The organism is Cellulomonas sp. CW35 (assembly GCF_052378485.1).
Lineage (GTDB): Bacteria > Actinomycetota > Actinomycetes > Actinomycetales > Cellulomonadaceae > Cellulomonas > Cellulomonas uda.
The window spans coordinates 1-112,974 of record NZ_CP199000.1; the positions used below are offsets into that span (position 1 = coordinate 1).

The 112,974-nt window shown below is 74.4% G+C and carries 99 protein-coding genes, 2 tRNA genes, 1 pseudogene and 1 riboswitch (1 of these 103 only partly in view); of the genes and pseudogenes, 60 read left to right on the forward strand and 42 right to left on the reverse strand.

Annotated features, from left to right (window positions below; genetic code table 11):
- From dnaA to ACT17Q_RS00055, 11 genes are all read left to right on the forward strand, one after another.
- Positions 1-1,539 (forward strand): chromosomal replication initiator protein DnaA, encoded by a 1,539-nt coding sequence (dnaA, locus tag ACT17Q_RS00005; RefSeq protein WP_444663832.1) that lies wholly within the window; start codon positions 1-3, stop codon positions 1,537-1,539.
- Between the two features lie 689 nt (positions 1,540-2,228).
- Entirely contained in the window at positions 2,229-3,359 is a 1,131-nt protein-coding gene (dnaN, locus tag ACT17Q_RS00010) for a DNA polymerase III subunit beta (protein WP_094181437.1), read from the forward strand.
- Between the two features lie 136 nt (positions 3,360-3,495).
- On the forward strand, positions 3,496-4,446 hold the full coding sequence (gene gnd / locus ACT17Q_RS00015) for a phosphogluconate dehydrogenase (NAD(+)-dependent, decarboxylating) (RefSeq protein ID WP_444663834.1): 951 nt from the start codon (positions 3,496-3,498) through the stop codon (positions 4,444-4,446).
- 36 nt (positions 4,447-4,482) lie between these two features.
- Positions 4,483-5,673 (forward strand): DNA replication/repair protein RecF, encoded by a 1,191-nt coding sequence (gene recF / locus ACT17Q_RS00020; RefSeq protein ID WP_444663836.1) that lies wholly within the window; start codon positions 4,483-4,485, stop codon positions 5,671-5,673.
- Positions 5,663-6,211, forward strand: coding sequence for a DUF721 domain-containing protein (locus ACT17Q_RS00025; RefSeq protein WP_444663838.1), 549 nt, complete (start codon positions 5,663-5,665; stop codon positions 6,209-6,211). Before recF ends, ACT17Q_RS00025 begins: the two co-directional genes overlap by 11 nt.
- Before the next feature lie 211 nt (positions 6,212-6,422).
- Positions 6,423-8,453: a DNA topoisomerase (ATP-hydrolyzing) subunit B gene (gene gyrB, locus ACT17Q_RS00030; RefSeq protein WP_444663840.1), complete on the forward strand. Its 2,031-nt coding sequence runs from the start codon at positions 6,423-6,425 to the stop codon at positions 8,451-8,453.
- A 50-nt stretch (positions 8,454-8,503) separates the two neighbouring features.
- The gene (gyrA, locus tag ACT17Q_RS00035) at positions 8,504-11,110 is read left to right on the forward strand and encodes a DNA gyrase subunit A (RefSeq protein WP_444663842.1); all 2,607 of its coding nucleotides are present in this window, start codon (positions 8,504-8,506) and stop codon (positions 11,108-11,110) included.
- The gene (locus ACT17Q_RS00040; RefSeq protein WP_444663844.1) at positions 11,107-12,021 is read left to right on the forward strand and encodes a DUF3566 domain-containing protein; all 915 of its coding nucleotides are present in this window, start codon (positions 11,107-11,109) and stop codon (positions 12,019-12,021) included. Before gyrA ends, ACT17Q_RS00040 begins: the two co-directional genes overlap by 4 nt.
- A 95-nt stretch (positions 12,022-12,116) precedes the next feature.
- Positions 12,117-12,190: transfer RNA gene (locus ACT17Q_RS00045), tRNA-Ile, on the forward strand.
- A 22-nt stretch (positions 12,191-12,212) separates the two neighbouring features.
- A complete protein-coding gene (locus ACT17Q_RS00050) occupies positions 12,213-12,332 on the forward strand; it encodes a DLW-39 family protein (RefSeq protein ID WP_013882073.1) in 120 nt (39 codons plus the stop codon).
- Between the two features lie 27 nt (positions 12,333-12,359).
- Positions 12,360-12,432 (forward strand) — tRNA-Ala (locus ACT17Q_RS00055).
- Between the two features lie 136 nt (positions 12,433-12,568).
- Here the strand turns inward: ACT17Q_RS00055 and ACT17Q_RS00060 are convergent.
- The 4 genes from ACT17Q_RS00060 to ACT17Q_RS00075 all read right to left on the reverse strand — a co-directional run bounded on the left by ACT17Q_RS00060 (position 12,569) and on the right by ACT17Q_RS00075 (position 15,575).
- On the reverse strand, positions 12,569-14,002 hold the full coding sequence (locus ACT17Q_RS00060; RefSeq protein ID WP_444663846.1) for a hypothetical protein: 1,434 nt from the start codon (positions 14,000-14,002) through the stop codon (positions 12,569-12,571).
- Positions 13,995-14,531: a sigma-70 family RNA polymerase sigma factor gene (locus ACT17Q_RS00065; protein ID WP_094181429.1), complete on the reverse strand. Its 537-nt coding sequence runs from the start codon at positions 14,529-14,531 to the stop codon at positions 13,995-13,997. Before ACT17Q_RS00065 ends, ACT17Q_RS00060 begins: the two co-directional genes overlap by 8 nt.
- 88 nt (positions 14,532-14,619) lie before the next feature.
- Positions 14,620-15,174, reverse strand: coding sequence for a hypothetical protein (locus ACT17Q_RS00070; protein ID WP_141322448.1), 555 nt, complete (start codon positions 15,172-15,174; stop codon positions 14,620-14,622).
- A gap of 128 nt (positions 15,175-15,302) precedes the next feature.
- Positions 15,303-15,575 (reverse strand): GlsB/YeaQ/YmgE family stress response membrane protein, encoded by a 273-nt coding sequence (locus ACT17Q_RS00075; RefSeq protein WP_094181428.1) that lies wholly within the window; start codon positions 15,573-15,575, stop codon positions 15,303-15,305.
- A gap of 148 nt (positions 15,576-15,723) precedes the next feature.
- On the opposite strand from ACT17Q_RS00075, the gene ACT17Q_RS00080 reads away from it, so the two are divergent.
- Genes ACT17Q_RS00080 through ACT17Q_RS00090 form a run of 3 tightly spaced genes read left to right on the forward strand, consistent with a single transcriptional unit; the run spans position 15,724 to position 18,331 of the window.
- Positions 15,724-16,647, forward strand: coding sequence for an ABC transporter ATP-binding protein (locus ACT17Q_RS00080; RefSeq protein ID WP_444665416.1), 924 nt, complete (start codon positions 15,724-15,726; stop codon positions 16,645-16,647).
- On the forward strand, positions 16,647-17,510 hold the full coding sequence (locus ACT17Q_RS00085) for an ABC transporter permease (RefSeq protein ID WP_444663849.1): 864 nt from the start codon (positions 16,647-16,649) through the stop codon (positions 17,508-17,510). Before ACT17Q_RS00080 ends, ACT17Q_RS00085 begins: the two co-directional genes overlap by 1 nt.
- Positions 17,507-18,331, forward strand: coding sequence for an ABC transporter permease (locus tag ACT17Q_RS00090; protein ID WP_444663851.1), 825 nt, complete (start codon positions 17,507-17,509; stop codon positions 18,329-18,331). The genes ACT17Q_RS00085 and ACT17Q_RS00090 overlap by 4 nt, the downstream gene beginning before the upstream one ends.
- 19 nt (positions 18,332-18,350) lie before the next feature.
- On the opposite strand, the gene ACT17Q_RS00095 is transcribed toward ACT17Q_RS00090, so the two are convergent.
- The 4 genes from ACT17Q_RS00095 to ACT17Q_RS00110 all read right to left on the reverse strand — a co-directional run bounded on the left by ACT17Q_RS00095 (position 18,351) and on the right by ACT17Q_RS00110 (position 24,111).
- Positions 18,351-19,142: a hypothetical protein gene (locus ACT17Q_RS00095; protein ID WP_444663853.1), complete on the reverse strand. Its 792-nt coding sequence runs from the start codon at positions 19,140-19,142 to the stop codon at positions 18,351-18,353.
- Positions 19,143-19,213: 71 nt separating this feature from the next.
- Positions 19,214-19,891 carry a GNAT family N-acetyltransferase gene (locus ACT17Q_RS00100; protein ID WP_141322450.1) on the reverse strand — a complete coding sequence of 226 codons (678 nt, stop codon included), beginning with the start codon at positions 19,889-19,891 and terminating at the stop codon, positions 19,214-19,216.
- Positions 19,892-20,030: 139 nt separating this feature from the next.
- Positions 20,031-22,931 carry a glycoside hydrolase family 9 protein gene (locus tag ACT17Q_RS00105; protein WP_141321957.1) on the reverse strand — a complete coding sequence of 967 codons (2,901 nt, stop codon included), beginning with the start codon at positions 22,929-22,931 and terminating at the stop codon, positions 20,031-20,033.
- Between the two features lie 232 nt (positions 22,932-23,163).
- A complete protein-coding gene (locus ACT17Q_RS00110) occupies positions 23,164-24,111 on the reverse strand; it encodes a hypothetical protein (protein ID WP_444663855.1) in 948 nt (315 codons plus the stop codon).
- A 99-nt stretch (positions 24,112-24,210) separates the two neighbouring features.
- Between ACT17Q_RS00110 and ACT17Q_RS00115 the strand changes: the two genes are divergently transcribed.
- Together ACT17Q_RS00115 and ACT17Q_RS00120 are read left to right on the forward strand one after the other, a co-directional pair.
- Positions 24,211-24,750 (forward strand): peptidylprolyl isomerase, encoded by a 540-nt coding sequence (locus ACT17Q_RS00115; RefSeq protein ID WP_094181423.1) that lies wholly within the window; start codon positions 24,211-24,213, stop codon positions 24,748-24,750.
- A 2-nt stretch (positions 24,751-24,752) separates the two neighbouring features.
- Positions 24,753-25,661 (forward strand): rhomboid family intramembrane serine protease, encoded by a 909-nt coding sequence (locus ACT17Q_RS00120; RefSeq protein ID WP_444665417.1) that lies wholly within the window; start codon positions 24,753-24,755, stop codon positions 25,659-25,661.
- Positions 25,662-25,858: 197 nt separating this feature from the next.
- Here the strand turns inward: ACT17Q_RS00120 and ACT17Q_RS00125 are convergent, their stop codons facing one another.
- The gene (locus tag ACT17Q_RS00125; RefSeq protein WP_094182391.1) at positions 25,859-26,113 is read right to left on the reverse strand and encodes a cell division protein CrgA; all 255 of its coding nucleotides are present in this window, start codon (positions 26,111-26,113) and stop codon (positions 25,859-25,861) included.
- 260 nt (positions 26,114-26,373) lie between these two features.
- On the opposite strand from ACT17Q_RS00125, the gene ACT17Q_RS00130 reads away from it, so the two are divergent.
- The 4 genes from ACT17Q_RS00130 to ACT17Q_RS00145 are packed head-to-tail and all read left to right on the forward strand — an operon-like array spanning position 26,374 to position 28,859.
- Entirely contained in the window at positions 26,374-27,249 is an 876-nt protein-coding gene (locus ACT17Q_RS00130; protein WP_444663857.1) for a DUF881 domain-containing protein, read from the forward strand.
- Positions 27,246-28,037, forward strand: a complete 792-nt coding sequence (locus tag ACT17Q_RS00135) for a class E sortase (RefSeq protein ID WP_444663859.1) — start codon at positions 27,246-27,248, stop codon at positions 28,035-28,037. The genes ACT17Q_RS00130 and ACT17Q_RS00135 overlap by 4 nt, the downstream gene beginning before the upstream one ends.
- Before the next feature lie 37 nt (positions 28,038-28,074).
- Entirely contained in the window at positions 28,075-28,233 is a 159-nt protein-coding gene (locus ACT17Q_RS00140) for a hypothetical protein (protein ID WP_166772060.1), read from the forward strand.
- Positions 28,234-28,235: 2 nt separating this feature from the next.
- The gene (locus ACT17Q_RS00145) at positions 28,236-28,859 is read left to right on the forward strand and encodes an aminodeoxychorismate/anthranilate synthase component II (protein WP_094182390.1); all 624 of its coding nucleotides are present in this window, start codon (positions 28,236-28,238) and stop codon (positions 28,857-28,859) included.
- A gap of 57 nt (positions 28,860-28,916) precedes the next feature.
- On the opposite strand, the gene pknB is transcribed toward ACT17Q_RS00145, so the two are convergent.
- The 8 genes from pknB to ACT17Q_RS00185 form a co-directional block, all read right to left on the reverse strand.
- Positions 28,917-30,968, reverse strand: a complete 2,052-nt coding sequence (gene pknB, locus ACT17Q_RS00150; RefSeq protein WP_444663861.1) for a Stk1 family PASTA domain-containing Ser/Thr kinase — start codon at positions 30,966-30,968, stop codon at positions 28,917-28,919.
- A complete protein-coding gene (locus tag ACT17Q_RS00155) occupies positions 30,968-32,329 on the reverse strand; it encodes a serine/threonine-protein kinase (protein WP_444663863.1) in 1,362 nt (453 codons plus the stop codon). The genes pknB and ACT17Q_RS00155 overlap by 1 nt, the downstream gene beginning before the upstream one ends.
- 10 nt (positions 32,330-32,339) lie before the next feature.
- Positions 32,340-33,791, reverse strand: a complete 1,452-nt coding sequence (locus ACT17Q_RS00160) for a peptidoglycan D,D-transpeptidase FtsI family protein (RefSeq protein WP_444663865.1) — start codon at positions 33,789-33,791, stop codon at positions 32,340-32,342.
- The gene (locus ACT17Q_RS00165; protein WP_444663867.1) at positions 33,788-35,290 is read right to left on the reverse strand and encodes an FtsW/RodA/SpoVE family cell cycle protein; all 1,503 of its coding nucleotides are present in this window, start codon (positions 35,288-35,290) and stop codon (positions 33,788-33,790) included. Before ACT17Q_RS00165 ends, ACT17Q_RS00160 begins: the two co-directional genes overlap by 4 nt.
- 5 nt (positions 35,291-35,295) lie before the next feature.
- The gene (locus ACT17Q_RS00170) at positions 35,296-36,786 is read right to left on the reverse strand and encodes a PP2C family protein-serine/threonine phosphatase (RefSeq protein ID WP_444663869.1); all 1,491 of its coding nucleotides are present in this window, start codon (positions 36,784-36,786) and stop codon (positions 35,296-35,298) included.
- Positions 36,787-36,791: 5 nt separating this feature from the next.
- Entirely contained in the window at positions 36,792-37,352 is a 561-nt protein-coding gene (locus tag ACT17Q_RS00175) for an FHA domain-containing protein FhaB/FipA (RefSeq protein WP_444663871.1), read from the reverse strand.
- 21 nt (positions 37,353-37,373) lie between these two features.
- Positions 37,374-38,081, reverse strand: a complete 708-nt coding sequence (locus ACT17Q_RS00180) for an FhaA domain-containing protein (RefSeq protein ID WP_094181414.1) — start codon at positions 38,079-38,081, stop codon at positions 37,374-37,376.
- Positions 38,082-38,250: 169 nt separating this feature from the next.
- Positions 38,251-38,436 carry an Rv0909 family putative TA system antitoxin gene (locus ACT17Q_RS00185; RefSeq protein ID WP_094181413.1) on the reverse strand — a complete coding sequence of 62 codons (186 nt, stop codon included), beginning with the start codon at positions 38,434-38,436 and terminating at the stop codon, positions 38,251-38,253.
- 288 nt (positions 38,437-38,724) lie between these two features.
- On the opposite strand from ACT17Q_RS00185, the gene ACT17Q_RS00190 reads away from it, so the two are divergent.
- Positions 38,725-39,303 (forward strand): hypothetical protein, encoded by a 579-nt coding sequence (locus tag ACT17Q_RS00190; RefSeq protein ID WP_094181412.1) that lies wholly within the window; start codon positions 38,725-38,727, stop codon positions 39,301-39,303.
- Positions 39,304-39,439: 136 nt separating this feature from the next.
- On the forward strand, positions 39,440-40,066 hold the full coding sequence (locus tag ACT17Q_RS00195; RefSeq protein WP_166772061.1) for a ScbR family autoregulator-binding transcription factor: 627 nt from the start codon (positions 39,440-39,442) through the stop codon (positions 40,064-40,066).
- A 51-nt stretch (positions 40,067-40,117) separates the two neighbouring features.
- Here ACT17Q_RS00195 and ACT17Q_RS00200 read toward each other — a convergent pair whose 3' ends face one another.
- Complete coding sequence (locus tag ACT17Q_RS00200) at positions 40,118-41,023, reverse strand: AfsA-related hotdog domain-containing protein (RefSeq protein ID WP_268534517.1); 906 nt, start codon at positions 41,021-41,023, stop codon at positions 40,118-40,120.
- 249 nt (positions 41,024-41,272) lie between these two features.
- On the opposite strand from ACT17Q_RS00200, the gene ACT17Q_RS00205 reads away from it, so the two are divergent.
- The 4 genes from ACT17Q_RS00205 (at position 41,273) to ACT17Q_RS00220 (ending at position 46,926) form a co-directional block, all read left to right on the forward strand.
- Complete coding sequence (locus tag ACT17Q_RS00205; RefSeq protein WP_444663875.1) at positions 41,273-43,048, forward strand: hypothetical protein; 1,776 nt, start codon at positions 41,273-41,275, stop codon at positions 43,046-43,048.
- Positions 43,039-44,790 (forward strand): TOMM precursor leader peptide-binding protein, encoded by a 1,752-nt coding sequence (locus ACT17Q_RS00210; RefSeq protein ID WP_444663877.1) that lies wholly within the window; start codon positions 43,039-43,041, stop codon positions 44,788-44,790. The genes ACT17Q_RS00205 and ACT17Q_RS00210 overlap by 10 nt, the downstream gene beginning before the upstream one ends.
- A gap of 91 nt (positions 44,791-44,881) precedes the next feature.
- Positions 44,882-46,126, forward strand: coding sequence for a M20/M25/M40 family metallo-hydrolase (locus tag ACT17Q_RS00215; protein WP_444663879.1), 1,245 nt, complete (start codon positions 44,882-44,884; stop codon positions 46,124-46,126).
- Positions 46,127-46,245: 119 nt separating this feature from the next.
- Positions 46,246-46,926 (forward strand): HAD family hydrolase, encoded by a 681-nt coding sequence (locus ACT17Q_RS00220; RefSeq protein WP_141322513.1) that lies wholly within the window; start codon positions 46,246-46,248, stop codon positions 46,924-46,926.
- On the opposite strand, the gene ACT17Q_RS00225 is transcribed toward ACT17Q_RS00220, so the two are convergent.
- Entirely contained in the window at positions 46,923-47,111 is a 189-nt protein-coding gene (locus tag ACT17Q_RS00225; protein ID WP_444663881.1) for a hypothetical protein, read from the reverse strand. The two genes, ACT17Q_RS00220 and ACT17Q_RS00225, sit on opposite strands and share 4 nt — an antisense overlap.
- A gap of 465 nt (positions 47,112-47,576) precedes the next feature.
- Here ACT17Q_RS00225 and ACT17Q_RS00230 point away from each other — a divergent pair, with 465 nt between their 5' ends.
- Positions 47,577-49,301 (forward strand): DUF222 domain-containing protein, encoded by a 1,725-nt coding sequence (locus ACT17Q_RS00230; RefSeq protein ID WP_444663883.1) that lies wholly within the window; start codon positions 47,577-47,579, stop codon positions 49,299-49,301.
- 491 nt (positions 49,302-49,792) lie between these two features.
- On the opposite strand, the gene ACT17Q_RS00235 is transcribed toward ACT17Q_RS00230, so the two are convergent.
- From ACT17Q_RS00235 to ACT17Q_RS00245, 3 genes are all read right to left on the reverse strand, one after another.
- Complete coding sequence (locus tag ACT17Q_RS00235) at positions 49,793-52,603, reverse strand: cellulose binding domain-containing protein (protein ID WP_444663885.1); 2,811 nt, start codon at positions 52,601-52,603, stop codon at positions 49,793-49,795.
- Between the two features lie 324 nt (positions 52,604-52,927).
- Entirely contained in the window at positions 52,928-53,713 is a 786-nt protein-coding gene (locus ACT17Q_RS00240; protein WP_444663887.1) for a YqgE/AlgH family protein, read from the reverse strand.
- A 67-nt stretch (positions 53,714-53,780) separates the two neighbouring features.
- Positions 53,781-54,506 (reverse strand): M50 family metallopeptidase, encoded by a 726-nt coding sequence (locus tag ACT17Q_RS00245; RefSeq protein ID WP_094181392.1) that lies wholly within the window; start codon positions 54,504-54,506, stop codon positions 53,781-53,783.
- A 57-nt stretch (positions 54,507-54,563) separates the two neighbouring features.
- Here ACT17Q_RS00245 and ACT17Q_RS00250 point away from each other — a divergent pair, with 57 nt between their 5' ends.
- Positions 54,564-55,361 carry a VOC family protein gene (locus tag ACT17Q_RS00250; RefSeq protein WP_268533171.1) on the forward strand — a complete coding sequence of 266 codons (798 nt, stop codon included), beginning with the start codon at positions 54,564-54,566 and terminating at the stop codon, positions 55,359-55,361.
- Positions 55,362-55,477: 116 nt separating this feature from the next.
- Here ACT17Q_RS00250 and ACT17Q_RS00255 read toward each other — a convergent pair whose 3' ends face one another.
- Positions 55,478-56,317: a DUF5701 family protein gene (locus ACT17Q_RS00255; RefSeq protein WP_444663889.1), complete on the reverse strand. Its 840-nt coding sequence runs from the start codon at positions 56,315-56,317 to the stop codon at positions 55,478-55,480.
- Between the two features lie 556 nt (positions 56,318-56,873).
- On the opposite strand from ACT17Q_RS00255, the gene ACT17Q_RS00260 reads away from it, so the two are divergent.
- The 3 genes from ACT17Q_RS00260 (at position 56,874) to ACT17Q_RS00270 (ending at position 60,543) form a co-directional block, all read left to right on the forward strand.
- Positions 56,874-59,042 carry a penicillin-binding transpeptidase domain-containing protein gene (locus ACT17Q_RS00260; RefSeq protein ID WP_444663891.1) on the forward strand — a complete coding sequence of 723 codons (2,169 nt, stop codon included), beginning with the start codon at positions 56,874-56,876 and terminating at the stop codon, positions 59,040-59,042.
- 78 nt (positions 59,043-59,120) lie between these two features.
- A complete protein-coding gene (locus ACT17Q_RS00265) occupies positions 59,121-60,104 on the forward strand; it encodes an aldo/keto reductase (RefSeq protein ID WP_268533177.1) in 984 nt (327 codons plus the stop codon).
- A gap of 192 nt (positions 60,105-60,296) precedes the next feature.
- A riboswitch (cyclic di-GMP riboswitch) is annotated at positions 60,297-60,372 on the forward strand.
- Between the two features lie 15 nt (positions 60,373-60,387).
- Positions 60,388-60,543: a hypothetical protein gene (locus tag ACT17Q_RS00270; RefSeq protein ID WP_157732631.1), complete on the forward strand. Its 156-nt coding sequence runs from the start codon at positions 60,388-60,390 to the stop codon at positions 60,541-60,543.
- A 95-nt stretch (positions 60,544-60,638) separates the two neighbouring features.
- On the opposite strand, the gene ACT17Q_RS00275 is transcribed toward ACT17Q_RS00270, so the two are convergent.
- Positions 60,639-63,386, reverse strand: a complete 2,748-nt coding sequence (locus ACT17Q_RS00275; RefSeq protein ID WP_444663894.1) for a flippase-like domain-containing protein — start codon at positions 63,384-63,386, stop codon at positions 60,639-60,641.
- Between the two features lie 225 nt (positions 63,387-63,611).
- Between ACT17Q_RS00275 and ACT17Q_RS00280 the strand changes: the two are divergent.
- Positions 63,612-63,671, forward strand: a pseudogene (locus tag ACT17Q_RS00280) (hypothetical protein); the annotation flags it as partial.
- Between the two features lie 75 nt (positions 63,672-63,746).
- On the opposite strand, the gene ACT17Q_RS00285 reads toward ACT17Q_RS00280, so the two are convergent.
- Complete coding sequence (locus tag ACT17Q_RS00285) at positions 63,747-64,553, reverse strand: CPBP family intramembrane glutamic endopeptidase (RefSeq protein ID WP_141318857.1); 807 nt, start codon at positions 64,551-64,553, stop codon at positions 63,747-63,749.
- Positions 64,554-64,687: 134 nt separating this feature from the next.
- On the opposite strand from ACT17Q_RS00285, the gene ACT17Q_RS00290 reads away from it, so the two are divergent.
- The 4 genes from ACT17Q_RS00290 to ACT17Q_RS00305 are packed head-to-tail and all read left to right on the forward strand — an operon-like array spanning position 64,688 to position 67,374.
- Positions 64,688-65,317, forward strand: coding sequence for a hypothetical protein (locus ACT17Q_RS00290; protein WP_444663896.1), 630 nt, complete (start codon positions 64,688-64,690; stop codon positions 65,315-65,317).
- The gene (locus ACT17Q_RS00295; protein WP_444663898.1) at positions 65,310-65,612 is read left to right on the forward strand and encodes a transcriptional regulator; all 303 of its coding nucleotides are present in this window, start codon (positions 65,310-65,312) and stop codon (positions 65,610-65,612) included. The genes ACT17Q_RS00290 and ACT17Q_RS00295 overlap by 8 nt, the downstream gene beginning before the upstream one ends.
- Positions 65,609-66,568, forward strand: coding sequence for an ATP-binding cassette domain-containing protein (locus tag ACT17Q_RS00300; RefSeq protein WP_444663900.1), 960 nt, complete (start codon positions 65,609-65,611; stop codon positions 66,566-66,568). The genes ACT17Q_RS00295 and ACT17Q_RS00300 overlap by 4 nt, the downstream gene beginning before the upstream one ends.
- Complete coding sequence (locus ACT17Q_RS00305) at positions 66,565-67,374, forward strand: ABC transporter permease (RefSeq protein ID WP_444663901.1); 810 nt, start codon at positions 66,565-66,567, stop codon at positions 67,372-67,374. The genes ACT17Q_RS00300 and ACT17Q_RS00305 overlap by 4 nt, the downstream gene beginning before the upstream one ends.
- Positions 67,375-67,414: 40 nt before the next feature.
- On the opposite strand, the gene ACT17Q_RS00310 is transcribed toward ACT17Q_RS00305, so the two are convergent.
- The 3 genes from ACT17Q_RS00310 to ACT17Q_RS00320 all read right to left on the reverse strand — a co-directional run bounded on the left by ACT17Q_RS00310 (position 67,415) and on the right by ACT17Q_RS00320 (position 70,668).
- Positions 67,415-70,018, reverse strand: a complete 2,604-nt coding sequence (locus ACT17Q_RS00310; RefSeq protein WP_444663903.1) for a heavy metal translocating P-type ATPase — start codon at positions 70,016-70,018, stop codon at positions 67,415-67,417.
- Between the two features lie 76 nt (positions 70,019-70,094).
- Entirely contained in the window at positions 70,095-70,325 is a 231-nt protein-coding gene (locus ACT17Q_RS00315; RefSeq protein WP_094181380.1) for a heavy-metal-associated domain-containing protein, read from the reverse strand.
- Positions 70,326-70,386: 61 nt separating this feature from the next.
- On the reverse strand, positions 70,387-70,668 hold the full coding sequence (locus tag ACT17Q_RS00320) for a metal-sensitive transcriptional regulator (RefSeq protein ID WP_094181379.1): 282 nt from the start codon (positions 70,666-70,668) through the stop codon (positions 70,387-70,389).
- Positions 70,669-70,862: 194 nt separating this feature from the next.
- Between ACT17Q_RS00320 and ACT17Q_RS00325 the strand changes: the two genes are divergently transcribed.
- The 8 genes from ACT17Q_RS00325 to ACT17Q_RS00360 all read left to right on the forward strand — a co-directional run bounded on the left by ACT17Q_RS00325 (position 70,863) and on the right by ACT17Q_RS00360 (position 78,216).
- Positions 70,863-71,915: a sulfate ABC transporter substrate-binding protein gene (locus ACT17Q_RS00325; protein WP_444663906.1), complete on the forward strand. Its 1,053-nt coding sequence runs from the start codon at positions 70,863-70,865 to the stop codon at positions 71,913-71,915.
- Complete coding sequence (gene cysT, locus ACT17Q_RS00330; protein WP_444663908.1) at positions 71,915-72,763, forward strand: sulfate ABC transporter permease subunit CysT; 849 nt, start codon at positions 71,915-71,917, stop codon at positions 72,761-72,763. The genes ACT17Q_RS00325 and cysT overlap by 1 nt, the downstream gene beginning before the upstream one ends.
- Positions 72,756-73,664 carry a sulfate ABC transporter permease gene (locus tag ACT17Q_RS00335; protein ID WP_444663910.1) on the forward strand — a complete coding sequence of 303 codons (909 nt, stop codon included), beginning with the start codon at positions 72,756-72,758 and terminating at the stop codon, positions 73,662-73,664. The genes cysT and ACT17Q_RS00335 overlap by 8 nt, the downstream gene beginning before the upstream one ends.
- Positions 73,661-74,743 carry a sulfate/molybdate ABC transporter ATP-binding protein gene (locus ACT17Q_RS00340; protein WP_141318841.1) on the forward strand — a complete coding sequence of 361 codons (1,083 nt, stop codon included), beginning with the start codon at positions 73,661-73,663 and terminating at the stop codon, positions 74,741-74,743. Before ACT17Q_RS00335 ends, ACT17Q_RS00340 begins: the two co-directional genes overlap by 4 nt.
- 4 nt (positions 74,744-74,747) lie before the next feature.
- On the forward strand, positions 74,748-75,185 hold the full coding sequence (locus ACT17Q_RS00345; RefSeq protein ID WP_444663912.1) for an RrF2 family transcriptional regulator: 438 nt from the start codon (positions 74,748-74,750) through the stop codon (positions 75,183-75,185).
- 65 nt (positions 75,186-75,250) lie between these two features.
- Positions 75,251-75,709: an RrF2 family transcriptional regulator gene (locus tag ACT17Q_RS00350; protein WP_094181378.1), complete on the forward strand. Its 459-nt coding sequence runs from the start codon at positions 75,251-75,253 to the stop codon at positions 75,707-75,709.
- Positions 75,710-75,858: 149 nt separating this feature from the next.
- Positions 75,859-76,785 (forward strand): sulfite exporter TauE/SafE family protein, encoded by a 927-nt coding sequence (locus tag ACT17Q_RS00355; RefSeq protein ID WP_094181377.1) that lies wholly within the window; start codon positions 75,859-75,861, stop codon positions 76,783-76,785.
- A gap of 189 nt (positions 76,786-76,974) precedes the next feature.
- A complete protein-coding gene (locus tag ACT17Q_RS00360) occupies positions 76,975-78,216 on the forward strand; it encodes a hypothetical protein (protein ID WP_444663915.1) in 1,242 nt (413 codons plus the stop codon).
- A gap of 95 nt (positions 78,217-78,311) precedes the next feature.
- Here ACT17Q_RS00360 and hemL read toward each other — a convergent pair whose 3' ends face one another.
- From hemL to hemE, 6 genes are all read right to left on the reverse strand, one after another.
- Positions 78,312-79,634, reverse strand: a complete 1,323-nt coding sequence (gene hemL, locus ACT17Q_RS00365) for a glutamate-1-semialdehyde 2,1-aminomutase (RefSeq protein ID WP_444663917.1) — start codon at positions 79,632-79,634, stop codon at positions 78,312-78,314.
- Complete coding sequence (gene hemB, locus ACT17Q_RS00370; RefSeq protein ID WP_243861072.1) at positions 79,631-80,587, reverse strand: porphobilinogen synthase; 957 nt, start codon at positions 80,585-80,587, stop codon at positions 79,631-79,633. The genes hemL and hemB overlap by 4 nt, the downstream gene beginning before the upstream one ends.
- Before the next feature lie 107 nt (positions 80,588-80,694).
- Positions 80,695-81,717 (reverse strand): uroporphyrinogen-III synthase, encoded by a 1,023-nt coding sequence (locus ACT17Q_RS00375; protein ID WP_444663919.1) that lies wholly within the window; start codon positions 81,715-81,717, stop codon positions 80,695-80,697.
- Complete coding sequence (gene hemC, locus ACT17Q_RS00380) at positions 81,714-82,802, reverse strand: hydroxymethylbilane synthase (protein WP_444663921.1); 1,089 nt, start codon at positions 82,800-82,802, stop codon at positions 81,714-81,716. Before hemC ends, ACT17Q_RS00375 begins: the two co-directional genes overlap by 4 nt.
- A 261-nt stretch (positions 82,803-83,063) precedes the next feature.
- Positions 83,064-84,539, reverse strand: coding sequence for a protoporphyrinogen/coproporphyrinogen oxidase (locus ACT17Q_RS00385; protein WP_444663923.1), 1,476 nt, complete (start codon positions 84,537-84,539; stop codon positions 83,064-83,066).
- On the reverse strand, positions 84,536-85,594 hold the full coding sequence (hemE, locus tag ACT17Q_RS00390) for a uroporphyrinogen decarboxylase (RefSeq protein ID WP_444663925.1): 1,059 nt from the start codon (positions 85,592-85,594) through the stop codon (positions 84,536-84,538). Before hemE ends, ACT17Q_RS00385 begins: the two co-directional genes overlap by 4 nt.
- Positions 85,595-85,651: 57 nt before the next feature.
- On the opposite strand from hemE, the gene ACT17Q_RS00395 reads away from it, so the two are divergent.
- Positions 85,652-86,908: a glutamyl-tRNA reductase gene (locus ACT17Q_RS00395; RefSeq protein ID WP_094181370.1), complete on the forward strand. Its 1,257-nt coding sequence runs from the start codon at positions 85,652-85,654 to the stop codon at positions 86,906-86,908.
- Between the two features lie 325 nt (positions 86,909-87,233).
- Here the strand turns inward: ACT17Q_RS00395 and ACT17Q_RS00400 are convergent, their stop codons facing one another.
- Both ACT17Q_RS00400 and purB read right to left on the reverse strand, forming a co-directional pair.
- Positions 87,234-88,103, reverse strand: coding sequence for a hypothetical protein (locus ACT17Q_RS00400; protein WP_094181369.1), 870 nt, complete (start codon positions 88,101-88,103; stop codon positions 87,234-87,236).
- Between the two features lie 268 nt (positions 88,104-88,371).
- Positions 88,372-89,820, reverse strand: a complete 1,449-nt coding sequence (gene purB, locus ACT17Q_RS00405; protein WP_268530468.1) for an adenylosuccinate lyase — start codon at positions 89,818-89,820, stop codon at positions 88,372-88,374.
- Between the two features lie 240 nt (positions 89,821-90,060).
- Between purB and ACT17Q_RS00410 the strand changes: the two genes are divergently transcribed.
- Genes ACT17Q_RS00410 through ACT17Q_RS00430 form a run of 5 tightly spaced genes read left to right on the forward strand, consistent with a single transcriptional unit; the run spans position 90,061 to position 94,421 of the window.
- A complete protein-coding gene (locus ACT17Q_RS00410; protein WP_444663928.1) occupies positions 90,061-90,882 on the forward strand; it encodes a DUF4129 domain-containing protein in 822 nt (273 codons plus the stop codon).
- Entirely contained in the window at positions 90,879-91,520 is a 642-nt protein-coding gene (locus tag ACT17Q_RS00415) for a hypothetical protein (RefSeq protein ID WP_141318819.1), read from the forward strand. Before ACT17Q_RS00410 ends, ACT17Q_RS00415 begins: the two co-directional genes overlap by 4 nt.
- Complete coding sequence (locus tag ACT17Q_RS00420) at positions 91,517-92,503, forward strand: AAA family ATPase (protein ID WP_444663930.1); 987 nt, start codon at positions 91,517-91,519, stop codon at positions 92,501-92,503. Before ACT17Q_RS00415 ends, ACT17Q_RS00420 begins: the two co-directional genes overlap by 4 nt.
- Positions 92,500-93,846 carry a DUF58 domain-containing protein gene (locus ACT17Q_RS00425; RefSeq protein WP_444663932.1) on the forward strand — a complete coding sequence of 449 codons (1,347 nt, stop codon included), beginning with the start codon at positions 92,500-92,502 and terminating at the stop codon, positions 93,844-93,846. Before ACT17Q_RS00420 ends, ACT17Q_RS00425 begins: the two co-directional genes overlap by 4 nt.
- Positions 93,843-94,421, forward strand: a complete 579-nt coding sequence (locus tag ACT17Q_RS00430; protein WP_157732629.1) for a hypothetical protein — start codon at positions 93,843-93,845, stop codon at positions 94,419-94,421. Before ACT17Q_RS00425 ends, ACT17Q_RS00430 begins: the two co-directional genes overlap by 4 nt.
- 63 nt (positions 94,422-94,484) lie before the next feature.
- Here the strand turns inward: ACT17Q_RS00430 and ACT17Q_RS00435 are convergent, their stop codons facing one another.
- Positions 94,485-94,868, reverse strand: a complete 384-nt coding sequence (locus tag ACT17Q_RS00435; RefSeq protein ID WP_094181363.1) for a phage holin family protein — start codon at positions 94,866-94,868, stop codon at positions 94,485-94,487.
- A 112-nt stretch (positions 94,869-94,980) separates the two neighbouring features.
- On the opposite strand from ACT17Q_RS00435, the gene ACT17Q_RS00440 reads away from it, so the two are divergent.
- From ACT17Q_RS00440 to ACT17Q_RS00460, 5 genes are all read left to right on the forward strand, one after another.
- Positions 94,981-96,117: an endo-1,4-beta-xylanase gene (locus ACT17Q_RS00440; protein WP_444663935.1), complete on the forward strand. Its 1,137-nt coding sequence runs from the start codon at positions 94,981-94,983 to the stop codon at positions 96,115-96,117.
- Between the two features lie 67 nt (positions 96,118-96,184).
- Complete coding sequence (gene hisC, locus ACT17Q_RS00445) at positions 96,185-97,252, forward strand: histidinol-phosphate transaminase (RefSeq protein ID WP_444663937.1); 1,068 nt, start codon at positions 96,185-96,187, stop codon at positions 97,250-97,252.
- Between the two features lie 379 nt (positions 97,253-97,631).
- Positions 97,632-98,774, forward strand: a complete 1,143-nt coding sequence (pdhA, locus tag ACT17Q_RS00450; RefSeq protein ID WP_444665418.1) for a pyruvate dehydrogenase (acetyl-transferring) E1 component subunit alpha — start codon at positions 97,632-97,634, stop codon at positions 98,772-98,774.
- On the forward strand, positions 98,771-99,919 hold the full coding sequence (locus ACT17Q_RS00455) for an alpha-ketoacid dehydrogenase subunit beta (RefSeq protein WP_444663939.1): 1,149 nt from the start codon (positions 98,771-98,773) through the stop codon (positions 99,917-99,919). The genes pdhA and ACT17Q_RS00455 overlap by 4 nt, the downstream gene beginning before the upstream one ends.
- 17 nt (positions 99,920-99,936) lie before the next feature.
- On the forward strand, positions 99,937-101,508 hold the full coding sequence (locus tag ACT17Q_RS00460; RefSeq protein ID WP_444663941.1) for a dihydrolipoamide acetyltransferase family protein: 1,572 nt from the start codon (positions 99,937-99,939) through the stop codon (positions 101,506-101,508).
- A 6-nt stretch (positions 101,509-101,514) separates the two neighbouring features.
- Here the strand turns inward: ACT17Q_RS00460 and ACT17Q_RS00465 are convergent, their stop codons facing one another.
- From ACT17Q_RS00465 to ACT17Q_RS00475, 3 genes are all read right to left on the reverse strand, one after another.
- Positions 101,515-102,414 (reverse strand): hypothetical protein, encoded by a 900-nt coding sequence (locus tag ACT17Q_RS00465; protein WP_444663943.1) that lies wholly within the window; start codon positions 102,412-102,414, stop codon positions 101,515-101,517.
- A 97-nt stretch (positions 102,415-102,511) separates the two neighbouring features.
- The gene (locus ACT17Q_RS00470; protein ID WP_444663945.1) at positions 102,512-102,925 is read right to left on the reverse strand and encodes a hypothetical protein; all 414 of its coding nucleotides are present in this window, start codon (positions 102,923-102,925) and stop codon (positions 102,512-102,514) included.
- A gap of 1 nt (position 102,926) precedes the next feature.
- On the reverse strand, positions 102,927-103,490 hold the full coding sequence (locus ACT17Q_RS00475; protein ID WP_444663946.1) for a QcrA and Rieske domain-containing protein: 564 nt from the start codon (positions 103,488-103,490) through the stop codon (positions 102,927-102,929).
- A gap of 332 nt (positions 103,491-103,822) precedes the next feature.
- Here ACT17Q_RS00475 and ACT17Q_RS00480 point away from each other — a divergent pair, with 332 nt between their 5' ends.
- Positions 103,823-105,904 carry a cytochrome c oxidase assembly protein gene (locus ACT17Q_RS00480; protein ID WP_444663948.1) on the forward strand — a complete coding sequence of 694 codons (2,082 nt, stop codon included), beginning with the start codon at positions 103,823-103,825 and terminating at the stop codon, positions 105,902-105,904.
- 706 nt (positions 105,905-106,610) lie between these two features.
- Here ACT17Q_RS00480 and ACT17Q_RS00485 read toward each other — a convergent pair.
- Entirely contained in the window at positions 106,611-107,537 is a 927-nt protein-coding gene (locus ACT17Q_RS00485; protein ID WP_444663950.1) for a type IV toxin-antitoxin system AbiEi family antitoxin domain-containing protein, read from the reverse strand.
- 455 nt (positions 107,538-107,992) lie between these two features.
- On the opposite strand from ACT17Q_RS00485, the gene ACT17Q_RS00490 reads away from it, so the two are divergent.
- From ACT17Q_RS00490 to ACT17Q_RS00505, 4 genes are all read left to right on the forward strand, one after another.
- Complete coding sequence (locus ACT17Q_RS00490; protein ID WP_141318794.1) at positions 107,993-110,083, forward strand: S9 family peptidase; 2,091 nt, start codon at positions 107,993-107,995, stop codon at positions 110,081-110,083.
- 102 nt (positions 110,084-110,185) lie between these two features.
- Positions 110,186-110,407 (forward strand): DUF6458 family protein, encoded by a 222-nt coding sequence (locus ACT17Q_RS00495; protein ID WP_094181354.1) that lies wholly within the window; start codon positions 110,186-110,188, stop codon positions 110,405-110,407.
- A gap of 180 nt (positions 110,408-110,587) precedes the next feature.
- Positions 110,588-111,268: a biliverdin-producing heme oxygenase gene (locus ACT17Q_RS00500; RefSeq protein ID WP_444663953.1), complete on the forward strand. Its 681-nt coding sequence runs from the start codon at positions 110,588-110,590 to the stop codon at positions 111,266-111,268.
- Between the two features lie 110 nt (positions 111,269-111,378).
- Entirely contained in the window at positions 111,379-112,788 is a 1,410-nt protein-coding gene (locus ACT17Q_RS00505) for a GGDEF domain-containing protein (RefSeq protein WP_244937642.1), read from the forward strand.
- Between the two features lie 21 nt (positions 112,789-112,809).
- Here ACT17Q_RS00505 and ACT17Q_RS00510 read toward each other — a convergent pair whose 3' ends face one another.
- Positions 112,810-112,974, reverse strand: the 3' end of a protein-coding gene (locus ACT17Q_RS00510) for an NHL domain-containing thioredoxin family protein (protein ID WP_444663955.1). Its footprint extends 1,761 nt past the window's final position; the window shows 165 of its 1,926 coding nt (coding positions 1,762-1,926); the start codon falls outside the window, past its right edge; it ends in the stop codon at positions 112,810-112,812.

Genomic DNA, 112,974 nt, shown 5'->3' on the forward strand with positions numbered 1-112,974 from the left:
GTGGCACAGGACGAAGAGCTGACTCGAGTCTGGGGTCACGTCGTGACGACGCTCGAGGCCAGCCCGGACATCACGCAGCGCCAGCTCGCGTTCGTCCGCCTCGCGCAGCCGCTCGGCCTGCTGGACGGCACGCTGATCCTCGCGGTCGGCAACGAGTACACCAAGGAGTACCTCGAGACGAAGGTGCGCACCGAGGTGACGGACGCGCTCACGGACGCGCTCGGGCGCGACGGGCGCTTCGCGATCACGGTCGACCCGCAGCTCGTGGACGACGCGCCGCCCGCGGTGCGCGCGATGACCTCGGCGCCGGTGTCGTCGGGCGGATTCACGACGACCGCGCCCGAGCCCGGCCGCTCCGACCACGGTGGACCGGACCTCGACACGGACGTGCACGGCACCGTTCCCCTCGTCGTCGCGGACGCGCACCCGCGCGCGCACGACCTGCCCGACCAGCGCGACCAGCCGCGCCGCGAGGTGCCCTCGACGCGGCGGCAGGCGGCCGAGCCCGCCCGGCTCAACCCGCACTACCTGTTCGAGACCTTCGTCATCGGCTCGTCCAACCGGTTCGCGCACGCCGCGGCGGTCGCGGTGGCGGAGGCGCCCGCCAAGGCGTACAACCCGCTGTTCATCTACGGCGACTCGGGCCTCGGCAAGACCCACCTGCTGCACGCGATCGGGCACTACGCGCAGAACCTCTACCCGAGCGTGCGGGTGCGGTACGTGAACTCGGAGGAGTTCACGAACGACTTCATCAACTCGATCTCGGAGGGCAAGGCGGGGGCGTTCCAGCGCCGCTACCGCGAGGTCGACGTGCTCCTCATCGACGACATCCAGTTCCTGCAGGGCAAGGAACAGACGATGGAGGAGTTCTTCCACACGTTCAACACGCTCCACAACGCGAACAAGCAGGTCGTGATCACGTCAGACCTGCCGCCCAAGCAGCTCAACGGCTTCGAGGACCGGATGCGTTCGCGTTTCGAGTGGGGCCTGATCACCGACGTGCAGCCGCCGGACCTCGAGACCCGCATCGCGATCCTGCGCAAGAAGGCCGGCGGCGACAACATGCAGGCGCCGCCGGACGTGCTGGAGTACATCGCGTCGAAGATCTCGACGAACATCCGTGAGCTCGAGGGTGCGCTCATCCGCGTGACGGCGTTCGCGAGCCTGAACCGCCAGCAGGTCGACCTGTCGCTCGCCGAGATCGTCCTGAAGGACCTCATCACCGACGACCAGACCACGGAGATCACCGCGACCCAGGTGATCGGGCAGACCGCGGCGTACTTCGGCCTGACGATCGACGACCTGTGCGGCTCGTCGCGATCACGCGTGCTCGTGACGGCGCGGCAGATCGCGATGTACCTGTGCCGCGAGCTGACGGACCTCTCGCTGCCGAAGATCGGCCAGGCCTTCGGTGGCCGTGACCACACGACGGTCATGCACGCGAACCGCAAGATCCGCGAGCTGATGGCGGAGCGCCGGTCGATCTACAACCAGGTCACGGAGCTCACGAACCGCATCAAGCAGCAGAGCCGCAGCTGACGCGGTCCCACCTGGTGCGACGCCGGTCACACCGCTCCGTCCCCATGGTTTTCCACAGGCTGGGACGGGCGTCTGTGGATGATGTGCAGAACATCACACGGTCGACCGCCGAGCGGTATGCCCGGTTCGCGCACACGGTCCTGACCTGCGCGTTTGCGCTCAACGAGAGATCCCACCTTCCGTCGACGCCGAAGATCGGGACAGAGTCGGACATCTCGGGACCCACGGGCCCACACCTTCATCCCCAGATGGAGACATGCATGGGACGAATACACACACCTGTGCACAGTCCTGTGGACAACGGTGGACGACGGGCCGTGCGATGTGGACGGCGGACGGCGGACCGGTGGACACGGAATGACGAGAGTCTGGCCGTCCACGTCCGCCCACAGCCGGCGCCTCGTCGTCCACACCCCACCTGCACACGGCCCACCGCCGCCCGACCTGCGACGACACCGGGTTGTCCACACCGTGCACAAGGGCGATGACGACGACGACAGGTTCCTATGACGATGATCCACACACCTTCGCTGCGAGCAGGACTGCGCACGACGAGGGCACGACGAGGGCACGGACGCGCCGTGAAGGCCCACGGCGAATGACACGAACGGCGGGACTCCCCGCGTCGGACCACTCGCGTAGTGTTCGCGTGACGACTGAGCAGTGAGAACGACGAGAGGTTGTGATCCATGAGGTTCCGGGTCGAGCGGGACGTTCTCGCCGAGGCCGTCACCTGGACGGCGCGCAGCTTGCCGACCCGTCCTCCGGTGCCGGTCCTGGCGGGCGTGCGCATCGAGGCCGACGCGACCGGTGTCATCCAGCTCTCGAGCTTCGACTACGAGGTCTCCGCACGGTCGCAGATCCCCGCCGACGTCTCGGAGCCCGGGACGGTGCTGGTCTCGGGTCGTCTGCTCGCGGAGATCTCGCGCGCGCTGCCCGACAAGCCGGTCGACGTGACGCTCGACGGCACGAAGGTCGTCGTGACGTGCGGGGCGAGCCGCTTCACGCTCCTGACGATGCCGGTCGAGGACTACCCGAACCTCCCGGTGATGCCGCCGGTGACGGGCACCGTCGACGGCGACGCGCTGACGCACGCCGTCGCGCAGGTCTCGGTCGCCGCGAGCCGCGACGACACGCTCCCCCTGCTCACGGGCGTGCGCGTGGAGATCGAGGGCGAGAAGGTCACGCTGCTCGCGACCGACCGCTACCGCCTGGCGCTGCGTGAGCTCACGTGGCACCCGGCCGCGCCGGACATCTCGACCGTCGCGCTCGTGCGGGCGCGCACGCTCAACGACGCCGCGAAGTCGCTCGGCAGCGCGGGTGCGGTCACGGTGAGCCTGTCGACGGGTGCGGGCGTGGACCTCATCGGCTTCGAGGCCGGCGGGCGCCAGAGCACGAGCCTGCTGGTGGACGGCGACTACCCGCCGGTGCGTCGTCTGTTCCCCGACGAGACGCCGATCCACGCGGTCGTCGCGACGTCGCCGCTGGTCGAGGCGGCCAAGCGTGTCGCGCTCGTCGCGGAGCGCAACACCCCGATCCGGCTGACGTTCTCGCAGGGCCAGGTGGTGCTCGACGCGGGTCAGGGTGACGACGCGCAGGCGTCCGAGGCGCTCGAGGCGACGCTCGAGGGTGACGACATCTCGGTCGCGTTCAACCCGCAGTTCCTGGCCGACGGCCTGGGCGCGCTGGACACGCCGTTCGTGCGGATGTCGTTCACGCACCCGAACAAGCCGGTCGAGTTCACGGGTCAGGGCTCGCTCGAGGGCGAGGACGACAAGACGTACCGCTACCTGCTGGTGCCCATCCGCTTCGCGAGCTGAGCGGGGCCTGCGCCCCGAGATCGTCGGACGTCCGGTCCGACGCGCACCCGCGCGCGAGGGCGGGCACAGTGGGCCTGGTGCGGTCCGGGAGTGAGGGCGCGGGCCACCGCGGCGGAGCGAGGGAAGGACGACCGTCATGAAAATCGGTCTGGTCGGGCTGGGCAAGATGGGCGCGAACATGCGCGAGCGCATCCGTCGGTCCGGGATCGAGGTCGTCGGGTACGACCGCAACGCCGACGTCACGGACGTGCCGTCGCTGGAGGCGCTCGTCGACGCGCTGCCCGCAGGTGAGCGCATCGTGTGGGTCATGGTGCCGTCGGGCGCGATCACGGACGGGGTGGTCACGGAGCTCGCGGGGCTGCTGACCGCGGGTGACCTGGTGATCGACGGTGGGAACTCGTACTACCAGGACGACGAGCCGCACGCGGCCCTGCTGCGTGAGCACGGGATCGGCTTCGTCGACGCGGGGGTCTCGGGCGGTGTCTGGGGCCTGGAGAACGGGTACGGCCTGATGGTCGGGGGTGACGCGGAGCTCGTGCAGCGCGCCATGCCGGTCTTCGACGCGCTGCGGCCGCAGGGTGACCGGGCGGACGGGTTCGTGCACGCCGGGACGGTGGGTGCGGGTCACTACTCGAAGATGGTGCACAACGGCATCGAGTACGGCCTGATGCAGGCGTACGCGGAGGGTTACGAGCTGCTCGCGGCGAAGGACCTGGTCACGGACGTGCACGGGACGATGCGCGCCTGGACGCAGGGCACGGTCGTGCGCTCGTGGCTGCTGGAGCTGCTGGTGCGCGCGCTCGAGCAGGACCCGGGCCTCGCGGCGATCGACGACTGGGTCGAGGACTCGGGTGAGGGCCGGTGGACGGTCGACGAGGCGATCGACCTCGCGGTGCCGGCGCCGGTGATCTCGGCGGCGCTGTTCGCGCGGTTCGCGTCGCGCCAGGGCGAGTCCCCGGCGATGAAGGCGGTCGCCGCGCTGCGTCAGCAGTTCGGCGGGCACGCGGTCAAGCCGGCGGGGACCACCGGGCCGGTGCGCAGCGACAGCACCCCGGCGCCCGGGGCGGCCGTCCCGCCGTCCGCCTGACCGCGCACTCCCCCGGCCCCCGGACGAGACCACACGATGCACGTCGCCCACCTGCAGCTGACCGACTTCCGGTCCTACGCGCACGCGGACGTCGAGCTCGACCCCGGCATCACGGCGTTCGTCGGCCCGAACGGCCAGGGCAAGACGAACCTCGTGGAGGCGATCGGGTACGTGGCGACGCTCGCCAGCCACCGGGTCCCGACGGATGCGGCGCTCATCCGTGCGGGTCAGCAGCGCGCGGTTGTCGGCGCGAAGGTGGTGCGCGAGCTCGAGCCGGGGCGGCCGCGCGCGACGGTGGTCGAGGTCGAGATCACCGCGGGCAAGGCGAACCGTGCGCGGGTCAACGGCGGCAGTCCGGTGCGGGCGCGTGACGTGCTCGGCATCCTGCACACGGTGCTGTTCGCGCCCGAGGACCTGGCGCTGGTCAAGGGCGACCCGGACGGCCGGCGCCGGTTCCTCGACGCGCTGCTCGTGCAGCTCGCGCCGCGCACGGCCGCGACGGTGGCGGACTACGAGCGTGTGCTGCGGCAGCGCTCGGCGCTGCTGAAGTCGGCGGGCGCCGCGGCGCGGTCGCGCCAGGGCGGTGCGGACCTGCGCACGCTCGACGTGTGGGACGGCAAGCTCGCGCAGCTGGGTGCGCAGATCGTCGTGGAGCGTCGAAGGCTGGTGGCCGAGCTCGCGCCGCACGTGGCGGACGCGTACGAGCAGGTCAGCGCGGGGCAGGGGGATGCACGGATCGCGTACAAGGCGTCGCTCGACGGCGCGCTGGACCAGGCGGCGGCCGCGCCGAGCACGGACGCGGCGCCGGTCGAGCTCGTCGAGGCGCAGCTCCTGGAGGCGATGGGACGCCTGCGGCCCAAGGAGATCGAGCGCGGTGTGTGCCTCGTCGGGCCGCACCGTGACGACCTGGTCCTCACGTTGGCGGACCTGCCGGCGAAGGGGTACGCGAGCCACGGCGAGTCGTGGTCGTTCGCGCTCGCGCTGCGGCTCGCGTCGTGGCGCGTGCTCACGGCGGGCGGGCCGCAGGGTGGGCCGGACGACGAGCCGGTGCTCATCCTGGACGACGTGTTCGCCGAGCTCGACGCCCGCCGCCGTGAGCGGCTCGCGGAGCTCGTCGCGCCCGCGCGGCAGGTGCTCATCACGGCGGCCGTCGCGGCGGACGTGCCGCAGCCGCTGGCCGGCGGGCGGGTCGACGTCATGGCGGGCGAGGTGTCGCGTGTCATCTGACCAGGCAGGGAGGCCGGCGGGCACGCGTGCGCTGCGTGAGCTCGTGGAGCTCACCCCTGAGCGGCAGGTCGCGGCGGCGGCGCTGGGCCGCGCGAAGGAGAGCGCCCGTCGGCGCGGCCTGCGCCCCGGTGATGCGGCGCGTGTGCGTCGTGAGGTGCAGCTCGGGGACGCGCGTCCGGGCGGTCGGGACCCGCGGACGGTCGGCGAGGCGCTGGACCAGCTGATCGGGCAGCTCGCGTGGTCGCCGGGTGTCACGGCGGGCACGATCCAGGCGCGGTGGTCGCAGATCCTCGGCGACGAGGTCGCGTCGCACACGCAGTACGTGTCGTTCGACGGCGGCGTGCTGACGATGCGGGCGGACTCGACGGCGTGGGCGACCAACCTGCGCTGGGCGGTGCCGACGATGCTGCGTATGCTCGCGGAGGCGGTCGGCGAGGGTGTCGTCGTCGAGATCGAGGTCCAGGGACCGGGCGGCCCGGGGTTCGGCCGGGGTCCGCGCAGCGTCAAGGGCAGGGGCGTGCGGGACACGTACGGGTGAGCGTGCGCACGCGGTCGTCGGACCTTCACGGAACCCGCCGCCCGAGGACGGGCCGTTCAGCGGGGTCAGGGCCCCTGGTGCGGGTAGACTTCTAGGGTCATTCCTGGCGCCCTGGTGCCCGGAACTCCAACGTCACGGAGTGATCTGCCCTCCTCGCGGTCGGGCGGCCCGCTCCGGCGCGTTTCGCAGATCTCGAGGAGCACCCCCGCCCGTGGCCGAGCAGCCCAGCCCCAAGCCCGAGTCCGGCGGCAGCTACGACGCCGACGCGATCACCGTCCTCGAAGGGCTGGAGGCGGTCCGCAAGCGCCCCGGCATGTACATCGGGTCGACGGGTGAGCGCGGACTGCACCACCTCGTCTACGAGGTCGTCGACAACTCGGTCGACGAGGCCCTCGCCGGCTACTGCGACCACATCGAGGTGACGCTGCTGGCGGACGGCGGCGTGCGCGTCGTCGACAACGGCCGTGGCATCCCCGTCGCGATCCACCCGACCGAGGGCAAGCCGACGCTCGAGGTCGTCATGACGATCCTGCACGCGGGCGGCAAGTTCGGCGGCGGCGGCTACGCCGTGTCGGGCGGTCTGCACGGCGTCGGCGTGTCCGTGGTGAACGCGCTGTCGAAGCGCGTGGAGTCGGTCGTCCGGCGTGACGGCTTCACGTGGGAGATGGACTTCGAGAACGGTGGCCACCCCGTGGGCGGCATCCGCAAGGGTGAGCCGACGCAGGAGACGGGCACCCAGCAGACGTTCTGGGCGGACGACACGATCTTCGAGACGGTCGAGTACGACTTCGAGACGCTGCGCAGCCGGTTCCAGCAGATGGCGTTCCTGAACAAGGGCCTGCAGATCACGCTGACCGACGAGCGTCCGCAGCACCTGGGCACCGAGGACGAGGTCGCGGGTGAGCCGGACGCGCCCGACGCCGACGACAAGCCGGCCGCGCGCACGGTCACGTACCGGTACGACGACGGCCTGCTCGACTACGTCAAGCACCTGAACTCGGCGAAGAAGGTCGAGCTCGTGCACCCCGACGTCATCGACTTCGAGTCGGAGGACACGGACAAGCGCATCTCGGTGGAGATCGCGATGCAGTGGACCACGGCCTACTCGGAGTCGGTCCACACGTACGCGAACACGATCTCGACGACCGAGGGCGGCACGCACGAGGAGGGCTTCCGTGCGGCGATGACCGGTCTGATCAACCGGTATGCGCGGGACAAGAACCTGCTCAAGGACAAGGACGAGAACCTCACCGGTGACGACATCCGCGAGGGCCTGACGGCGGTCATCTCGGTCAAGCTCGGCGAGCCGCAGTTCGAGGGCCAGACGAAGACGAAGCTCGGCAACACCGAGGCGAAGACGTTCGTGCAGCGTGTGGTCACCGACCAGCTCGGCGACTGGCTCGACTCGCACCCGAACGAGGCGCGCGACGTGATCCGCAAGTCGATCCAGGCGTCGGCCGCGCGCATGGCGGCGCGCAAGGCGCGGGAGGCGACGCGGCGCAAGGGCCTGCTCGAGTCGGGCGGCATGCCCGGCAAGCTCAAGGACTGCCAGTCGAACCGGCCCGAGGAGTGCGAGGTCTTCATCGTCGAGGGCGACTCGGCCGGCGGCTCGGCGGTGCGTGGACGCAACCCGCGCACGCAGGCGATCCTGCCGATCCGAGGCAAGATCCTCAACGTCGAGCGCGCGCGCCTCGACCGTGCGCTCAGCAACCTCGAGGTGCAGGCGCTGATCACCGCGTTCGGCACGGGCATCGGCGAGGACTTCGACCTCGCCAAGCTGCGGTACCACAAGATCGTCCTCATGGCCGACGCCGACGTGGACGGCCAGCACATCCGCACGCTGCTGCTCACGCTGCTGTTCCGGTACATGCCGGACCTCATCAAGAACGGCCACGTGTACATGGCGCAGCCGCCGCTGTACCGGATCAAGTGGTCCAACGCGGAGCACGACTACGTGTACTCGGACCGCGAGCGGGACGCGTTCATCGTCGAGGGTCAGGCCGCGGGCAAGCGGCTGCCCAAGGAGAACTCGATCCAGCGGTACAAGGGTCTGGGCGAGATGGACTACTCGGAGCTGTGGGAGACGACCATGTCGCCCGAGCGCCGCACGCTCCTGCAGGTCACGCTCGACGAGGCCGCGGCGGCCGACGAGATCTTCTCGGTCCTCATGGGCGAGGACGTCGAGGCACGCCGCTCGTTCATCCAGCGCAACGCCAAGGACGTGCGGTTCCTGGACATCTAGTCGACGACGAGCAGCGCGCACCGCACGACACGAACTGACGAAGGACTGACGTGACCGACATCCCGAACGACGACGGCATCGAGCACGGCCGGATCGACCAGGTCGACCTGCAGCTCGAGATGCAGCGGTCGTACCTGGACTACGCGATGGCGGTCATCGTCGGGCGTGCGCTGCCCGACGTGCGCGACGGCCTCAAGCCGGTGCACCGTCGCGTGCTGTACGCGATGTACGACGGCGGCTACCGCCCGGACCGCCAGTTCTCGAAGTGCAGCCGCGTCGTCGGCGACGTCATGGGCAAGTACCACCCGCACGGTGACAGCGCGATCTACGACGCGCTCGTCCGCCTGGTGCAGGACTGGTCGCTGCGCTACCCGCTGGTCGCGGGCCAGGGGAACTTCGGCTCGCCCGGTGACGACCCGGCGGCCGCGCCCCGGTACACCGAGTGCAAGATGGCCCCGCTCGCCATGGAGATGGTGCGGGACATCGACGAGGACACGGTCGAGTTCGGCGACAACTACGACGGCCGCACGCAGGAGCCGCAGGTCCTGCCGAGCCGCTTCCCGAACCTGCTGGTCAACGGCTCGGCGGGCATCGCGGTGGGCATGGCGACGAACATCCCGCCGCACAACCTGCGCGAGGTCGCCGCGGGCGTGCAGTGGCACCTGGAGCACCCGGACGCGAGCCGCGAGGAGCTGCTCGAGGCGCTCATGCAGCGCATCAAGGGCCCGGACTTCCCGACGGCGGCGACGATCCTGGGCCGCAAGGGCATCGAGGAGGCGTACCGGACGGGCCGCGGCTCGATCACGATGCGCGCGGTCGTCGAGGTCGAGGAGATCCAGGGCCGGATCTGCCTGGTCGTGACGGAGCTGCCGTACCAGGTGAACCCGGACGCGCTCGCGAAGAAGATCGCGGACCTGGTGCGCGAGAACCGCGTCGGCGGGATCGCGGACATCCGCGACGAGACGTCGGGCCGCACGGGCCAGCGCCTGGTCATCGTGCTCAAGCGCGACGCGGTCGCGAAGGTCGTGCTGAACAACCTGTACAAGCACACGCAGCTGCAGGACACGTTCGGCGCGAACATGCTGGCGCTCGTCGACGGCGTGCCCCGCACGCTCAGCATCGACGCGTTCGTGCGGCACTGGGTGACGCACCAGATCGACGTCATCCGCCGGCGCACCGCGTACCGCCTGCGCAAGGCGGAGGAGCAGATCCACATCTACCGCGGCTACCTCAAGGCGCTCGACGCGCTCGACGAGGTCATCGCGCTGATCCGCCGCTCCCCCGACGCCGACGAGGCCCGCACGGGCCTCATGGAGCTGCTGGACGTCGACGAGGTCCAGGCGAACGCGATCCTCAACCTGCAGCTGCGCCGACTGGCCGCGCTGCAGCGCCAGGAGATCCTGGACCGCTACGCGGTCCTCGAGGCGGAGATCGCCGAGTACAACGCGATCCTCGCCTCGGAGCAGCGCCAGCGCGACATCGTCTCGACCGAGCTCGCGGAGATCGTCGACAAGTACGGCGACGAGCGCCGCACGCAGATCCTGCCGTTCGACGGCGAGGTCTCCGTGGAGGACCTCATCGCCGAGGAGGAGATGGTCGTCACCATCACGCGCGGCGGGTACGCGAAGCGCACGCGCAGCGACAACTACCGGGCGCAGCGACGCGGCGGCAAGGGGGTGCGCGGCGCGCAGCTGCGCGAGGACGACATCGTCGACCACTTCTTCGTCACGACGACGCACCACTGGCTGCTGTTCTTCACGAACCTCGGCCGCGTGTACCGCGCCAAGGCCTACGAGCTGCCGGAGGGCGGCCGGGACGCGAAGGGCCAGCACGTCGCGAACCTGCTGGCGTTCCAGCCCGACGAGAAGATCGCCCAGGTCCTCGCGCTGCGCGACTACGAGCAGGCCGAGTACCTGGTGCTCGCCACCAAGCGCGGCCTGGTGAAGAAGACCCGCCTGACGGACTACGACTCGAACCGGACCGGCGGTGTCATCGCGATCAACCTGCGTGAGGACGACGAGGGCCGGCCGGACGAGCTCGTCTCGGCACGCCTGGTCGACTCCGACCAGGACATGATCCTGGTCTCGCGCCAGGGCCAGTCGATCCGCTTCACGGCCGACGACGAGCAGCTGCGCCCCATGGGCCGCGCGACGAGCGGCGTCACGGGCATGAAGTTCCGCGGCGACGACGAGCTGCTGGCCGCGGACGTCGTCCGGGAGGACGCGTTCCTGTTCACGGTGACGGAGGGCGGAATCGCCAAGCGCACCGCGCTGTCGGTCGACAACTACCGTCAGCAGGGCCGCAACGGCTTCGGCATCCGGGTCGCGAACCTGCCCGAGCAGAACGGCGACCTCGTCGGCGCGCTCGTCGTCGACGCGAACGACGAGGTCCTGGTCATCATGGAGCGCGGCAAGGTGGTGCGTTCCGCGGTCGCGGAGGTGCACGCCACGGGCCGCACGACGCAGGGCGTCATCTTCGCGAAGCCCGACTCGGGTGACCGGATCATCGCGGTCGCACGCAACACCGAGCGCCAGGAGCAGGACGATGCCGGTACCGTGGTCGGCGAGAGCGACGCGTCCGGCGTCGCCACCGACCCTGACCCGGCGGCTGACGCGAGCGCGAGCGACGCGCCCGAGACGCCCACGGAGGACGCATGACGGACCCCCCTCCCCCCTCGATCCCGCCCCGCAACCGTCCCGGCCAGGCGTCGTCGGCGCGTACGGTGGCGTCGCCCGGCGGCCGGGACTCGAGCGGGAACGGGCCGTCGAACGGCACGGCGGTCCGGCCGGACCCCGTGCCTTCTCCCCCGCGGGACGACGAGCACGCGGCACCGGACCACGCCGGCCCGGACCGTGCCACGCCGGATCCCGTGCGTGCCGAGCAGACGACCGCGGCGACGACGAGCGCGAGCTCGTCGGGCACGTCGCCGCAGGACCCGCCCACCCCGCTCATGGCGGCCGTGGACAAGACCTCCGCCTGGCTCAAGAAGGCGGCCGGCGCCACCAGCGCCAAGATCTCCACGGCTACCCGGCCCCGGAACGAGGACCTCGCCATGACGACCACCCCCACGGCGCCGCCGGCGTCCGCGGGCGCGACCGGCACCAACCCGCCGTCGGTCCCGCCGCGCACGTCCACCACCGCCCCCTCGTCGGGCACGGGTGCGCGCCCGGCGACCGGCCGGATCCCGACGGTCGCGGCCGCGGGCGGTCCGCGCCGCGTGCGGCTCGCGATCTCCCGGATCGACCCGTGGTCGGTCATGAAGCTGTCGTTCCTGCTGTCCGTGGCGTTCGGCATCCTGCTCGTCGTCGCCGTCGCGGTCGTCTGGTACACGCTCAACGGCCTGCACGTGTTCACGAACATCAACGACCTGGTCACCCAGGTCACGGGCACCGAGTCCAACGTCGACGTGCTGCAGTACGTCGAGTTCAAGCGCGTGATCTCCGGCGCGACGCTCGTGGCCGTGGTCGACGTGTTCCTGCTGACCGCGCTCGCCACGATCGGCGCGTTCCTCTACAACATCGTCGCGGCGCTCGTCGGCGGGCTGCATGTGACCATGACGGACGAGTGACCTCACGAGGCACCCCGGCGTGGCCGTCGCCGGTTTGGGCGGCGGGGCAGCGCTGGGGTAGTCTCATCCGGCGCGCTGCGCTTGCCGCGTGCGACGGGCCTATAGCTCAGACGGTTAGAGCGCTTCCCTGATAAGGAAGAGGTCACAGGTTCAAGTCCTGTTAGGCCCACTCCCGACCACGTGGGGGACCGATGAAGAAGCTCCTGCTCCTGGCGGCCCTGGCCGCCGTCGGATACGTCGTGTACCAGAAGGTCGCCCAGGACCGCGACGAGCGGGACCTGTGGTCGGAGGTCACCGACACGTTCGAGTGACCGACCCCTCGGCCCCTGGCCGAGCCGGGGGCCATGGCGCAATTGGTAGCGCACCTGCTTTGCAAGCAGGGGGTTAGGGGTTCGAGTCCCCTTGGCTCCACCCAGCATGTCGCCGGCAGTCCGGCGGCCGACCTCATCCACCGCCGACCGCGGACGTCCGTGCGCGGTCGGCGTGCCGGGGTGACGACGAAGGGTCCCCGACCACGTGCGGTCGGGGACCCTTCGTGCGTCCGCGGTCAGTCCGCCCACTCCACGAGCGTCCAGACCTCCTGGTCGTCGGTCGCGTCGACGACGCCCGTGCGCGTCGCCCAGGCGCGTGGGGCCTCGGCGCGTCGCAGCACGTCGTGGGCGACGTCGTAGTGCATCAGCGCCTCCTGCTCCCCCTCGGTCGTGCTCGTCGTCCAGCCCACGTGGTCGGCGTCGGCGCCGATTCCCCACCTGATGTCTGCGCCGGGGAGCGAGATCCGGCCCAGCGTGGGTTCGTCGAGGCCGAGGACGTACAGGTCGCTCTCGTGGTCGAACGCGAGGAAGCCGTCACCCAGCGCCACCTCGGCGCCGCCGTTGGCGACGACCGGCCGCAGGTGGCCGTCCTCGAGGAGCCCCACCACGAACCCCTCCACCTCGGGATCGATCATCTGCACGGCGAGACGGCCGAACCCGCCGGCGACGAGCGTGGCGCCGACCGCCTCGACGCGGATCTCGCCCGTGCCGTCGATCGCACGGGAGACGACGACCGTGTCGGTCTCGTCCGGGGTGTCGCCCGGCTGCAGGTCGGGCCGGACCGTCGACCAGTAGACGCGGCCGTCGAGGATCGCGACCGTCGAGTCGGGCACCGTCTCGTCGAGCGCGGGGTCGAGGAAGTCCTCGGAGCGTGCGACGAGGTGCAGGTCGCTGCCGTCCTCGCGGGCCGCGAACACCCGCCACCGGCCGATCCACCAGTCGTGACCGGTACTCTCGAGCCAGGCGACCCAGCCGTCCGCGACGGTGAGCGGCCCGACCATGCGGAGCTCGTCCTCGTCCACGATCGTCATGGTGCTGGTCCAGGGCCGGAACGTCGACCCGTCCCACGTGCCCACGTCGCTGCCCGGGTAGGGGTTGTCCTCGTCGCTGTCCTGGTACCGCGACGCGACGTACACGCCCTCGGTGGAGGTCGCAGCCACGTTTCTCGGACGGTCGGCGAACCCGGGCACCTGGGCGCGGAAGTCGTCGGTGCCGGCGGCGACCGGTCCGGACGCGGCGAGCTCGACGGCGTCGAGGACGGACCCGTCGGGGCCGTAGACCTGCAGTGCGGTGCCCGCGGTCGCGAGGACGGACGCCGGGTCGGCCGTCGGGACGGTGCGCGCGCCCGGGTCTGGGGTGCCGGACGGGGTCGGTGCCTGGGTCGGGGTCGGCATGGTCGGGATGGGTGCGGGGCTCGTCGTCTCGTGCGGCGTGCCGGTCTGTGCCGGGTTCGGCTGCGGCTCGTCGCTGCCTGCCAGCGCGTACGCACCGACCGCGACGAGCCCGACGGCAGCCGCGGACGACACCGAGGTGGTAGCGGTCCGCACGACCCGGCGCCGGCGCGTGCGGCGTCGGACGTCGGTCAGCAGGTCCTCGAGGTCCAGCACCCGGGTCAGGGCGTCCTCGTCGGCGTCGAGCGCCTCGTTCACCACAGCGTCCAGCTCACGCATCGCGCACCTCCTTCATCCGCACGACGACGTGCTCGTCGTCGCCGGCCGTGGTCCCGAGCAGCGCGTTGAGCGCCTGGAGCCCGTCGGCCGTGTACCTCTTGACCGCTCCCTCGCTGAGACCCAGGGCCTCGGCGGTCGAGCGCAGGGACATGTCCTCCACGTGGCGCAGGACGACGCACGCACGCTCGCGCGCCGGGAGGGTGGCGAGCGCGTCGACGAGCTCACGCGCGACGCCCGTGGGCTCGAGCTCGACCGGTCGGACCGGTCGGGAGCCGACGACACGCAGTGCCCGCCGCTCGGAGTCGCGGCGTCGTACGGCGTCGATGTACCGAGACGTGACCGCTCGTCGTACATAGGCCTCGGCCTCGGCGACGGTCGCGAACCGCGCGCGCCCGGAGAACGTCGCGACGAGCGCGTCCTGCAGCACGTCCTGCGCGTCCGCGCGGTTGCCGGTCAGCAGCGTCGCGTGCGCGAGCAGCCGTGGGTAGCGCTCACGCACCACCCGGTCGAGCATCTGTTGCCATGCCACGGGTCCTGTCCCCCTCTGTCGGTCCGACCTGTCGCGCACAGAACGGAGCCGGGCGGGATTCGGTTGGGCGGACCGGTCGGTGGGGAGGTCAGTCGCCTGCTCGCCGGGCGCGCTCGGTGATCTCGGCCAGGACCCGGTCGGTGTAGACGGGTGCGGGCTCGGGGCGCTCGGGGCCGTGCTCGAGCGTGGTCCACTGCCAGTAGGGCGTGACGGACGCGCGTCGGCCCTCGGTGTGCAGGCGCAGGTCGAGGAGCATCGCGTAGCGGTAGCCGAACCGCTGCTGCAGGGCCAGGGCGGTCTCGATGCCGGGGCCCTCGTGGGCGTCCGACGCCGAGTCGACGGCGACGTGCACGAGCAGGAGGTTGTGCTCGGGACCGAGCATGCCGCGGTGGTGGACGATCAGGTTGGGCACGTGGCCGTCGTACTGCACCGACTGCTCGAGGACCATGCCGGAGCGGTCGTACTCGGAGTCGACGTCCCAGGAGCGGTCGACGGTCTGGCGCAGGTACCAGCCGAGGTGGAACGCGATGGTCCGCTCGCTCGGTCGGCTCGTCCCGGTCGTCGGGGTGAACAGCGTCCACTCCTCGACGAGCGTGTTCGTCAGCGCGATGCGCACACGGGACTGCAGGTCGGCCAGGATCATGGCTGGACGCTACAGGCGTCCGGAGCCGGCGGGCAGGGCCCAAGGGCTCCCACCCGCCGGCTCCGGGACGTGCACGTCGTCGGGGGGACGACGACGCGGCGGTGCGTGTCCGACGCGAGAGCGTCGGGTCAGAGCAGGGCGCGGCGGCGCCGGCTGCCGGACACGGCGCTGACGAACAGCACTGCGAGGCCGATCTGGAGGGCGAGCTCGATCCAGTCGACGCCGGGGGTCTCCTTGACGCCGATGAGGGAGGCGAGGAACGTGCCGACGAGTGCGGCGACGATCCCGACGAGGATCGTGCCGAGCACGCCGATGCGCTGCCGGCCGCGGGCGAAGAGCCGTCCGAGGACGCCGATGATGGCGCCGATGATGATCGCGCTGATGATGCCGGTGATGGTCATGTCGAACTCCTTGACATCGAGGGGTTCTGGCAGGTAATGGACCATACGGGCGATATGTGCGGTCCGCACGGAGAGAGCGGAGCCGAAAGGGTTCGGCAGGTGTCGGTGCGCGCGGCTACCGTGGCCGACTGTGACCGCACCGAGCTCCCTGCCCCCCGTCATCTCCGCGCGCGGGCTGACCAAGCGGTTCGGGGAGTTCTCGGCCGTCGACGGCATCGACTTCGAGGTCCCGCCGGGGGAGTCCTTCGGGCTGCTCGGGCCGAACGGCGCGGGCAAGTCGACGACGATGCGGATGATCGGGGCGGTGTCGCAACGCACCGCCGGCGAGCTGCGGGTCGTCGGGCTGGACCCGGACACGCACGGGCCGGAGATCCGCTCGCAGCTCGGCGTGGTGCCGCAGGAGGACAACCTCGACACCGAGCTGCGCGTGCGGGACAACCTCATCGTCTACGGGCGGTACTTCGGCATCTCGCGCGCTGAGTGCGCGCGCCGGGCCGACGAGCTGCTGACGTTCGCCCAGCTCGAGGACAAGGCCAAGGCGCGGGTCGACGACCTCTCCGGCGGGATGAAGCGACGTCTGACGATCGCGCGGGCCCTGATCAACGAGCCGCGCATCCTCATGCTCGACGAGCCGACGACGGGCCTCGACCCGCAGGCGCGGCACGTGCTGTGGGACCGGCTGTTCCGGCTCAAGGAGCGCGGCACCACTCTGGTGCTCACCACGCACTACATGGACGAGGCCGAGCAGCTGTGCGACCGGCTGATCGTGGTGGACCACGGCCGGATCATGGCCGAGGGCTCGCCGTCGGCGCTGATCCGCCAGTACTCGACGCGCGAGGTGGTGGAGCTGCGGTTCGGCTCCGACCGCAACGCGTCGGCTGCCGATCAGCTCGCGCACCTGGTAGACCGGCACGAGGTACTTCCGGACCGGGTGCTCTTGTACACCGACGACGGTGAGGCTCTCCTCGAGCGCGTCACGCACCTCGGGCTGCACCCGACCACGAGCCTCGTGCGGCGGTCCTCGCTCGAGGACGTGTTCCTGCGCCTGACCGGGCGGAGCCTGGTCGAGTGATGAGCGCGACGACGACGAGCGCCGACGCGGGCGCGCAGCAGATGGTCGCCGCGGCACGGGCCGGTGCGGTCCGGCCGCGCCGGTTCGGCGCGTGGTACATCGCGGAGCACCAGCTCAAGCAGATGCGCTCCTACGGCTGGACCGTGGTGATGACGGGCATCGGCAGCCCGCTGCTCTACCTGCTGGGCATCGGCCTCGGCCTCGCGGCGTTCCTGGACGTGCCGGTCGCGAGCGGCCCGGACGGCCCGATCGACTACCTGTGGTTCGTCGCGCCCGCGCTGCTCGCGACCGCCGCGGTCTCGGTGACGACCGAGGAGTTCACGTACACCGTCATGGGCGGCTTCCGGTGGCGCCGCGTGTTCTGGGGCATGAACGCCTCGCCGGTGTCGCCGCAGCAGATCTGCACGGGCCTGGTCATCGCGGTGACGCTGCGCATGGTGTTCGTCTCGGCCGCCTACTACCTGCTCATCGTCGCGTTCGGCGCGGTAGGGGACCCGCTCGCGGGCGCGCTCATGGTGCCGGTGGGCGTGCTCGCCGGCCTGGCCTTCGGGCTGCCGCTGCTCGCGTTCTCCGCGAGCCTGAAGGAGGACAAGGGCCAGTTCGCGATGGTCCAGCGGTTCGTCTTCACGCCGTTGTTCCTGTTCAGCGGCACGTTCTACCCGCTCGACACGCTCCCGGTCGGCCTGCAGTGGGTCGGGTGGGTCTCGCCCATCTGGCACGCGAGCGAACTCGGCCGCTTCGCGTCGTACGGCCCGGGGCCGGGTGCGTGGCCGTGGGCCGCGCACGTCGCGGTGCTGCTCGTGCTGGCCACGGTCGGCTGGTTCGTGGCGCGACGCGTGTTCACAGGGAGGTTGCGCGGATGACGACCACCACCGTCCCCACCGACGAGCGGCGTGCCGGCAGCGTGCGCGCGCTGTACGCCGGCAACGTGCGCGCGGTCGTCGAGCGCGCGCTGTCGGCCACGAAGGCGAGCAACTGGACCGTCGTCGTCTCGGGCTTCTTCGAGCCCGTGTTCTACCTGCTCGCGATGGGCTGGGGTCTCGGCTCGTTCATCGGCGGCGTCACGCTGGGCACGGGGGAGCAGGTGCCGTACGCGGCGTACATCGCCCCCGCGCTGCTCGCGGTGTCCGCGATGAACGGCGCGATCTACGACTCGACGTGGAATGTCTTCTTCAAGATGCACTTCGGCAAGCTGTACGACGCGATGCTCGCCACGTCGATCGGCCCGCTGGACGTCGCGCTGGGGGAGATCGTGTACGCCCTGCTGCGCGGCGGGGTCTACGCGGTCGGGTTCATGACCGTCATGCAGGTGCTCGGGCTCAACCTGTCGTGGACCGCGGTGCTCGCGATCCCCGCGGTCCTGCTGATCGCGTTCGGTTTCGCGTCGTTGGGCATGGCCGTCACGAGCTACATGAAGACCTTCCAGCAGATGGACTGGATCAACTTCGTGATGCTGCCGATGTTCCTGTTCTCGGCGACGTTCTACCCGCTGTCGGTCTACGCCGAGCCCATCCAGTGGCTCATCAAGGCGCTGCCGCTGTGGCACGCGGTCGAGCTGGTTCGCGGCCTCACCACGGGTGCGCTGCACGTCGGCATGCTCGTGCACGTGGGGTACTTCGCGGCGATGATCGCGGTCGGCGTCGCGTTCACGACGAGCCGGCTGCGCGCGCTGTTCCTGTCCTGACCGGGGCAGGGCCGACCGCTCAGGACGCGCGTCCCAGGAAGTACATCGCGACCACGCCGAGCACCACGGCGGCGACGAGCGGGACCGAGCTCAGCCACAGCCAGCGGTGCTGCGGGGTGCCGTGCTCGGCGAGCCACACGGGGTCCTCGGGAACGCGCGCGGCGCGGACGATGCCGAGCGTCGTCGCACCCAGGAACAGGACGCAGCCGACGACGAGCGCGACAGGCGCCCGCACCGTGAACGCCGCCGCGGTGAGCAGGAGCGTCGGGAGCACGACGAGCAGCACGGCGACGACCATCGCGACGACCAGCGCAGAGACCAGCACAGAGACCAGCAGCGGGCGCGCGCGGGACCGCACCACCGCGCGCAGCACACGCTCGCCGTGCCGCAGGAGCAGCGCCGTCGCGCCGGTCGCCAGGAGCGCCGAGCACAGCATCCCCCAGGTCAGCACGGCGTCCTCGCCGCGACCGAGCGCGGACGCGCCCTCGAACAGCACGATCACGCCGACGATCTGCGCCGCGCTCTGCAGCACGTCGACGCCCCGGGCGTCCTGCCCGTCACCGGGCTCCACCGGCAGCGCGAGCGAGCGCGCGTAGTCGACGGGGTCGCCGAAGGCCGCCGCGGCGTCCTCACCGGTCGCGACGACGTGCACCTCCACGTCGGACAGCACGCGGGCGATGTCGGTGCCGTCGACGCCGAGCACCCTCAGCTCGACCAGCACGTCCTGGGCCCACTGCGGGTCGACGTGCGGCGCGAGCGCCCGCTCGACCGCGAACCGGCGCGCGCCCCGCGCGTGGTCGGTCCTCGCCAACTCCTCACCCCCCTCGGTGGTGCGTCCCTCGCGCGGGACGCACCACGACCCCAGCCTGGCCGAACCCGCCGTCAGCGGGAAGAGCCCTCGGCCTCGTCGAGCCCGAGGAACGTCCGCAGCGCGGGCACGCCGTGCAGCACGACGTCGGGCCGCTGCTCCGGCCCGCGGGCCGCCCAGACCGCGCGATGCATGACGTAGCGCAGCGACCGCGCGGGCGCGCCCTCGCGCGCGACGAGCGACTCGCCGTTGGCCTCGTAGCCGAGCCTGCGGGTGACGCCGTTCGACGGGCCGTTGTCCGCGAACGCGGACGTCGTCGCACGCTCGGCGTCGAGGCCCTCGAACAGCAGGTGCAGGATCGCCAGCCGCATGCGCGTCCCCACGCCGCGGCCGTGGTGCCGCAGGCCGAGCCACGAGCCGGTCTCGGCCTCGCGCGTGACCGCGAAGTCCTGCGCGTACAGACCCTGGATGCCGAGCACCTCGCCGTCGCGCAGCACCGCGAGCTCGAGCGACCACTTCTCGCGCGAGAACGACCCGCGCAGCCCCCACTGGTGCTGCAGGATCGAGCGCCGCACCTCCTCGGGGGTGCCGCGGGTCCAGGAGCGCGTGAACGGCATCGTCGCGGGGTCGTGGATCCCCTCGCCGCCGAGCGCGGCGAGCCGGGTGAGCAGCTCGTCGTCCAGGTACCGCAGCTCCAGGTCGCCGCACTGCACGCGCACGCCCGCGGGGGGCCACATCTCGACGAGGTCCATCGCCCCACCCAACCGACCCCGGCACCCCGGCGGCAAGAGCATTCTGGCCCGCCCACCTGCGCCCGGACGGGTCGGCGCCGGACACGGCGAGGGCCGGCACCCGTGGTGGGGTGCCGGCCCTCGCCGGTGCGGTGCAGCGTCAGCTGCAGGCCGTGCCGTTGACGGTGAACGTCGTCGGGCTCGGGTTCTGGCCGTTGTGCGTGCCCTGGAAGCCGATCTCGGTGCTCGCGCCCGGGGCCAGCGTCGCGTTCCACGACTGCCCGGTCGCGGTCACGGTCGTCCCCGACTGCGCCCACGTCGCGCTCCAGCCGCTGGACAGCTTCTGGCCCGCGGTCAGGTCGAACGCGAGCGACCACGTCAGGGGCGACGTGCCGGTGTTCGCGACCTTGATCGAGGCGGTGAAGCCGGTGTTCCAGCTGTTGGGCGTGTACGTGACCTTGCACGTGCCCGGGGGCGTCGTCGTCTCCTCGAGCGTCCGGAACGTGACGGCCGTGGAGGCGGCGGACGTGTTGCCCGCGGCGTCGACCGCGCGCACCGCGTACGAGTACGAGGTGTCGGGCGTCAGCCCCGTGAGCGTGAACGACGGCGTGGTGGGCGAGCCGACGAGCGTGCTCGTCGTGCCGGACACCCGCAGCACCTCGTACTTCGCGACGCCGGAGCCGGCGTCGGTCGACGCGGCCCAGGTGAGCAGCGCGCCGGTCGTCGTGACCGCGGTCGCCGCGGGCGTGCCCGGGACGGTCGGTGCGGTCGTGTCGGCCGGAGCGGTCGTCGTCGTGAACGTGACCGACGGCGACGACGCCGAGACGTTGCCCGCGGCGTCACGCGCCTTGACGGAGTACGTGTACGCCGTGCCCGCGGTCAGACCCGTGAGCGACGTCGTCGCGGCCGTCGGGGAGGCGACGAGCGTGCTCGTCGTGCCCTGGACGCGGTAGACGTCGTAGCCCACGACGCCCGTGTCGTCGCTCGACGCGGGCCAGGTGAGCGTCGCGCTGGTCGACGTCACGGCCGAGGCGACCGGCAGGCCGGGCGCCGTGGGTGCCGTGGTGTCGTCCGGCACCTGGGTGCCCGTGGGCTCGGTGCCCCAGATGAGCGTGGTGCCGTCGTACATCGTGATGTTCTTCGTCTTGGCGAGGCCCGTCTGGGTCAGGCCGGTGAACGACGGGTCGTCGGTCGCGTCCCACCCGGCCGGGCCGGTGAGGCGGAACTGGATCTCGCGGCGGTGCTGCGACTGGCCGCCCGGGTGGATGTTCTGGCCGACGCACGACAGCTCGACGTACGCCAGGTCGCCGCCCGCGGAGACGCCCTTGCCGGACTGCGGACCGCACTCGGAGTAGTTGGCCGCGAGCGTCACGTCGGACGCGGCGAAGCCGTCGGTGCGGAACCAGTAGCGCAGCTTGCCGTTCTCGAGCGACCGCGCCGGGAACGCCGACTGGTTGCGGATCATGGCCTTGACCTCGGTGAACGTGCTCCCGGGGGCCTGGTTGAGCTGCGCCTCGACGAAGATCTCGTCACCGTCGGGCGTCTCGGCCACGGGGAAGTTCGTCAGCGCCGTGCCGCCGTACCGGTCCACCAGGTAGGCGAGCGCCGAGGTGAAGCCGGCGTTGTAGTCGGTCGCGACCTCGTTGGCGACGTAGTCCTGCCGGTCGTCCTTGTACGCGTCGTTGGCTGCGGACGGGCCGCCGACGAGCGCGCCGTACAGCACGTGCCGCGAGGCGGCGGGCGTCGTGATCGAGTCGAGCCACGAGCCGTGCGCGGTGCGGTGGTGCGGCATCGTCGGCGGGTTGGTGCCGAAGCCCACGACGTACGACGACTTGCGCGGGTTGTCGCCCAGCGCGTAGTTGATCTGCTTGACGCCGAAGTCCTGGTAGCGGGCCTTGCGCGTCGAGTCGGTGATCCAGTCGGAGTAGACGAGCGCGACGAACGAGGTGTTCGCGGCGTACCGCAGCGCGCCCCACGAGTCGAGCACGGCCATGCCGCCCGGCGAGTAGGCGATCCGCTGCCCCTCGGCGCCGACGGTCCAGTAGTCGAGCCAGCGGTTCGCGTCGTCGACGTACTTCTGCTTGCCGGTCTCCATGGCGAGCAGCGCGTACGTCGCGAACTGCTTGTTGTCCCACGCGACGGTCCACTTGAAGGACTTCGTCGTCGACTGGTTCTCGGTGCCGAGCTTGTCGTACTCGGCCTCCGCCTTGGCGAGGTACGTCGCGTCACCCGTGGCCTTGTACAGCCAGTACGCGCCCCAGACGAGCTCGTCCTGGTAGCCCGACCACGACTTGTAGTACGCCTGCGCGTCCTTGACGCAGTCGGAGTACGCGCCGCGGTACGTGTCCGCGAACGAGTACAGCTGCTTGGCGTGCGTGACGAGCGTCGCCGCGTACGACGGGTCGGAGTCCGCGAAGACGAGCGACGACGACGCCATCGCGGCGGCCGTCTCGGCCGCGGCGTCGGAGCCCGGGCAGGACGCGGTGATCTTGTACGCCGGGCGGGCCATCGTCATGACCTCGGCCGGGCCCCACCACTTGTGGTCGGCCTCGCCGCCGCCCACCTGCACGTACAGCTCGTTGGGCTTGGTGTGGGCCTTGATGAAGTAGTCGTTGACCCACTTCAGGTTGCCCTTGAGCTCGTCGAGCTGACCCGACTTGGTGTAGCCGGCGGGGGACTCGACGGCGCCCCACGCGAGCATCGTGGTCGTGAAGGCCATGGGGAAGCCGAACTTCACGTGGTCACCCGCGTCGTACCAGCCGCCCGTGAGGTCGACGCCGACGTCGGAGCCGTCCGACATGCCGGAGTCGCCGCGCCAGGAGACGGGGTAGTTCGCCGGCAGGTCGCCGGACGCCTGGGCCTGGTAGAAGAACATCGACTTCTGCAGGGCCTCCGCGTAGTTGTACGCGGGGGCGGCGCTCGCGGACGTCGCCAGGGGGACGACGAGCGCGCTCGCCGCGACGGCGAGGCTCAGACCGGCGGCGAGGCGGGTGCGCCCGCGGCCGCGGTGGGTGCCGGTGACCCGGCGGGATGGATAGGGGGACTGGGTTCGGCGACGCATGGCTCCTCTTCCCGACGCGCGGACACTGGCGGTCGCGGCCGAGACGTCGCCCCGGTGCGACACGCCAGGCGAATCGTCGGATCGGGGGACGAACCACCACAACGAACTAAACGATTCATCGCCGAGCGTCCCCCGCACGCGCGACGAGGCCCGGCGCACCGTGACGGTGGCCGGGCCCCGAGGAGTCGTGCGTCGGGCTCGTGCGTCAGGCTCGAGCCTCAGCGGGTGCGGCTCACACCTCGCCGCCGGCGGGCTCGTCGGTCGTCGGCTTCTTCGGTGCCGCGCGCCGCGTCGCCTTGCGCGCCGTGCCGGCCGCAGCGTCCTTGGCCTCGCCGAGCTTCTCGCCCAGCTCCTCCTTGGCCTCGGAGAGCTTCTCCCCGAGCTCCTCCTTGGCCTCGGAGAGCTTCTCCCCGAGCTCCTCCTTGGCCTCGGCGATGCTGTGGCCGGCCTTGCTCGCGGCGTCGCGGCCCTTGGCGACGGCCGCACCGGCCGCCTCGCCCAGCGCGTCCGCGGCGTCACCCGCGGCGTCGGCCGTGCGCTCGCGGAGCGTGTCGCCGTGCGCGGCGGGCGCACTCGACGAGCCGAGCGCGTCGGTCGGCTCCCACGGCTCGGCCCACGGGTCGGTGGTGTCCTGCGACCGCTTCCACGCGGCGAACGCGGCACCGAGCCCGACGAGGCCCAGGAGCGTCCAGAACACCTTCGCCCCGGTGTGCTTCTTCTCCTTCTTGGCCGCCGCGGCGGCCGCAGCGCTCGCGACGCCGGCCGCGGCCTTCGCCGACGCGGCGTCGACCGCCTTCTCCGCGGCCGCGCCCGCCCGCTCGGCGGCGTCGTTGACGGCCTGCACGAGCCGCGGCAGGACCTCGTCCACGAGCTTGTCGTGCGCGGTGTCGATGGCCGGGGAGACCTTCTCCGCGGCCTGCTCGACCTTGGGTGCCGCGGCCTTCACGCTCTCCTTGTACAGGTGGTCGACGCGCGGCAGCAGCCAGTCGACGAAGGCCTCGACGCGCGGCGCGGTCCACTCCTTGGCGAGGACGGCCGCGTCCGCGGCCTTCGACGCCGCCGTCGAGCTCGCGTCCTTGAGCGTGCCCGCCGCGGCCTTGGCCTGGTCGGCTGCCAGACCTGCCTGCTTCTTGAGCTGCTCGGTGTCGACCTCGATGTTGGGCCGGCTCTTCAAAGGCATGTCCACTCCCCACGGGTCCGGGTGCTGACCTCCCACTCTGCCACCGCGAGGGCGCGCGTGCAGCGGACCGGCGACGAGTGCCGTGCCAGACTTGGCCGCATGTTCGCGACCCTGCACACGACGGCCGGTGACATCCGGATCGAGCTCTACCCCAACCACGCACCCACGACCGTGGCGAACTTCGTCGGCCTGGCGAAGGGCACCAAGGAGTGGACGGACCCGGCGACGGGTGCCAAGCGCACCGACTCCCTCTACGCGGGAACGGTGTTCCACCGCGTCATCGAGGGCTTCATGATCCAGGGCGGTGACCCGCTCGGCACGGGCCGCGGCGGCCCGGGCTACAACTTCGACGACGAGATCCACCCGGAGCTCGGCTTCTCCGAGCCCTACCTGCTGGCCATGGCGAACGCCGGCAAGCGACTCGACCCGGTCACGGGCAAGGTGGGCGGCACCAACGGCTCGCAGTTCTTCATCTCGGTGGCCCCGACCACGTGGCTCAACGGCAAGCACACGATCTTCGGCAAGGTCGCCGACGACGCGAGCCGCGCCGTGGTCGACGCGATCGCGACGAGCCCCACGCGTCCCGGTGACCGCCCGGTGCAGGACGTCGTGATCGAGTCGGTCGAGATCGAGGACTGACGCTGAGCGAGCAGCCAGAGCAGCCACCGGTCTGCCCGCGCCACCCGGACCGCGTCGCGTACGTGCGGTGCCAGCGGTGCGGGCGGCCGGTGTGCCCCGACTGCCAGCGTCCCGCGGCGGTCGGCGTGCAGTGCGTCGACTGCGTGCGGGACGCCGCGTCGAGGCAGCGCACCGCGCGCACGCAGTTCGGCGGCGTGGTCCGCCCGGGCATCCGGCCCGTCGTGACGCTCACGATCATCGCGGTGTGCGTCGTCGCGTTCATCGCGCAACGGACGGTCCCCGACTTCACGAACCGCTGGTACTACTCGCCGTTCTGGGGCCACGAGGAGCCGTGGCGGTTCCTCACGGCCGCGTTCCTGCACTCCGAGGGCTCGTTCTTCCACATCCTGCTCAACATGGTCGCGCTGTGGGCCGTCGGCCCGTACCTCGAGGTGCAGCTCGGCCGCGCGCGGTACGTGACGCTCTACCTGCTGAGCGCGCTCGGCGGGTCGGTCGTGGTGCTGCTGTCCGCCGCGTTGGGCTGGTCGAGCTGGTACGGCGGGGTGGTGGGCGCGTCCGGGGCGATCTTCGGGCTGTTCGGGGCCGCGTTCGTCGTCATGTGGCGGTCGGGTCACCCCGCGCAGAGCATCCTCGGGATCATCGCGGTCAACATGGTGTTCAGCTTCGTGGTGCCCGGGATCTCGTGGCAGGGGCACCTGGGCGGGCTCGTCGTCGGCGCGCTCGTGGCCGCCGGGTACGCGTTCGCGCCCCGGGAGCGCCGCCGCCTCGTCGCGGTCGCCCTGCCCGTGGTGACGCTCGTTCTGCTCGTCGCGGTGACGACGTGGGCGTACGGGCAGGCGCCGGCGGAGGTCCGCGAGCTGTGGACACTGCCGCGTGACGTCCTGTGGACGGCGTTCTTCGGCCAGGGCTGACGACCGCCGTGGCGCGCCTGCGGACGAGTCACACGGGTGGAACTACACGCGTGTAGTTATCCACAGCTGTGTCCACCGCTGGGGATGACGGGCGTGGTCCCGGATCCGTCGTCAGGACGCGACGAGAGACGACGAGAGGCGCCGACCCCGGTCCGGGGCGGCGCCTCTCGTACGTGCGGCGGCGTCAGGGGCGCGCGTCAGCGCCAGCGCGTCGTCATGCTGAAGCCGGCGATGATCAGCGCTGCGCCGACCGCGAGGTTCCAGCTCCCGATCGGCAGGGGGAGGTCCGCGCCGTTCGTCGAGCGGGCGATGTAGAACGTCACGATCCACACCAGGCCCACGAGCATCAGCCCCAGCATCACGGGGACCCACCAGCGCGGGCTGGGCTTGGGCGCGGCCTTCGCCGGCGGCGGCGTGTACGTGGCCTTCTTGCGCGACTTCGACTCGGGCACCGAGATCTCCTGCTCTGCGACGAGGGACGCACCCGCGGATGCGTACCCCCACCGGGTGGGGTCGGACGGGGCCTGCGCACGGGGCCGGGCTCGGCGGCCCACGGGGGACCGGGATCGAGACCAGGCCGAGACCGGACGGTCGGCACCATCGCCTAGCGTAGTGGGCGACAATACCGTGCCGGCGCGGGCCGTCGGCCAGCAGGACACCAGCAGCACGCCGGCCCCGGCGACGTCCGGGGCGCAGCCCGAGGGAGGAGCGCGTGATCGAGCGCACGCACCGCGCGAACCGTCGCGTCGCGCGCGGCACCGCCTCGGTGACGATCGTGCTCGCGCTGTCCGGTGCGCTGTTCGCCGCGAACGCCAAGTTCGCGCGCGCGTCCGACGCCGAGCGCCACCCCCAGGACCTGCGCGAGCTCGCGATCGCCGAGGTCGACCGGGTCGCGGGGCTCACGTCCGAGGTCGACGCGCTGCGCGGCCAGGTGGACGCGCTCACCGAGTCGGCCGCGGCCGCCGCGGGCACCGAGATCGCCGACCCGCCGACCGCGTTCCGCGTCGAGTCGGGCGTCCTGCCCGTCGCCGGTCCCGGGCTCACCGTCACGCTCGACGACGCCCCGCAGGACCAGCCGGGCCTCGAGGACATCAGCCCCGACGTGCTCGTCGTGCACCAGCAGGACATCCAGGCCGTCATGAACGCGCTGTGGGCCGGCGGCGCCGAGGCGATGTCGCTCATGGACCAGCGGGTCATCTCGACCAGCGCGTTCCGCTGCGTCGGCAACGTGCTGCGCCTGCAGGGGCAGGTGTACTCACCGCCCTACGTCATCCGCGCCGTGGGCGACCCCGACCTCCTGCGCGCCGCGCTCGCCGACTCGCCCGAGGTCACCGCGTACCGCGCCGACGCGGCGTCGGTCGGCCTCGGCTGGTCGGTCGAGGCCGACGACGACCTGCTCATCGACGCGTACTCCGGCCCCACCGACCTGCGGCACGCGACGGTGCCCGAGGGCACCGAGGTGCTGCCCGGGCTCGACGAGGCCGCCGCGTCCGTGGCCGAGCAGAAGGTCACGTCCCTCGGCGGCACCGGCGGCACCGACGGGTCCGGGACCCGGGCGACCGAGAGCGGGGGACCCACGCCCGGATGACCACACCGACCCATGTCCGCGCACGTCGCCGACCCTCGCGCGGTGCGCGCGTGGCGTACGGCGCGCTCGGCGTGCTGGGCGAGCTGCTCATCACCGCCGGTGTGCTCGTCCTCGCGTTCCTGGTCTGGCAGCTGTGGTGGACGGACGTCGAGGGCAACCGCGCGCAGGCCGAGGTGGTCCGGGAGCTGCCGCGCGTCGAGGTGCCCACGCCCGCGCCCAGCGCGCTCGGCGGACCGCTCGTCGCGAGCCCCCGGCGCGACGACCCGCCCGTCATGGCCGAGGTCCCGCACGCGACCACGTTCGCGACGATCCAGGTGCCGCGCTGGGACGGCGAGCCGGAGCGTCCCGTGAGCGAGGGCGTCGACCGGGCGACGGTGCTCGACGTCCTGGGCGTCGGCCACTACCCGGGGACCGCGATGCCGGGCGGTGTGGGCAACCTCGCGCTCGCCGCACACCGCACCACGTTCGCCAAGCCGTTCAACCGGATCGCGGAGCTGCGGGAGGGTGACGCGCTCGTCGTGCGCACGGCGACCGTCGACGGCGGCCCGGGCTCGGACACCTGGTACGTGTACCGCGTGACGTCGTGGCAGGTCGTGCGCCCGTCGCAGACCGAGGTCATCGCGCCCGTGCCGGACCGGCCCGGCGAGTCGCCCACCGAGCGCTTCATCACCCTGACGACGTGCCACCCGATGTTCTCCGCGCGCGAGCGGTACGTGGTGCACGGCGTGCTCGACTACTGGGCCCCGGTCGCGGACGGCACGCCCGCCGAGCTGCTCGGGGACGCATGATGAATGCCCGCGACGTGCCGGCCGACGGGAGGCGATGATGTACGCATGGCTCTGGCGGCACCTGCCCGGGCCGGCCGCGGTGCGCGTGCTGGTGCTCGCGGTGCTCGCGGTGGCGGTGCTCGCGGCCTGCTTCGTGTGGGTCTTCCCGGCGGTCGCGCCGTACATGCCCTTCAACGACACCACGGTGGGTGAGTGACGATGACCCGGATCCTCGTGATCGACAACTACGACTCGTTCGTCTACACGATCGTCGGGTACCTCGACCAGCTCGGCGCGCAGACCGTCGTCGTGCGCAACGACGCGGTGCCGCCGCTCGAGGAGCGCACCGGGTTCGACGGCGTGCTCGTGTCGCCCGGGCCCGGGACGCCGGCCGAGGCGGGCCGCAGCATGGACGTCATCCGCGAGTGCGCGGCGACCGGCACCCCGATGCTGGGGGTGTGCCTCGGGCACCAGGCCCTCGGGGAGGTGTTCGGCGGGACCGTCACGCACGCGCCCGAGCTCATGCACGGCAAGACGAGCGAGGTCACGCACGACGGTGTGGGCGTGCTCGCGGACCTGCCGAGCCCGTTCACCGCGACGCGCTACCACTCGCTCGCGGTGGTCGACGGGACGGTGTCCGACGAGCTCGTGGTCACCGCGCGCACGGGCGACGTGATCATGGGCCTGCAGCACCGCACGCTGCCCCTGTACGGCGTCCAGTTCCACCCCGAGTCGGTGCTGACGGAGGGTGGTCACCGGCTGCTCGCGAACTGGCTGGAGCTGTGCGGCGACGAGCAGGCCGTCGCCCGGTCGGCGGGTCTGCACCCGCTCGTGCGCCTCTAGCCCCGGGCCCGCGTGCGGGCCGGCCCGTCATCGACTGCCGAGGCCGGCCCCCGCGAGTCAGCCGTCCTTGCTACCCCGGCTGTTGCCGCCGCCATTGCCGGGACCCGGCGACTGCGTGTCGCCCGGGTCCGGCTGCTGCGTCTGCTCCGGCGGGCCGGACGAGACGTAGATGACGATCAGGTCGTCGAGCTGCAGCTCGGTGCCCGGGCCCGGCTCGGTCCACAGGACGCTGTCGCGCTCCTCGTCGGACGCCTGCTCCTCACGACGGATGTTCGAGAAGCCGAGCGCGCCGAGCGCCTGCGTCGCCTCCGAGAACGTCATGTCGTTGATGTTGTCCGGGATGCGCGCCGTCTCCGGGGCCACGGCGACCTGGATGGTCACCTGCGTGCCCTGCGGCACCAGGCCCGCGGGACGGTCCTGCTCGAACACCTTGCCGGCCTCGTGCTCGGTCGTCGTGACCTTGTTGACCGTCGCGACGAGCTTGAGCTCGGCGAGCTTGGCGAGCGCGTCCTTCTCGCTCATGCCGACCAGGTCGGGCAGGTCGACGTTGCCCGTGGAGACGTACAGCGTCACCGAGCTGCCCACCTTGACCTGCTCACCCGCGGGCGGGTCGGTCTTGGTGACCTGGCCCTTGGGGAAGCTCGGGTTGTTGTCCTCCTTGCGGTCCCCGTTGACCGTCAGGCCCTGGCCCTCCAGGACCTGCTCGGCCTGCGACTCGGTCCGCCCGGAGACGTCCTCGACCTCGACCGAGTCGGGCCCGGAGGACACGACGTAGTCGACGACGCTCTCGAGCTCCACCTCGGTGCCCTCGGCGGGGTTCGAGCTGATGACCTGGCCCGCGGGCACCGTGGTCGAGCCCTCCTGGGTGCGCTGGCCCGGTACCAGGTCGGCGGCCTGGAGCGCGGCCACGGCCTCGTCCTCGGTCAGCCCGACGACGGTCGGCACGGCCACGGTCTTCGGGTCGTCGGAGCCGGAGTTGGCGACGAGCAGCGCGACGATCCCGGCGACGGCGAGCACGGCGATCCCCACGAGCACCCAGATGAGCCAGGGCCGCTTGTTCTCGTCGTCGTCCTCGTCGGAGCCGGCCGCGGCGAGGTCGTTGCCGATGCCGGTCGAGCCCCAGGGCGTCGCGGGCGGGAACGCCTGCGTCGGGGCGATGGTCGTCGCGGTCGGGGACATCACCTGCGTGGCGTCGGTCGCGGGGACGGCCGACACCGCGGCCATGCCGACCGGGGGAGCGCTGACGACGCCGCCGCGCAGCACGGCCTCGAGGTCGGCGCGGAACTCCGCGGCGTTCGAGTAGCGGGCGTCGCGGTCCTTGGTGAGCGCCTTCATGGTGATGCGGTCGAGCGACTCGGGCACGTCGGACGCGAACGAGCTCGGCACGGGCGCGGCCTCGCGCACGTGCTGGTACGCCACCGACACGAGCGAGTCGCCCGTGAACGGCGGCCGCCCCGTGAGCAGCTCGAACAGCAGGCAGCCCGTGGAGTACAGGTCGGAGCGAGCGTCGACCTGCTCGCCGCGCGCCTGCTCGGGCGACAGGTACTGCGCGGTGCCGATCACGGCCTGCGTGGCCGTCATGGTCGCCGCGGAGTCGGCGACGGCGCGCGCGATGCCGAAGTCCATGACCTTGACCGCGCCCGTGGGCGTGAGCATGACGTTCGCGGGCTTGATGTCGCGGTGCACGATGCCCGCGTGGTGCGAGTACTCGAGCGCGGAGAGCACGCCGATCGTGATCTCGACGGCCTCCTCGATCGGCACCGCGGACCCGTCGCGCAGGATGTCGCGGACCGTGTGGCCCTCGACGTACTCCATGACGATGAACGGCACGTGCGCGACGACGCCCGTCGGCTCGGTGACGATGTCCTCGCCCGTGTCGTACACGGCGACGATCGCCGGGTGGTTCAGCGCGGCGGCGGCCTGCGCCTCGCGGCGGAACCGGTTCTGGAACGACGGGTCGCGGGCCAGGTCGGAGCGCAGGATCTTGATCGCGACCGTCCGGCCCAGCCGCGTGTCGTGGCCGATGTGCACCTCGGCCATGCCGCCGCGGCCGATGAGCTCACCGACCTCGTACCGGCCGGCGAGGAGGCGGGGTCCGCTGTCCACCACTAGGCGTCCTTCACTTCCGTCTGGGGTCCCTGGTCGACGCGCGCAGGGCTGACATCCGGGCCGATCATCCCACCTGGTGGGGCCTGAGCGACGGACGTCCAGGTCACGATACGGGCGAGAGCGGCACCGGAGGGTACGGAGTCCGCCTTGGTGAGCTGTCCGGCGAGCGCCGCGCCGAGCAGCGCGCCGAGCAGGAGGACGAGCGCGAGCAGCGGCCAGCTCATCCGGCCGAACCGGCCGAGCCGGGGTCCGGACCCCTGGAGCGTGCCCCGTCCGGTGGCCGGCGGGCGCGGCGGCACCGAGTCCGGGCGCAGGTCGCGCCGCGGGGGGTAGGAGGGCGGCTGCGCGCCGGACCCCGCGGGTGCGGCGGTGCCGGGAGTGGCGGTGCCGGGAGTGGCAGGGCCGGGAGTGGCAGGGCCGGGAGTGGCAGGGCCGGGCGGTGGCGGGGTGCCCGGCGGCACGCCGACGGGGGTCGGCGCACGCGGAGGCGTGAGCGGCCGCGGGGTGGGCCGGGACACGATCACGGGCACACCGCCCGCGGGGGTGCGCGGCAGCAGCCGGTCGAGCTCACGCGCGAGCGCGGCGCCCGAGGTCGGCCGCTGCGCGGGGTCCTTCGACAGCAGGCGCACGACGAGGTCGGCGAGCTTCGGGTCGACCGCCTTGGGCAGGGGCGGGACGGGCGTGTTGACGTGCGCGACCGCGATGTCCACCGCGGTGGGGCCGGTGAACGGGCGGTGCCCGACGAGCGACTCGTACGCGATGATCCCCAGCGAGTACAGGTCCGACAACGGGGTCGCCGGGCGCCCCACGGCCTGCTCGGGCGACAGGTACTGCGCGGTGCCCATGACCATGCCCGTGGCCGTCATGGTCATCTGGTTGCGCGCGAGCGAGACGCCGAAGTCGGTGATCTTCACGCGCCCGCCGCGGCCCAGCAGGATGTTGCCCGGCTTGACGTCACGGTGCACCACGCCGGCCTCGTGCGCGGCGTGCAGCCCCCGCGCGGTCTGGGCGAGGATCGGCAGGAGCCGACGCACGGGCAGCACGGGTTCGCGCTCGAGCAGGTCGGACAGCGGCTCGCCGGTGACGAGCTCCATGACCAGGTACGACGAGCCGTCCTGCTCGCCGTAGTCGAACAGCTGCGCGATGTTCGCGTGCGACAGCGCCGCGGAGTTGCGCGCCTCGGTGCGGAACCGCTCGAGGAAGCCCTGGTCCCCCGCGAACTCCTCCTTGAGCACCTTGACCGCGACCGGCCGCGCGAGCGACTCGTCGTACCCCTCCCACACCTCGCCCATGCCGCCGACGGCGATCTGCCGCACCAGCCGGTAGCGGTTGCCGAGCGCCTGGCCCGCCGTGGTCCTCATGACGCCGTCCTCATGAGCCGAGCACCGCCTGGATGACGGCCCTCGCGATCGGCGCGGCCACCCGCCCGCCCGTCGCCTCGGAACCGGCGGAGCCGCCGTGCTCGACGAGGACCGCGACGGCCACCTGCGGGTCGTCCGCCGGGGCGAAGGCCGTGAACCACGCGTGCGGCGCGGCGTCGTCGGCGGTCTGCGCGGTGCCGGTCTTGCCCGCGACCTGCACCCCGGGGATCTGCGCGGACGTGCCCGAGCCGTTCGCGACGACGCCGACCATCATGTCCGTGAGCTGCGCCGCGGTGCCGGGCGAGACCGCCGTCGACAGCACCTCGGGCTTCGTCTGCGACACGACCGACAGGTTCGCGGCCCGCACCCGCTCGACGACGTACGGGCGCATGACCTTGCCGTCGTTCGCGATGCCCGCGGACACCATCGCCATCTGCAGCGGGGTCGCGGCGGCGTCGAACTGCCCGATCGCGGACTGCGCGGTCTGCGGCGCGTTCGCCTCCGCGGGGAACCGGCTCGCCGTCACGGACATCGGGATCGTGAGCGAGGCGTCGTCGAACCCGAACCGCTCGGCCTGCTCCCGCAGCGCGTCGTCACCCAGGTCCATGCCGAGCTGCGCGAACGCCGTGTTGCAGGAGACGCGCAGCGCGTCGGCGAGCGTGATCGGGTTCGCGCCGCACCCTCCGCCGCCGAAGTTGCCGATCGTCGCGCTCGTCTGCGGCAGGTCCAGCCGCACCGGGGCGGGCAGCGTGCTGGACGCGTCGTACTCGCCGCTCTCGAGCGCCGCCGCAGCCGTGACCAGCTTGAACGTCGAGCCCGGCGGGTAGATCTCGAGCGTCGCGTTGGAGCGCAGCGGGTTGCCGTCGGCCGCCGCGAGCTCGGCGTAGGCGGTATTGGCGGCGGACACGTCGTGCGACGCGAGCGCGTTCGGGTCGAAGCCCGGGGTCGAGACCATCGCCAGGATGCGGCCCGTGCTCGGCTCGATCGCGACCACCGCGCCCTGCTGGTCGCCCAGGCCCTCGAGCGCGGCCCGCTGCGCGGCCTCGACGATCGTCGTCTCCACGGCGGCGCCCTCGGGCTTGCGGCCGGTGACCAGGTCCCGCAGGCGGGAGAAGAACAGCTGGTCGCCGCGGCCGGTGAGCTGGTCGTTGGCGGCGCGCTCGAGCTGCGAGCTGCCGTGCACCACCGAGTAGAACCCCGTGACGGCGGAGTACAGCTCGCCGTCGGTGTACTCGCGCTGGTAGCCGAACGGGTCGTCGACCTTGACCGACCGCGCGACCGCGCCGCCTGCGACGACGATCGGCCCGCGCGCGTTGCCGAACTCGCGGTACAGCGTGCGCACGTTGCGCGAGTCCGCGTTGAGGTCGGGCGCCTGGACGAACTGCACCCACGTGGCCGAGCCCATGAGGGCCAGGAACATCACGAGCATCACGGTCGCCAGGTGGCGCAGGGGGGTGTTCACGCCAGGCCCCCGATCCGCTCGGTCGGGTGCTCGTCGTCGGGCTCGGCACCCACGCCCGCGCCCGTCCCCGGCGCACGGGTCGCGGAGGCGGCCGGGACGCGCGTCGGGCCCGCCTCGACCTCGCCGGGCAGCGGCTCGTCGGGACGCACGCCGCGCGCGGCCGGCGCGGGACGACGCGCGTCGTCGGACACGCGCAGCATCAGGGCGACGATGATCCAGTTCGCGAGCAGGCTCGACCCGCCGTACGCGAGGAACGGCGTCGTCAGACCCGTCAGCGGGATGAGCCGCGTGACGCCGCCGACGACGACGAAGCACTGCCACGCCACGACGAACGCCAGACCGCCCGCGAGCAGCTTGCCGAACCCGTCGCGCACGCCGACCGCGGCGCGCATGCCGCGCTGCGTGAGCACCACGTACAGCGTGAGGATCGCGAGCAGGCCCGTCAGGCCCAGCTCCTCGCCGAGCGACGGCACGATGAAGTCCGACTCGGCGTACGTCACCAGGTCGGGACGGCCCTGGCCCCATCCCGTGCCGAACAGACCGCCGCTCGCCATGCCGAACAACCCGCGCACGAGCTGGCCCGAGCCCCCGTACAGGCGGTCGAAGATCTCCGGGTCCATCGCGTGCAGCCACGCGTCGAACCGCGCCGCGACGTGGCTGAACACGCTGCTCGCGACCACCGCGCCGCCGACGAACATCAGCAGGCCGATGACGACCCAGCTCACGCGCTCGGTCGCGAGGTACAGCATCGCGACGAACAGGCCGAACAGGAGCAGCGACGTCCCGAGGTCCCGCTCGAACACGAGCACCGCGATCGAGCCGGCCCACACGACGAGGATCGGACCGAGGTCCCGCGCGCGCGGCAGCTGCAGCCCCGCGAACCGCGGGCCGGCCAGCGCGAGCGTGTCGCGGTGCGTCACCAGGTACCCCGCGAAGAACACGGCCAGCGCGAGCTTGGCGAACTCCGCGGGCTGCATGCCGACCGAGCCCACGTTCACCCAGATCCGCGCGCCGTTGATCGACGTCCCCAGCACCGGCAGCAGCGGCAGGCCGAGCAGCACCAGACCGACGACCATCGCGGTGTAGGTGTAGCGGCGCAGCGTGCGGTGGTCGCGCAGGCAGACCAGGACGGCCGCGGCGAGCACCACCGAGATGGTGGTCCACAGCAGCTGGCGGCCCGCGAACCCGTGGTCCTTGCCCGCACCCTCGTACGCGACGTCGATCCGGTAGATCATCGCCAGCCCGATGCCGTTCAGCGCGACCGTCACCGGCAGGATCACCGGGTCCGCGAACGGTGCGCGCCAGCGCAGCACGAGGTGCATCCCGAGGGCGAGCGCCGCCAGCCCCGCGCCGTACCCCAGCACGTCGGCGGGGACCTCGTCGGACGTGCCGAGCCCGACCAGCGCGTACGCGCCGACGGCGAGCGCGAGCGCGAGCACCAGGAGCCCGAGCTCGACGCCCCGTCCGGCGCGCACGCGGTGCGGCTCGACGGTGGCCACCGCGCTCACCCCTGCTCGCCGGCGCCGGCCGCCTGCGTCGCGAGACGCGTGGACGTCGCAGTCGGCTCGCCGGTCGGGTCGGTCGCGGGCTGCGTGGGGTCGGGGGTGCGCGTCGGGCTCGGCTCGGCGGTCGTGCCCGGGGCGGGCTCGTCGTCGGCGTCCTCCAGCAGGACGATCTCGTCGACGAGCGTGCCGGCGGACGCGCGGTCGTCGGCGTGGATGGTCTGCACGACGCGCTCGCGGACGTACTGCGACGCGATGTCGTCGACCGCGATGCCGGTGCGCTCGACGACCGTCGACAGCGTCACGGGTCCGAGCGACTCGGGCACACCCCGGAAGATCGCGACCTCGTCGCCGTCCACGCCCACGAACCACTGCGTGCGGGTCCACGCGTAACCGCCGGCGACGAGCGCCACGACGACCGCGAGCACCCCCGCGCCCGCGACGAGCGTGCGGGTCCGGCGCGAGCGCGCTGGCTCGTCGCCGTCCTCGTCGTCGTCCTCGGCGGCGGGACGCGCGTCGTCCGCCGCGTCCTCGAGGTCCGCGTCGTCGTCCGGGTCGCCGTCGGGGCCGCTCCCGTCCGGTGCGTCGTCGTCCGCGGGCCGGGCGCCCGCCAGGCCCGCCTTCTGCGCGCGGGCCGCGGCCTGCGCGAGCCCCGCGGCGCGGGCCGCGGGCCCGTCGGCCGCGACCGTCGGGTCGTCCCGCGTCGTGGCGGCCGCGCCGACGACCTGCGGGGCCGTGCCGGGGGCCGCGCCGTCGGGCAGGTCGTCGAGCTCGACGACGTCGGCGATCACGACCGTGACGTTGTCACCGCCACCGCCGCGCAGCGCGAGCTGCACGAGCCGGTCCGCGCACGAGTCGATGTCCCCGAGCTCGCGCATCGTGGTCTCGATCGTCTCGGCGCTCACGAAGCCCGACAGTCCGTCGGAGCACAGCAGCCAGCGGTCCCCCGCGCGCGCCTCACGCACCGACAGGTCCGGCGTGAGGTCGGTGTCGAAGTCGCCCAGCACGCGCATGACGACCGAGCGCTGCGGGTGGTGCTCGGCCTCCTGCGGGGTGATCCGGCCGATGTCGACCAGGTGCTGCACGAACGTGTGGTCGGTGGTGACCTGGGTGAGCACGCCGTCGCGCAGCAGGTAGCCGCGCGAGTCGCCCAGGTGGACCATCGCGAGCTTGTTGCCCGCGCGCAGGATCGCCGTGACGGTCGTGCCCATGCCCGCGAGCTCGGGCTCGGCGCCCGAGCGGGCCTTGATCTCCTCACGCGCCTCGTCGAGCGCGGACTCGAGCTCGTCGAGCGCGTCGTCGGGCCCGTGGGACTCGTCGTCGAGCGGCGCGAACGTGGCCACCGCGACCGACGACGCGACGTCGCCGCCCGCGTGGCCGCCCATGCCGTCCGCGACCATGAGCAGGTGCGGGCCCGCGTACGCGGAGTCCTGGTTGTTGCTCCGCACGAGTCCCACGTCGGACCTGGCGGCGTAGCGCAGCGCGACCGTCATCCGCCCTACCCCTGCAGCTCGATCACGCTGCGGCCCACCCGGACCGACTGGCCGGGGGTGAGCGGCGTCGGGCCGGAGATCTTGTGGTCACCCGACTGGTCGTGCACGAAGGTCCCGTTGGTGGAGCCCATGTCCTCGACGTACCAGGCGCCGCCCTGCGGGAAGATCCGCGCGTGGCGCGACGACGAGTAGTCGTCCTCGAGCACGAGCGTGCAGCCGGGCGCACGCCCGACGACGACCGCCGACTGCGTCAGGGGCAGGATCGTCCCGGTGAGCGGTCCCTGCGTCACGACGAGGCGAGCGCCGCGCTGGGCTCCGCGCTGCGCGCGCTGGCCGCGCGCCGAGCGCGGCGCGGTCACGGGCGTGGGCGCGGTCGGCGGGCCCGGGGTCGCGACGGCCGGGCTGGCGGCGGCCGGCACCGGGGCCGGCGCGCCCGTGCGCGAGCGGCGCTTGGTGATGCGGGTGCCGTACAGGTCGCGGCGCAGCACGGCGATGGACGAGAGCACGAGGACCCACAGCAGGGCCAGGTAGCCCAGCCGCAGCAGGGTGATGGTCAGCTCGCTCATCGTGTGGGCGTCACCGGCCGGTCACTCGTCGACGTCCTGGTCGCCACCCGTCCAGAACAGGATCCGCGTGCGGCCGATGGTCAGGGTGTTGCCGTCGAGCAGCGTCGCCGCGGGGACCTTGTGGCCCTCGACGAACAGCCCGTTGGTCGAGCCCATGTCGGTCGCGACGACCGAGTCGGGGCCCACCCGGATCTCGAGGTGTCGGCGGGAGACGCCGGGGTCGTCGACGATGATGTCGGCCTCCGAGCCACGGCCGATGACCGTGACGGGGCCGGTGAGCAGGTAGCGCTGGCCGTCGATGTCGAGCAGCGGGTGGCGCGGGCTCGGTGCGGCGCTCGTCGCGGGCGCGACGGCGCCGCGCACGGTCGCCGAGTGCACCTCGAAGCGACCGGCCTCGAGCTCGGTGTTCTCCGCGAAGCTCACGGTCACCGGGCCGACGAACGCGTAGCGCTGACCCGCGGCGTAGTCGGTCACGTTCGCCGCGAACTCGTCGGCGAGCGTCTCCGCACCCCAGGCCTCCACCTGGTCGTAGTCCGGGGTGGAGAGCTCGATCGTGAACTCGTTCGGCACGACGGTGCGGTCGCGCCCGACGACGGCGGCGCGCTCGTCGACCTCCCGGCGCAGCCGGCTGGCCATGTCGACGGGCTTGAGCTCGCTGCGGAACGTCTTCGCGAACACGTTGTTCACGGCTCGTTCGACCCCGTTCTCGAATCGGTCGAGGAAACCCAACACCCACCTCCTCCCGGCTCACTCGGCACGCTCGGCGACCCGACCGCTCTCGTGGCGATCGGCGTCGGTCCGCCTCGATGGTATCCGCGCCCCGTCGTCGCACGTCGGCGCCGTGCGGGACGGACCCGCGACGGCGCCCGGCGCGACGGTGCGCGCACACCCGGACGGGTCAGGACCGCTTCTGCTCGTCGAGGAACTCCTTGGCCTTGTCCACGACGTCGTCGACGGTCTTGTCGGCGTTGTCGTCGGTGCGCGACTTGACCACGTCCGCGGCCTTGTCGAGCGCGGCCTTCGCCTGCTCCTCGTGGCCCTCGAGGGCGCCCTTCGCCTTCGAGACCAGGTCGTCGAGACCCATGTCACTCCTCCTTCACGTCGACCTTCACGTCGACGCGCGCCCGACGAGGCGCGCGTCCTGCCCCCACTCTGGTGGCCCGACGCGTCCGTGGGTAGGACCGCCGCACGGTCAGTCTCGTCCCGCCGCACGTTCGGCGCACCCGAACCGCCGCGAACCCGGGCGTGACGGGCTGGGGCGACACCGCGCGGCACCGTGCGGCACGGTGCGGCACGGTGCGGCACCGTGCGGATCCGCGTGGGCCCGGCGTGGACGGTGGCCCGTGTGGGTGGTGGGGTCCACGCTGGGGGCATGGTGACCATCTCGTGCTCGTGCGGTGCCGTGACCACCTCCCGTCGCAACCCCCTGCGGGGGCTCCCGCTCGAGGAGCGGATGGAGACGGTGCGCACCGCGTACAGCGCTCACGACGGGTTCCTCACGCTCGAGGTGGACTGCTCGTGGCACCCGGGCGCGCACGACGAGGACGACGAGCCGGGCACCGGCTGCGTGGTGCTGGTCGACATGGACGCGCTCGACGCGTGCGAGGGCCTGCCCGACGACGAGCGGCGCGGCCTGACGGCGCTGCTGGGCATCTCGCACGTGCGCGGCCGGGTGCTGCCCGCACCCGTCGAGGTGGGGTCGGTGCGGTTCCGGGTGTCCCCGTCGTTCGGGTTCGACTCCGAGGTCACGTACGTCGTGCACGACGGCCCGACGACGCTGCTCGAGCTGACGTGCCCGTTCGGCGGCCGCGACGAGCTGCGCTCGCTCGTCGAGCTGTACCGCGCCCACGGCCCGGCCGCGGTGGTCCAGGTCGACGGCCTGGCGCCCCGGATCGGGCTCGCCGCGGCGGTCGCCGGGGTGACACGTGCTCGGACCCCGTCGGTCGCCTGACGGACACGTGTCTCGGTCTTTCGGTTCCTTCCTGCGAGAATCGTCCCGCCGTTCGCCTAAAAAAAGACGGATGGCCGGTATGCTTTGTCCGGTTGCGCGGGTATATTGCCGCTGCACCGACAGCAGGGAGGGCGACGTGGCGCAGCAGGCGCGCGCGGTGGCGACCAGGAACGCGATCGTCGAGGCGGCCGCGGCCGAGTTCATCGAGCACGGGTTCGCCGGCGCGAGCATCGCGGACATCGCCCAGCGCGCGGGCGCGACCAAGGGCGCGATGTACTTCCACTTCCGCTCCAAGGAGCTGCTCGCGCAGGCCGTGATCGACCGGCAGCGCGAGCTCAACGACGAGCTGCAGGACAAGTTCGCCTCGAGCGACCTGTCCGCGCTCGCGATCCTCGTCTCCATGGTCCACGCGCTCGGCGACCTCATGCGCGACGACGTCGTGGCGCTCGCGGCCATGCGGCTCGCGGTCGAGGTCCCGGAGGGCGGCGACGACCGCGGCCCCACGTACGACGCGTGGGCGGCGCCCACCTCCGCCGTCATCAGCCACGCCATCGCGCAGGGCGACGTGCGCGACACGATCGACCCCGAGGTGCTGTCCCGGTTCCTCGTCGCGGCGTTCACGGGCGTCCAGACCGCGTCGTTCGCGTCCACGCGGCTCGAGGACCTCATGGACCGGCTCCACGAGATGTGGACCGTGCTCCTGCCGGGCATCGTCGCGCCCGGCCGCGAGCACGTGATCCCGGACATCCTGCAGCGGGCCTGACCGGGCGGGAGCACCGCACCCGGTCGTCCGGCACCCGGTCGTCGGTGAGCGCTAGACGAGTGCGTCCCGCACGGGTTCGTCGGTGCGGCTGGACGCCTCGCCCGGCTCGTCCGCCGGGAGCGTCCCGCTCGCGCACGTGATGACCGCGGCCGGGGTGCCCCCCTGCAGCACCTCGGTCCGGGTCGTCGAGCCGTCCCGCACGGCGCGCACGTCCGCGACGGTGTCGAGCTCGACGTACCGCGTGCACCGCACGTCGATCGCGGTGACGTTCTCGGCGGCGGTGAGCAGGTGGTGCGCGGTCATGGCCGCGCGCGCCAGGTGCATCGCCGGCACGTGGTCCACGCCGTGGTCGAAGACCATGCGGTCGTCGGCCTCCCAGCCGAGCCAGGCCTCGAGCGCGTCCGTCGTCGTGCGCACGTCGCCCAGCGCGGCGGGGTCGTGGCGGTGCTCGACGTCCTGCCACGCGGGTGCGCCGCCCCGCAGGCGTGCGTGCACGCGCGGGTCGACGCACTGCAGGTCGCCCGACGCGTGCGCGACGAGCTCGCCGTCGATCGTGACCTCGGCGTCGAACACGTGCCGCACGAGCGTGCCGCGGCGGTGGTCCGCGGAGCGCGTGAGGAACCTGAATCGCGCGGGGACGTCGCCGACGAACGCCGTCGGGTCGACCACCCAGGTCATCGCGACGCGCGACGCGATGAACGCGAACCCGAGCGGGACGCCGCCCGCGACGTGCGCGAGCGCGGTGCCCGCCTGCCGGAACCCCTCGAGCGCGAGCAGCACCGCGCTCTGGTGCGCGTACACGGGGTGCGGGATGCCCAGCGGGAGCACCACGTCGACGTCCCACACGGTCTGCGGGTCGAGCCGGGCGTCGTCGCCCGGTCCCGTCACGTCGGTGACGAGCATCGCCCACGGGTCGAGCTTGTGGACGTACCGCTGGTCGAAGGTGCTGCGCTGCATGGCTGCCTCCACGTCTCGGGCGTCCGGCACGCCCTCCCGTGCAAGTGAACGCTAGACCCCGGCGACGGTCATAACAAGACGGGCGGTCGGTTTCGTTTGTCACGGCAGCCGCCTTGGTCTTGCCCGTTGACGTCGTGCGGCCGGGCGGTGCATCCTGAACTAAGCCGGACGTTCGGTTTGTTTCGCGCTCGCCGCCGGGTGACCACCGGCAGGTCGCCCGGCGGCGTGGGTGCGGTCGAGAGGGAGCAGATGGACACGATCGCCACGCGAGACCCGCGGGGGGAGGTGCGGCTGCGCAGCGGCACCCGCTCGCGCGAGCTCGACGGCCGCATCGCCGTCAGCGCGGGTGAGAGCGCGGTGATCGTCGACGGCGCCGACGAGCAGGCGTTGTGGACCGCGATCGAGCCCGTGCTGCGCGCGGGCGTGCGCCCCGACCGGCTGCTCGCGGCGGTGCCCGAGCACGGGCGCGCCGTCGTCGCACGGATCCTCGCGCGGCTCGACGAGCACCACCTGCTGCGCGAGGTCGAGGCGGCGACGGAGCCGCTGCCCGCGCTCGACCACCTCGAGACCGTGACGCGCCGGCCCGCGGCCGCCGCCCGGCTGGTGGCCACGACGACGCTGCGCGTGCGGGGCTCGGGGCCCGTCGTCCGGAGCGTCGTGGCGCACCTCAACGCCGCGGGGTACGCGCGCGTCGTCGAGCAGCGTGAGCCCGCGGCGCGCGCGCTCGCCCGCGTCGAGCGGCAGGCCGCAGACCTCACGTGGCGGCCGGTCGCGTTCGCCGCGGGCGACGCACGCACCGTCGTCGTCGGACCGTGCGACCGGGACGCGGACGCCGAGCTCGAGGCGGCCGTGCTCGAGCGCGTCGCGCGCGGCAGCGCCCTCGAGCCGGTCGTCGAGCCGGACACCACGGCGGGTACGGGGACGGGTACCGGGACGGGCATCGAGACCGGCATCGAGGCAGGCACCCACACGGGCATCCACACAGGCACCCGTCCAGGCACCGACACGGGCGTCCGCACGGGCACGGCGGACGCCGGGGGCGCACCGGTGCCGTCCGGCCCGGAGACGCTGCTCGCGGAGCTCGTCGGCGCGCAGCTCGCGCTCGCCGCCCTCGACTCGAGCGCACGCGAGGTGGAGCCCGCGCCGCCCGCACCCGCGGCGCACTACCTGGTGACGACGAGCGGGCTCGTCAGCGAGCGGCACCCGCACGTCGCGCTCCCGCGCCTGGGCCGCGACGGCCGCGTCCTGGACGTCGACGCGTGGGCCGTGCGGGACGTCGTCGCGGACCCCGTCGCGCTCGCCCGGCTCGAGCCGGTGTGGGACCCGGTGCTCGGTGTCGTCGGCGAGCCGCTCCCGCTCGACCTGCCGCAGGCCCCCGTGGGGCTCGCGGCGCTCGTCGACGACGAGGGGCGGACGCTCGGCGGTGTCGGCACGACGACGGCGGCCGCACGCGTGGACGTGGTGCTCGACGCCCTGCGCGTCGCGACGGGACCCGCGGTGCACCGCGCGGGCAGCCTCGGGCTCGGGGTCGCCGCCGCGGCCGCACGCGCCGACGCGGTCGCGCGGCTCGTCGAGCGCTCGGACCTGGGCTGGCGGCCCGCGCCGCTCGACCGCACACGGCTCGACGCGCAGGCGCACCGGCTGCACACCTCGCTCACGCGTCGGCTCGGGGAGCGCGCCGCCGTGGGGCTCGCCGTGTCGGGGACCGGGCTGTGCCGCGTCGACGTGCGGGACGCGGACGGCGACCTGCTCGGGCGTGCCGTCGCGACGAGCCCGGCCGCCGCAGCGGCCGGTGCGCTGCTGCGCGCGGTGGGGCGCGTGCAGTGGCACGAGTCGCAGGTCACGCTCGTGCCGACCGACCCCGTGCTCGACGTGCTCGACACGCGCACGGCGTCCGTGCGCACCGAGGTCGACGCGTGGGCGCGGGCGGCGGTCGCGGCGGGCGCGGTGCAGCTCGTCGAACCGGACCACGCCGACGGCTGGGGGGGCGTCGGCGTGCACGCGGCGGTGGCGTCATGGACGTGACGAGCGACGTCGCGGACGCCGTCGCTGTCGCGCTCGCGCAGGGGCGAGCGCGGCTCACCGCCGCGGGAGGGTCGCTCGCGGTGCGGGCGCACGGGAGCCACGTGCTCGTCGGCCCGCTCGTCGTGCCGGACGGGCAGGGCGGGTGCGCGGACTGCGCGCTCGCCTGGTGGACCGACGTGTCGCCGGGCACCGCGGGCGGCCCTCCCCGCCCCGTGGGGCTGGACTGGTCGCGTGTCGTGCGCGCGATGGTCGCGCGCGTCCTGGGCGACGAGCCCGCGGTGTGGCGGCGTGCGGTCCTCGCGCTCGACCGCGGGACGGGCCAGCTCACCGTGCACCACTTCCTGACGCATCCCGCGTGCGTGGTGTGCGCGCATCCGCCCGGCCCGCCGGAGGCGCTCGACCTGCGTACGCCGCAGCCCGCGCTCGCCGCACCGCTGCGCACGCGCGCCGCGACGCGCGAGACGCTGCGCACGCACCTCATGGACCCCCGGTTCGGCCCCGTCACGCACGTGCAGCGCGACGAGGAGTCGCCGTTCGCGCGCGTGTCGGCGACCGCCGTCGTCCCGGGCCGCGCGCGGTTCGAGACGGGCTACGGGCGGGCCGTGTCCTACGCGGACAGCGAGGTGCCCGCGGTGCTCGAGAGCCTCGAGCGTGCGCTCGGCGGGTACCGCAGGCCGGCCGTGCCGGTCGTCGTCGCCGCGTTCGACGAGGTCGCGGCGCACGCGCTCGACCCGCGGCGGCTCGGTGAGCACGAGGTCGTCGGGCCCGGGCCGGCGTACGAGCCGTTCGCGCGCGGGCGCACGACGAGCTGGGTGTGGGCGCGCTCGACGCGCGAGGACCGCGCGGTCCTGGTGCCCGAGCACGTCGCGTACGCATCCGAGCAGGGCGTGGGTGCGCGGTTCCTGCACGCGACGTCGAACGGCTGCGCGGTCGGCGCGACGCGCGAGGAGGCCGTGCTGCACGGGCTGCTCGAGGTCGTCGAGCGCGACGCGGCGCTGCTCGCCTGGTACACCCGCGCCCGGCTGGTCGAGGTGGTGCCCGCTGCGGGCGGCGCGCTCGCGGTGCAGCGGGACCAGCTCGCGCAGCGCGGCCTGCGGCTGCGGGTCCTGGACGTCACGTCCGACCTACGGGTCCCGGCCGCGCTGGCGGTCGTCACGGCCGACGAGCAGGCGGTGCGCTCCGGCCGCGCGCCCGCGCTGGCGGTCGCCTCGGCGGTGGGCCCGGACGGGCGCACCGCGGTGCGGGTCGCGGTCGAGCGGTGCGTGACGCGGCTGCGGGAGCACAGCCCGTCGGCCGCGGAGCGTCGCCGCGCGATGCTCGACGACCTCGACCTGGTGCGCACGCGGGAGGACCACGCCGGGCTGTACGCGTTGTGGGAGGCGCGTCACCTGTGGCGCTTCCTCGACGAGCCCGCCGGCGCGGTCGCCGAGGCCGAGCACCACGCGCGGCACGCGCTGCCGACCGGGGACGTCGCCCGCACGCTGCGTCTGCTGCTCGAGCGTGCGCACGCGCTGCAGCTCGACGTCGTCGTGGTCGACCAGAGTGCGCCCGAGCTGCTGGACGGGCTCGGCGTGCACGCCGTGAAGGTGCTGGTCCCGGGCACGGTGCCGCTGACCTACGGGCACCGCAACCGTCGCGTCCTGGGCATCCCGCGCCTCGCGCGGGGCGCCGCGATCCTGGAGGGAGCACAGCCGTGGGACGACGACCCTCGACCACACCCGGCCCCGCACCCGTTCCCGTGAGCCCGCAGCCGTACCTCGGACCGGCTCGTGCGCTCGCTCGTCGCAGGGGGGCGAGCGAGCGCACGGGGCCGACGACGCGGCGGGGGCGACGGTGACCACCACGACGGCACCCGACCTGGCCACGCTGTCCGACGACCGCGCCGAGCACGCGCGCGAGCTGTACCGCTCGCTGCACGCGGCTCCCGAGCTGTCGGGGCGTGAGCGGGAGACCTCGGCGCGTGCGCTCGCGCACCTGCGGGCCGCGGGCGCGGGCGTGCGGGCGCGCGTCGGCGGGCACGGGGTGGTCGGGGTGCTGCGCAACGGCGAGGGGCCGGTGGTCGCGGTCCGGGCGGAGCTGGACGCGCTCGCGGTCCTCGAGTCCACCGGGCTGCCGTACGCGTCGAGCCGCCGCACGACGCTCGGCGGCCGGCAGGTGGGTGTGTCCCACGCGTGCGGGCACGACGTGCACGTCGCGGCGCTGCTCACCGCGGTGGAGCACCTCGCGGCGGCGCGGGACGCGTGGGCGGGCACGCTCGTCGCGATCCTGGAGCCCGACGAGGAGTCCGGCCGGGGTGCCGCGGCGATGCTCGCCGACGGGCTCGCGCGGACCGTGCCGCGCCCGGACGTGCTGCTCGCGCAGCACGTGAGCCCCGACCCGCTCGGTGCGGTCACCATCGGAGCCGGCGCGGTGCTCTCGTCGTCGGTCGCCCTCGCGCTCACGCTGCACGGCACGGGCGGGCACGTCGCGTTCGCGGACGACGGCGTCGACACGGTCGCGGTGCTGCTCGACGTGCTCGCCGCGGCGGGGGACCTGGCGCGGGAGGCGGGCGCCGAGCTCACGGTCAGCGCGGTGCACGGCGGCGCGTCGCACAACACGTTGCCGCACGTGGTGCGGGCCGACCTCGTGCTGCGCGGCGCGGACGCGCACGTGCTGGGCGTCGTCGCCGACGAGGTGGGGGTGCTCGCGCGGCACCTCGCGGACCGCGCGGGCTGCCCGCGGCCCGCGGAGGTCGAGCGGGTTGCGTCGTTCGGCGACGTGCGCAACGAGCCGCGCGCCGCGCAGCGCGTGCACCGGGCGCTCGTCGGCCGCCGCGTGCCGACGTACGTGCTCACCCGCCCGTCGCCCGCGAGCGACGACGTGGGGGCGCTCGCGCGCGGCCTGCGCTGCCCGCTCGTGTACTGGTTCCTGGGGGTCAGCGACCCGGCGCTCGTCGCGGAGGCGGCGCTCGACCCGCGCGCGTCGGCCGCGCCCGCGCTGCCCGGCAACCACGCGCCCGACTTCGCACCGCACCCCGACGCGGTGGTCCACGCGACGCGTGCGCTGCTCGTCGCCGCGGGGGCGTGGCTCGCCCGGTGACCACCGTCACGCCGCTGCGCACCGGCTGAAATCGGGACGAACCACGCCCCGCACGCCCCGGACCGGGCTAGGTTGGCGCGCGACGCGCGTCGCACGGCGCGGGACCGGGGGACACGGGGGTGGGCGAGCTGCACGCGATCGTGTTCGTCGACGTCGACGAGACGCTGCTGACGATCAACTCGATGTCGAGCTTCCTCGTGGCGCACCTGCGGGCGCGCGGGCGCTCGTCGGACGAGGTCCGCGCGGTCGTCGGGCACCTGGCCGCGCTCGACCGGGGCCCCGACCGTGGTGCGGTGAGCCGGGCCTACTACGCGACGTTCGCGGGCGAGAGGGCCGACGAGCTGGGCGCGCTGGGTGAGCGCTGGTTCGCGGGGCTGGGCCCGGACGTGTGGCACGCGCCGGTGGCCGACGAGGTCGCGGCGGCGCGGGACGCGGGCGCGCTCGTCGTGCTCGTGTCGGGCGCGCCACCGGCGACGGTCGCACCCGTCGCGCGGGCGGTCGGGGCGCACGCGTGGTTCGCGACCCTGCAGGAGCAGCGTGACGGCGTGCTCACCGGTGCGGCGACGGACGTGGTCGTCGGCGAGAGCAAGGCACGCGTGGTGCGTGCCGTGCTGCGGGATCGCGGCGTGCGGGGCGAGGACTGCGTGGCGTACGGCGACCACGCGAGCGACCTGCCGATGCTCGAGGCGGTCGGCACGGGCGTCGTCGTGGGCGACGACCCGGTGCTCGCGTCCGCTGCGGCCCGGCACGGCTGGCGGCTGCTGCCGTCGGCGCGCGGCGCCCGCGCCGGCCTGGACTAGAGGCGCGCGAGCGCGGCCGCGGTCGCTGCACGCGCCTGGTCGAGGTTCGTGACGTCCAGGGCGCGGTCGGGGTGGCCGTCCCACAGCCGGGAGTAGAACGTACAGAAGCGCGCACCGCACTGGTACAGAGCCTGCAGCAGCTCGCGCTTCTCGTGGTGGAACGCCCGCTCGCCCGTGAGCTCCACACACCTCGTCACCGTGCACCGACGCGACCACGTCGACCCCCGTCAGGAAGAACGGCACCGTGGCGACCTCGTCGTCCACCAACGCCCCCACCGCGCCGAAGCACAGGTAGGTCACGAGCGACGGCACCGCGTCCTCGAGCACCAGCGGGTCGCCCCCCGGCGCCTCCAGGACGACGGCACCCTCGCAGTACCACGCCGCACGGACCGCGTCCGCGTACTCCTCGAACCGCAGCATCGAGTCCGCCTCGTCGATGTGGTACCCGTCCACGTCGAGCACGTACCGCACGACGAGCCCGTCCACCTGGTCCTCCGACAACCGGTCCTCGTCCCGCTGCGTCGGCCTCGTCGCCAAGTGGCACAGCGCCCCGCGTGGGGTTCGGTGCGGGTGATCCCGGGCCGCGGCGCAGGCGTCAGGGGCTGTGGACGAGCGGGGTGCATGTCGGTGCAGACCCGTACGATTCGAACATGCATTCGAACGAGGTGGCGCAGGTCGCGCGCGGTGGCGTGCCGTCCGATGACGCGCCGCCGCCGTCCGACGAGGCCGCGGGGCTCGGCGTCGTCGCGCACCGGGTCGCGGCGCGTGCGCGGGCAGCCGAGCAGTGGTCCGCGCACGAGCGAAAGGCGGTGCTCGCCCGCATCGACGAGGCCGTCGCGGTGCTCACCGCAGCCCGTGCGCACCTGCTCGGGGCCGAGGCGCGCGCGGGCTCGTGGCAGGGACACGGGGACCGGGACGTGGTCGCCTGGCGCGGCCGCACCTCCCGCGCCGGCGTGTCCGCCGCGGGCGCGGAACTGCGCGGCGCGCACGTCATCACCTCGATGCCGTCGGTCGAGCGGGCGTTCACCGCGGCGGAGCTCTCCGCCCAGCACGTCGACGTGCTCGGCCGCGCCGTGTCCCGGGCGACGCCGAGCGTCTCCGCCGCGCTCGCGGACCCGCGCACGCAGGACGAGCTCGTGGCGCTCGGCCGGCGCCTGGACGGGCGGGAGTTCGCCAAGGCGGTGGACCGCTTCGTCGCGCAGGTCGACCCGGTGACGGTCGAGCGTGAGCACGCCGCGCAGCGCGCGCGTCGGCACCTGTTCGTCACCGACCTGCCCGGTGGCACGCAGGTGCGGGGCATGCTCGACCACCGCGCGGGCCACCGCCTGCGCCTCGCGCTCGAGAGCGCGCAGGGGCGTCCCACGCAGGACGACGATCGCACCAGCGAGCAGCGCCGCGCCGACGGCCTCGTCGCGCTGGCCGAGCTGGCGCTGTCCGAGCCACAGGCCACCACCGCTGTCACCCGACCGCACGTGTCGGTCGTGCTGGGCGAGCAGACCTTCCGCACTCTCGTCGGAGCGCTGCGCGCAGGCGACGGGGCCGTCGGCGCTCGGCGGGTGGAGCCGCCGGCGGGTACGCGGTCGGCGAGCGCGACCCTCCCGGACGCCGGGTGGTCGTCCGCCGCTACCGGTGGCTCCGGGGACGTCGAGCGGCTCGCGGAGGCGATGCGCGGGGTCCCCGCACCGGTCGACGAGGACGGTGCACCGGTCCCGGTGAGCGAGGCGGCCCGGCTGCTGTGCGACTGCGCGCTCACGCGCGTCGTGGTCGACGCCGAGAGCCGACCGGTCGACGTCGGGCGGACGCAGCGCCTCTACTCCGGTCACCTGCGTCGCGCGGTCGTCGCACGGGACGGCGGGTGCGTCTGGCCGGGCTGCGGCCGGCCCGCCCGGTGGTGCGAGGTCCACCACATCCGCTGGTGGGACCGGGACGGCGGGGAGACGTCCGTCGAGAACGGCGTCGTGCTGTGCGGCTTCCACCACCACGTGGTGCACGAGCGGGACCTCACGATCGAGCGCCATCCACCGGCGCCGCCGCCCCGAGGGGTGTCGTCGCGCCTCGTTGCGGGCGCCATCCCACCCGTCACGTACACCTTCCGGACGCGCGGTGGGACCGTCGTGCGGTCGGCACGTGAGCCGGCGGCGCTCGGGTCTGCAGCCGTGACCGGGGCTGCGGCCGCGCCGCGAGGGGGTGGTGCGTCGCGAGGGAGTGGTGCGTCGCGAGGGAGTGCGACGCGAGCGCCGGGTCCTCCGGAACGGCGCGAGGTGAGTGACCGCGGCCGCCGGGCAGGTCACGGGTTCCCGAGCGCCGGACAGGTGCCGGGGCGGGAGCGGGAGTCGGACCAGGCGGCGTTGTTCGCGATGGCACGTCCGGGCTGAGACGCGCCGTCGCCGGTCGGCGACGGCGAGGCTTGCGACCGCGAGGCTTGCGACCGCGAGGCCAGCGGTGCGACGGCGGGTGGTCGACGGTCGGGTGGCACGGTGGCTGGCTGCCAGACGGCGAGGGGTGCGACGGCGGGTGGTCGACGGTCGGGTGGCACGGTGGCTGGCTGCCAGACGGCGAGGGATGCGACGGCGGGGGTGCGACGGCGGGGGTGTGACGGCGGGGGTACGACGGCGGGGGTGTGACGGCGGGGGTGCGAGGGGTGTCCGCGTCCCCCGCACCCCCGCCCGGCCGGGACATGGCCCCGGCCGCCGGCCCGGCGACGCGGACGTCGCGGGCCAGCTCCGGCGTCGGGTGGGACCGAGGTGCGGCCTCAGGTCCCACCCGACGCGGTCCCACCCGACGCGGTCCCACCCGACGTGGTCCCACCCGACGTGGTCCCACCAGATGTGGTCCCACCAGACGTGGTCACGCCGGTGTCATGAGGTCAGGACACCGTGCAGGTCGTGCCGTTGAGCGTGAAGCTCGTCGGCCTGGGGTTCGACCCGGTGAAGGAACCGTTGAACCCGATCTCGACCGACGACCCCGCGGCGATCGAGCCGTTCCACGGCGCGTTCGTCACCGTCACGGCCTTGCCGCTCTGCGTGTACGTGCCGGACCAGCCGCTCACGACCTTCTGGTCCCCGGGGAACGAGAACCCGAGCGACCACGAGCTGACCGCGCTCGCGGACGTGAGCCTCACCGACGCCGTGAAGCCACCGGGCCAGTCGTTGGTGGCGTACTTCACCGTGCACGCCCCCGTCGGCGTCGGCGTAGCGGTCGGCGTCGGGGTGGGGGTGGGTGTCGGGGTCGGCGTGGGCGTGGGTGTCACCGTCGGCGTCGGCGTCGGCGTCGGTGTGGGTGTGGGTGTGGGTGTGGGTGTGGGCGTGGGTGTCGCCGTGGGTGTGGGCGTGGGCGTGGGTGTCACCGTGGGTGTGGTGCCGGTGTTGCCGACCACGATCCCGCGGCCGTTGGTGGCCACGTACACGCGCCCGAACACGTCGGGGTCGCCGGTGATGGCGGCACCTGTCCAGGCGTACTGGTGCTCGTCGTCGTTGATGCGGGTCCAGGTGCTGCCGCCGTCGAGCGAGCGGAAGAACCCACGCACCCCGTCGTACTCGGAGGTCGAGTAGACCGCCGGGTACGACGCACCGGGCGCCGCCTTGCCGAAGCCGACGGCACCGCCGTCGGTGAAGCCCGGGAGCTTCGTGAACGTCGTGCCGTAGTCCGTCGAGCGGTACAGACCGTTCTCGGCGGCGAGCCAGACGTGGCCCGCCTTGCCGGGCACGGCGCCGAACCGGACGTTGCCGGTCGTCGGGAACCCGGAGGCCGACGACGCGGTGAAGGTGACGCCCGCGTCGCGCGAGACGTAGAGCTTCCCGGCGGAGTAGGCGTAGAACGCCTTCGGGTCCTCACGGTCGGACTCGACCTGCGCCTGGGCGGGCACGCCGGTCGAGGCGGTCCACGACGAGCCGAGCGTCGTCGAGCGGTGCACGCCGGCGCCCTCGGGCGACCAGACGATCGCGGTGCCGTCGGCGTTGACCGCCACGGTGCCGGACTTCGTCACGCCCGCGGGCTCCTGCCCGGCCCACCACGTCGAGCCGGACGAGGTCGAGATGCCGATGTGGGACTCGACGGCGCCGTCGACGGCGTGTCCGACGCGCACCATCGTCGCGGGCTTCTTCTCGGCGAAGTCGACGGAGGTCCCCGTCCCGAAGAACGGCTGGGTGAACTGCTTGGCGGGCACCTTGGTGATGTCGGTGTGCACGAACCCACCGAGGTCCCCGAGCGCGGACACGAGCTCGACGGGGCCGGGAGGCGCGGCGAGGTCCTGCACGGAGGTCTCCTCGATGCCCTGGGCCTTGACGGTGATGTCGATCGTGCCGCCGGTGTCCCACGCGGTGAGGTTGTCGGTGCCGTAGATGGTCGCGCCGGTGCCGTAGAGCATCGTGTCGGAGTCGAAGGGGTCGATCTCGAGCGACTCGGTCATCCACCCGAGCTTGACCGGCGGCTCCGGCGGCTGCGGGTTCGTCGCGTTGAAGCCGAGCCAGGGCGCTGCGGAGATGTCCTGCGTGTAGCGCAGCGTGCGGTCCGGGTAGCCGGCCCACTCCCAGATGGGCGACCAGGTGGCGCCGCGGTCGGTGGACCGGAAGATGATGACGTCGGGCCACCAGGAGACCTGCGTGGCGACCATGATCGTGTCGGGATCCTGGCGGTCGATCGTCAGTCCGGAGTAGCCGTAGTAGAGGTCGGAGCTCGTCGACGGGACGGGCGAGATCCGGGTCCACGCGCCGGTCGTCGTGTCGAGGCGCCAGACGTCACCCTTGCCGCCGTCGTACGGGCCGCCGGTGTCGCTCGTCGCGATGTAGAGCTGCTTGCCGACCTTGTCGAACACGCCCTTGTGCGGGAGGTAGCCGGTGGGCTGGCCGGGGACGCGCGTCCACGTCGCCCCGCCGTCGGTCGAGCGGTAGACGTTGTTCTCCTTGTCGGCGACGCCGACGTAGATCGTCTTGCTGGCCACCCCGGCGGAGCCGCTCGTGGGGTCGAACGTCACCCACACGACGCCCTGGTTGGACGTGAGGTAGGAGTTCGACGAGGTGGGGTCCTGCACGTAGTTGCCGGGGTTGGGGAAGCTCGTGACCTCGGCCCAGGTGGCGCCGTAGTCGGTGGAGCGCCACAGGCCGTTGCCGCCCTCGGTGCCGAGGTACAGGACGCGGTTGTCGTTGGGGTCGATCTGGAGGCGCTCACCCATGCCGCGGCCCGGCATGTTGCCGCCCACCTTGAACGGCAGCATGGTCCGCTGCCACGTCTCGCCGCGGTCCGTGGAGCGCAGGATCGCCCCGTTCTGGGGGTCCCACTCGTTGGTGTAGGTGCCGACGGCGGCGTAGACGCGGTTCGGGTCGCGCGCGTCGGTGGCGAGGGACAGCACGCCGGTGTGGGACCACTCGTCCCAGCCGATGTGGTCGAGCAGCGGGATCCAGCGCTCGGTGCGGGGGTCGAGGCGGTACGCGCCGCCGATGTCGGTGCGGGCGTAGACGAGGTCCTTCTCGCCCTGGTTGTAGATGATCCCGGGGACGAAGCCGCCGCCGACGATCTCGACGTTGCTCCAGGTGTAGCCGGCGGGCGGGTCGGCGGCGTCGGCGGGGCCGGTGGCGAGGGCGACGCCGGTCGCGGTCAGCGCGAGTGCGAGCACCCCGGCGGCGGCGCGTCTCGCGGTCGTCGTGGGACGGGGTGTCGCGAGCAGGGTCGGAACACGCATCCGCTCACTCCTTCGTGGCGTGGTGTGGGCCCGCCGCGAGGGTCGCGACGGGGCCGACGACCCGTCGCGCCGGGCTGCGGGGTGCGCGGAGGTCTAGGGCAGGCGCGACGCTAGTTGAAGCGCTTCGACGACTGAATCGGGCGAATCGTTTACGACGATCAGCGAGGCCGATCAGCCCGACCGAATCAGCCCGACCGATCCGCCCGGTCGATCAGCCCGGTCGATCCGCCCGGTCGATCAGCCCGGTCGATCAGCCCGGTCGATCAGCCCGGTCGATCAGCCCGGTCGATCAGCCCGGCGGCCTGCGGACCCTGGTCCGGACGGTCAGTTCAGCCGCACGTCCGGCGGGTAGTGCGCCAGCATCGCCAGGTCGCCGCCCTGCCGCTGCAGCACGCGGCTCCAGAGCGTCTCGGGGTCGTCGGTGAACACGTCCGACGGCTCGGACGGCACCACGAACCACGCACCCTCGGCGATCTCCTCCTCCAGCTGACCCAGGCCCCAGCCGGAGTGCCCCGCGAAGATCCGCAGCCCGCTGAACCGCCCGACGACGCTCGTCGGGTCCGCGTCGAGGTCGACCAGACCGTAGACGCCGGTCAGCCGGTCGACGACGGGCTCGTCGCTCCCCGGCCCGCTAGCGGCCTGACCGCTCAGGCCGTCCCGGCCGGCACCTGACGCACCGAGCACGTCACCCGCGTCCCCCGTGCCACCCCAGCCACGCGTGTCACCCGGCTCGCCCCTGTCGTCCGGCGAGCCCGGCCGGCCCAGGCTGCCCGGGCCGTCGAGGCCGCCGCCGCGCAGACCGTCGAGCAGCTCGTCGCGCGAGCCCGCGGGGTCGTCGCGCAGGTCGCGGCCCGGCGGGGCGGGCGCGGCGACCGCGACGCCGATCGCGCCGTCGAGCCCCACCGGGCCGCCCTGGAACAGCCCGTCCGGGCGGCTCACCACGTCCTGCCAGCCCGGCAGCACCGCGTCGACCTCCACGGGGAGCAGCCGGTTGAGCACCACGCCGAACGCACCCTCGTCGTTGTGGTCGAGCAGCAGCACGACGGTGCGGTGGAAGTTGGGGTCGAGCAGCTGTGGTGCCGCCACCAGCAGCCGTCCGCTCAGGGTCATGGCTCCATCATCGGCTCGAAGGGCCGCGCACGGCACCCCGGACGCGCGTGTGTCAGACGCGCGTGGCTCAGACCTGGAGCCCGACGAGCCAGACGGCGCCCAGCGCGAGCCCGGCGACCGTGACGAGCGCGAGCACCCCCACCCAGAACGCCCCGGGCAGGTGCGTGAGCCCGCCGAGCAGCCCGGCGTCGGACGTGTCGCGGGCCCGGCGTCGGCGCGCGTCTCGTCGTCCCGCCTGCATCTCGAGCACGGCGCGCGGTGCGCCGAGCAGGAAGAACCACGTCACGGCGTACGCGAACACGGCCTGCACCTGCGCGGACGCCCACCCGGTCACGACGACGAGCACGGCGAGCGTCACGAGCACGGCCCACAGCCCGTACCAGTTGCGGATCCCGACGAGCACGCCGACGACGAGCACGAGCAGCGCCCACAGCAGTGCGACGTCGTAGCCGCGCACCAGCAGCCACGCGGCGCCCACGCCCACGACGGTCGGCGCGGGGTACCCCGCGAACGCGGTCGCGATCATCCCCGGCCCGCGCGGGCGGCCGCGCGACAGGGTCAGGCCCGAGGTGTCCGAGTGCACACGGATGCCCGACAGGCGCCGTCCGACGAGCACCGCGACCGTCGCGTGACCGGCCTCGTGCACGATCGTCAGCGCGTGCCGCGCGACCCGCCACGCGACCGGCACCGCCAGGACGACGAGCACGCCCAGGGCGGTCGCCACGACGACCCAGGTCTCGGGCACGGGGTTCGCCGTCGTCACGTCCGACCAGGTCTCTCGCAGCCAGTCCACGCGCGCGAGCGTACGGGTCACGGGCGCCCCGCGGGGCGGACGGGCTAGCGTCACCCCATGCCGATCCGGTGGACGACCGCGATGCTCGACCTGCCGCCCGACACGCTCGACGAGACGCTCGCGTTCTGGCTGCGCGTGACGGGCTCGGCGCTCTCGCCGTGGCGCGGCGAGGACGACGAGTACGCCACCCTCGTGCCGCCCGACGGCGACGACTACCTGCGCGTGCAGCGGTTCGCCGACGGCCCGCGCGTCCACCTCGACCTGCACGTGACCGCCGAGGGGCGGGACCCCGACGAGGCCGTGCGCGCCGAGCTGGTGCGCGCGCTCGCGCTCGGGGCCGCGCTCGAGCACGACGCGGGCGGGCACGTCGTGCTCTCGTCGCCCGGCGGGTACGTGTTCTGCCTGGTCCGGCACACGGGGCACGCGCGTCGACCCGGGGCCGTCCCCGTGGCCGAGCGCGCGCGCGACGGCGACGGTGCGGCGTGCGCGCTGGTCGACCAGGTCTGCCTCGACGTCCCGGCGGACCGGTTCGACGACGAGGCCGCGTTCTGGCCCGCGTTCACCGGTTGGCCGCTCGACCCTCGCGCGACGGGCGAGCTGGTGCCGCTCGAGCGGCCCGCGGGGATGCCGTTGCGCCTCCTGCTGCAACGGCTCGGCGCCGACGACCCGCGCCGCGAGACCAGCGCGCACCTCGACCTCGCGACGGTCGCACGCCCGGCCGTCGAGCGCGCGCACGTGCAGGCGGGGGCGCGGCTGGTCGCGCGCCGCGAGCGGTGGACGACGCTCCTCGACCCGTCGGGCTCCCCCTACTGCCTCACGGCGCGCGACCCGTCGACCGGCCGCGTCCCCGCCTGAGCCACCCGGCCTGAGCCACCCGCGCCTGAGCCAACCCGGCCTGAGCGCCCTCGGTCTGAGCGACGTCCGCCTGAGCGATGTCCGTGTGGACGACCCGGCCGGGACGACGCCGGCGCTCAGCGCGTGAGCGTCTCCCGCGACGTGGCCGAGGCGAAGCCGAGCCAGGTGTGCCGGTTGCGCGCCCAGCACCAGCCGACCTTCGGCGCGTCGCGGCGCTCGCGGCCGTCGCGGCCCGTGCCGTTGGAGATCCACACCGCGGGCGTCCGCGCGTCGAGCCCGCCGCGCGGCGTGACGCGCCGGGAGCCGATCGTCATGAAGCAGTGGTTGCGCTCGAGCACGTCGGGCGCCTGCAGCACCCACTGCACGCCCTCGCTCAGGGTGAGCGGGGTCCGCGCGCGGCGCGCGAGCTCGTCGGCGGCCTCGTCGGGCGACCAGCTCGCGAGGTCGTCGCCGCGGTCGAGCCCGACGAGCACGTACGGCTCGGCGGGCACGTCGAGGCCCGCGATCGGCGCGAACTCGTCGACGTCCGTCATGTCCTCGACGACGAACCCGGCGCGCTCGCCGCGGCGCAGCAGCGGTGCGAGCGCCGAGACCGGGACGAGTGTCGGGGGCAGGACGAGCAGGCCGCCAGGCCGGGCCTCGTCGGGCTCACGGTGGCGGGAGTCGTCGGCGCTGTCGGGTCTGGCGGGGTCGGCGGGGCCGGTGGGTTCGGTCGGGTCGGTGCGGTCCGCGGCGTGCGCGAGCGCGCGCAGGTCGTCGGGCGCGATGCCCGCGAGGTCGGCGACGCCGAGCGCGACGAGCCGTTCGGCCTGCTCGCGGAGTGACGGCAGCTCGTGAGCCGCACGGGCCGGGTGAGCCGCGGGAGTCGCCGGGGCGGGCGATGCGGGCGGTACGGGAGATGCGGACGGGCTCGTCGGGCTCGTCGTCGGGGTCGTCGTCGGGGTGGGTGCGGGCACGGTGACCTCCACGGGACGGTCGGGCGTCCGGGGCGTCGGACGCGCGGGATGGAGAACGCGCGGGACGTCCGGTTCGTGCCCGCGTCGCGGGTGATCCCGGGCCCTTGGTCACGTCCCTCGTCGCCCGCCGGGCCGTGCGGGTGGGGAGGTCCTGTGCAGGGGAGCAATTGCCGCGCACCGTGTCAGGGCGGACGGATAGAGTGCCGACGTCCCTGCGGTGGACGCCCGTCTCACACGTTGATCTGCACGGCTGCCCCGGTGGCCTGACCGGCTGCGAGCCCGAGCGGCCGCCCGCGGGTCGGCGGGCGCGTTGCCGCGGTCCGGTCGCCGGTGTCGGCGACGGGACGCGACGCCGTCCGGTCCGGGCGGGGTGGCGACCGCTCGCGCGGCCCGTGCGCCGTTCCGGTCGGCGCGTCCGCCCGGTGTACGCCGTGCGGTCGCACGAGCTCCGCGGCGACGTGTACGAGTGCCCGGCGAGGGTGCCCGGCGCGGGCGCGCGAGGGGCACGACGGTCGCGAGGCGCGACGAGACGACGACACGACGGAGGCCCGGACTGATGGACGGTGGGACGAGGCGCACGACGGTGCGGACCGCGCGCGGTGTCGCGGCGGTGGGCGTCGCGGCGCTCCTGGCGTCGGCCGGGCTGACGGCGTGCACGGCCTCGCCGCCGGGACCGCAGGACGCGGCTCAGGCGCTGGCCACCGCGCTGCAGGGCGGTGACCTGGCGGACGTCACGCTGGACGGTGCGACGCCCCAGCAGGCTCGCCAGCAGCGCGAGGAGGCGTTCGAGCAGGTGGTGGACGCGTTCGGGAAGGACGCGCTGACCGTCACGCTCGTGAGCGCGCAGGAGCACGAGGACGACGACGCGGTCGCGGATGCGGTGCTGCGATGGACGTGGCGCGCGGGCGGCCGGGCTCCCGGTGGCGAGCCGACGGGCGACGCGGACGAGCCGGACGCGGCGACCACGCCGGCCGGGCCGGCCGGGCCGGACGGCGACGCGGTCGCCGGTGCGGCGCGGGACTGGACCTACGAGACGACCGCACGCCTCCAGCGCGACGACCAGGACGTCTGGCACACCACGTGGGCGCCCGCGCTGCTCGCGCCGGACCTCGCGGCCGACGAGCAGATCGTCGTGACGCGCGAGGCGCCCGAGCGGGCGGACGTCCTGGGGGCGGGCGACGAGGTGCTCGTCGAGGCCCGTGACGTCTACCGGATCGGCATCGACAAGACGTTCCTGCCGGCGGACGAGGCCGGCGCGGCGGCACGCGGCCTGGCCGCGGCGCTCGACCTCGACGCCGACGCGTACGCCGCGCGCGTCGAGTCCGCGGGCGAGCGGGCGTTCGTCGAGGCGATCGTCGTGCGTGCGGACGACGGCTACTACGACGTGTCGGCCCTGCGGGAGCTGCCGGGCGTGAACGCGGTGGCCGACTCGATCCCGCTCGCGCCGACGCGCACGTTCGCACGGCCGATCCTCGGCACGGTGGGCGCGGCGACCGCGGAGATCATCGAGAAGTCCGACGGCGCGGTCCAGGCGGGCGACCTGACGGGCCTGTCGGGCCTGCAGCGCCAGCACGAGCAGCAGCTGCGCGGCACGCCGGGGCTGCGGATCGAGGCGCGCGCGGTCGAGGGCAGCCCGCGCGAGGGGGAGGTGCGCGCGCTGTTCACCGTGCCGCCCGTGCCGGGCGAGCCGCTGCGCACGACGCTCGACTCGCTCGTGCAGCAGTCGGCGGAGAGCATCCTGGCGGACGTGGGGCCGGCGTCCGCGATCGTCGCGATCCGCCCGTCGACGGGTGAGGTGATCGCCGCCGCGAGCGGCCCCGGCGGTGGGGGCATGTCGACGGCCACGCTCGGGCAGTACGCGCCCGGGTCCACGTTCAAGGTCGTGAGCGCGCTCGCGCTGCTGCGCGCGGGGATGACCCCGGACAGCGAGTTGACCTGCGCGGACGGGGTGACCGTTGACGGTCGGCGGTTCGACAACTTCCCCGACTACCCGGCCGACGCGCTGGGCGAGGTGCCGCTGCGCACGGCGTTCGCGCACTCGTGCAACACGGCGTTCATCGGCGCGCGCGACGAGGCGCCGCAGGACGCGGTCGTCGACGCCGCGGGCTCGCTGGGCCTGCTGCCGGCGCAGTCGCTGGGCTTCGCCTCGTTCCTGGGTGCGGTGCCGTCCGAGTCGGACGGGACGGACCACGCGGCGACCATGATCGGCCAGGGCCGCGTGCTCGCGTCTCCGCTGGGGATGGCGGTCGTCGCGGCGTCGGTCGCGGCGGGGCGCACGGTCACGCCGGTGCTCGTCGTGGACGGCGCGACAGGCGCGGCAGGTGGGTCCGGCTCGGCCGACGACGCCGACACCGCGGCGGACGCGACCCACGACGAGGCGACCTCGGGTGACGAGGAGTCGGGGAGCGCGAGCGAGGAGCCGCGCCCGCACGTGGACCTCACCGCCGACGAGGGTGCCGCGCTGCGCGCGCTCATGCGCGGGGTCGTCACCGAGGGCGGTGCGGGGTTCCTCGAGGACGTGGCGGGGCCGGACGTGCTGGCCAAGACGGGCACCGCGCAGTTCGGCCCGGTCGACGCGCTCAAGAACCACGTGTGGATGATCGCGGTCCAGGGCGACCTGGCGGTCGCGGTCTTCGTCGACGAGGGCGAGTACGGCTCGACGACGGCAGGTCCGCTGCTCACCCGGTTCCTCACGTCCCCCCCGGTCGTCGCGCTCGAGCGCTGACGCCGTGTCCCGCTCGCCCGGTGGCGGGGGTGGGTGGCACGCTGCGGGCAGCCCCGCCGCGCACGACCGGAGGACCTCATGACACGCCCGCCCGCACAGCCCCCCTACGCGCCCGGTGGTCCGACGTGGCTGCGCGCCCTGCCCGGTACGGACCTCACGGTGTCGGCGGTGACGCTCGGGGGTGGACCGCTGGGGAGCATGCCGGGCCTGTTCGGCCGCGAGGTGAGCGCGGAGGAGGGCGTGGCGACGGTGCTCGCGGCGTTCGACTCGCCGATCCGCACGATCGACACGTCGAACGGCTACTCGGACGGGGAGAGCGAGCGGCGGATCGGTGCCGCGATCGGCCTCGCGGACGGGCTGCCCGAGGGCGTCGTCGTGATCACGAAGGTCGACCCGCGCGGCTCCGACTACTCGGGTGCGCGGGTGCGCGCGTCGGTCGCGGAGAGCAGGCAGCGGCTCGGGCTCGACACGTTGCCGCTCGTGCACCTGCACGACCCGGAGGGGCACGACTTCGACGCGATGACGGCCCCGGGCGGCGCGGTGGACACGCTCGTCGAGTTGCGGGAGAGCGGGCAGGTCGGCCGGATCGGGCTCGCGGGCGGGCGGGTGCAGGAGATCGCGCGGTACCTGGAGCTGGGGGTGTTCGACGTCCTGCTGGTGCACAACCGGTGGACGTTGCTGGACCGCAGCGCGGGTCCGTTGGTCGACGAGGCGCGCCGGCGCGGGATGGGTGTGCTCAACGCGGCGGTGTACGGCGGGGGCATCCTCGCGGCGCAGCAGGGCGGGCCGACGACATACGGGTACCGGCCGGCCCCGCCGGAGGTGCTCGAGGCGGCGGCGCGCATGCGGGAGGCCTGCGCGGCGCACGGCACGGACATCGCGACCGCGGCGCTGCAGTTCTCGCTGCGCGACGAGCGGTTCGCCTCGACGGTCGTCGGGATGAGCCGGCCGGCGCGGGTGACGGCGACGGTCGAGGCGGCGGCGCGGGCCCTGCCGGACGCGCTGTGGCCCGAGCTCGAGGCGCTGCTGCCGCCGGCGCACGTGTGGCTGGACGCCCGGTAGGCAGCGCGCGCAGCGCCGGGTGTGCGCGCACACACGACACGTGACACCGGCTGCCACGGGGGACGATCCTGGAAGAAGCGGGCGGACGGGGCGGCTTGCGGTGGGCCGAACGGGTGATTTATCGGTGTGCCCGTATTTTCGCGGTTCGGGGCACTTGGCCCCGGAAGTCTTCTGAACTACCTTCGGTGCTGTCAGCGATAACGGCAAACCCTCCGCGAGGAGGGGACGCAAAGCCACGGGACCCTCGACGGTCAGCCGGGCTACCGAACAGACAGGACCGCAGATGGATCAGATCGGCTTTCCCCCCGCCGAGTCCTCGCAGTCTCCCGCCCTCCAGCCCGCCACCCCCCTGGTCCGAGTCCAGGCCTGGGCCGCGCTGGCCGCCACCCGCGGGGGTCTGACGACCGTCCCGACGCAGCTCGAGCGCACCGCCGCCTGAGACGTCGACGAAGAGCCGGTACGCGCTGCTGCGTGCCGGCTCTCGTCATGCCCGGCGGTCGGCGCGAGCCCGGGTGGGCTCAGGGCTGGGTGGGCTCAGAGCTCGCCGACGCGCTGCAGGTGGCGCATCGCGACCCACCCGATCGGGATGCGCACCCAGTAGGTGACGACGCGGAACAGCACCGCGATGGACAGCGCGACACCGGGGTTGGTGCCGGTCACGGCGGACAGGGACGCGGCGAGCGCGGCCTCGATGGCCCCCATGCCGCCGGGGGTCGGGACGAGCGCACCGGCGGTGTTGCCGGTGAGGTAGATGATCGCGACCTGGATGAGGCTCGCCTGCTGCCCGAAGGCGGCGAGGCAAGCGTCGAACGCGAGCACGAACCCGAGCGTCATGATGAGGTTCCCGGCGACGGCGACGGCGAGCCGCCACGGCCGGCCGAGGATGTCGACGAGGCGCGGCCAGATCTGGCGCAGCGTGGGGCGGATCTTCGCCATGACCCACTGCCGGACCTTGGGCACCAGCAGCGACGCGGCGACGAGCACGGCGACGAGTGCGACGATCAGCAGCACCTCGGGTGACACGGGCAGCGCCGACCCGCTGCTGCCGCCGGACAGCACGGACAGCACGACGAGCATCACGACGGTGACGACGAGCTGGCTGACCTGCACCATCGTCACCGTCGCGGCGGCCAGGGTCGTGGAGACGCCGCGCCTGGTGAGCATGCGCAGGTTGAGCGCGGCGGGGCCGATGCCGGCGGGGGCGGCGAGCGCGACGAAGTTGGACGCGGCCTGCACCTGCAGCGTGCGCCAGAACGGCAGGCGCACGGGGGAGAACGCGGTGAGGGCGAGCCCGGCGCCGACGATGGTCAGCAGGCCGAGCGCGAACGCGATGGCGGTCCAGCGCCAGTCGCTCGTCGAGAGCGCACTCGTGATCTGGTCGATGTTGATGCGGGTGACGAGCAGCAGCACGACGAGGATCGGCAGGACGATCGTGAGGATCGACCGCGCGCCGAACCGCACGAGCTGCTGGGGCTCGACGTCGGCCTCGGGGATCCGCGCGACGATCGCGGCGCGCAGGTCGGACAGCACCTTGCGGTGGCGGCGCACCTGGGTGCGGGTGCGTTCGGGCAGTGTGATGCCCTGCAGCAGCGGGCCGACGGCGGCGACGTCGTCGTCGTCGAGCGACTCGGCCGCGGACTGCAGCGCGCGCTCGACCCCGACGCGCAGGGCGAGCAGCGCGAGCATCTGGGTGAGGTCCATGCGCCGCGCGAGCTCGGACGACGCGACGTAGCCGTTCTCCCAGCCGACGACCCACACGATGGGGGTGCCGAGCAGGTCCTCCACGAGCACGGTGTCGGACGTGAGCGCGCGGTGCGCGATCCCGGCCTCGTGCGCGGTGCGCAGCTGCGCCCAGATCTCGCGGAGCACGTCGTCGGTGAGCGCCTCGTCGGGCAGCTCGGTGAGGGGCACGGCGGTGCCGGGGTGCGCCTGGACCAGGAGCATGGAGTCCTGGGCCTCGGCGACGCGCAGCAGCTCGGGGGTGCGCACGCCCGCGGCGCGGGCGGCGTAGCTGAGCAGCGCGGTGCGCTCGGCGGTCTGCCGCAGCGACTGCACGGACCGGCCCTCGAGGCCGCGCAGGCGCACGGACCGCCACACGCGCGAGACCATGCCCGCGACCTGGCGGTCGCCGTCGATGACGACGAGGTCGAGGCGGGGTCCGTCGTCGGTCGTCAGCTCGTAGGTGCGGTAGCCCGTGGAGCGGACGAGCGCACGGGCGGCCGCGTCGTCGGGTGCGGGGGGCGGCGCGACCGAGTGCACCCCGTCGGTGGTCCCGTCGGCGGACCCGGCTGCTTGGTCAGCTGCCTGGTCAGCGGCCTGGTCAGCGGCCTGGCCGGCGGGCTGGTGGGTGGTCTCGTCGTCGCGCTCCGGGTCGTCGTCGGCGGCGATGCGCCGCAGCCGCACGGGCTCGTAGCCGGCCCGCCGCACGCCCGCGACGAGGCTCGCGCCGTACGCGCGCTCGCTGCGCACGCCGGAGACGTACCGCACGACGAGCCCGCACAGCCGCCCGAGCAGGAGCGCCACGGCGAGCCCCGCGAGCGAGACCTGCGCGGTGATGAGGAGCACGCCCACGGCGATCCACACGGCCCGCCACGACCAGGCGACGGAGCGTCGGCGCTGGCGCGGGCCGCTGACGGTGAGCAGGCTCGCGAGCATCGCGACGTACGCGGGGATGGTGAGCTCCCACGTGCCGCCGATCCGCACGGACAGGCCGCGCACGAGCTCGTCGGACCCGACGCCCTGGACGACGAGCACGACGCCCGCGGTGACGGCGACGGCGAGGGCCGCCGCGATGATCGCCTCGATGAGCTGGCGGCCGAGCCGGCGCAGCGCCAGCTCGATGCCGACCGCGAGCGGCACGACGAGCGTCACGAACCCCTCGAGCACCTGCACGGGCACGAACAGGATGCGGCGCAGCAGCGTGGCGAACCCCTGCACGTCCTCCGCGACGCCCGTGGTGGTGTGCTGCGCGTAGGTCGCGAGCACCATGACGACGGCGACGCCGAGCGCGGACAGGATCGTGGAGATCAGGTCGCTGGGGTGGTGCACGCGGACGGTCGGCTGGTCGTCGACGACGATCGTCGCCGCCTCGGCCTCGGCGCGGGCGCGGGTCGCGCGGTCGTCGTCGGGGTCGGGCAGGCCGGGGATGCCGGGCTCGTCGTCGGGCGTCGCGGCCGGCCGGCCGGCACCGTGCGCGGTCGCGACGGGCAGCGGCGTGACGAGGCCGTCCGCCGCCGCGGCGGGTCGCGACGACGCGGACCCGGCCGACTCCCGCGAAGACATGACCGCGAGTCTAAGGCGGTGGTGCGCCGCCGCCCGCGGTTCGGGGCGGTTGTCGCCCGTTCGTCCCGGTACGGGTCTACGGTGGCCCTGGCGCACGCCGCCACGGGAGGGGGCGCTCGTGAGCACCGTGATCGTCCAGAGCGGCCGTTCGACGGACCCGGGCTGCGCCGGGTCTGGTGGTTGCCTCTGCTGCGGGGTGTGCTCCTGATCTCGCTGGGCCTGCTGATGGTGTTCCTCCCGCTCTGGACGCTGACGGCGGTCGCGTGGGCCATCGGGGTGTTCGCGCTGGTCGCGGGCGTGCTGCTGGTGGTGAGCGCGTTCGCGGTGCGCTCGTGGTCCCGCCGCGTCGTGCTCGACCAGCTAGTCGAGGCCCAGGCTCGTGAGCCATGCGCCGGGGATGAGCGCGTACCCGACGAACACGACGAGGTCCATGACGGTGTGGGCGACGACGAGCGGCATGACGCGTCGTCGGCGCCGGTAGTACTCGGCGAACACCAGGCCCATCACGACGTTGCCGACGAACGGCCCCCACCCCTGGTACAGGTGGTAGGAGCCGCGCAGGAGCGCGCTCGCGGCGACGACGAGCGGCGCGCTCCAGCGCAGCTCGCGCAGGCGCTCCATGAGGTAGCCGACGGCGACGACCTCCTCGAGCAGCGCGTTCTTGAGCGCGAGCGCGACGAGCAGCGGGATGGTCCACCAGTGGTCGTCGATCGTCGTCGGCTGGACCTGCACGGTGATGCCGACGGCGCGGCCGACGGCGTACAGCCCGAGGCCGGGGATGCCGATGAGCGCCGCGAGGCCGACCCCGACGCCGAGGTCGCGCCAGGGGCGGGCGGCCGTGAGGCCGATGCGCCGTGTCGCGGAGCGGCCGCCGGCAGAGAGCAGGTAGAGCGCGAGGGCGACGGGCACGAGCGCGAAGCCGATGGACAGCACCTGGTAGAGCACGTCGAGCCAGGGGCGTGGGTTGAGCGGCGCGTTGATGGTGGTGCTCTGGTCGGCGAGCGGGGGGCCCGCGGTCATCCGGTCGAGGATCGCGACGAGCGCGTACACCCCCGACCGGCCGAGCGAGAGACCGAGCACGATCCAGATCTCGACCGTGAGCCGGCGCCGCACCGCGCGCTCGGAGACGGGTGGCGTCCCGGGCGTCGGGGCGGTGGTGGCGGGCATGGGGGCACGGTAGCCGCCGCGGCCGTGCGGGACGACGACGAGGGGGTCTTGCGCGGATTGCCTGGATACGCGCAAACTGGTTTGCGACACAAACCACGGGTCCCGACGACGGGACCGGGCGCAGGGGAGGGGCGATGGACGACGACGACACCACCGGGGCACCGCTGGGCACCGAGGAGGCGCTCGCGATCATCGCGGACCAGCGTGCGGCTGCGGCCCGCACGCAACCCTCCGCCCCGCTGCTGTTCGGCGTGTGGGGCACCGCGTGGGTGCTCGGCTACGGCCTGCTGTGGCTCTCGGTCGGCGAGGACGAGCTGTGGGCCGCGTGGGCGGCGGTCGTCGCCGGTCTGGTGATCGTCGCCGCGATGGTCGTCACGGCGTGGCACAGCGTCACGCGTACGCACGGCATCCGGGGCCGCAGCGCGCAGCAGGGCGCGATGTACGGCTGGGGCTGGTTCCTCGGCTTCCTCGGCCAGGGCGTGACCGTCGCGGCCCTGGCCGACGCCGGTGCCTCGCGCGAGGTCGTCGGCCTCGCCGCCAACGCGATCGCGTCGCTCGTCGTCGGCCTGCTCTACATCGCGGGCGGTCTGATGTGGCGCGCGACCGCGATGTACGCGCTCGGCGCCTGGATCCTCCTGGCCGGTGCGGCCAGCGCCTTCGCGGGGATCCCCGGCTCGTACGCGGTGCTCGCGCTCGCGGGCGGCGGCGGGATGCTCGTCGCGGCGCTCGTGACGCGCGTGCGGGACGGGCGGTCCCGTGCCTGACGACGAGCTCGACCCGGTCATCCACGCACCGGCCCGGCTGCGGGTCGTCGCGACCCTCGTGGGCCTCGGCGACGGCGACCGCATCTCGTTCCCCCGCCTGCGCGGCATGCTCGACATGACCGCGGGGAACCTGTCCACCCACCTGCGACGCCTCGAGGAGGCGGGCTACGTGACCATCACCAAGACCTACGAGGGCCGGTCCCCCGCGACGTACGTCGCGCTCACCCCGGCCGGGCGCCTCGCGTTCGACGTCTACGCGCAGCGGCTGCGCGAGCTCCTCGGGAGCGGACGGTGACGCGCGACGAGCACGTCGTCGTCGCCGACCACGTCACGCGCCGGTTCGGCGCGGTCGTCGCGCTCGACGACGTGTCGCTGAGCGTCGGCCAGGGCGAGCTCGTCGGGCTGCTCGGCCCCAACGGTGCGGGCAAGACCACGCTGCTCAGCCTCGTGGCCGGGCTGCGCAAGCCCGACGCGGGCACGGTCCGGCTGTTCGGCGGGGACCCGCGCGACGCGCGCTCGCGGCTCTCGCTCGGCACCACGCCGCAGGAGACCGGGCTGCCGTCGACGCTGCGCGTGCAGGAGGTCGTCGCGCTCGTCGCGGGCCACTACGCCGCGCCCATGCCCACGGGTGAGCTGCTCGAGCGGTTCGGGCTCCAGGACCTCGCGCGGCGGCAGACGGGCGGGCTGTCGGGCGGGCAGAAGCGACGGCTCGCGGTCGCGCTCGCGCTCGTGGGCCGCCCCCGGCTCGTGCTGCTCGACGAGCCCACCACGGGCCTCGACGTCGAGGGCCGGCACGTGCTGTGGCAGGCGCTGCGCGACTACCACGCCGACGGCGCGACCGTGCTGCTGACGAGCCACTACCTCGAGGAGGTCGAGGCGCTCGCGCACCGCGTGGTGGTCGTCGGGCACGGGCGTGTGCTCGCGGACGGCGGGCTGGCGGACGTGGTCGCGCTCGTCGCGCGGCGCCGCGTGCTGGTGACCGTGCCGGCCGACGCGCTGCCCCGCCTCGAGCGGCTGCCCGGGGTCGAGGTGCTCGAGGCTGCGGGCCGGCCCGAGGGCGTGCGGGTCACGCTGCTCGCGGCCGATGCCGACGAGCTCGTGCGCACGCTCGTCGGGCAGGACGCGCCGTTCCGTGACCTCGAGGTGCGCGGCGCCTCCCTCGAGGAGGCGTTCCTCGCGCTCACCGCGAGCGGCGGGGTGCTCGAGCCCGGACGCGCCGCCGCCGAGCCCGTCCAGGAGGTCCGGTCATGACCGTCACCCACGCCCCCGTCCCCGGCCCGGCGCCCGTGCGCGCCGCGCGCCCGCCCGCGCTGTGGCGGCTCGTCTGGCTGCACGCGCGGCTCGGCTTCGTCGAGACGGTGCGCATCCCGATCGCCGTGATCGGCAACCTGCTGTTCCCCGCGCTCGCGCTGCTGTTCTTCGTGGTCCCCCAGCGCGAGGTCGCGCAGGACCCGGTCGGCGCGCTCGTCGCGGTCGCGCAGCTCGGCACGTTCGCGGTGATGTCGACGTGCCTGTTCTCGTTCGGCGCGGGAGTCTCGGAGGACCGCGCGCAGCCGTTCGACCCGTACCTGCGGACGCTGCCGGCCGGTCCGGGGGCGCGGCTGACGGGCCGCGTGCTCAACGGTCTGCTGTGGTCGTACTGCGCGCTCGCGCCGGTCGTGCTCGTCGGGTGGCTGCTCACCGCGGCCGAGCTGCGGTGGGAGCAGGCGCTGCAGTGCGTCGCGCTCGTCGTCGGCGTCGCGGTGCCGTTCCTGCTGCTGGGCCTCGCGATCGGGTATCGGCTGTCCGCGAAGGCCGCGATCGCGGTCGTGCAGGCGGTGCTGTTCCCGCTCGCGTTCGCCGGCGGGCTGTTCATGCCGCCGCAGGTGTTCCCCGACTGGCTCGACACGTTGTCGATGGCCCTGCCGTCGCGGGCCGTGCGGGACCTCGTCGTGCAGGTCACCGCGGGCGTCGAGGCCTACCCGCTCGCGCTGCCCGTGCTGCTCGGCTGGACCGCGCTGTTCGCGGCCCTCGCCGTGCTGGCGTACCGGGCCGACGAGGGCCGCCGGTTCCGCTGACCCGCGGTGCGGGCAGGCGGGCCGGCGGCCCGGGCGGGCGTCAGGAGAACGTGCGCAGGCGCAGGGAGTTCGTCACGACGAGCACCGACGAGGCCGCCATCGCGGCACCGGCGATCATCGGGTTGAGCAGGCCGAGCGCCGCGAGCGGGATCGCCGCGACGTTGTAGGCGAACGCCCAGAACAGGTTCTGCTTGATGATCCGCAGCGTGCGGCGCGACAGCCGGATCGCCTGCGCCGCGGACCGCAGGTCGCCGCGCACGAGCGTGACGTCCGCGGCCTCGATCGCGACGTCCGTCCCCGTGCCCATCGCGAGGCCCAGGTCGGCGGTCGCCAGGGCGGCCGCGTCGTTGACCCCGTCGCCCACCATCGCGACCTGGCGGCCCTCGGCCTGCAGGCGGCGCACCACCTCGACCTTGTCCTCGGGCAGCACGTGCGCCACCACCTCGTCGATGCCGACCTCCCGCGCGACCGCGTGGGCGGCGCCCGCGTTGTCGCCCGTGAGCAGGACGGGCCGCAGGCCGAGCGCCCGCAGCTCGTCGACCGCGTCGCGTGAGGTGTCCTTGAGCGGATCGCGGACGACGAGCGTCGCGCGGGCGCGGCCGTCCCACGCCACCATGACGGCGGTGGCGCCGTCGGCCTCGGCCGCGTCGAAGCCCGCGGTCAGCTCGGCGGTGTCGACGCCCTGCTCGGCGAGCCACGCCGGGCGTCCGACGAGCACGCGACGCCCGAGCCCGACGCCCGCGTGGGCGGTGCGGACCACGCCCACGACGCCCCGCCCGGCGACCGCGGCGAAGTCGTACACCTCGTCCGACCCGATCTGTACACCGTCCGCGCCGACGCCCTGCGGCTGCGCGCCCAGCCCGTGCGCCCCCGCGCCCCGAGCGTCCGCGTCGCTGGGTGCCGGCGAGACCTCGCGCGCGTCCCACGCCGCCACGACCGCCTGGCCGATCGGGTGCTCGGCCTGCCGCTCGACCGCCGCGGCGAGCCGCAGCGCCTCGTCGGCCGCGCGCTCGTCGTGACCCGAGGGGAGCAGGACGTCCGTGAGCGCCATCCGACCCTGCGTCACGGTCCCGGTCTTGTCGAGCACCACGGTGTCGACCCGACGCGTGCGCTCGAGCACCTGGGGACCCTTGATGAGGATGCCGAGCTGCGCCCCGCGGCCCGTGCCGACCAGCAGCGCGGTCGGCGTCGCGAGGCCCAGCGCGCACGGGCACGCGATGATCAGCACCGCGACCGCGGCGGTGAACGCCGCCTGGGCGCCCGCACCCGTCGCCAGCCACACCACGAGCGTGCCGAGCGCGAGCACCAGCACGACGGGCACGAACACGGCCGAGATCCGGTCCGCCAGGCGCTGCACCGGCGCCTTGCCGGTCTGCGCCTGCGCGACGAGCCGGCCGATCTGCGCGAGCCGCGTGTCCGCACCCACGCGCGTCGCCCGCACGACCAGCGCGCCCGAGGAGTTCACCGTCGCGCCCGTGACCTCGTCGCCCGGCCCGACCTCGACCGGCACGGGCTCGCCGGTGAGCAGCGACGTGTCCAGCGCGGACGTCCCGGACACGACCACGCCGTCGGTCGCGACCTTCTCGCCCGGCCGCACCGCGAACTCGTCGCCCACGCGCAGCCGGTCCACCGGCACGCGCTGCTCGGTGCGGCGCCCGTCCGGGCCGGTCACGACGAGCGCGACGTCCTTCGCGCCCAGGTCGAGCAGCGCGCGCAGCGCGTCACCGGCGCGGCGGCGCGAGCGGTGCTCGGCGAACCGACCCGCGAGCAGGAACGTCGTCACGACCGCCGCGACCTCGAAGTACAGCTCGGGCACCTCGCCCATGTCCATGCCCGAGGCCGCACGCGGCCACAGCGTCGGCGTCATCGTGATGCCGAGCTCGCCCGTGCCGCCGAGCAGCAGCGCCCACAGCGACCAGGACGTGGCCGCGATGATCCCGATGCTCACGAGCGTGTCCATCGTCGACGCGCCGTGCCGGGCCGCGCGGGCCGCGGCACGGTGGAACGGCCACGCGGCCCACGTCGCCACGGGCAGCGCGAGCGCCGCCACCACCCACTGCCAGCCGCGGAACTGCGTCACGGGGACCATCGACAGCACGACGACCGGGACGGTCAGGACCGCCGCGACGACGAGCCGTCGCCGCAGGTCCGCGCCGCGCGCGTCGGTGGGTGCCGACGTGTCCTCGTCGGCGGACATGTCGTGACCCGGCGCCATCGCGTGCGCCGACAGCGCGTGCTCGGCGAGCATCGCGTCGTTCGTCGACCCGTGCCCGTCGTGCTCGCCGGACATGTGCTCGCCGGACGCGTGCTCGTCGGACACGCACTCGCCGGACGGGTGCTCGTCGGGCGCGTGCCCGTGCGCCGGGTGACCCGTCACTGTCGGCGAGTCGACCGGCGACGTCACGCGCGCGTCGTAGCCCGCGGCGCGCACCGCGGCCACGAGGTCGTCGGGTGTGACGGACGGGTCGACGCCCTCGACGTGCGCGGACTCGAGCGGCAGGTTCACGCTCGCGGTGACCCCGGGCAGGCGCTGGAGACGCTTCTCGACGCGTGCGACGCACGACGCGCACGTCATGCCCTCCACGGCGAGGTCCACCACGAGGGTCGGTGCCCCGCGGCTGCCGGGCTGCTGGTCGGTGCTCATGCTCCGCCTCCGGGTTCGTGCGGTCTGTTCGTGCGGTCGGGTCGTGCGGTCGATCAGCGCCGTCGCGGCGCGGGGCTCACAGCAGCGAGCGCCGCGGGGTCAGCGCGTAGCCGGCCTCGTCGACGGCCGCGGCCACGGCCTCGTCGGGCAGCGGAGCCTCGGACGTCACGGTGACCTGCGACGAGCCGCCGACGACGAGGTCGACCGCGACGTCGCTCACGCCGGGGATGGCCTGGAGCTCGGTGGTGACGTGCTGGACGCAGTGCGCGCAGGTCATGCCGTCGACGCCGAACGTGGTGGTGGTCATGGGTTCTCTCCTCGGTGCGGTGGAGCGTGCGGTGGGGGTGGTGCGGGGTGCAGCCGGTGTCTCAGCTGCGCACGAGGCGGGCGATCGCGTCGGCCGCCTCCTTGACCTTGGCCTGCCCCTCGTCGGGGTCGCGCCGGGCGGCGTCGACGACGCAGTGGCCGAGGTGGTCCTCGACGAGCCCGATGCTCACGGCCTGCAGCGCCTTGGTCACGGCCGCGATCTGCGTGAGCACGTCGATGCAGTAGACGTCCTCGTCGACCATGCGGGCGATGCCCCGGACCTGCCCCTCGATGCGGCGCAGACGCTTGAGGTAGTCGTCCTTGTCAGTGGTGTAGCCGTGCATGCGTGCCTCCTCGTCGACGCCAACCATCATACCCCCATGGGGTATTCCCGAGGTGATCCGAAGGTCCCGACCTGCCCGGAATGTGGACTGGTCTGGACGGGATATCGGAGACCTGGCCAGAATTCCGAGCGTTCTGATCGGGTAACTCGGAATAGGCCGGGTCCCGACTCTCATGACCAGGGAGCACACCCACCATGACGTCCCCCCACCGCAGGCACCTCGCCCGCTCGTCGTCCCGCCTGGCCGCGGCGCTCGTCGCCGCGTCGCTCCTGGCCCTGGCGGGGTGCAGCTCGTCCGGCGACGCCGGCGACGGCACGGGTGACGGCACGGGTGGTGCCGCGAGCGCCACGATCGACCTCGTCGGCTTCGCCGTCATCCAGTCCGCCTACGACGACCTCGCCGAGCAGTTCGCGCAGACCGACCAGGGCAAGGGCGTGAAGGTCAAGGGATCGTTCGGCGCGTCCGGCGCGCAGTCGCGCGCCGTGGTCGCCGGCCAGGACGCCGACCTCGTCGCGCTGTCGCTCACGCCGGACGTCGACGCCATCGTCGACGCGGGCCTGGTGGCGCAGGACTGGGACGCCGACGAGAACAAGGGCATCGTGTCCGACTCGGTCGTCGTCCTCGCGGTCCGCAAGGGCAACCCGAAGAACATCACCGGCTGGGACGACATCGTGCAGCCGGGCGTCGGCATCGTCACGGCCGACCCGGGCACGTCGGGCTCCGCCAAGTGGAACCTGCTCGGCGCGTACACGCACGGCCTGGGCGCGGACGAGGACGAGGCGGCAGCCGAGGAGTTCCTCGGCAAGTTCGTCGGCAACGTCGTCAGCTGGAACGACTCGGGCCGCACCGCGACCGACGCGTTCGTCAAGGGCACGGGTGACGTGCTGATCTCCTACGAGAACGAGGCGATCGCGGCGCGCGCCGCGGGCGTCGAGCTCGACTACGTCGTCCCCGAGACCACGTTCCTCATCGAGAACCCCGCCGCCGTCACGACGAGCGCCTCGCAGGCCGCCAAGGACTTCCTCGAGTTCGTCAGGTCCGACGAGGGTCAGGCCGTCCTCATCGAGCACGGCTTCCGCTCGCCGTCGGGCGTGGAGCCCACCGTGGACGTCGAGGGCGCGAACGACCCGGCGAACCCGTTCCCGGACGCCACGATCTGGACCGTCGAGGACCTGGGCGGCTGGAGCGTCGTGAACGACACGCTGTTCGACAAGGAGACCGGCCTCGTCGCGGAGCTGCGCGGCTGATGTCCCTCGTCGCACAGGTCGACCGGGCGACGCGCCCCGCCTCCGGGCGGGGGCGTCGCCCCGGCGAGCTCACGGGCGGCGCGGCGCTCGGGCTCGGCGTCGGCGTCCTGTGGCTCAGCCTGCTGGTGCTGCTGCCCGTCGCCGCGATCGTCTCGACCGCGTTCGACGACGGCCTCGGCGGGTTCTGGGACGCGGTCACGGACCCCGAGGCGCTCGCCGCGATCCGGTTCACGGTGGGCGCCGCCGCGTTCGTCGCGCTCGTCAACGCGGTCGTCGGCACGCTGATCGCGTGGGTGCTCGTGCGCGACCGGTTCCCCGGCAAGCGCGTCCTCGAGGTCGTCATCGACATCCCGTTCGCGCTGCCGACGATCGTCGCCGGCCTCGTCCTGATCACGCTGTACGGCCCGAGCGGGCCGTTCGGGATCAACCTCGTCGGCACGCGGGCGGGCGTCGTGCTCGCGCTGCTGTTCGTCACGCTGCCGTTCGTCGTGCGGTCCGTGCAGCCCGTCCTCATCGACGCCGACCGCGAGGTCGAGCAGGCCGCCGCGTCGCTCGGGGCGAGCGGGTTCACGATCTTCCGGCGCGTGATCCTGCCGACCGTCACGCCCGCCGTGGTCTCGGGCGCCGCCCTGAGCTTCGCGCGTGCGCTCGGCGAGTTCGGGTCGGTCATCCTCATCTCCGCCAACCTGATCGGCAAGACCCAGGTGTCGTCGTCCTACATCCTGAAGATGATCGAGTCGCAGGAGACGGTCTCGGCGGCCGCGGTCGCCACGCTCCTGCTCGTCGTCGCCGTCGTCGTGCTCGTGGTGCTCGACGTCGTCCAGCGCCGGACGGCCCGCCGTGGCTGACGTCCTGACGCCGGACCCGTCCGCCCCGGCAGCGGCCTCGCGTCCCGCCGCCCGGCCCCCGGTCGACCCGCGCGTGCGCCGCGCCCGGCGCCGCACCACGCGCACCGCCTGGCTGCTGCGGCTCGTCGCGGTCGCCTACGTGCTCGCGCTCGTCGCGCTGCCCGTCGCGTCCGTCGTGCAGCACACGTTCGCCGACGGCGTCGCGCCCGTGCTGGACGTGCTGACGTCCGAGGACTTCCTCGCCGCGCTGCGGCTCACCGCCGTCGTCGCGGGCGTCGCCGTCGCGCTCAACACCGTGTTCGGCGTCGGGATGGGCTACCTGCTCGTGCGCTACCGGTTCTGGGGCCGGCGGTTCCTGTCGGCTGTCATCGACCTGCCGGTGTCGATCTCGCCGATCGTCGTCGGCGTCGCGCTGATCCTCGTCTACGGCACGTACGGCTGGTTCGGCGGAGCGCTCGAGGACGCCGGGATCCGCGTGATCTTCTCGGTGCCGGGGATGGTGCTCGCGACCGTGCTCGTCTCGCTGCCCCTCGTGCTCCGCGAGGTCGTGCCGACCCTCGAGGAGGCCGGCATCGAGCAGGAGCAGGCCGCGCAGTCCCTCGGCGCGAACGCGTGGCAGCGGTTCTGGCGCATCACGCTCCCGACGATCCGGTGGGCGCTCGCGTACGGCGTCGCGCTGAGCCTCGCGCGCTCGCTCGGCGAGTTCGGCGCGGTGCGCGTCGTGTCCGGGTCCGTCGCGGGCGAGTCCCAGACGCTCACGCTCTACGTCAACGACTCGTACCAGGAGTTCGGGGCCGACGCGCAGCGGCAGGCGTTCGCCGCCGCGTTCGTGCTCATGACGGTCGCCGTCGTGCTGATCGTCGTCATCGCCGCGCTGCGGCCCGAGGAGGACAAGGCATGAGCCGCACGACCACCCCCGCGCACCGCCCCGACGCGCTCGCGGGCGGCCCGTCCGGCATCGTCGTGCGCGGCGTGCACCGCCGGTTCGGCGACTTCGTCGCGCTCGAGGACGTCGACCTCGAGGTGCGGCCCGGTGGGCTGACCGCACTGCTCGGCCCGTCGGGCGGCGGCAAGTCCACGCTCCTGCGGATCATCGCCGGCCTCGACCACCCGGACTCCGGGAGCGTGGAGATCGGCGGGCGCGACGCGACGTTCCTGCCGCCGCAGCGCCGGTCCGTCGGCTTCGTGTTCCAGCACTACGCGGCGTTCACGCACCTGACGACGGCGCGCAACGTCGCGTTCGGGCTCGAGATCCGCAAGCGCCCCAAGGCCGAGGTGCGCGACCGCGTCGCCGAGCTGCTCGAGCTCGTGCACCTCGAGCACCTCGCCGACCGGCTGCCGTCCCAGCTCTCGGGCGGCCAGCGCCAGCGCATGGCACTGGCCCGCGCGCTCGCCGTGCAGCCCGAGGTGCTGCTGCTCGACGAGCCGTTCGGCGCGCTCGACGCGCAGGTCCGCAAGGAGCTGCGCGACTGGCTGCGGCGCCTGCACGACGAGGTGCACGTGACCACCCTGTTCGTCACGCACGACCAGGAGGAGGCGCTCGAGGTCGCCGACGAGATCGTCGTCATCAACGACGGTCGCATCGAGCAGGTCGGCACACCCGGCGAGCTCTACGACCACCCGGCGAACCCGTTCGTCATGTCGTTCCTCGGCCCGGTGACCCGGCTCGGCGGCGCGCTCGTGCGACCGCACGACATCGAGGTCCTCACCGACGACCGCGCCGGGGCCGTGCGGGTCGAGGTCACCAGGCTGCTGCGTGTCGGGTACGAGGTGCGCGCCGAGACGCGGGCCGACGACGGCTCGACGCCGTGGGTGCAGCTGACGCGCGCGCAGGTCACCGAGCTCGGGCTCGTCGAGGGCCGCACCGTGTGGCTGCGCCCGCTCGTCGACACCCCGTTCCCCGCCGCCGGGCTGCCCGCGGACGCCTCCGGCCCCGTCGCCGGCCCCGCCGCCGGGTGTCCCGACCGGGTGCCGGCCTGACGCGATGCCCGTGCACATCTCCGCGAAGGTCGACTACGCCGTCCGCGCGCTCCTGCTGCTCGCCGAGCGCGCGCCGGACCTGGTGACGGCCGAGGCGCTGTCGACCGAGCAGGACCTGCCGCGTGAGTACGCCGAGCAGATCCTCACCGAGCTGCGCAAGCTCGGGTACGTGGTCTCCAAGCGCGGTGCGCGGGGTGGGTTCCACCTCGCGCGGCCGGCCGACGAGGTGCTCGTCGGACCCGTCGTCGCGGCGTTGGAGGGGCCGTTCGTCACCGTGCGCGCGGCCCCGCCCGACCGCCTCGAGTACCGCGGCGTCGCGCAGCACCTGCCCACCCTGTGGGGCGCGATCGACGACACGCTGCACGGCGTGCTCGACCACGTGACGCTCGCGGACCTGCTCGCGGGCCCGGTGCTCGACGTCCGCGAGGGCGCCGCGGGCTGACCGCGCAGGTGGGGCCGGGCGCGGCGGCGTGCGGGCCCGGGACCCGCGGACGGCACAATGGGCGCATGCGGGTCTCGGCGAAGGCGGACTATGCGGTGCGCGCGTGCGCGGAGCTGGCGGCGAGCCCGCAGGGGCACCCGGTCGCGGTCGAGACCCTCGCGGCGGGTCAGGGGCTGCCGACGAGCTTCCTCGAGCGGATCCTGGGCGACCTGCGCCGCGGCGGCGTGGTGGTGAGCGTCCGCGGGCGCTCGGGCGGGTACCGGCTCGCGCGGCCCGCGGACCAGATCACGCTCGCGGACGTCATGCGCGCCGCCGAGGGGCCGCTCGTCACGGTGCGCGACGAGCGTCCGCCGTCGCTGACGTACGAGGGGTCGGCGGCGGCGCTGCTGGACGTGTGGGTCGCGCTGCGGGTCGCGGTGCGGGACGTGCTCGACGAGGTGACGATCGCGGCGCTCGTCGCGGGCGACCTCCCGGCGCCGGTGCGGGAGATGCTCGGCCGCGCCGACGCGTGGGAGAACCCCTGACCTGAGACGCGTGCGCGGGCGTGCCGCGGGCGTGCGACGGCGCGCGTCTTGCATGATGGACGGGTCTTGAATATCGAGTTCCCGGGTCGGGATTATCGAGATGTCGGTTCCACCCGCCTCGTCGCCTCACGCCCCGAAGGACCCCGCTCATGCCGCAGCTCCTGCTCCTGGCCGTCGTCGGCCTCGCGGCGCAGCTCGTCGACGGCGCGCTCGGCATGGCGTACGGCGTGACCTCCAGCACCCTCCTGCTCGCGATCGGCACCAACCCCGCCGCGGCGTCCGCCACCGTGCACCTCGCCGAGATCGGCACCACGCTCGCGTCGGGCGTCTCGCACTGGAAGTTCGGCAACGTCGACTGGAAGGTCGTGCGGCGCGTCGGCATCCCCGGTGCGATCGGCGCGTTCCTCGGCGCGACCGTCCTGTCCCGCGTCGCGACCGACCAGGCCGCACCCGTGATGTCGGGCATCCTGCTCGCGCTCGGCACCTACATCCTGGTGCGCTTCACGTTCAAGGGGCTGCGCAAGGACCGGCTCGGCCAGCCCGTGCGCAAGCGGTTCCTCGCACCGCTCGGCCTGTTCGCGGGCTTCGTCGACGCCACCGGCGGCGGCGGCTGGGGACCGGTCGGCACGCCCGCACTGCTCGCGTCCGGGCGCATGGAGCCGCGCAAGGTCATCGGCTCGATCGACACGTCCGAGTTCCTCGTGGCGCTCGCCGCCTCGCTCGGCTTCCTGTTCTCGCTCGGCTCGCAGGGCATCGACGTGCGCTGGGTGCTCGCGCTGCTCGTCGGCGGTCTGATCGCCGCGCCCATCGCCGCCTGGCTCGTGCGAATCATCCCGCCGCGCCTGCTCGGGTCGGCCGTCGGCGGCATGATCGTCCTGACCAACACCCGCACGATCCTGCGCTCCGACCTCGTCGGCCTCGGCGGTACCCCCGCGCAGGCGTGGGTGCTCGGTGCGATCGCCGTGGTCTGGGCCGCCGCGGTCGCGTGGTCCGTGCGCGCCTACCGCGCCGAGCGCGCGGCCGAGCGCGCCGCCGCGACCGACCCGACCCCGGCCCCCGAGCTCGTCGAGGCCTGACCCTCCCGTCCTCGTCCCCGCCCCCGCGCTGGCCGCGGCCCGCGGCCCGCGCGCCTCTGCCCGGTACGGGTGGAGATCCGCTCACCTGGCGAGCGTTTCTCCACCCGTCGAGCAACGACCGGGCGCTCACCGGGGGAACTACCCGGGCCGTGACTCAACTGTGACCTTCGGGGTGCCGAGAACACCCGTGTGGAAGCGGTGGAGGTCGCCTTCCGGTACGCGGGGCGTTCCGGCCTCCGCGTCGACCGCACCGGCGCGCACCTCGGGCTCGCGACCGGCGAGCGCCGCACCTTCGTCGACGGCTCCGCGCAGCGCGCCGACGTCGTCGCCGCCGCCCTCCTGCTCGTCGCCCGTGTCGCCGCCTCCCGCTTCGACGAGCCCGCCGCACCGCCGGGCCCGGGCGTGCACACCGGCGCCGGGCGGAACCCGCGCGACGACCGCACCGCCCACGGCGACCTCGCCGACCTCGTCGAGCACGCCGACCCGTTCCTGACCACCGGCGACGGGCTCGTGCGGTTCGAGAGCCTCGCCGCGTGCGGGGGCGTCGCCGCGCGCCTCGACCTGCTGCCCGCCGGGCTCGACGTCACGCCGCGTGCGCCGGGCACGACGACGGTCGACCTCGGTCCCCGCGTCCGCGAGCTGCTCGCCGGCCTGCTCCCGCGCGACCCGCTGCGCGTGAGCGCGAGCGCCGCCGGGCTCGAGGAGCGCTCGTTCGTCGGACGCGTGCAGGAACGCCGGGTGGTCCTGGCCGACCGGTGGGTCCGCTCGCTCACCGCGCTGCCCGTGCTCGCGTCGACCATGCAGCCCCGCGCGCGGCTGTCCGCACGCCACGCCCGCGCGTTCGTGCGCGGCGTGCCCGCCTGCGGGACGGCCTGGCTGCTGCCCGCCCGCGACGGTCTGCGCACCCTGACCGCACCGGCCGGCGACGCGTTCCGCCTCGACGGCGCGTGGCGCCTGCGCGTGCTGGATCCGCTCGTGCGGCATGCGACCGGCCTGCGCGTGCACGAGCACCGGCCCACCGGCACGACCTGGTGGGAGCTCGAGCTGCCGCACGCCCGACTGGGCCTCGCGCTCAGCGCGCACCCCGGCCGCGCGTTCGCGGACGAGACGCTCACGCAGGCACCGTCCGTCGCCGACGAGGAGCGGGCCGCCGACGAGCGCGCCACCGGCCAGCAAGCCGCGGACCAGCAAGCCGCCGACCAGCGCGCCGCCGCGGCCGGTCGGCTCGCCTACGACCTGGCCGACGGCCGATGGTTCGAGCGCACGATCCCCTTCGCCCGCGACCTGCTCACCCCTGACGACCAGGCACCCCCGGAGGACCAGACACCCCCGGAGGACCAGACACCCCCGGAGGGCAAGGGCACGCCCGATGCTCCACCTCGTCTCGACGAGCACGGCGCCCTCGCCCCTCGCGGCCGCCTCCTGGGCTGACCGAGCGGACCGCCGGCCGGGCGGACCGCCGGCCGGGTGAAGCGCCCGCCGGGTGGTCGCCCGCCGGGCCGAGCGCCCAGCGGCGGACGGGGTGGTCAGGCGGGCGGCGTCGCCTCGGCGGCGGCCTGCGCGGCGGCCGGCAGCGCGTCCTCGATGCGCGCGAGCGCCTCGTCGTCGTGCGCGGCCGAGACGAACCACGCCTCGAACGCGGACGGCGGCGCGCTGACGCCCGCGTCGAGCAGCGCGTGGAAGAACGGGGCGTACCGCCAGTGCTCGGAGCCCTGCACGTCGGCGTAGTCGCGCACGCCGTGCTCGGCGACGTCGTCGCCGAAAGCGACGGAGAACAGCGAGCCCGCCCACTGCAGCGCGTGCGGCACGCCGGCGTTCGCGAGGGCCTTGGTCACGGACTCGCGCAGGCGCGCGGCGGTCTCGTCGAGGTGACGGTAGACGTCGGCGTCGGCGAGCCGCAGCGTCGCGAGCCCCGCGGCGGTGGCGACCGGGTTCCCGGACAGCGTGCCGGCCTGGTAGACGGGCCCGAGCGGCGCGAGCTGACGCATGACGTCGCGCCGGCCGCCGACGGCGGCGACGGGCAGCCCGCCGCCGACGACCTTGCCGAACGTGAACAGGTCGGGCGACCACCCCTCGCGCAGGCCCTCGAGCCCCCACCAGCCGGAGTAGCCGACGCGGAAGCCGGTGAGCACCTCGTCCTGGATCAGCAGGGCGCCGTGCTCGTGCGTGAGCGCGCGCAGCTCGGCGTTGAAGCCGGGCGCGGGCGGCACGACGCCCATGTTGGCGGGCGCGGCCTCGGTGATGACGGCCGCGATGCGAGGCCCGTGCTGGGCGAACGCGTCACGCACCGCGTCGACGTCGTTGTAGGGCAGCACGATCGTCTCGGCCGCGACGGCCGACGAGACGCCCGCGGACCCGGGCAGCGCGAGCGTCGCGACGCCGGAGCCGGCCTGCGCGAGCAGCGCGTCGACGTGCCCGTGGTAGCAGCCGGCGAACTTCACGACGAGGTCGCGCCCGGTGTAGCCGCGCGCGAGCCGCAGCGCGGTCATGGTCGCCTCGGTGCCGGTCGAGACGAGGCGGACGAGCTCGGCGGCGGGCACGCGGTAGCGGATGGCGTCGACGAGCTCGACCTCGGTCGTCGTCGGCGCCCCGAAGCTCAGGCCGCGCGCGGCGGCCTCCTGCACGGCGGCGACGACCTCGGGGTGCGCGTGGCCGAGCAGCGCCGGCCCCCACGACCCGACGAGGTCCACGTACTGGCGGCCCTCGACGTCGGTGACGTACGCGCCGCGGGCCGACGCGACGAACGGCGGCGTGCCGCCGACCGACCCGTACGCACGCACGGGCGAACTGACCCCTCCCGGGATCACGGCCTGCGCATGCGCGAACACCTCGGCGTTCGTCGGGCTCATCGGTACTCCTCCGCCAGCCATCCGGCCAGCTCCGTCGCGTGGTACGTGAGGACAGAATCGGCACCCGCGCGGCGGATGCTGAGCACGGACTCGGCTATCGCCCGTTCGCGCTCGATCCACCCGGCCGCCGCGGCAGCCTCGATCATGGCGTACTCGCCGGACACGGCATAGGCCGCGACCGGTACGGGGCTGCTCGCCGCGACGTCGGCCAGCACGTCGAGGTAGGACATCGCCGGCTTCACCATGACGACGTCGGCGCCCTCGGCCACGTCGATGGCCACCTCGCGGGCGGCCTCGCGGCGGTTCGCGGGGTCCATCTGGTAGGTCCGGCGGTCGCCGACGAGCTGCGACTCGACCGCGTCACGGAAGGGCCCGTAGAACGCGCTCGCGTACTTCGCCGCGTAGGCGAGCACGGCGACCTCGTCGTACCCGGCGGCGTCGAGCGCGTCGCGCACGACCGCGACCTGGCCGTCCATCATCCCGGACAGCCCGACGAGGTGCGCCCCCGCGGCGGCCTGCGCGAGCGCCATGTCCGCGTACCGCACGAGCGTCGCGTCGTTGTCGACGCGCCCGTCCGGGGTCAGCACGCCGCAGTGGCCGTGGTCGGTGAACTCGTCGAGGCACAGGTCCGCCTGCACGACGAGCGCGTCGCCCACCTCCGCCGCCGCGACCGCGATCGCGCGGTTGAGGATGCCGTCCGGGTCGGTCGCCCGGCTGCCGACCGCGTCGCGCACCTCGGGCACCGCGAACAGCATGACGCCACCCAGACGGGCGTCGGCCGCCCGGGCGAGCGCGTCCTTGAGCGAGTCGAGCGTGTGCTGCTGGACGCCCGGCATCGACGTGATCGGCCGGGGCTCGTCCAGACCCTCGCGGACGAACACCGGCAGCACCAGGTGGCGCGGCAGCACGTCGACCTCGCGCACGAGCCGGCGGACGGCGGGCGTCGCGCGCAGCCGGCGGGGCCGGACGCGGCCGGGCCCGGCGACGGCGGCCGGGGCAGGGGGCTGCCCGGTGGATCGGTCGGTCGGCTGCCGGGTGGGCTGCTCGGTGGGGTCGGGGGTCACGGGGTCTCCTGGTGTCCGGTTCGTCCATCCTCCCGGACGGGCGGGGCGGCGACGAGGCCGTCCGACGGGTGAGCGGCGGCCACGAGCGCGGCGACGAGGCCGGCCATGGTCTGCTCGTCGGCGGTCGCGGCGAGCGGCAGGCCGAGGCGGCGGACCTCGGCGGCGGTGGTCGGTCCGATCGCGACGAGCAGCGTGCCGGGCGGCGGCGGGCCGAGGTGCTCGACGAGCGCGCGCACCGTGCTCGCGGAGGTGAGCAACGCGGCGTGCAGCGCGCCCGTCCGCCACGCGTCGCGCACGTCGTCGGGCGGGGGCGGTGCCGGGACGGTGCGGTACGCGACGACCTCGTCGACCTGCCACCCGCGCGCCCGCAGGCCGTCGGCGACGGTCGACGCGGCGAGGTCGCCGCGGGCGAACAGGACGCGTGCGGGCCGGGCGCCGTCGGCGGGGTGGTCGGTGGGATGGTCGGCGGGGTGGTCGGCGGTGGGCGGGTGGCCGGCGGTCGGGGCGTGGTGCCGGGGCCCGTGCTGCAGGTACCCGTCGTGCGGGTCCGTCCACGCGTGCTGCCCGGGGGCCGGGGGCCACTGGGCGGCGAGGTTCGCGCCGGTCGACGGTCCGCGCGGCGTGAGGTCCGTGCCGACGCCCGCGTCGCGCAGCGCCCGGGCGGTGCCCGGCCCGACCGCGGCGACCTGCACCGCGCCGTCCGCGACGAGCGTCGCCAGCGGCCGTCCGGTGGCGGTGGCGCGGGTGTCGAGCACGGGCACGGCGGCACCGCTCGTCACGACGAGCCAGCGGTACCAGCCCGCGCCGAGGGCGAGCAGCGCGTCGTCGACGCGTCCGGTGTCGGCGGGCGGGTCGATCGCGATCAGGGGGACGAGCACCGGCTCGGCCCCCGCGGCGGCGAGCGCCACCGCGGCACCGGACTGCCCGGCGGTCGGGCGCGGCACGAGCACGCGCCACCCGGCGAGCGGTGCGGCGAGCGGTGCGGCAGGCGTCGCGCGCCCGTCGTCGGGCGCGGTCACGAGCGCGGGCCGACGGGGGCGAGGTCCGCGGCACCCCTCTCGAGCAGCAGGTCGGCGAGCTCCCCACCGGCGGCGGCGGCGTCCTGCTCACGGTGGCCGCCCTGGGCCGCCCCGGCCGGCTCGTCGTGCGGGCCACCGTGCGTGCCGTCGTGCGTGCCACCGCGCGGGCCGTCGTGCGGCTCGTCGTCGGGCCCGGTGCCGTCACGGACGACGACGGCCGTGCTCGTCAGACCGTGCCGCAGGAGCCGGGTGCCGTCGGTGCGGGCCACCACGGCCTCGAGCTCGAGGCGCGGCCCGTCGACGAGCGCGAGGGCACCGACCGGCGCGGCGCACCCCGCCTCGAGGCGCGCGAGCAGCGCGCGCTCGGCGGCGACCGCGAGGCGCGTGGGCCGGTGGTCGAGCGCGGCGAGCGCGGTCGCGAGCGCGGCGAGCACGGGCGTGGGCGGGTCGTCGAGGTCGGCGGTGCGCACCTCGACGGCGAGCGCGCCCTGCCCGGGCGCAGGGAGCATGACGTGCGGGTCGAGCGCCTCGGTGACGGCCTCGAGCCGGCCGAGCCGGGCGAGGCCGGCCCGCGCGAGCACCACCGCGTCGAGGTCGCCGGGCCCCGACGACGAGCCCGCGACCCGGCCCAGGCGCGTGTCGACGTTGCCGCGGATGTCGACGACCTCGAGGTCGGGCCGCGCGGCGAGCAGCTGGGCCACGCGGCGCGGCGACCCGGTGCCGACGCGTGCGCCCGGGGGCAGCTCGTGCAGCCGCAGGCCGTCGCGCGCGCAGAGCACGTCCCGCGGGTCCTCGCGCAGGGGGACCGCGGCGATGGTCAGGTCCGGTGCGGGCGCGGTGGGCAGGTCCTTGAGGGAGTGCACCGCGACGTCGCAGCGGCCGTCGAGCAGCGCGTCCCGCAGCGCGGTGACGAACACGCCCGTGCCGCCGAGGGTCGCGAGGCTGCCGGTGAGCCGGTCGCCCTCGGTGCGCACGTGCACGGTCTCGACCTCGAAGCCGCCGAGGCGGGTGAGCGCGTCGGCCACGTGGCCCGTCTGCGTGCGCGCGAGCGTCGACGCTCGAGTACCGATCCGGACCACCGACATGCCAGCAGTGTCCCCCGTCGTGCGCGCGGATGTCGAAATCCGAGCGCTCGTCCGGGCGTGATGACGGAGTGTCAGAAAATGGCGCGTCGTGCTTTTTCGCGCGCTCACCAGGAATTGTCAGGCACCCTCACCGGCAGCCACGGAGAAATGTGTGACGTGGACCCGACAAAGTGTCAGAACAATGCCACAGGCGACGACCGCGACACCGCCCCGCACGGCCCGCCCCGCACGGCACGGCCCGGCACCGGGCGTCCGGGGACGTCAGTCCGGCAGCGGCGCCAGTGCTCGGCGGCCCGCCGCGACCGCGTCCGGGATCACCGACGCGAGCCCGTTGCCCGCGAGCCACGCCCCGCACGCCACCACCCGAGCGCCGTCGGTCCGCGGCGCGTCCAGCGCAGCCCGCACGGCAGCGACCGCCTCGCGGTGGCGCGCGCTCGGCCGCGGGAGCGCCTGCGTCCAGCGCACCACCGCCGACGCCACCACCTGCTCGTCGCGCACCGGTACCCCCAGCAGCACCGACGCGTCCACGAGCGCCTGCGCGACGAGCGCGTCGGTGTCGCCGAGCCCGGCGCGTCCGGCAGCGCGGCCCGCGCCCTCGGCCGGGTCCGACTCGTCGGCCCGGCCGTACGACAGGCGCACGACGTGCCGTCCGGCAGGCGCGCGCCCGGCCAGCCACGGCCACTTCGCCGTCGCGTGCGTCAGCGCCTTCGCGCGCACGTCGTCCGCCTCGCGCGCGACCAGCACGCCCGTGCCGCGCGGCGCGGCGTCGAGCGCCGGGGCGTCGAGCACGAGCGTCACGAGCCGCACGTCCGCGCCCTCGTCCAGCGCGACGTCGCCGAGGTCCAGCACGTGCGTGAGCAGCTCGACCTGCGGGCCCGCGACGACGAGCCGTCCGGTCCGCACGCTGCTGCCGTCGCCGAGCGTCACCACCACCGTGCCGGGCTCGTCGTCGGCCGGGCGTGCGCCCGTCGCCCGCGTCCGCGTGCGGATCGTGCCGCCACTCTGCGTGACCTGCGCGGCGAGCGTGTCGACGAGCACGTGCACACCGCCGTCGAGCCCCTGCACCGCCGAGCCCGCGGGCGCCGCGGCACGCAGCGAGCGCACCGCGCGCGCGAGCGACCGTGACGTCCGCAGCGCTCCGGGCAGCCCGGGCGCGACCGCGTCCACCGCGAGCTCGTCGGGCTCCGCCGCGTGCACGCCGCCCACGACGGGCCGTACCAGCCGGTCCACCACACGTGCCCCCATGCGCGCCCGCACGAGCGCGCCGAGCGTCGTCGCCCCCGCACCCACGCGCGCCGGCAGGACCAGGTCGAGCGCCGCGCGCGCCGCGCCGAGCACCCCGAGCGTGCGCCGCACGTCCGGCGCCCACGGCTGCGACGGGATGCCGAGCAGGCCCGTCTGCGGCAGCGGGCCGTCGCCCGACGGCAGGTGCACCCACGAGCCGAGCCCGCTCGGCGCGACCACGCGGTCCGCGATCCCCAGCTCGGCCAGGTACGCGGTGACCGTGCCGCCGCGGGTCGCGAACGACTCCGCGCCCGCGTCGAGCTCGAGACCGGCGACGACGTGCCCGCGCACCGCGCCGCCGACCGCGTCGCGGCCCTCGACGACGAGCGGCGTCAGCCCGCCGCGCACCAGCTCACGCGCCGCTACCAGACCCGCGACCCCACCGCCGACGACCACGGCGTCCCAGCGCTCGTCGGCGCGCTCGGTCCCCGGACCCTCGGCGGCGGCGGTCACAGCGAGTGGACCAGCTCGACGACGCGCGTGAGCACCGCCGGGTCCGTGGTCGGCGGCACGCCGTGCCCGAGGTTCACCACGTGCGCGGGGGCCGACCGGCCGCGCTCGACGACGTCACGGACGTGCGCCTCGAGCACCGGCCACGGCGCCGCGAGCAGCGCGGGGTCGATGTTGCCCTGCAGCGGCGTGGTGCCGCCCAGCCGGCGGGACGCCTCGTCGAGCGGGATCCGGTAGTCCACGCCGACGACGTCCGCGCCCACGTCGCGCATCGCCGCGAGCAGCTCGCCCGTCCCGGTGCCGAAGTGCACGGTCCGCACGCCCAGGTCCCGCACCGCGTCCAGCGCGCGCTCCGACGAGGGTGCGACGTGCCCCGTGTAGTCGGCGAGCGACAGCGCGCCCGCCCACGAGTCGAACAGCTGCGCGGCGGACGCCCCCGCGAGCACCTGGGCCCGCAGGAACGCGCCCGTGACGTCCGCGGCCCACGTCATGAGCGCGCGCCACGTCGACGGGTCGGAGTGCATGAGCCCGCGGGCCGCCAGGTGGTCGCGCGACGGTCCACCCTCGACCAGGTACGCGGCGAGCGTGAACGGCGCCCCCGCGAAGCCGATGAGCGGCGTGCTCCCGAGCTCGGCGACCGTGCGCGCCACGCCCTCGGTGACGGGCGCGAGCGCCTCGTCGGACAGCGTCAGCTCCGCGAGCCGTGCCACGTCGTCCGCGGTGCGCACGGGCGCACCCATGACGGGCCCGACCCCCGGCTTGATCTCCACGTCGACGCCCGCGAGCCGCAGCGGCACCACGATGTCCGAGAAGAAGATCGCCGCGTCCACGCCGTGCCGCCGCACGGGCTGCAGCGTGATCTCGGACGCGAGGGCCGGGTCGAGGCACGCGTCGAGCATCGCGGTGCCGACCCGCAGCGCGCGGTACTCGGGCAGCGAGCGACCGGCCTGGCGCATGAACCACACCGGAAGGCGCTCGGGGCGCTCTTTCGAATACGCGCGGACGAGGGAGGAATGTGACGTACGCCCGTCGACGAGCGGATGACCAGCAGAAAGCACGGGTCGATTGTGCCTGACATTTCCGGGCACCGTCGGACGGGTGGTTGAATCGGGCGCGTGGTGCTGCTCTCCCTCGTCGCGTCGCACCGCGATCTCGACCTCGGGGTGCTCGAGCGTCTCTCCTCGGACGTGCACGCCGTGGGCCGTGAGCTCGTCGGCGCGTCGCCCTCGATCGCCGGTGCCGTCGTGCTCGCGACGTGCAACCGCTTCGAGCTGTACCTCGACGTCGCCGACGCCGAGCACGCACCCGAGGCCCGTGCCGCGGTCGCCGCGACCGTGGCCGCCCGCTCGGGCTACGACCCGACGCGCGTCGCCGAGCACCTCGCCGTGCACACGGGCACCGACTCGGCCGCGCACCTGTTCGCGGTCGCGAGCGGGCTCGAGTCGATGGTCGTCGGGGAGCGCGAGATCGCCGGGCAGGTGCGCCGTGCGCTCACGACGGCCCGCAAGGACGGCACGACGACGAGCGCGCTCGAGAGCCTGTTCCAGGCGGCGTCCCGCGTCTCGCGCAAGGTCGAGGGCCGCACCGGGCTCGGCGCGGCCGGCCGGTCCGTCGTCGGCGTCGCGCTGGACATCGCCGAGCGCGACCTGGTCGCGTGGCCGCAGGTGCGGTGCGTGCTCATCGGCACCGGCTCGTACGCGGGCGCGTCGCTCGCCGCGCTCAAGGCCCGCGGCTGCCGCGACGTGCGCGTCTACTCCCCGAGCGGCCGCGCGACGACGTTCGCGTCCGCACGCGGTGTCACGGCCGTGCCCGCGGGTGCCGACCTGGCCGCGGAGCTCGCCTGCGTCGACCTGGTGGTCGCATGCTCCGGTGCGGCCGGCGCCGTCCTCACGGTCGACGCGCTCGCCGAGGCCCGCTCCGCGACGTCGCACCCGCTCACGGTCGTGGACCTCGCGCTGCGCCACGACGTCGACCCGGGCGTGCGGGAGCTGCCCGGCGTCCGCCTCGTGTCGCTGACCACCGTCGCCGAGCACGCGCCCGCCGAGCACGGTGCCGTGCTCGAGGCACGCGAGCTCGTCGGGAAGGCCGCGGCCGCGTACGAGGCCGAGCGCCGCGTGCGCGAGTGGAACCCCGCCGTGCTCGCGGAGCGGTCGCGCGTCCTCGGCGGGCTGGAGGCGGCCCTGTCCGCGCTGGCCGACGACGAGCGCGACGAGCGCACGGCCCGGGCCCTGCGCCGACGTACCCGCGCCGCGCTGCACGGCCCGACGGTCCGTGCCCGCGAGGCCGCGCGCGCCGGGGACACGGCCGCCTACGCGGCCGCCCTCGCCGAGCTCGCGGCGATCAGCCCCCCGCAGGTCCCCGTCCCCGCCTGACCCCCGTCCCCATTCCGCCGACCCCGCGTCTGCTCCGGCTTCGGCGGCTCGTACCCGGAGCAACCGCGGTCTCGGCGGGTGGTGGGACGTCGACCCTGCGGTTGCGCTGGGTGTGGTGGCGCAGAGCCGGAGGAAGGGCGGTGTCAGCGGGAGGAGCAGACGTGCGAACGGCCGTCCCGCGGGGGACGGCCGTTCTGTGGCGGTGGCTCGGGCGGGGAAGGGTGCCGCGAGCCGGCCAGCCCGGTGGGACTGCTCTGGCGGGACCGGGCTGGCTCGACCGCTCGGGCTCGACCGGTCTCCTGGAACTGCTCGGTGCCGGGCCGGGTCAGTAGGACTGCGTGGTGACCGGGCGGCGCAGCGCGCGGGACGGCCCGGGCGACCAGGTGTGGGGCACGACCTGGTTGGTCTGGATGTCGGTCAGCTCGGCGGCGTAGACCACGGCCTCGTAGACGCCGGCCTCGACGCGGTCGAGCCGCAGGTGCTCGGCGTGGTCGAGGTCGTCGCCGAGGTGCGAGATGCGCGCGACGACGTACCGCTGCGCGTCCTGCCACTGGTCGACGACGCGCACGGCGAGCCCGTTCCAGCGCGCGGTGAGGTCGAGCTCGAACAGCTCGGAGACGTCCTCGCGCGGGACGCGGCGGAACCAGCGGCCGGACGGCGCCTGGTGGAAGCCGGTCTCGGCGAGCGGCGGGTTGGCGAGCGCGAGGACCACGGTCTGCCCGCCGTCGACCACGTCGGCCTCGAGGTAGGCGCTGTGCCACTTGGCGACGGGCCCGACGCAGCGGGACAGCGACGCGAGCGCCGGCCGGTGGCCCAGGTGCGTGGCGGACCAGCCGGTCCCGACGTCGCCGTAGCGGGCGAGCAACGTCGCGGAGCCGTCGGCGAACACGCGGACGAGCTCGGCGCCGGGGGTGACGCGCGAGTGGCGCAGCCACCACAGCGGCACGATGTACCCGGGGACGTCGCGGTACTGCAGCTGGGGGCCGGACTCGAAGCGGAGCAGGTCGATGTAGTGCGCGTCCGGGCGGAACGGCGAGCCGGGGTAGCCGAGGCCGTGGACCTCGAAGAGCTGCGCGGGCGTCGTCGCGAACGCGACGTCCTCGGCACGCACGACGTACCCGGCCATGCGGTCGTAGCCGTCCTCGAGGTGAGCCCGAGAGAGCGCGGGTGTGATCGCCTTCTGCATGAGGGTCATGGCGGCCTCGCCTACCGACTGGGGGGATGACGGTGCCCGTCAGGGCCCGGTCGGACCGGGCCTCAGAACGGGTGATCAGAACGGGTAATTCGGACGGATCGGGCCCGATTCTGCAAGGAATCCGATCGCATGTCCAGGTCGTCCCACCCGGAAGTGGTAGCCGACCATGCGCGCAACCGTTTCGTTCCCCGAAAGTGTGACGATCACCACAATCCACCACACATCGGACCGCCGTGCCGCGGCCGCATGTGCCGGCCGGGCGACGGGGTCAGTCGTCGAGGTGCGCGACGAGCGCCGCGGCGAGCCCCGTGTACGTGCCCGGCGTGAGCCGCGCGAGCCGCTCGGCCACGTCCGCGGGCAGCCCCAGGCCGCCGATGAACTCGCGCATGTCGTCGGCCGTGAGCCGGCGCCCGCGCGTGAGCTCCTTGAGCCGCTCGTACGGGTTCTCCATGCCGGTGACGCCCGCGACCGACGCCGCGCGCATCGCGGACTGCACGGGCTCGCCGAGCACCTCCCAGTTCTGGTCGAGCTCACGCTCGAGCAGCGCCGCGTCCACCGACAGGGCGCGCAGGCCCCGGCGGACGTTGTCGATCGCCAGGAGGCTGTGCCCGAACGCGGGGCCGATGTTGCGCTGCGTGGTCGAGTCCGTCAGGTCCCGCTGCAGGCGCGACGTGACCAGGGTCGAGGCGAGCGTGTCGAGCAGGGCCGACGAGATCTCGAGGTTGGCCTCGGCGTTCTCGAACCGGATCGGGTTGACCTTGTGCGGCATGGTCGACGAGCCGGTCGCACCCGCCACGGGGATCTGGATGAACACCCCGCGCGAGATGTACGTCCACACGTCGGTCGCCAGGTTGTGCAGCACGCGGTTGAAGCGCGCGACGTCGGCGTACAGCTCGGCCTGCCAGTCGTGCGACTCGATCTGCGTGGTCAGCGGGTTCCACGTCAGGCCCAGGTGCTCGACGAACGTGCGCGAGACCTCCTGCCAGTCGGCGCCCGGCACGGCGACCACGTGCGCCCCGTACGTGCCGGTCGCGCCGTTGATCTTGCCGAGGAACTCGTCGGCGCCGATGCGGCGCAGCTGGCGGCGCAGGCGGTGCGCGAGCACCGCGAGCTCCTTGCCGAGCGTGGTGGGCGTCGCGGGCTGACCGTGGGTGAGGGCCAGCAGGGGCTGCTCCGCGTGCTCGCGCGCGAGCGCCGCGACCTCGTCGGTCAGCGCGGTCGCGGCCGGGAGCCAGACCTCCTGCACCGCGCCGCGGACCATGAGCGCGTACGACAGGTTGTTGACGTCCTCGCTGGTGCACGCGAAGTGCACGAGCTCGCCGACCGTCGGCAGCACCGTCTCGCCGAGCACGCCGGGCGCGGCCTCGAGCCGCCGCTTGAGGAAGTACTCGACCGCCTTCACGTCGTGCACCGTGACGCGCTCGATCTCGGCGAGCTCGGCGACCTCGTCGGGGCCGAACGTCGTCACCACGCCGCGCAGGTACGCCTGCTCCGCGTCGCTCAGCACGGGCGCGCCGGGCACCACGCGGTGCGTCGTCAGGTGGATGAGCCACTCGACCTCGACGTGCACGCGAGCCCGGTTGAGCGCGGCCTCCGACAGGTGGTCGACCAGCGGCGCGACCGTGGGGCGGTAGCGGCCGTCGAGCGGGCCGAGCGCGATCGCGGGGGTGACGTCGGCGAGGCTCACGCGCGCGGGAGCCGGGGTGGCGGAGGTCATGGCGCCCATCATCCCAGCCGGTGCGCACGCTCGTCGTCGCGTCCGCGGTGCGGTCCGCAGGTCCGGTCACAGGTGGTCTCACGGGCCGGGTCGTGGGCCTGCGGCACGCGGGCGACCCACACCGGGGTGAACCGCCCAGCGCGCGGGCCGGTCCTCCCCACCGGGCGGACCGGTCAGTACGGTGGTGCGGGCGCACGGCACGTGTGCGAGACGACAGACCTGCACGACGATCGGAGCCCGGTGGCACGTCAGGACGCGACGCGGGTGGCGGTCGTCGCCGGCGGCCTCGTGTGCGTGGCGGTGCTGGCCGCGGCGCTCGCCGGACCGTGGCGGCCCGCGACGCGCCCCGACTACCGCCTCGACCTCGGCCTCGACCTGCCCACCCGCACCCCCGAGCCGGAGCCGACGCCCGACGCGGTGCTGGACGGCGCGCAGCAGGCCGGCGACACGGCCACGTGGGTGAAGATCGGGTTCTTCGTGCTGCTGCTGGTCGCGCTCGCGGTGCTGGGTGCCTACCTCGCGCGGGCGGCGCGTCGGTGGATGAACGCGAACCGCCCGCCGGACGTCGACCGCAGCGACCCGGGTGACGTGCTGCTCGGCGACATCGCGGACCTGGTGCGGCCCGCGCTCGCGGAGGGCGTCGAGGCGGCGGGTGACGCGCTGGACCGGCGCGTGCCGCCCGGTGACGCGGTGATCGCGGCATGGGTCGCGCTCGAGGACGCCGCCGAGGGCTCGGGCGTGGTGCGCGAGGCGGCGCAGACCGCGACGGAGTTCACGCTCGAGCTGCTCGACGCGACGCAGGCGGACGCGGACGCGAGCCGCGCGCTGCTCGGGCTGTACCTGGCCGCGCGGTTCTCGGAGCACGAGATCACGCCCGACGACGTGACGCGGGCACGCGGCGCGCTCGAGGCGATCGGTGCGGGCGTCGGGCACCGCCGCGACGAGCACGCGGGCGACGAGCACGCGGACGACGAGCACGCGCACGACGAGCACGCGCACGACGAGCACGATGACGACGAGCACGCGCACGACGAGCACGCGCACGGCGAGGCGGGCGCGTGAGCACCGCCCGGACCCCGTGGCCGGCCGACCCGCCCGAGACCGCCGCGCCGCCGCCCGTCACCGCCCGGGCCGCGCTGCGCCGCTGGTGGGGCGTGCTGCTCGGCCTGGTGCTGGGCGGGGCGGTGGCCTACGCGGTGGGGATGGACACGTGGTCGTCGGTGGTCATGGCCGTGGGCGTCGCGGCGCTCGTCGTCGTCGCCCGCCGGCTGTCCGTGGGCATCGAGCCGGAGTGGGGCACGGAGCTGCGCCGCCGGCAGGCGGGTGCGCGCGGTGACCTGCAGGACCTCGCGTGGTCGATGGCGGGCCGCGACGGGCGTGCGGGCGAGCGGGCCATGCGCCGGTTGCGGGACGTGGCCGCGGTCCGGCTCGCCCGGCACGGCCTGGACCTGACGTCGGCCGACGACACGCCCGCGCTGCGCGCGCTGCTCGGGGACCGCGTGCTCGGGACGCTGCGCCGCCGCTCGTCGCCGCTGCCCACCGTGCGCGAGCTGCAGGACGCGCTCACCGCGCTCGAGGCGCTCGGCCCGCGCCCGGCCGACTCCCGCACCCCCGGCCTGCTGCTGCCCGAGCAGCCCGACGCCACCGCCGGGCCTGCCCCGCAGACCCACGAGAACCCCGATTCCGGGAGGAACCGATGACCGACCCGCAGCTGTCCGTCCCCGAGGTCGCGCAGCGCGGCCGGGCCGTGCTCGACGAGGTCGCCACGGCCGTCGTCGGGATGCGCGAGCCCCTGACCGTGGCGCTCGCGGCGATCCTGGCGAGCGGCCACGTGCTGTTCGAGGACGTGCCCGGCCTGGGCAAGACGCTCGCGGCGCGCTCGCTCGCGACCGCGCTGGGCCTGGACTTCCGGCGTGTGCAGTGCACGCCCGACCTGCTGCCCTCCGACATCACGGGCTCGTCGGTGTTCGACCCGGCGACGACGTCGTTCGAGTTCCGGCCCGGTCCGGTGTTCGCGGGTCTGCTGCTGGCGGACGAGATCAACCGCACCGCGCCGAAGACGCAGTCGGCGCTGCTCGAGGCGATGGCGGAGCGCCAGGTCACGGTGGACGGGGTGACGCGGCCGCTGCCGGAGCCGTTCCACGTGGTCGCGACGTCGAACCCGGTGGAGTACGAGGGCACGTACCCGCTCCCGGAGGCGCAGCTCGACCGGTTCATGGTGCGGCTCGCGGTCGGGTACCCGGTCCGGGACGCGGAGGTCGACGTGCTCGCGCGGCGGCTCGAGCGGCGGCAGGAGGCCGCGCCCGTGCGCCAGGTGGTGGACCCGGCGACGCTGCGCGCGATGCAGCGCGGCGTCGAGGCGGTCGCGGTCGACGAGGACGTGCTGCGCTACTGCGTGGACCTCGCCGCGGCCACGCGCCGGCACGAGGCGGTCGAGGTCGGGGCGTCGCCGCGCGGGTCGCAGGCGCTGGTGCTGGTCGCGCGGGCGGTCGCGGTGCTCGCGGGCCGGGACTTCGTGGCGCCGGAGGACGTCAAGGCGGTCGCGGTCGCGACTCTCGCGCACCGGCTGTCGCTGACACCGCAGGCGTGGGCGTCGGGCCTCGCGCCCCAGCGTGTGGTCGAGGAGGTCCTGCGCGCGGTCGCCGGCCCGACGACGGCGAGGCGGGTGGACCCCGCGCGATGACCGGTCCGGTGCCCTCGTCGTCGGCCGGCGCGCCCGCCGTGGCCGAGCAGCCCGACGCGCCCGCGTGGATGCGGGTGCGCGCGGTGACGTGGGGTGCGCTCGTGGGGCTCGTGCTCGTGCTCCTGGGCGCGTGGGCCGGGCGGGCGGACCTCGCGGTGATCGGTGCGCCGGTCGTCGTGTGGGCGGTGTGGTGCTGGACGGCGCGGCCGGTCGGGGACCTGCGGGTCGAGGTGGTCACGGACGCGACGACGACGCCGGGCGAGCTGAGCACGTCGGTGCGGGTCACGGCGCCGGACGGCACGGCCGCGGTCGCGCTCGGGGTGCGGCGCGGGAACCGCACGCACGCGCGTGCGCTCGTCGCGGTGCGCGGCGGCGTGCGTGACGTGCCGTTCGTGGTGCGCACCGTGCGCACGGGCCCGCAGACGGTCGCCGAGGTCGACGCGCTGGGGCTCGGCGCGGGTGCCGCGAGCGTCTCGGAGGCGGCGGACCCGGCGGCGGGTGAGGCGCTCGTGCTGCCGGGCGTGCGTCCGCTCGCGGCGCTGCCCCTGCCGCCGCGCCTGCGCGGCCTGTCCGGCGGGCACGAGTCGCGGCGCCCCGGCGAGGGCGGTGGGCTGCGCGACGTGCACCCCTACACGCCCGGTGACCGGCTGCGGCGCATCGACTGGCGGGTCACGGCGCGCCGCTCGCCCCAGCTGCGCGAGCTGTACGTGCGGCGCGAGCACGCGCTCGCGGAGGCCGTGGTCATGCTCGTGGTCGACTCGCGCGACGAGGTCGGCCCCGACCCGCGCACGTGGGGCGGGTGGATGCGCCCGCGCGGCGCCGACCCGACGTCGCTCGACCTGGCGCGCACGGCCGCCTCCTCGCTCGCGCAGGCGTACCTCGACCAGGGCGACCGGGTGGGCCTCGACGACCTGGGTGCGCTGCGCCGGCCGTTGCCGCCGGGCGGTGGCCGCCGTCAGCTGGACCGGATCCGCAACGCGCTCGCGCTCACGCGGCCCGAGGGCGACCCGGTGCTCCGCACGCGCGCACCGCAGCTCCCCTCGGGGGCGCTCGTGCTGGTGTTCTCGACGTTCCTCGACGACCAGGCCGCGCACGCGGCCGCGCAGTGGCGGGCCGCGGGGCACCGGGTGGTGGCGGTGGACGTGCTGCCGACCGTGCGCGAGCACCTGCTGGACCGCCGTGAGCTGCTCGCGCTGCGGTTCGTGCGGCTCGCGCGCACGGACCGGCTCGCGGCGCTCGAGGACGCGGACGTGGAGATCGTGACGTGGCGCGACGAGCCGCAGGTCGCGCTCGCGGGCCTCGCGCGGCGCGCGCAGCGGCGGGCGGGGGCGGGGGCGCGATGAGGTCGACGACGAGGCGCCCGGGCGCGTTCGGGGCGTTCTTCCAGGGTCAGGAGCCGCCCGAGGCGGAGCCGGTGCTCGTCCGGCCGGTGCCCGGCTCGGTGCTGCAGGCCGGGTGCGCGGCGGTCGTCGCGGCGATGCTGCTGGTCGCGTGGTCCGTGGTCGGGCCGGTGTCGCTGCTCGCGGTGGGGCTGAGCGCGCTGGGCGGTGCGCTGGTCGCGGCCGTGCCGGGCGGCGCGCGGGTCGGGCTCGCGGTGCTCGCGGCGGGCGCGTTCGTGCTGGTCGGACCGCCCGCGTCGGTGGTGCAGACGATGCTGCTCGTGCTGCTGGTGCACCTCGCGGTGTGGGCGTGCGCGACGACGACGCGCGTGACGTGGCGGATGCGCGTCGAGCTCGACGTGGTGCTGGACGGGCTCGCGGGGGTCGCGCGGGTCCAGCTGCCCGCGCAGGTGCTCGTGGTGGTCGCGCTCGTCCTCGCCGGCCGGGACGTGACGAGCGACGCGTGGCGGCTGGTCGCGCTGCTCGCGGCCGCGCTGGTGGCGGCGGTGGTCCTGCCGCGCACGCGCGTGCGCGACTGACCGCGGGTCAGCGTCGGCGGGTCAGCGTCGGGGGGTCGGCGTCGGCGGGTCAGCGTCGGACGGTCAGCGTCGGCGGCTCTCCGGGATGGCGAGCGACAGCGCGAACGAGACGACCGAGACGACCAGCGCGCCGCCGACGGCCCACCAGAACCCGTCGATGCGCAGGCCCCAGTCGGTGAACTCGGTGACCCACTCGGTGAGCAGCAGCATGAGCGCGTTGACGACGAGCGTGAACAGCCCGAGCGTGAGGATGTAGAGCGGGATCGACAGCACCTGCACGATCGGCTTCACGACCGCGTTGACGACCCCGAAGATGAGCGCGATGAGCGCGATGATGCCGATCTTCTGACCCGTGGAGTCCGCGCCGACGATCTCGAGCCCGGACAGGATCACGGTCGCGAGCCAGATCGCGACGCCGTTGATGAGGACGCGCAGCAGGAAGGCCATGGGTCGATCGTGCCAGGTGCGTCGCGGGTCGGGGCCGTGACGGCGCACGGGTTCGCGCGCTAGCATCCGGCGCAGTTTCGGCGACGACGCCGAAAGCTCGATCGGAGAGTCGATGTCGCCTGCCGTCCCCGCGCGCCCCGGCCGCTCGCGCGCCACCGTGCGCCGCGCCCGCTCCCGCGCCGCCGTCCTGCTGCCGCTGCTGGTCGCCCTCCCGCTCGCCGCGTGCAGCGGCACCAGCGACCCCGGCCCCGACGCGACCACCGCGCCCGCGCCGGCCCCGCTCGAGCCCGTGCTCGCGGAGATCGCGGGCGGGAGCGCGCTCGACATCGGCTTCGCGGTCGCGCCCGAGCGGCTCGACGAGCCCGAGTACCGCGAGATCGTCGACAAGCACGCCTCGCTCGTCGTCGCCGAGAACGTCATGAAGTGGGAGACCACGGAGGCCGCCGACGACGAGTGGGACTTCGCCGAGGGGGACCGCCTCGCCGAGTACGCGCGCAGCACGGGCAAGAAGCTGTACGGCCACACGCTCGTGTGGCACTCGCAGCTCCCCGCATGGGTCAAGGCGCTCGACGCGGACGCCATGCAGGAGGCCATGGAGGACCACGTCCGCACCCAGGCCGAGCACTTCCGCGGGCAGGTGTTCGCGTGGGACGTCGTCAACGAGGCGGTCGACGAGGACGGCTCGCGCCGCTCCGACTCGCCGTTCCAGGCCACGCTCGGCGACGACTACATCGCGGACGCGTTCGAGGTTGCGCACGAGGCCGACCCCGACGCGCAGCTCTGCTACAACGACTACGACATCGAGGGCGTCAACGCGAAGTCCGACGGCGTGTACGCGCTCGTCGAGGACCTGCTCGCCCGCGACGTGCCGATCGACTGCCTCGGCATCCAGGGGCACCTCACGGCCGGGAAGCTGCCCGACGACCTGCAGGAGAACATCCAGCGGTTCGTCGACCTGGGGCTGACCGTGCGGATCACCGAGCTCGACATCCGCGTCGAGAGCCCCGCGAGCGACGAGGCCCTCGCGCAGCAGGCCGAGGACTACGCGAGCGTCGCGACCGCGTGCCTCGCCGTCGAGGGCTGCCTGGGCCTGACGGTGTGGGGCGTGACCGACCGGTACTCGTGGATCCCGATGTGGTTCGAGGGGTTCGGCGACGCGCTGCTGTGGGACGCGGACTACGAGCCGAAGCCCGCGTTCGACGCCCTGGTCGAGGCGGTCGGCAAGGGCCGGCCGGGCCGCACCGGCTGACGCGCCGGCGGGGGTCGGCCGCGGACGTCCGACGGGCGAGGCGCCGGTCGGTGGCATCCTGGGCGCCGTGAGTCGCCCCGTGCTGCGCCGTGCCCTCGCCGAGCTGCCCGCCTACGTCCCCGGGGCGCGGTCCCCGGTCGGTGCCGCGGCGTTCAAGCTCTCGTCGAACGAGAACCCGTTCCCACCGCTGCCGTCCGTCATGGCGGCGATCGCGGACGCGGCGGTCGACGTCAACCGCTACCCGGACATGTACGCGACCGAGCTCACCGAGGCCGTCGCGCAGCAGCTGGGTGTCCCGGCGGAGTCGGTCGTCATGGGCTGCGGGTCCGTCGCGGTGCTCGGGCACGTGCTCACCGCGTTCTGCGAGGCGGGCGACGAGGTCGTCCTGCCATGGCGTTCGTTCGAGGCGTACCCCATCGCGGTGACGCTCGCGGGCGCGGTGGCCGTCCCGGTCCCGGTGGCCGACGACGGGCGGCTCGACCTGCCCGCGCTCGCGGCCGCGGTCACGGACCGCACGCGCGTCGTGCTGGTGTGCACGCCCAACAACCCGACGGGCCCGGCGGTGCGCGCCGACGAGCTCGAGACGTTCCTGGACGCGGTGCCCGAGCACGTGCTCGTCGTGCTCGACGAGGCGTACGTCGAGTTCGTGCGCGACCCGCAGGCCGCCGACGGCCTCGCGGTGTTCGAGGCGCGGCGCAACGTGGTGCTGCTGCGCACGTTCTCCAAGGCGTACGGGCTCGCGGGCCTGCGCGTGGGGTACGCGGTCGCGCGGCCCCGGCACGCCGCGGGGATCCGTGCGGCGTCCACGCCGTTCGGCGTCTCGCACGTCGCTCAGCTCGCGGCGCTCGCGTCGCTGCGGGCGCGCGACGAGCTGCTGGCGCGCGTCGAGTCGATCGTCAAGGAGCGGGCGCGCATGCTCGACGGGCTGCGCGCGCAGGGCTGGACGGTGCCGGACTCGCAGGCGAACTTCGTGTGGCTGCCGGTGGGCGACCAGGCGAGCGCGCTCGCCGAGCGGTGCTCGCGCGCGGGCGTCGTCGTGCGGCCGTTCACGGGTGACGGGGTGCGCGTGAGCGTCGGTGAGCGCGAGGCCACGGACCTGCTGCTCGGGGCGACCGCGGAGTGGCTCGCGCGCTGAGCGGGTTCGCGCCGGGTGGTGCACCGGGGGGTGCACCGGGTGGTGCACCGGGTGGTGCGGTGGCCGCTGTGGGGTCGCGACAAGTCGGGCGACGGATCGTTGTCGCAGGGGTTGCCTGGAACCTACGGATGCGTAGGCTACGGTGACGTAGGTTGGGCGATCCGCCCTCCCCACGACGTCCCGGAGCGGCCGACCGCCGCCGCACGCGAAGGAGAACCGCGTGAGCTCGTCCGGCCTCCCGTACGCCTCGGCAGCCGCCCCTGCGGCCCCCTCGTCCCCCGCCGCCATCCCCGGCGGGTCGGCCGCGGCCCCCGTCCCCACCACGGACGGCCGGGCCGCGGCCCTTTCCTCGCCTGCACGGGCGTCGGCCCCCGGCGTCCTGCCCGCCGTCGAGGGCGGACCGCTCGCGGACGAGGGGCTCGTCCAGCTCCTCACGCCGTCCGGCGAGCGCGTCGGCCACCCCGAGTACGACGCGTACGTCGCGCACCTCACCGACGACGACCTGCGCGCGATGTACCGCGACATGGTGCTGACCCGCCGCTTCGACACCGAGGCCACCGCGCTGCAGCGCCAGGGCGAGCTCGCGCTGTTCGCGCAGGCGCTCGGCCAGGAGGCCGCGCAGGTCGGCTCCGGCCGCGCGCTCAAGCCGCAGGACCACGTCTTCCCGAGCTACCGCGAGCACGGCGTCGCGCACGTGCGGGGCGTCGAGCTCACGCAGGTGCTGCGCCTGTTCCGCGGCGTCGACCACGGCGGCTGGGACCCGGTCGCGCACGGCTTCCACCTGTACACGCTGGTCATCGGCTCGCACGCGCTGCACGCGACCGGCTACGCGATGGGCGTGCAGCGCGACGGCCTCGTCGGGACCGGCGACGACGAGCGGGACACCGCGGTCGTCGCGTACTTCGGCGACGGCGCGACCTCGCAGGGCGACGTGAGCGAGGCGCTCGTGTTCGCCGCGGTCAACCAGGCGCCCGTCGTCCTGTTCTGCCAGAACAACCAGTGGGCGATCTCCGAGCCGACCACGCGCCAGGCCGCCGCACCGATCGCGGCCCGCGCCCCCGGCTTCGGGATCCCCGCGGTGCGGGTCGACGGGAACGACGTGCTCGCCAGCTACGCCGTCACCGCCGCCGCGCTCGAGCGCGCACGCCGCGGCGACGGCCCGACGTTCGTCGAGGCGTTCACCTACCGGATGGGCGCGCACACCACGTCCGACGACCCGTCCCGCTACCGCAGCTCCGAGCAGGAGGAGCACTGGCGCCGACGCGACCCGATCGACCGCCTGCGCACGCACCTCGAGGCGCGCGGCGCACTGCCGGCCGCGTTCGTCGACGGCCTGCAGGCGGAGGCCGACGCGTTCGGCGAGCACCTGCGCACCGCGGTGCGCGCCATGGGCCACCCGTCGTCCGCGTCGATGTTCGAGCACGTCTACGCGACGCCGCACGCGGGCGTCGAGGCCGACCGCACGTGGTTCGAGACGTACGAGTCCTCGTTCCTGGACGCCCGCGAGGGGAGCCACCGATGACGACGACGATCTTCGACGCGATGACCGGCAGCGCGCAGCCCCGCGCCGCGGCGGCCGGGGCGTCCGCACCGGCGGCCCCCGCGGACTCGTCGGCACCCGCGGCACCCGCGCGCGCCGTCTCGTCGGCCGCACCCGTCCCCACCGGGACCCAGCGCCTGACGTTCGCCAAGGCCCTCACGCTCGGCCTGCGGCGCGCGCTCGCCGACGACCCGAAGGTCCTGCTCATGGGCGAGGACATCGGGCGGCTCGGCGGCGTCTTCCGCGTGACCGACGGGCTGCAGGCCGAGTTCGGCGAGGACCGCGTGGTCGACACCCCGCTCGCCGAGTCGGGCATCGTCGGGACCGCGATCGGGCTCGCCATGCGCGGCTACCGGCCGGTCGTCGAGATCCAGTTCGACGGGTTCATCTTCCCCGCGTACGACCAGATCACGACGCAGCTCGCCAAGATGCACTACCGGTCCAAGGGCGCGCTGCAGCTGCCCGTCGTCATCCGCGTGCCCTACGGCGGCGGGATCGGCGCGGTCGAGCACCACAGCGAGTCGCCCGAGGTGCTGTTCGCGCACACGGCCGGCCTGCGCGTGGTGACGCCGTCCAGCCCCGCCGAGGCCTACGCGTTGATCCAGCAGGCCGTCGCGTCGCCCGACCCCGTGCTGTTCTTCGAGCCCAAGGGCCGCTACTGGGAGAAGGGCGACGTCGACCTCGACGCCGCCGCCCCCGCGCCGCACGGCGCCGCCGCGACCGGCATGGACCGCGCGCGCGTCGTGCGGACCGGCACCGACGTGACGCTCGTCGCGTACGGCCCGACCGTGGCGACCGCCGTCAAGGCCGCCGAGGCCGCCGCCGCCGAGGGCACCAGCATCGAGGTGGTCGACCTGCGCACGCTGTCGCCGCTCGACACCGCGACCGTCGCCGAGTCGGTGCGCCGCACCGGCCGCTGCGTCGTCGTGCACGAGGCACCCGTCACCTACGGCAGCGGCGCCGAGGTCGCGGCCCGCATCACCGAGGACTGCTTCTTCCACCTCGAGGCCCCCGTGCTGCGCGTCGGCGGGTTCCACACGCCGTACCCCGTCGCGAAGATCGAGCACGACTACCTGCCCGGCCTGGACCGCGTGCTCGACGCCGTGGACCGCGCGCTCGCGTTCTGACCCCCAGGAGACCTCACGTGCCGACGTACCAGCAGTTCCCCCTGCCCGACGCGGGCGAGGGCCTCACCGAGGCGGAGATCGTCACGTGGCTCGTCGCCGTCGGTGACACCGTCGAGGTCAACCAGACGATCGTCGAGATCGAGACCGCGAAGTCGCTCGTGGACCTGCCGAGCCCGTGGGCCGGTGTGGTGACGCGGCTGCTGGTGGAGACCGGCACGACCGTGGACGTGGGCACGCCGATCATCGAGATCGACACCGACCCCGACGGCACGGCACCGGCCGACGGGCCCGGAGGTGCGTCCGACGAGCACGCGTCCGACGAGCGTGCGTCCGACGAGCGTGCGTCCGCGCGGGCCGACGAGCCCGCGCCGACGACCGGCGCGGTCCGGCACGTCGGCGGCGGGCTGCGGCGCAGCGGCGTCGAGCCGGGCGGTGCGGACGAGATCGAGGCGGCCCGCGAGGCGCGCGCAGCCGCGTCCGAGCCCGCTGCCTCTGGACCCGCTGCCTCTGGACCCGCTGCCTCTGGACCCGCTGCCCCCGAGGCGCGCGAGTCGGTGCTCGTCGGGTACGGGCTCGCCGAGGGCACCGGGGCGCGCCGCGCGCGGGGTGACGCCGGCGCCGCATCGGCCGTGGCACCGGCCGTCGCGCCCGCCGCGACACCCGTGGCCGCGCCGTCACGCCCCACGCACGCGCTCGCCAAGCCCCCCGTGCGCAAGCTCGCGCGCGAGCTCGGCGTCGACCTCGACTCGCTGACCCCCACCGGCCCGGGCGGGATCGTCACGCGTGAGGACGTGCTCGCGCACGCCGCACAGGCCGAGGCCCGCACGCTCGCGACCTACCCGGGCGACGACCAGCCGTGGCTCGCGTCCGGCACCGTGTCGTCCGACGGGCGCCAGACGCGCGTCCCGGTGAAGTCCGTCCGCAAGCGCACCGCGGAGGCCATGGTCACCTCGGCGTTCACGGCGCCGCACGTCACGGTGTTCCACACGGTCGACGTGACGCGCACCATGAAGCTCGTCGAGAAGCTGCGCGGCGACAAGGAGTTCGCGGACGTGCGTGTCACGCCGCTGCTGATCGCCGCGAAGGCCCTGCTGCTCGCGGTCCGCCGCCACCCGGAGATCAACGCGAGCTGGGACGAGGACTCGCGCGAGATCGTCTACAAGCACTACGTGAACCTCGGCATCGCGGCGGCCACGCCGCGCGGTCTCGTCGTGCCGAACGTCAAGGACGCGCACCGCCTCGGCCTGCACGAGCTCGCGGCCGCGCTCGGCGAGCTGACCTCCACCGCCCGCGCCGGCCGCACGTCGCCCGCGGACATGACCGACGGCACGATCACCATCACCAACGTCGGGGTGTTCGGCATCGACACGGGGACGCCGATCCTCAACCCGGGCGAGGCGGCGATCCTCGCGTTCGGCGCGATCCGCGAGCAGCCGTGGGTGCACAAGGGCAAGATCAAGGTCCGCTCCGTCACGCAGCTCGCGCTGAGCTTCGACCACCGCCTCGTCGACGGTGAGCTCGGCTCGCGGGTGCTCGCGGACGTCGCGTCCGTGCTCGCCGACCCGGCGCAGGGCCTCGTCTGGGGCTGAACCCCGTCAGTCCCGACGCTCGGGCGACGAGCCTGCGCCCAGGTCCAGGCCGGCGAGCTCCGCGAGCTCGGTGAGGTCCGGGCGCTGGCCCCACCGCGTGAAGAACGTCGTCGACGTGCCCTGACCCGCCCCCGGGGTGGTGGACGTGATGTCGATCCGCGCGGTCGGGCCGGGCGTCGCGGTCCACACGACGAGCTCGTCGGTGGTGCTCTGCGCGAGCGACGCGAACGGTGCGTCCGCGCGGATCGCCCACAGCGTCGTCGTCGTCCCGTCGGCGAGCTCGACCTCCTCGCGGCCCGCGACGGTGAAGCCCGGTGCGAGCCGGATCATCGCGGCGAGGAACTCCGGCTCGAGGGACGTGCGCAGGATGTCGACGCCCTGCGCGACCAGCGCGGCCTCGGAGTCGCCGCCCGGGTCGCCCTCGACCCAGCCCGTCCCGTCCTGCTGCCACCCGCAGTCCGGCGTGAACGCGACACGGCCGCCCGGGTCGCGGTCCAGCACCCCGTGCAGGCCGTCCGGCGTCAGCACCCAGTCGACGAGCGTGGTGGTGTCCGCCAGGCGGATCTCCTCGTGCCCGCTGCCGGCCCAGCGCATGTGGTCGGCCAGGCACGTCGCGAGCGCGTCGCTCGTCACGGCGGTGCCCTCGACCAGCTCGATCGCGGTGCACGACGCGGGTGCGGCCTGCGCGGGGTCCGCGGGGCCCGCGTCCGTCGCCTCCGGGGCCGGCGGGGTGCCCGCTCCGGCGGGGGCCGTCGTGGTGACGGTCGGCGCCGGGCGGGCCGCGTCCGCCCCGTCCGGGGACGACGAGCAGGCGGCCAGGAGGGAGCCCGAGCCGAGCGTGACGAGCCCGACGAGCGACGCGAGGAGCCGGGGAGCGGCGGCCGCGCGGGTCGAGGTGGTGGTCATGACGTCGAGACCCTCGACGAGAGGGGACCGAACGGCCAAACCGGGCCCGGCACATGAGACGGCCCGGTCTGAGCGGCGCGCACCAGCCGCGGACGGGTCAGACGGGCCGACGCCGCTCGGCCAGCAGCGCCGCGGCGCCCGCGACCACCGCGAGCACCTCGGTGACCGCCGACACCGTCTCGGGCCAGCCGCCCCACACCGACTGCACCCCGAACAGGCCGTTCGGCAGGTACACCGCGAGCAGGAACCCGACGAGCGTCGACAGCCCGTACGCCACCGCGCCCAGCAGCGGCAGCGGCGAGCGCCACACCAGCACCAGCACCGCGAGCACGAGCCCGCCGACGCCCTGCAGCCAGAACGCCGTCTCGAGCCAGTTGCTCGTCCCGCCGCCGTACCCCTGCGAGCCCACCAGGTACAGGTGCACCGCGCCCGAGGCGGCCACCGCGAGCGCGGTCGGCAACCGCCAGGGCCAGGCCACCGGGCGCCGGGCGACCACCGGTCCGCCGGCCACCTCACGCCGTCCCGGAGAAGACCGCGCCGTCCTTGACGTGCACCGCGACCGCCGGCAGCGGCTCCTTCGCCGGACCCGAGACAGGCGTGCCGTCCAGCTGGAACGTCGAGCCGTGGCACGGGCAGTCCAGCTCGCCCTCCGCAGGCTGCACCGTGCACCCCTGGTGCGTGCAGATCGCGCTCAGCGCCGTGACCGTGCCCGCCGTCTCCTGCACGAGCAGCAGCTTCTGCCCGCCGGCCTCGACGAGGAGCGCACCCCCGACGGGCACGTCCGCGACCTGCGCGAGCGCACCGTCCGCGCCCGACCCCGTGCCCCCGTCGGCTCCCGGGGTCGTCGCGCCGCCGGCGTCCGCCGTGCCGCCGCACGCGGCGAGCACCACGACACCTGCCGCGGCCAGGGTCACGCCGCCCGCGCCGCGCAGGACCTGGCGTCGGTCGAGGCAGCCGGTACAGCCGTACGCGTGCTCGTCGTGCGGCGTGTCCTGATGCGGTGCGTCCTGCTCGGCACCCGGCTGTGCGAGTGCGAGTGCGGGTGCGGGTGCGGGTCGGGTCGTCGTGCGGGTCATCTGCGCCTCCGGACGCTCGCGTGCGTGGCTCGGGACTTCCTGCCGTGCTCTGCGCGGGCTCGTGACCGGGTGCGCAGTGACGACGACCGCCGGTCGGCAGCCGCTGGTGGAGACGTTAGGGCGGATGGCTGTGCGTCACCTGCCGGTGAGCAACAATCGCTGCCCATGGATGTGTTCCCCGCCACACCGGAGTGCTCCGCGGGCGGTCCCCCGGCGCGGGTGGGGGATCCTGAGGGCGTGCAGTGCGTGAGGCGTCGGAGCGTGAGCGGTCGGCCCGTGGTGGCCGGTCGTGCGGTCGTCGGTCGTGCGGTCCTCGGTCGGCGGGACGTGTGATGTCCGTCGGGCGTGCCGCCGGGCCCGGGCCGTGGCGGACCACCGTGCTCGTCGTCGTGGCCGTCGCCGCGGCCGTCGTCGGGATCGCGTTCTCGGGTGCCGCGCTGCCCGCGCTCGTGCTGGACCCCGGACCCGTCGTCCGGTGGGGGCTGCCCGTCGCGGAGACGCTCGGCGAGGTCCTCGCGGCGACGACGATCGGCGCGCTCGTCCTCGCGGTCTGCGTCCTGCCCCGGCGCGAGGAGCGCGCCGCCGGCGCCCGCCGCCCCGTCCGCGCGACGCCCGCCGCCGACGGAGCCGCCTACCCGCACAGCCTGCTCGTCGCCGCGTGGGCCGCGGGCGGGTGGACGCTCGCGGCGACCGCGCAGCTCGTCCTGTCCTACGCGAACGTGGCCGGGACCTCGCTCACCGACCCGCAGTTCGGCGACGAGCTGTGGCTGTTCGCCACGCAGATCGAGCTGGGCCGCACGCTCGGCACCGTCGTCGTGCTGGCCGCCGTCACCACCGCGCTCGCCATGGTCGTGCGCACCCCCACGGGCGCCGCCTGGACCCTGCTGCTCGGCGTCGTCGCGCTCTGGCAGCTCGCGCAGCTCGGGCACGCCGCCGGCGCCGCGGGGCACGACCTCGCGACCTCCGCGCTGTTCGTGCACCTCGTCGGCGCCGCCGTGTGGATCGGGGCGCTCGCCGCACTGGCCGTGCTCGTGCGTGTCGTCGGGCGCGACCTCGCGCCGGCCGTCGCCCGGTACTCCGTGATCGCCGGGTGGTGCGTGGCCGCCGTGGCCGTGTCCGGGCTCGTGAGCGCATGGCTACGCATCGGGTCGCTCGCCGGGCTCGACAGCCGGTACGGCGTGCTGCTCGTGGTGAAGGTCGCCCTGCTCGTCGCGCTCGCCGGGCTGGGGCTGCTGCACCGTCGTCGGACCGTGAGCGCGCTCGCCGCCCGCACCGCGGCCTCGTCGGCCGGCGCATCTGCCTCCCGGCTCGGTGCGACGGGCCTGTTCTGGCGGCTCGTGCTCGTCGAGCTCGTCGTCATGGGCGCCGTGTCCGGTGTCGCGGTCGCGCTCGCGTCGAGCCCGCCGCCCGTGCCCGAGGAGCCCCCCGCCGCGCCCACGCCCGCCTACCAGGTCACCGGGCACCCGCTCCCGCCCGAGCCCACGTTCGCGCGGTGGTTCACCGAGTGGCGCTGGGACCTGCTGCTCGCGTTCGCGACCGTCGCCGGGATCGTCGTGTACCTGCGCTGGGTCCGGCGGCTGCGGCGACGCGGCGACGCGTGGCCCTGGGCGCGCACCGCCTCGTGGACCGTCGGCCTGCTGCTGTTCGGCTGGACGACGAACAGCGGACCCGCGACCTACGGGCACGTGCTGTTCAGCGCCCACATGATCCAGCACATGGTGCTCGCGATGGTCGTGCCCGTGTTCATCGCGCTCTCCGCACCCGTCACGCTCGCGCTGCGCGCCCTGCCCGTGCGCTCCGCGGCCCTCGCCGGCGACGTGTCCCGCGGACCCCGCGAGTGGCTGCTCGTGCTGGTGCACAGCCGCCTCGGCTCGTTCTTCGCGCACCCCGTCGTCGCCGCGGTGAACTTCGTCGTGTCGATGCTGCTCTTCTACTACACCGGGCTGTTCGAGTGGTCGCTGCGCAGCAGCGTTGGGCACCTGTTCATGGTCGTGCACTTCTCGCTCGCCGGGTACCTGTTCGTCAACTCGCTCGTCGGGATCGACCCCGGCCCCCGGCGCCTGGGCTACCCGCAGCGGCTGCTCACGCTGTTCGCGACCATGGCGTTCCACGCCTTCTTCGGTGTCTCGCTCGTCTCGAGCGAGTCGCTGCTCGTCGCGGACTGGTTCGGCCTGCTCGGCCGCCCCTGGGGCGCGTCCGCGATCGCCGACCAGCAGACCGGCGGTGCGATCACGTGGGGCATCGGCGAGCTCCCCACGCTCGCGCTCGCCATCGGCGTGGCCCTGGCCTGGTCCCGGGACGACGACCGCCGCGCACGTCGGCGCGACCGCCGCACGCGCGACGAGGACCCCGAGCTCGACGCCTACAACGCGATGCTCCAGTCCCTCGAGGCCCGCAACCCCACCACCCCCTGACCCCCCACCCCCTGACCCCCCACCCCCTGACCCACCACCCCCTGACCCACCACCCCCTGACCCACCACCCCCTGACCCACCACCCCCTGACCCACCACCCCCTGACCCCCACCCCGACTCATCCCACCCCCGACCCGCGGTTGCTCCGGCTCTGCCGCGCCATACCCGGACCAACGACGGTCTCGTCGTCGACCGGACTGCCGACCCCGTCGTTCCTCCGGCTCTGCTGCCCCATACCTGGCGCAACGACGGTCTCGTCGCTCGCGCGTCTGCCGACCGTCCTCCCGTCGACCCCGTCCTCCCGTCGACCCCGTCCTCCCGTCGACCCCGTCCTCCCGTCGACCTCGCGCTCCCATCGACTTCGCGCTCCCGCCGACCCTGCGGTTGCTCCGGCTCTGGCCCGCGGTAGCCGGAGCAACGACGGTCTCGTCGTCGACCGGACTGCGACGGTCTCGTCGCCCGCGCGTCTGCCGACCCCCATGCTCCCGTCGACCCCGCTCCTGTCGACCCTGCGGTTGCTCCGGCTCTGGCTCGCGGTAGCCGGAGCAACGACGGTCTCGTCGTCGACCGGACTGCCGACCCCGTGCTTGCGCCGGCTCTGCTGCGCCATACCCGGAGCTACGACGGTCTCGTCGGTCGGACGTGGGGCGCAGACCTCGGGGTGGTCGGGGCGGTCCGGGTCAGCGAGGTCTGCTCGTCCGGATGGTCAGCGGGTGAGGGCGCGGCGGACGTGGTTCGGGATGCGCAGCGTGCCGAGGTCCGGCCACGCGAAGCGCAGCAGGTCCACCCACCCGACCGACGCGATCCGGTTCTGGCGCGTGCGGTCGGCGAGCACGGCGTCCGGTGACGTGTGGAACTCCTCCCCGTCGAGCTCGACGACGAGCCACCGCCCCCCACGCAGCCGCCACGCCAGGTCGCCGCGCACCACTCCCGCGTCGTCGGGTGGGCGGATCTCGAGCTGCAGCTCGTCGGGCGCAAGACCCTCGTCGATGCACTCGAGGCGTGCGAAGCTCTCGAACGGCGACTCGGCCCGTCCGTCGACGTACGGCCACCAGGTCCGCACCCGCTGCACACCGCGGCGGCGCCCCATCCGGCCGAGCAGCGACGCGACCTCGTCGGGCTCGAGCAGGCGGCGGTGCAGGACGTCGTCCACCACCGCGAGCCCGTTCCGGCGCGGGAGCTCCGGGAGCGTCCTGACGAGGGCGTCGGCCAGGCCGGAGATCCGTCGGTCGCCGACGGGGACCGTGGCGACCGGGTCGAAGCACCGGGCACGGGCGCCGCCGCGTGCGCGTCGGGCGGACCCCTCCGGCAGCGCCGCCTCCGGGCGGATCGTCGCGGGCAGACCCCGCACGCCGTGCAGCGCGAGCGCACTCGCGCCGACCGCCACCGCGTCCGGACCGTAGGCGAGCATCGCCAGCCACGCGGCTCGTCGTCGGCGTCCGTCGGGTGTGGTCGGGCTCGCCGGGCTCACGTCGTAGACGCCGCGTGTCACCCGGGCCCACCGCCCGTCCGCGACGAGGCGGCTCCGGGTGTCCCGGCGCAGCCCGAGGTCGTCGCACTGGCGGCTGCTGAGCAGCCCCTCCTGCCGGAGCGCGAGCGCCCGGGCGTCGTCGGGGAGTGTGATGGTCCGCACGGTCACAGGACACCGCGTCGCGCGGCCGGGACGGTCGGCGCTGCGCGCGACCTGTGGATGCACCTGCACCGTTGAGGGGGCTGGGGTCGGGTGGCGACGAAGGCGTCACGGCCGCGACGCCGGCCGATCGTGCGGCCGATCCCGCCATCCCTCCGGCTCGCGCCGCCCAGACCCTGCGCAACCGCGGGGTCGCGGAGGACGGTCCGGCCGAGACCGGGGTTGTTCCGGGTGTGGCGGGGCTGAGCCTGAGCAACCACGGGGTCGTGGGGGACGGTCCGGTCGAGACCGGGGTTGTTCCGGGTGTGGCGGGGCTGGGGCGGAGTAAGCGCGGGGTCGCGGGGAGCGGGCCGTCGAGACCGGGGTTGTTCCGGGATCCGGCGCGGTGGGGTCGGCCGAGGCGTCGGGGGCGGGATGGGGTGGGGGGTGGTGTGGGGGTGGGGTGGTAGGACGGAGGGATGAGGATCGCTGAGCTGGAGGAGTACGTCGGGATCCCGCGGGTCGGTGGGCTCGCGCTGTCACCCGACGGGGAGCGGCTCGTCGTCGGCGTCTCGACGCTCGACGCGAAGAAGACCGCGTACGTGACCGCGCTGTGGGAGGTCGACCCGGCGGGCGAGAGGCCCGCGCGCAGGCTGACCCGGTCGGCGAAGTCGGAGGGCGGGGCGGCGTTCACGGCCGCCGGTGACCTGCTGTTCACGAGCGCCCGCCCGGACCCGGCGGCGAAGGACGGGGACGACGAGAACCCGCCGGCGCTGTGGCTGCTGCCGCGGGACGGTGCGGAGGCGCGGGTGGTCGCGGCGCGCAAGGGCGGGCTCGGTGGCCCGACGACGGCGGATGCGGCTGACGTCGTGCTGCTCACGGGTGACGTGCTGACGCGCGCCGCCGACGAGGAGCAGGACGAGAGGCTGCGCAAGGACCGCAAGGAGAAGAAGGTCGGCGCGATCCTGCACGACGGGTACCCCGTGCGGTTCTGGGACCACGACCTGGGCCCCGGCTTCCCGCACCTGTTCACCGCGGACGTCTCCGCGCTGGTCACGGGCGCCGACGACGCGCCGCTGGCGGGTCAGGACGAGCCCCGCCTGACGCTCGCCGACCGCACCCCGCAGGCGGGTGCGGCGCTGGTCGAGCAGCACGCGGCGATCTCCCCGGACGGCACGACGCTCGTCACGGGCTGGAACCGGCCGCGGGCGCGCGGTGACCAACGCAGCGTGCTCGTCGTGGTCGACGTGGCGTCCGGTGAGCGCCGCACGCTCGTCGAGGACGACGCGTTCGACGCGTTCTCGCCGGTGGTGTCGCCCGACGGCCGGTGGGTCGTGTTCGGGTACGAGACGATCTCGACGCCGCACCTGGCGCCGCGCGTCGGGCTGCGGCTGGTGCCCCTCGCGGGTGGCGAGTCGCGGGTGGTCGCGGCGGACTGGGACCGGTGGCCGGGGAGCCCGGTGTGGCTCCCGGACTCGTCGGGCCTGCTGGTCGTCGCGGACGACGAGGGCCGCGCGCCGGTGTTCCGGGTGGACCTGGGCGACGCCGGTGCGCCGGACACGGTCACGCGCGTGACCAGCGACGACGCGGCGTTCACGGACGTGCGGGTGGCTCCCGACGGGCGCACGGCGTACGCGCTGCGCTCGTCGTACCTCGCGCCCGCGCACCCGGTGCGGATCGACCTGACGAGCGTCCCGACGCAGGCCGTGGCGCTGCGGTCGCCGGCGCCGACACCCGAGCTGCCGGGGCGTCTCGAGGAGGTCACGGCCACGGTCGCGGACGGGCGTCGGGTGCGGGCGTGGCTCGCGCTGCCCGAGGGTGCGGACGCCGCGAGCCCGGCACCGCTGCTGCTGTGGATCCACGGCGGGCCGCTCGGCTCGTGGAACGCGTGGTCGTGGCGCTGGAACCCGTGGCTGCTGGTCGCCCGGGGGTACGCGGTGCTGCTGCCGGACCCGGCGCTGTCGACGGGGTACGGGCAGGACTTCGTGCAGGCGGGATGGGGTGCGTGGGGCGAGGCGCCGTTCACCGACCTCATGGCGGTCACGGACGTCGCGGAGCAGCACGAGGCGGTCGACGAGACGCGCACGGCGGCGATGGGCGGCTCGTTCGGCGGGTACATGGCGAACTGGGTCGCGGGGCACACGGACCGGTTCCGGGCGATCGTGACGCACGCGAGCCTGTGGGCGCTGGACCAGTTCGGCCCGACGACGGACGCGGCGTTCTACTGGCAGCGGGAGATGACGGAGCAGATGGCGTCGGAGGCGTCGCCGCACCGGTTCGTCGAGCGCATCCGCACGCCGATGCTCGTCATCCACGGGGACCGGGACTACCGGGTGCCCATCGGCGAGGGGCTGCGGCTGTGGTACGAGCTGCTCGCGAAGTCGGGTCTGCCGGCCGACGACGAGGGGCGCTCGCCGCACCGGTTCCTGTACTTCCCGGACGAGAACCACTGGGTGCTGCAGCCGCAGCACGCGGTGGTCTGGTACGCGACGGTCGAGGCCTTCCTGGCCGAGCACGTGCTCGCTCGGACGGGTGATGACGCCGTGGCGTACCCGGACGTCCTGGGCTGAGAACCGGGACGAAAGGGACGTTCGGCGAGCGGTTCGTGCCGGCGCGAGCGAGACTCCGAGATCTGGGCGCGGCCTGACGGCCGTCGACGAAGGGAGTCACGCATGGGTATCGGTGGCGGCATCGGGCTGCTCGTGATCGGCGCGATCCTGGCCTTCGGGGTGAGGGACGCGATCGACGGCGTCAACCTGACGGTGATCGGGTACATCTGCATGGGTGCGGGCGCGCTCATGCTCATCCTCGCGCTGGTGCTGAACTCGCAGCGCACCAGGACGTCGCACACGGCCGTGGTGGAGCACCGGGAGGTGCCGCCGCCGACGGTGTGACCAGTGCTGGTCCGACGACGGGCGCCGCGTGGCCGACGGGCTGCGCGGCGCCTTCGTCGTCCCGGGCGCGGCTCGCGTCCCGGAATCTGGACGACGGGCGAGTGAGGCAATCCTTACTTCGTGGCGTACTGTTCCTGACAGCACGTCATCACCGTGCGCCCACGACCGAGAGAGACGCCCGTGACGACGACCTCCGTGCCCGCCGGCAGCACCGACCTCCCGCTGGACCAGCCGCTGTCCCGCGCACTGCGCGAGGGCACCCGCGAGGTGCACGGCGAGGCCGAGGGCATGGCGTTCATCGAGGCGCTCATGGGCGGCCGGCTCGGGCAGGACGCCTACACCGCGCTCGCGGTCCAGCAGCTCGCGATCTACGCGGCGCTCGAGAACGCGGGCGCCACGCTGCGGGCGGCGGGCGGCGACCACGGCCTCGTGTTCGACGAGCTGACGCGACTGCCCGCGATCGAGTCGGACCTCGCGCACCTGATCGGCCCGGACTGGGCGGTGCGGGTCGAGCTGCTGCCCGCGACCCGGGCCTACGCTCAGCGGCTCACCGCGTGCTCGTCGGACCTCACGCTGTACGCGGCGCACGCCTACACGCGCTACCTCGGCGACCTCTCGGGCGGCCAGGTGGTCAAGCGCATGGTGCAACGCCACTACGGCGTGCCGGACGAGGGCGTCTCGTTCTACGACTTCCCCGAGATCCACCGGCTCAAGCCGTTCAAGGACGTGTACCGGGAGCGCCTCGACGCGCTGCCCCTCGACGACGAGCGGCGCGCCGCGACCGTCGCGGAGGCGCGGGTGGCCTTCCGGCTGAACCAGGCGGTCTTCGCGGGTCTCGGCGAGCGGTTCGTCGCCGCCTGACCCTCTGCCGCGGCCTCGTCGGGCGGTCCGACGCGGGCGATTTGTGCGGAACGAGTGATTCGGGTGCCGCGAGGTGTCCGCGAGGCGTCCCGGCACGCGATGATGTCCCCGTGACGCCACGGGTGACGGCCGGAGCGCGCGCGGACCGACGAGCCGCGGCGGCTCTCAGCGGTGTCCGCGGCTTCGCCATGGCCGCCCGCAGGCTCGAGCACGCGCGCTCGCTCGACGAGGTCGTGCAGACCGCGGCGGCCGTCGCGGCCGAGGTGCTCCAGGCCCGGCTGGCGGCCACGTGCCGCATCGAGCAGGAGACGCTGCACGTCCTGCACACCGAGCCGGCCACGGACCCGCGCCAGGTCTGGCGGCTGCGCGGCTCGTACCGCGCGGAGGACCGGCCCGCGCTGCGCCGGCTCATCCGGGAGCGGGAGTCGTGGATCGCACACGCGCAGGACGTCACCGGGGCACCCACGCAGCCGGGCGACCCGGACGCGGGTGACCCGGTCGAGATCGAGATGCTGCAGCAGGTCGGCGCCGCGAGCTCGCTGGCCGCGCCGATCGTCGTGAACGGTGCCGTGTGGGGCGAGCTGTTCGCGATGCGCGGGCCGGAGAACGGGCTGTTCACGATCGACGACCTCGCCCGTGCCGAGGTCGTCGCGGCGCTGGCGGCGGGTGCGATCGCGCGCGTCGACCTCGAGGAGCAGATCCGCCACCTCGTCGCCGACGACCCGCTGACCGGGCTGTCGAACCGCCGCGTCGCCGACACGGCCGCGGAGGCCGCGCTCGAGTCGGGCGAGGAGGTCTGCATCGTCATGTGCGACGTGGACGGCCTCAAGCGCGTGAACGACGAGCTGGGCCACGACACGGGTGACGACCTGCTGCGCTCGGTCGCGGACGTGCTGCGCCGCGCCGCGGACCGTCTGCCGGGCTCGACGGCCGCCCGCCTCGGCGGCGACGAGTTCTGCCTGGTCACGGTGGGCCACCACCGGGCCGAGGTCGCGGAGGTCATGTCCAGCACCACGTCGGACTTCCCGCTGCCGCACGGCGCCGCGATCTCCTACGGCCTCGCGTCGACCGCGATCACGGGGGAGATCTCGGCGCGCAACCTGTTCCGGCGGGCGGACATCGCGCAGTACCGCGTGAAGCGCGCGCGGGCCCGGGCACGTGCGTCGGCCGTGCCGATCGCGGACCCGTCGGTCACGGCCGAGCGGGTCGTCGTCGCGGGTGCCGCCGCGATCACCGCGGCGCAGTCCGGTGTGGTGCCGCGCCTGTGCGCGATGGCCGCGGCGACCACCGAGACGCTCGGCGGGTCGGCGTGGGCCGTGCTCATGCAGCGGGACGGGGCCGCGTCCGCGATCGCGCGGGGTGGGAGCCCCGCCGACGGGGAGAGCGAGCAGCTCGTCACGCAGGTGGTGCACGGGTCGTGGCTCGTCGAGATCGGCTCGTCCCCCAACGCCGCGCAGGGTCCGGTGGTCACGACCGCGCTGCACGCCCTGACGGCCGTCGCCATCGAGGGCGCCTCCTGACGGACGGGCCGGTCCCGTGCGTCAGCCGTGCAGCGGGAGCGTCAGGGCTGCGTCGCCGTCGGCGGTGACACGGACCGGGACGCCCCAGTCCTGCGCGTTGAGGTGGCACGCCGGGTACTCCACCGCGGGGTCGTCGTCGCACGACGCGGCGTGGGCCGTGACGTGCAGGACCCCCTCGCCGACCGT

Excerpts from the sequence above, each read along its gene's own strand:
- ACT17Q_RS00265 (WP_268533177.1), top strand. The coding sequence starts at position 59,121 with ATGACACGCCCGCCCGCACAGCCCCCCTACGCGCCCGGTGGTCCGACG.
- ACT17Q_RS00340 (WP_141318841.1), top strand. The coding sequence starts at position 73,661 with ATGAGCCGCACGACCACCCCCGCGCACCGCCCCGACGCGCTCGCGGGC.
- hemL (WP_444663917.1), bottom strand. The coding sequence starts at position 79,634 with ATGAGCCCGACGAACGCCGAGGTGTTCGCGCATGCGCAGGCCGTGATC.
- ACT17Q_RS00060 (WP_444663846.1), bottom strand. The coding sequence starts at position 14,002 with ATGCGTGAGCTGGACGCTGTGGTGAACGAGGCGCTCGACGCCGACGAG.
- dnaN (WP_094181437.1), top strand. The coding sequence starts at position 2,229 with ATGAGGTTCCGGGTCGAGCGGGACGTTCTCGCCGAGGCCGTCACCTGG.
- ACT17Q_RS00285 (WP_141318857.1), bottom strand. The coding sequence starts at position 64,553 with ATGCCCGCCACCACCGCCCCGACGCCCGGGACGCCACCCGTCTCCGAG.
- ACT17Q_RS00170 (WP_444663869.1), bottom strand. The coding sequence starts at position 36,786 with ATGACGGTCGCGCTGCGCTACGCCGCCAGGTCCGACGTGGGACTCGTG.
- ACT17Q_RS00310 (WP_444663903.1), bottom strand. The coding sequence starts at position 70,018 with ATGAGCACCGACCAGCAGCCCGGCAGCCGCGGGGCACCGACCCTCGTG.
- ACT17Q_RS00110 (WP_444663855.1), bottom strand. The coding sequence starts at position 24,111 with ATGCCTTTGAAGAGCCGGCCCAACATCGAGGTCGACACCGAGCAGCTC.
- ACT17Q_RS00290 (WP_444663896.1), top strand. The coding sequence starts at position 64,688 with ATGGACGACGACGACACCACCGGGGCACCGCTGGGCACCGAGGAGGCG.
- cysT (WP_444663908.1), top strand. The coding sequence starts at position 71,915 with ATGTCCCTCGTCGCACAGGTCGACCGGGCGACGCGCCCCGCCTCCGGG.
- ACT17Q_RS00070 (WP_141322448.1), bottom strand. The coding sequence starts at position 15,174 with ATGATCCTGGCCGACCTGCAGTCCCGTGTGCGCATCGCGCTGACGAAC.
- ACT17Q_RS00440 (WP_444663935.1), top strand. The coding sequence starts at position 94,981 with ATGTCGCCTGCCGTCCCCGCGCGCCCCGGCCGCTCGCGCGCCACCGTG.
- ACT17Q_RS00200 (WP_268534517.1), bottom strand. The coding sequence starts at position 41,023 with ATGCAGCGCAGCACCTTCGACCAGCGGTACGTCCACAAGCTCGACCCG.
- ACT17Q_RS00250 (WP_268533171.1), top strand. The coding sequence starts at position 54,564 with ATGCCGATCCGGTGGACGACCGCGATGCTCGACCTGCCGCCCGACACG.
- ACT17Q_RS00085 (WP_444663849.1), top strand. The coding sequence starts at position 16,647 with ATGAGCGCGACGACGACGAGCGCCGACGCGGGCGCGCAGCAGATGGTC.
- ACT17Q_RS00490 (WP_141318794.1), top strand. The coding sequence starts at position 107,993 with ATGAGGATCGCTGAGCTGGAGGAGTACGTCGGGATCCCGCGGGTCGGT.
- ACT17Q_RS00175 (WP_444663871.1), bottom strand. The coding sequence starts at position 37,352 with ATGAGCGAGCTGACCATCACCCTGCTGCGGCTGGGCTACCTGGCCCTG.
- ACT17Q_RS00495 (WP_094181354.1), top strand. The coding sequence starts at position 110,186 with ATGGGTATCGGTGGCGGCATCGGGCTGCTCGTGATCGGCGCGATCCTG.
- ACT17Q_RS00240 (WP_444663887.1), bottom strand. The coding sequence starts at position 53,713 with ATGACCCTGAGCGGACGGCTGCTGGTGGCGGCACCACAGCTGCTCGAC.
- ACT17Q_RS00345 (WP_444663912.1), top strand. The coding sequence starts at position 74,748 with ATGCCCGTGCACATCTCCGCGAAGGTCGACTACGCCGTCCGCGCGCTC.
- ACT17Q_RS00135 (WP_444663859.1), top strand. The coding sequence starts at position 27,246 with ATGACCACACCGACCCATGTCCGCGCACGTCGCCGACCCTCGCGCGGT.
- ACT17Q_RS00115 (WP_094181423.1), top strand. The coding sequence starts at position 24,211 with ATGTTCGCGACCCTGCACACGACGGCCGGTGACATCCGGATCGAGCTC.
- ACT17Q_RS00075 (WP_094181428.1), bottom strand. The coding sequence starts at position 15,575 with ATGACCATCACCGGCATCATCAGCGCGATCATCATCGGCGCCATCATC.
- ACT17Q_RS00275 (WP_444663894.1), bottom strand. The coding sequence starts at position 63,386 with ATGTCTTCGCGGGAGTCGGCCGGGTCCGCGTCGTCGCGACCCGCCGCG.
- ACT17Q_RS00105 (WP_141321957.1), bottom strand. The coding sequence starts at position 22,931 with ATGCGTCGCCGAACCCAGTCCCCCTATCCATCCCGCCGGGTCACCGGC.
- ACT17Q_RS00140 (WP_166772060.1), top strand. The coding sequence starts at position 28,075 with ATGTACGCATGGCTCTGGCGGCACCTGCCCGGGCCGGCCGCGGTGCGC.
- hemC (WP_444663921.1), bottom strand. The coding sequence starts at position 82,802 with ATGTCGGTGGTCCGGATCGGTACTCGAGCGTCGACGCTCGCGCGCACG.
- purB (WP_268530468.1), bottom strand. The coding sequence starts at position 89,820 with ATGACCTCCGCCACCCCGGCTCCCGCGCGCGTGAGCCTCGCCGACGTC.
- ACT17Q_RS00235 (WP_444663885.1), bottom strand. The coding sequence starts at position 52,603 with ATGCGTGTTCCGACCCTGCTCGCGACACCCCGTCCCACGACGACCGCG.
- ACT17Q_RS00350 (WP_094181378.1), top strand. The coding sequence starts at position 75,251 with ATGCGGGTCTCGGCGAAGGCGGACTATGCGGTGCGCGCGTGCGCGGAG.
- ACT17Q_RS00480 (WP_444663948.1), top strand. The coding sequence starts at position 103,823 with ATGTCCGTCGGGCGTGCCGCCGGGCCCGGGCCGTGGCGGACCACCGTG.
- ACT17Q_RS00040 (WP_444663844.1), top strand. The coding sequence starts at position 11,107 with ATGACGGACCCCCCTCCCCCCTCGATCCCGCCCCGCAACCGTCCCGGC.
- ACT17Q_RS00420 (WP_444663930.1), top strand. The coding sequence starts at position 91,517 with ATGACCGACCCGCAGCTGTCCGTCCCCGAGGTCGCGCAGCGCGGCCGG.
- ACT17Q_RS00185 (WP_094181413.1), bottom strand. The coding sequence starts at position 38,436 with ATGGGTCTCGACGACCTGGTCTCGAAGGCGAAGGGCGCCCTCGAGGGC.
- ACT17Q_RS00320 (WP_094181379.1), bottom strand. The coding sequence starts at position 70,668 with ATGCACGGCTACACCACTGACAAGGACGACTACCTCAAGCGTCTGCGC.
- ACT17Q_RS00305 (WP_444663901.1), top strand. The coding sequence starts at position 66,565 with ATGACCGTCACCCACGCCCCCGTCCCCGGCCCGGCGCCCGTGCGCGCC.
- ACT17Q_RS00190 (WP_094181412.1), top strand. The coding sequence starts at position 38,725 with ATGGTGACCATCTCGTGCTCGTGCGGTGCCGTGACCACCTCCCGTCGC.
- ACT17Q_RS00210 (WP_444663877.1), top strand. The coding sequence starts at position 43,039 with ATGGACGTGACGAGCGACGTCGCGGACGCCGTCGCTGTCGCGCTCGCG.
- ACT17Q_RS00145 (WP_094182390.1), top strand. The coding sequence starts at position 28,236 with ATGACCCGGATCCTCGTGATCGACAACTACGACTCGTTCGTCTACACG.
- gnd (WP_444663834.1), top strand. The coding sequence starts at position 3,496 with ATGAAAATCGGTCTGGTCGGGCTGGGCAAGATGGGCGCGAACATGCGC.
- ACT17Q_RS00475 (WP_444663946.1), bottom strand. The coding sequence starts at position 103,490 with ATGACCCGCACGACGACCCGACCCGCACCCGCACCCGCACTCGCACTC.
- ACT17Q_RS00435 (WP_094181363.1), bottom strand. The coding sequence starts at position 94,868 with ATGGCCTTCCTGCTGCGCGTCCTCATCAACGGCGTCGCGATCTGGCTC.
- ACT17Q_RS00205 (WP_444663875.1), top strand. The coding sequence starts at position 41,273 with ATGGACACGATCGCCACGCGAGACCCGCGGGGGGAGGTGCGGCTGCGC.
- ACT17Q_RS00230 (WP_444663883.1), top strand. The coding sequence starts at position 47,577 with ATGCATTCGAACGAGGTGGCGCAGGTCGCGCGCGGTGGCGTGCCGTCC.
- ACT17Q_RS00100 (WP_141322450.1), bottom strand. The coding sequence starts at position 19,891 with ATGGACCTCGTCGAGATGTGGCCCCCCGCGGGCGTGCGCGTGCAGTGC.
- ACT17Q_RS00455 (WP_444663939.1), top strand. The coding sequence starts at position 98,771 with ATGACGACGACGATCTTCGACGCGATGACCGGCAGCGCGCAGCCCCGC.
- ACT17Q_RS00050 (WP_013882073.1), top strand. The coding sequence starts at position 12,213 with ATGAAGAAGCTCCTGCTCCTGGCGGCCCTGGCCGCCGTCGGATACGTC.
- ACT17Q_RS00400 (WP_094181369.1), bottom strand. The coding sequence starts at position 88,103 with ATGACCCTCATGCAGAAGGCGATCACACCCGCGCTCTCTCGGGCTCAC.
- ACT17Q_RS00430 (WP_157732629.1), top strand. The coding sequence starts at position 93,843 with ATGAGGTCGACGACGAGGCGCCCGGGCGCGTTCGGGGCGTTCTTCCAG.
- ACT17Q_RS00425 (WP_444663932.1), top strand. The coding sequence starts at position 92,500 with ATGACCGGTCCGGTGCCCTCGTCGTCGGCCGGCGCGCCCGCCGTGGCC.
- ACT17Q_RS00465 (WP_444663943.1), bottom strand. The coding sequence starts at position 102,414 with ATGACCACCACCTCGACCCGCGCGGCCGCCGCTCCCCGGCTCCTCGCG.
- ACT17Q_RS00325 (WP_444663906.1), top strand. The coding sequence starts at position 70,863 with ATGACGTCCCCCCACCGCAGGCACCTCGCCCGCTCGTCGTCCCGCCTG.
- ACT17Q_RS00355 (WP_094181377.1), top strand. The coding sequence starts at position 75,859 with ATGCCGCAGCTCCTGCTCCTGGCCGTCGTCGGCCTCGCGGCGCAGCTC.
- ACT17Q_RS00315 (WP_094181380.1), bottom strand. The coding sequence starts at position 70,325 with ATGACCACCACCACGTTCGGCGTCGACGGCATGACCTGCGCGCACTGC.
- ACT17Q_RS00155 (WP_444663863.1), bottom strand. The coding sequence starts at position 32,329 with ATGAGGACCACGGCGGGCCAGGCGCTCGGCAACCGCTACCGGCTGGTG.
- ACT17Q_RS00090 (WP_444663851.1), top strand. The coding sequence starts at position 17,507 with ATGACGACCACCACCGTCCCCACCGACGAGCGGCGTGCCGGCAGCGTG.
- ACT17Q_RS00270 (WP_157732631.1), top strand. The coding sequence starts at position 60,388 with ATGGATCAGATCGGCTTTCCCCCCGCCGAGTCCTCGCAGTCTCCCGCC.
- recF (WP_444663836.1), top strand. The coding sequence starts at position 4,483 with ATGCACGTCGCCCACCTGCAGCTGACCGACTTCCGGTCCTACGCGCAC.
- ACT17Q_RS00260 (WP_444663891.1), top strand. The coding sequence starts at position 56,874 with ATGGACGGTGGGACGAGGCGCACGACGGTGCGGACCGCGCGCGGTGTC.